This window comes from Pseudoclavibacter sp. VKM Ac-2888 (genome assembly GCF_015351285.1).
In the GTDB taxonomy this organism is placed as follows: Bacteria; Actinomycetota; Actinomycetes; order Actinomycetales; family Microbacteriaceae; genus Pseudoclavibacter.
This window is the reverse complement of sequence record NZ_JADKSM010000004.1, coordinates 1-114955: the sequence shown is the minus strand read 5'-3', so window position 1 is coordinate 114955 and position 114955 is coordinate 1. Positions and strand designations below refer to the sequence as shown.

Here is a 114955-nt window from a genome sequence, read left to right as displayed (position 1 = left end):
GCAAGCGCCAAACCCACCCCGAAACAGACGAGCGGCAGACCTTCCTGTCTCGGGATGGCTTCCTCGCCCGCTTCGCGATCCACGCCCGCTTCGCGATGCACCAAGGTTTCGGGATGGCTTGCACGCCTCGCGATGGCTTGCAACCCATCCGCAAGCGCCAAACCCACCCCGAAACGGCAGACGAGGTCGCCCGGCTCGTCAATCGGCGTGGGCGAGCTCGCGCTGCAGGAGGGAGCGCTTGACGTCGATACCCCACGCGAATCCGCCGAGCGTGCCGTCCGAGCGCAGTACCCGGTGGCAGGGCACGAAGAGCGCAGGCGCGTTGCTGGCGCAGATGCTCGCTGCCGCGCGCACGGCCGTCGGCCGTCCGAGAGCCGTCGCGAACTCCGTGTAGGTGAGCGGATGCCCTGCCTCGATGGCCCGCAGACCGAGCCACCCCTGCATCCGGAACGTCGCGCCGAACTGGGCGACCAGCACGTCGTCGATGGCGCGGAGATCACCGTCGTAGTACGCACGCACGGCATCGGAGGCGGCAGCGCGACCCCGCGCGACGGCGTTCGGCCTGGCCTGCGCCGTGATGCGCTCCAGGACACGCTGCTCGTCGTCGCTCCAGCCTGAGGCGAGCACCGCCCCGTCACGGTCGCGGGCGATGATCGTGAACGGCCCGTCTGGGGTGTCGAGCGTCTCGATGACGGCCCGAGCTTCACTGCTGGTCTGCGTGCTCATGCTGGTGTCTCCGTGGTGGTGGGCGGTGTCTGCGCGGTGGCGCGGATCTTGGTGCCGGGTCGTGCCCTGGGCGGGACAGCTCCCCAGAGGTGGAGGGACAGGTAGCTTCGCCACGGCCTGAACTGCTCCGCGACGTCCGTGAGGGCTCTGGGCTCAGGTGGAAGGCCGAGCGCTCTGGCTCCGCTTCGCAGGGCGACGTCTCCCGTGAGCAGCACGTCTGGGTTGCCAAGCACCCGCATGCTCACGTAGCCGGCCGTCCAGTCGCCGATGCCCTTGAACGCCGTCAGCGCCTCGTGCTGCTCGGCGATGTCGTCACCCGGCGAGAGCCGCAGTCGGCCGTCCGCGATCGCCTCGGCGACGCGTGTGATGGTCGCCGACCGTGCCTTGGGGCCGGCGAAGGATGCCTCGCCGAGCTCCGCGATGGCGGCTGCGCTCGGGAAGAGGCGGTTCACGCCGAGCTCGGCCGCGTGTTCCTCGTTGTCGCCGTTCTGCTCGAGCGAGGCCCCCGCCCGCGCGGCGAGGCGACCAAGAGCCGTCCGTGCCGCCGAGACGGTGATCTGCTGCCCGATGATGGCGCGAAACAGCATCTCGTCGGGGTCCACTGCTCCGGGCAGGCGCCGGCCCGGGCGAAGGCGCACGCGCTCCGCGATCGCCGGATGCACGGAGAGCGCTCCGTCGACGGCCGCCGGGTCCGCATCCAGGTCGAAGAGCCGGCGCACACGCGTGACGAGGGCCTGCAGGTCGCTGAGGTCGGTGAGGCGCGCGCGGAGTCGCAGCGACGCGGGCTGCGGGCCGCCAGCGTCCACGCCGAACCATGCGGGGCCTCCCGGGAGGAGGAGACTGCGCTCGTACCGATCGTCGGTCGCGACCTCGACCCCGTCGATGGCGCGCTCCCGGAGCCAGGCGAAGACGCCCACGGCGTCGTACGGCTCCCGGTACGCGAGCGACAGCGTCAGCGGGGCGGCTCCGGTGCTCAGCGCCAGGCCAGCGCCGAAGCTCCCGAGGCCCCCGTCCGTGACTCGCGACGCGGCCGCCACGGCTCGTCTTCGCGATCGCTCGCGCACGAGGGTCGGCGTCAGTTGGAAGACCTCCTGGATGGTCTCGTTGAACGCTCTGACACTCGCGAAGCCGGCCGCGAAGGCCACCTCGCCGAAGGGCAGGTCCGTGGCGCCGAGCAGCGTCGCCGCCGTGCGTGCCCGCTGCGCGCGTGCAAGCGCAAGCGGACCCGCGCCCAGTTCGGCGGTGAGTACCCTCGCGAGGTGCCTGGACGAGTAGCCGAGTCGGGCAGCGAGGCCAGGGACCCCTTCACGCTCCACGACCCCGTCGCCGATAAGCCGCATGGCCCTGCCGGCGACGTCGCCGCGGAGGTTCCAGGCTGGGTCACCGGGTGCCGCATCCGGCAGGCAGCGCTTGCAGGCCCGGTACCCGGCCTCGTGGGCGGCGGCGCTCGTCGGGTAGAACGTGACGTTCTCCCGCTTGGGTGTGCGGGCGGGGCAGCTCGGTCTGCAGTAGATGCCGGTCGACCCGACGGCGGTGATGAACTGCCCGTCGAAGCGTCGATCCTTGGCGAGGATCGCGCGGTACCGCTCGTCGCCGGTGAGTGTGATGCTTGCCATGCGACGAGTCTGGCAGGTTGCCCCCGCCAGAGCTCGCGGAAATCGGACACGACGGTGGGGGTGTTCCCCCGCCCTGCGGCACTTTCTGCGCACCGAGCGGCGGCGCGCTCCTGCGCAGTGTCGTGCCGATGAGACGAGAAGCCCGGTCAGGCGATGAGCAGCCCCGCTGCGACGAGCCTCGGCTTGAGGAGCTCGACGAACTTCTCGGGCGTGGCTGCGGCGACGAGCTCGCCGAGCACCGCGTCGTTGTCGAACGTCTTCGCCAGCGCGGCGATGAGCTTGAGGTGCTCCGACGCGCTGGTCGCCGTCATGCCGACGACGATGCGCACGGGGTCGTAGCGAGCATGGCCGAAGCCGACGCCTTCCGGGTAGGTGATGACGGCCAGACCGTTCTCGATGGTCTCCTCACCGGGACGCGCGTGCACGAGCGCGACGCCCGGACCGACGACGACATACGGCCCGAAACGTTCGATGACGCGGACCATGTTGCTGGTGTAGCCGCGCTTCGCGTAGCCGCGCTCGGCGAGCAGCTCGCCCATCTGACCGACGGCCTGCCGCCAGTCGAGCGCCTGCTCGGCGAGGCGCACGCTGCTTGCGTCGAACTGAAGCTCAGGTGTGGCCTGCGCGTTCATGCTCCTGCCTCGTCGAACCCTTCGCTCACGATCTCAGCCAGCTCTTCCCGGTCTTCGATCGGCAGGAACGCGCCCTCGGCGGCGTTCAGCTGGAACGTCTCCAGGTCGGCGAGGTCGTAGTCGAAGGCGTCGGCGAGCAGCGTCAGCTCTCGGGAAATGCTGGTCGCGCTCATGAGGCGGTTGTCGGTGTTGACGGTCACCGTGAAGCCGAGCTGGTGGAGCAGATCGAAGGGATGGTCTTCGATGCTGTCTCCCCAGGCGGCGATGGCGCCGGTCTGCAGGTTCGAGGATGGGCTGAGCTCGAGCGGGATGCGGCGGTCGCGCACCCACTGGGCCAGCCGGCCGAGCGACACGTAGGTGCCGTCGTCGTCTTCGCCCTCGAGGTCGATGTCTTCTGCGATGCGCACGCCGTGGCCGAGGCGCAGCGCGTGGGCGTCGAAGAGGGCGCTCTCGATGGAGTCGAGGCCTGCGGCTTCCCCGGCGTGGACCGTGGCGGGGAACCGTTCCGACATGAGGTAGTCGAAGGCTTCCTGGAGGTTCGTGGGCGGGAACCCGTCCTCCGGGCCGGCGATGTCGAAGCCGACGACGCCAGCCTCGCGGTGGCGCACGGCGAGCTTCGCGATCTCGAGTCCGTTGCCAGCGTGGCGCATGGCGCTCACGAGCTGGCCGACGCGGATGCGCTTGCCGTGGGATCGGACGTCGTCGATGCCCTCATTGATGCCGGCCTGGACCGCGTTCACGGCGTCGTCGAGGCTCAGGCCACGCTTGAGGTGCTGCTCTGGCGCCCAGCGGACTTCGCCGTAGACGACCCCGTCGGCGCCGAGGTCGTTGACGAAGTCGCGAGCGACGCGCCGCAGACCGTGTGTGGTCTGCATGACGGCCGTGGTGACGTCGAAGGTCTTGAGGTACTCGACGAGCGAGCCGGAGTCGGACTGGTCGGAGAACCAGTTCGACAGTTCGGGAGCACTCGTCGCGGGGAGTTCCAGACCGATCTCGTCGGCGAGCTCGATGATGGTCTGCGCCCGCAGCCCACCGTCGAGGTGGTCATGCAGCGACACCTTCGGCAGCGCTCGGATGCTGGTGCCGTCTCGTAGCGTGAAATCGCCCTCGTCGTATGGCGCGGAGCTCTGCACAGACACGGTGTTCCCCTTCGAATGTGGCCGCGAACCAACAAGTGCGGCCGTCCAGAGCCCTGATTCTATCGGGCGGAGACAACCGGCGCGCGAGGCGGCGCGGCGGTGTGGAGAAGGTTTCCCTTCTCGACACCGCCTGCCTGCACTATTCGGCCCCGATGCGTCCTGCGATGAGCGGACCGCCGGTGAGAACCTCCGACCCGGCGTCCCCGACCTCGTACGCACCCTCGAGCGCCTCGAGCGCACGCGGGAAGCGAGCGGCGTCCTCGGCAGAGAGCGTGAAGAGCACATCGCCCTTCTTGACGGTGTCGCCCGGCTTCGCAGCCAGGTCGATCCCGGCCGCGTGGATGACCGGGTCCTGCTTGCGCGCGCGGCCCGCTCCGAGGCGCCACGCGGCGATGCCGAAGGGCAGCGCCTCCTGGCGGGTGAGCACGCCGTCGCGGTCTGCCCGCACCTCGTGCGTCTCGTTCGCCACGGGCAGCGCGCCGTCCGGGTCGCCGTCCTGCGCCGCGACCCAGCGCCGCCACACATCCATCGCCGCGCCGTTCTTCAGCGCACCCTCGACGTCGGCGTCCGGCTGGCCCGCCAGACGGAGCATCTCGCGGGCGAGCTCGACCGTGAGCTCGACGACGTCGGCAGGCCCCCCACCAGCGAGCACCTCGACCGACTCGCGAACCTCGTTGGCGTTGCCGATCGCGAGCCCGAGCGGGACGTTCATGTTCGTGAGCAGCGCCGACGTGCGCACGCCGGCGTCTTCGCCGAGCGCCACCATGGTCTCGGCGAGCGCGCGGGAGCGCTCAATGTCGCCCATGAAGGATCCGGAGCCGAACTTCACGTCGAGCACGAGCGAGTCGGTGCCCTCCGCGATCTTCTTCGACATGATGCTCGACGCGATGAGCGGGATGCACTCGACCGTGCCGGTGATGTCGCGGAGCGCGTACAGCTTCTTGTCGGCTGGCGCCAGGCCGGCTCCAGCGGCGCAGATGACGCCGCCGATCTCCTGGAGGAGGCGGAACATCTCCTCGTTGCTGAGGTCGGCCCGCCAGCCGGGGATGGCCTCGAGCTTGTCGAGGGTTCCTCCCGTGTGGCCGAGCCCGCGGCCGGAGAGCTGCGGCACCGCGACACCGAAGGAGGCGACGAGCGGCATGAGCGGAAGCGTGATCTTGTCGCCGACGCCCCCGGTGGAGTGCTTGTCGACCGTGACCTTGCCGAGCCCGTCGAAGTTCATCCGCTCACCGGATGCGATCATCGCGAGGGTCATGTCGCGGATCTCGGTGCGCTCCATGCCGTTGAGGAAGATCGCCATCGCCATCGCGGCCATCTGCTCGTCGCCCACGAAGCCGTTCGCGTACCGCGAGATGAGCCAGTCGATCTCCGGCGTCGACAGGGATCGCCCGTCGCGCTTCGCCTTGATGAGGTCGACGGCGTCGAACGCCTCGATTGCGGAGAGGGCGGGGGTGGAGCTCATGCGATCCCTTCGAGATCTCTGGGGCCGAACGCATCCGGCAGTACCTGGTCGATGGTGCGGATGCCCGAGACGGTGTCGAGGAGCATCCCTGGTGCTGAGAACTCGTACAGCAGCTGACGGCAGCGGCCGCACGGCATGATGATGTCGCCGGCGCCGTTGCAGCAGGAGAACGCGACGAGCTTGCCGCCGCCGCTCGCCTGGAGCGCGGACACGAGCCCGCACTCGGCGCACAGGCCGACTCCGTAGCTGGCGTTCTCGACGTTGCAGCCGACGACGATGCGTCCGTCGTCGACGAGCGCGGCGGCGCCGACCGAGTAGTTCGAGTACGGCGCGTAGGCCTTCGCCATGATGTCGCGTGCGGCCTGACGCAGGGCTTCCCAGTCGGGTGCGAGCGCTTCGGTGTCCGGTGCTGTCATCGCTATGCCTTCACGTAGGGTTTGCCCGCCGCGGCGGGTCCGCGCGACTGGCCGACGAATCCGGCCACGGCGAGGATCGTGACGATGTAGGGGATCATCGCCATGAACTCGGGTGGGATGTTCGCGCCGACCTGGCTCACGAGGGTCTTCAGGTTCGAGGCGAAGCCGAAAAGCAGCGCCGCGAGGGTGGCGTAGACGGGGTGCCAGCGCCCGAAGATCAGTGCGGCGAGGGCGATGTAGCCCTGGCCGCTTGTCATCTCCTGGCTGAACGAGCCGACGCTGCCGAGCGTGAAGAAGCTCCCGCCCGCGCCGGCGATTGCACCCGAGAGGAGGACGTTCCAGAACCGGGTCTTGTTGACCTTGATCCCGACCGTGTCGGCAGCCTTCGGGTGCTCGCCGACGGCGCGGAGGCGCAGGCCCCAGCGGGTCTTGAAGAGCGCGAAGGTGAGCGCGGGCACCGTGAGGAACATGAGGTACACGATGAAGGTGTTGTCGAAGAGCAGCGGCCCGATGACGGGGATGTCGCTCAGCAGCGGGATCGCGAAGCGCGGGTACTTCTCGTTCTGCGCGATCGTGTTGAGGAACCCGCTGTCGCGGGTCATGACGCCCGAGTAGAGGAAGTTCGTCAGGCCGATGACCAGCATGTTGATGACCACGCCGACGACCACCTGCTCGACGAGGTAGCGGATCGAGAAGACCGCGAGGATGAGCGAGACGAGCATGCCCGCGAGGATCGCGCCGAGGAGGCCAAGGAACGGGTTGCCCGTCATGGAGCCGATGAGCGCCGAGGTGAACGCGCCGGCGAGGAGCTGGCCCTCGATGGCGATGTTCACGACGCCGACGCGCTCCGAGACGAGTCCCGCCATGGATCCGAAGATCAGCGGGGTCGAGATGGCGAGCGTTCCGGTGAGGAGCCAGGTGAGCGGGACGTTGGCGTTGGCGCCGATGAAGACGATGAGCGCCCACACCCAGAGGACGCCGAAGACGACCATGACCCACATGGGCAGCTTCTCGCCCGCCGCTGTGCGGAGGAAGGCGACGACGGTGATTCCGGCGAGGATCACGCCGATGATGAGGTTCGTCATCATGGTCGGCAGGACCAGGGGGGCGAACTTGATGGGGACGCCATCCGAGTTCAGGTCGATCGTGCTCGAGGCTCCCGCAGGTGCGAGCAGCCCGAAGACGATGAGGACGAGCGCGCTGAAGAACGCGTACGCGATCGGCGCCTTCCAGCTGCGGGTCGAGCGGACCTCCGCTTTGGTGCTTGCCCCTACCGGGATCTGCTCCTCGGTGCTCGGCGTCACTGCGGTCATGCGTTCACCTCGTTCTTCTTGCCGTTGCTGCCCTTGTCGCTGCTGTCTTCCCGGCCCTCGCGCGACGCGCGGATGCGGTCGAGGAGTCGGATGCCGGACGGCCGCGGGAGGCGGAAGATTGCCCGGATGAGCGGCGGCGCTGCGATGAAGAGCACGATGAGGCCCTGGATGACGGCGACGATGTCGATGGGGATGCCCTCGACGACCTGCATGGGGAAGGAGCCCGCCTTGAGCGCTCCGAAGAGGAGGCCGGCGAGGATGATGCCGACCGGGTGACCGGCGCCGAGCAGCGCGACGGTGATGGCATCGAAGCCGATACCCGCGTGCACTCCGGGGTCGTAGCCCGCTGTCGCGCGACCGAGCACCTGCGTGGCACCGGCGAGGCCGATGAAGGCGCCGGCGATGGCCATCGTGAGGAAGGTGATGAAGGCGACGTTGATGCCGGCCGTTCGAGCGGCGCTCGGGTTGAGGCCGACCGCGCGCACCTTGAAGCCGACCGTGGTGCGCTCCATGATCCACCAGTAGACGAATGCGGCGGCGATGGCGAGGATGAAGCCCCAGTCGGCGGCACCGACGAGGTCAGGCAGCTGCGCGGACTCGACGATGGGCTTGGCCTTGGCGTTGCCGCCAGCACCCTCGGCCTGGAAGACCGGGGTCTTCAGCAGGTAGGTGATGCCCCAGAAGGCGATCCAGTTGAGCATGATCGTGACGATCACCTCGTGGGCGCCGGTCTGCGCCTTCAGCCAGCCGGCGATGCCGGCCCAGAGCGAGCCGCCGACGATGCCGGCGAACGCCGCCACGAGGACGTGCACGACGAACGGCAGCTGCAGGCTCGCGCCGATGAAGCCCGTGAAGAGCGCGGCGATGAGGATCTGACCCTGACCACCGATGTTGAAGAGGCCGGCACGGAACGCGAACGCGACGCCGAGGCCCGCCGTGATGAGCGGGGTCGCCCACATGAGCGTGTTGGTCAGCGGCACGAAGCCGTTGCGGGGCGAGTAGATCGCGCCTTCCCACAGCGCGCGGAACGCACCGCCGATGACGCCGCCCGCCGCCGTGAAGAGGTCCATCGGCCGCGAGAAGAAGTAGCCGGTGGTCTCGAGCACGTCGTCGCTCGTGAAGACGACGAGGAGGGAGCCGATGAGCAGCGCCAGCACGATCGCGAGGATCGAGCGCAGCGGCCCTCCGCCGAGGATGTCGCGCCAGAGGCCGTGCCACGGCGACTGCTCGCTCGCGGCGGCCGGCACCTGGGTGCCGGGTGGCGGCGGGGTCTCCGCCGTCACGTTCTGCAGCTGGCTCATACCTCTACCCCCGCCATCATCTGGCCGAGCACGTCTCGCGACGTCTCCGGTCCAACGATTCCCATGCTCTTGCCCTGGTACATGACCATGATCCGATCTGCCAGCTGGACTACTTCGTCGAGCTCCGTCGACACGATGATGACCGGGATGCCCGAGTCGCGGACGCGCACGATCTGCTCGTGCACGAACTCGATCGATCCGACGTCGAGACCTCGGGTCGGCTGCGAGGCGATGAACATCCGCAGGTCGCGGCCGAGCTCGCGCGCGAGGACGACCTTCTGCTGGTTTCCGCCGGAGAGACGACCCACGGCCGTCTCGATGGACGGTGCCCGGACGTCGAAGTCCTTGACGTTCTTCTCCGCGAAGGCGGTGATCTCCCGCAGGTTGAGCGCGATGCCGTTCGAGAACGGCGGGCGGTCCGCCCGGTCGAGCACGAGGTTCTCCGCGATCGTGAAGTCGCCGACGATGCCGTCTTCGGTGCGGTCTTCCGGCACGAAGCCGAGTCCCGCATCCAGCGTCTTCTTGACCGACTGCCCGATGAGCTCGTTGCCGTCGAGGCTGATCGAGCCGAGCGCCTTCTTGTGGAGGCCGAGGATGGCCTCCGTGAGCTCGGTCTGACCGTTGCCCTGCACGCCGGCGATCACGAGGATCTCGCCCTCGCGCACCTCGAAGCTCAGCTCGTCGACCTGCTTGGCGCCGACTTCGTCGAAGACCGTCAGCTCGGAGACGACGAACGTCGTCTCGCCCAGCTTCGGGGCCTCCTTGTCGACGTCGAGGTCGACCGCTCGGCCCACCATCTTCGCCGCGAGCTCTTCGTTGGACTCGCTCGGGAGCGCCGTGCCGACGACCTTGCCTCGCCGGATGACCGTGATGCGGTCCGCCACCTTGCGGACCTCTCGCAGCTTGTGCGTGATGAAGACGATGGAGGTGCCGGCCTTGCGCAGCTGATCCATGATGACGATGAGCTCGTCGGTCTCCTGGGGCGTGAGCACGGCGGTGGGCTCGTCCAGGACCAGGATCTTCGCGTCGCGCGAGAGGGCCTTGATGATCTCGACGCGCTGCTGCGCGCCGACGGGCAGGTGCTCGACCAGCGCATCGGGGTCGATGTTGAAGCCGAACTGCGCCGACAGGTCGCGCACCTTCTGGCGCGCGCTGTCGATGTCGAGCACGCCGAGCCCACTGGCCGGCTCGTGCCCGAGCATGAGGTTCTCCGCCACGGTGAAGACGGGGATGAGCATGAAGTGCTGGTGGACCATTCCGATGCCGGCGGCCATGGCATCGCCAGGACCGGAGAAGTGCCGGACGTCGTCGTCCAGCAGGATCTCGCCCTCATCGGCCTGATAGAGGCCGTAGAGCACGTTCATCAGGGTCGACTTGCCAGCACCGTTCTCGCCGAGGAGCGCATGGATCTCGCCCTCCTCGATCGTGAGGTTGATGTTGTCGTTGGCCGTGAAGGCACCAAATCGCTTGGTGATGCCTCGAAGCTCGAGTTTCATAGCGGTCCACTTCGCTGTGCAGTAGTGCGGAATACGGCCTGGTGGGCCGGTGATACGCGAGCCGGTCGCGGTGGTGACCGCCGCCAGCTCGAGATGCATGCGTAGGCATGCTACGGGGCCGCCGCGAGTTTGCGCGACGGCCCCGCATCATGTTGTGCCCAGACGTCAATCTGGACAGCAGAGGATCAGACCTTGGGTGAGGAAGGCGACAGTTCCGGGTACTTGCCGTCGATGACTTCCTGCTTCAGGGTGTCGATCTCGTCGAGCGTGCCGGAGGGCAGCTCGGACTCGAAGGCTCCGAAGCCGGAGAGGCCGACGCCCTCGTTCTCGAGGACGCCCGTGTAGGTCGTGCCACCCTCGAAGGTGCCGTCGACGCTCTGGGAGATCGCGTCGAGAACCGTGACGTCGAGGCCCTTCATGATCGACACGAGGATGATGTCCGCGTACTGCTCGTCTGCGACCGCGAGGTCGGAGTCGACGCCGAGGATGACGGCGTCCTGGCCGCCTTCGCGGATCGCCTCAGCTGCACCCTGGTAGAGGGGGCCGCCGACGGGGAGGATGACGTCTGCACCCTGGCTGAGGAAGCCGGTGGAGATCTCCTTGGCGCGGGAGACGTTCGTGAAGTCGTCCACGAACGAGCCCTGCTGCGAGTCGACGTCCCAGCCGATGACCTTGACGTCCTTGCCCTTGACCTCGTTGAAGTGCTTGACGCCGTTGGCGAAGCCGTCCATGAAGATCGTGACGGTCGGGATGGCGGCGCCGCCGTAGGTGGCGACGGTGCCCGTCTTGGAGTACGCAGCCGAGGCGTAGCCCGCGAGGAACGCGGCCTGCGCCGTGTCGTAGTTGAGCTCGAGCACGTTCGGGATGCCGAGGCCCTCGACGTCGACGATCGCGAAGTCGACGTCTGGGTTCGCCTCGGCCGCTGCGGCCGTCGCGTCTGCCAGCTTGAAGCCGACGGGAACGATGATCTTGCAGCCCTGGTCGACCATGGTCGTCAGGTTTGCCGCGTAGTCGTCCGGTGTTGCCGACTCCGCCTCGAGCACGTTGACTCCGAGCTCGGACTCCGCGTTCTCGAGCCCCGTGTGCGCAAGCTGGTTGAAGGAGCGGTCGTCGAACCCGCCCTCGTCAGACACCATGCACGCGGTGAAGTCGGATGCGCCTTCAGCGGCCCCATCGCCTGCTTCTGGCGCGGGGGCACAACCGGCGAGCACGAGGGCTGCGACGCCCACCGTGCCAAGTGCAGCGAAACGCTGCTTCGAAGAGATAGCCACTCTCGATCCTCCTGAGTTGGATGTCCGTCGGGCCGCAGAACGCGAACACGACGAAGCTGGTGATTGCCCGAGCATAGCCGTAGCGCTGCGTCACAATTCGGCCGAAATCGGAATCGAAACCCGACCGTTGCACAGTTACGAGTGTGTTTCTCGGCGCGTCGCCCGGCGACGCTCACGGCACCGCATCGTCGCAGGCCGATCGGTCGGTGCGGACGTGCGGATGCCCGCTCCGGGGGTCCGTCAGTTCGCTCCCGTCGGCGATGACGGCGACTCGACGATGATCTCGCCGGAGATGATCTTGGCCTTGAGCGCCTCGACCTCCGCCTTCAGCTCGGCGGGGATCTTCGCATCCCAGTCGTGGAAGGACGAGAGCCCGACGCCGTCGTTCTCGAGCGTGCCGACGTTGTTGCCCGCCTCGAAGGTCCCCGCGATGTCGGAGCCGATGACGCCGAGGATGGCCGGCTCCATCCGCTTCTCTACCGTCGTGACCAGGAGCGGCCGGTACTCCTCGCCCAGAAGCTCGTACCCGTCGGAGTCGACCCAGATGATGCCGACATCGCCCGCGGCCAGTGCCGCCGCAGCAGCACCCTCGCCCGCCTGAGCCGCGACGGGCATGATGATGTCGGCCCCCTGCGAGATGAGCCCCTGCGCCGTGGTCTGCGCGGCGTTCGTGTTCGTGAAGTCGTCGGTGAAGGATCCCTGCTGCGACTCCGGGTCCCAGCCGACGACCCGCACCGAGGCGCCCTTCGTCGTGTTGTACTGCTCGACGCCCGCCGCGAAGCCGTCCATGAAGACCGTCACGGGCGGCTGGTTGCCGCCGCCGAACGTCCCGACGACCCCGGTCTTGCTGACCCCCGCCGCCAGGTAGCCGGCAAGGAACGCCGCCTGGGCCGTGTCGTGCACGATGGACGCGACGTTGGGACCATCCACGACCTCGTCGACGATCGAGTACGTGATGTCCGGGTTCGCCTCCGCGGAAGCGCGGGTCGCGTCGGCCAGCTCCCAGCCGACCGTGACGATGTAGTCGCAGCCCTCGCCGACCATGGTCTCGAGGTTCGTCTCGTAGTCAGCCTGCGACTGCGAGACCGTCTCGCGCATGTCGACGCCGTACTCCGCCTTGGCCGCCTCGAGCGACTCGAAGACGGCCTGGTTGAAGGAGCGGTCCTGGATGTTGCCGCTGTTCGCGACCATGCACGCCAGGTAGTCGCTTCCCGCAGCCGCTGCGCCCGTCGACCCAGGCGCCTCTGGCGGCGCCTGGCAGGCCGTGAGAGCGAGGGCAGCGATAGCGAGCGCGCCGACGGCGCCTGGAATACGAGAGCGTGACATGCCGGAAGAGTAGTGGGAGCCGGGTGCAGACCGCTACGCGCGTGCACGGATCGTTGTGACCGTGCACGCGCGCAGATGAGTGGAAGGCGGGCTAGAGGACTTCCGGCCGCTTCGACGCCTTGATCTCGGCGACGAGCTGCTTGACCTTCTGCGCGTTCGCCGCGGTCGTGACGAGCAGCGCATCCGGGGTGTCGACCACGACGATGTCCTTGATGCCGGCGATCGCGACGACGCGGTCGGTGTGGTTGACGATGAGGCCGGAGCCGTCGACGACCACGACGTTGCTCTCATCGCCGTGCACGGTCACGCCGTTCCCGTTGGTGCTCTTGCGGAGCCGGCTCACGGCCGCGAAGTCCCCCACGTCGTCCCACTGGAAGTAGCCGGGGATGACGGCCAGCTCGCCGCGGGCGGCCGCCGGCTCGGCGACGGTGTAGTCGATGGCGATCTTCTCGAGGTTCGGCCAGACGCGAGCGGTGACCTCCGCCTGCTGATCGGTGCCCCAGGCATCCGCGATCTCATTGATGCCGGCGGCCAGTGGCGGGTTCGACTCGGCCAGCGCCTCCATGAGGCGGTCGACGCGGGCGAAGAACATGCCGGCGTTCCAGAGGTACTCGCCGGAGGCGAGGTAGCGGCGAGCTGTCGCCTCCTTGGGCTTCTCGACGAACGCGTCGACCTTCCGCGCACTCGGGGCGGCGGGGATCTTCAGCGGCTTGCCCGCTCGGATGTAGCCGAAGGCGGTGGACGGCTCGATGGGCTGGATGCCGATCGTGACGATGGCTCCGGCGTCGGCCGCCTCGACGGCTTCGCGCACCGCCGCTGCGAAGCGGTCGGTCGCACCGATGAGGTGGTCAGCGGCGAACGAGCCGATGATGGCGTCGGGCACACGCCGCTGCAGGATGGCCGCGGCGAGGCCGATGGCCGCCGTCGACTCGCGACCCTCGCTCTCGAGGACGATGTTCTCCTCGATGAGCTCTGGGAGCTGCGCGCGCACCTCCTTGGCGTGCGCCTCTCCCGTCACGACGAGGAGCCGGTCCTCCGCGCACAGCGGCGCGAGGCGGTCCCAGGTCGCCCGCAGGAGGGTCGAGCCGTTCCCGACGACGTCGTGGAGGAATTTCGGGGCTTCGGCCCGCGAGAGGGGCCACAGTCGGGAGCCGACGCCTCCCGCTGGAATCACGCCATAGAACCGATCGATCGCATCTGCCATGCGCAACACCCTAGGGGAACACTGTCACGCGCTGGTTTCGGCGGGACGAAGCTGTGGAGAAGTCGTCGTGCGGGCGTCGCCGCGAGTTCACCTCCGTGCCACTCCCAGCACCTACGTTCGCCCTATGCGCATCGCTGTCGTCACCGAGAGCTTCCTCCCCACCGTCAACGGCGTGACGAACAGCGTCTGCAAGGTGCTCGACCACCTCGCACTGCGCGGACACGAGGCCATCGTCGTCACTCCGGCAGCCGGCTCGCCGAAGGACTACAGGGGGTTCCGCGTCGTCGAGGTGCCTGCTCTCGACTACCGCCAGTTCCCCGTCGGACTCCCCTCCCCCAGGGTCGATCGGCTCCTCGCCGAGTTCGCGCCAGACGTCGTACACGCCGCGAGTCCACTCTTTCTGGGATCGCAGGCGATCGCAGCCGCGAAACGACGCGGCATACCGAGCGTGGCCGTCTTCCAGACCGACGTCGCCGGGTACACGAAGCGCAACAAGCTGAGCGCCATGGAGGGCTTCGCCTGGTGGTTCATCCGCTGGCTGCACAACAACGCAGACCTGACGCTGGCGCCGTCGAGCGCGGCGCTCGGCGACCTGCGGCGCGCCAAGATCACGAACGCCACCCGCTGGGGCCGAGGCGTCGACCTCGAGACCTACCATCCGCGCAACAAGCACGAGCAGAGCGTGCGCAGCAGCCGCAAGCGCCTGGGCGCCGACTCGCGCACCATCATCGGCTACGTGGGCAGGCTCGCGCCCGAGAAGCAGGTCGAGCGCCTCGCCTCGCTCAGGGGGCTCGACGACGTGCAGCTGGTCGTCGTGGGCGATGGGCCGTCGGAGCCGAGCATCCGGAAGGCCCTCAAGGGGGTCCCGGTTCATTTCGCCGGGCGACTCGGCGGCCGAGACCTGGCCATGGCCTACGCGAGTTTCGACGTCTTCGTGCACACGGGGACGGAAGAGACCTTCGGGCAGACGATCCAGGAGGCCCACGCCAGTGGCCTGCCCGTCGTCGCCCCCTACGCGGGCGGGCCCATCGACCTCATCGAGCACGGCGTCGACGGATTCCACTTCGACCCCGACCGAGCAGGCGACCTCGATCTGCGGGTCATGCTCGAGAAGCTCGTCGACGCTCCCGAGCTGCGTGCCAGGATGGGCGAGGCCGGCCGCCGCCGAGTGCTCTCGCGCTCGTGGGAGAGCGTCTGCGACGAGCTGCTCGGCCACTATGCCGACGTGTTGGCCGAGGCGCGGCGCCCCGTCACGCTGCCGCTCGCCTGAACGGCCCGGTCCATGCCTTGGCCTCACGCAGACAAGGCCGCCAAGGAAGGTTAACCTTGCCAGCCGGAAACGGCGGGAGGCGTAGTCTAGGCGGGTATCAACATGCCCAACGCAGTGTGGTTGGGAGCTGCCGCTCAGTCTTCACCTTCTCGGCGCAAGAGTCCTGAGCGGAAGAACGCAACGCGACAGAAGGGCAATCCCGTGTCAGCCGTACAGACACCAGCTCCGGCGGGCTCGACAGCCCCGAAGAACACAGCGAAGAAGCCGCGACGCGGCGGCACGCTGTACCGGGGGAACGAGGGCATGTGGTCCTGGGTCCTCCACCGCATCACCGGCGTCTCCATCTTCTTCTTCCTGATCGTGCACGTGCTCGACACGTCGCTCGTGCGCGTCAGTCCTGAGGCCTACAACGCGGCCATCCACACCTACCAGACGCCCATCATGGGCATCGGCGAGGTCGGACTCGTGGCAGCCATCTGCTACCACGCGTTCAACGGAATCCGCATCATCCTCATCGACTTCCTGCCCGGCGGCGCGAAGTACCAGAAGCTCATGTTCTGGATCGTCATCGGCCTCTGCGTCGTCACGATGCTCGGCTTCACGCCCCGCCACCTCATCAACGTGTTCAGCCACTAGGAGGGAGCTGCCATGACTATCGAAACCATCGAGTACCCCCGTTCAGCAGCTGCCGCCAAGAACAGCACCAACTGGGAGCGCATCGGCTGGGCGTTCATGCGCGTGTCCGGTGTGCTGCTGGTCATCCTCATCTTCGGCCACCTCTTCACGAACCTCATGGTCGGCCAGGGCGTCGCCGCCATCGACTTCGCGTTCGTCGCCGGCAAGATGGCAGACCCCTTCTGGGTGGTCTGGGACACGCTCATGCTGGTCCTCGCGTTCATCCACGGCGCCAACGGCATGCGCACGATCATCAACGACTACGTGTCGAAGGCGAGCACGCGTCGCGCACTGCAGGTCACGCTGTTCCTCGTCACGACGGTGCTCATCGTCCTCGGCCTCCTCGTGATCTACACGTTCGACCCGTGCCCCGCGAACGGCGCAGCCGAGAACCTGCCGAGCTTCTGCCCGGCCTAGCCGACCCGCTCGGCCACACGACTTCCACCACCTCAGAAAGAAGAGCCACAGACATATGGCAGAGAAGCTCGCTCCGACGCGCACCGTCGACGGCGTCCACTACCACCAGCACGAGATCGTCATCGTGGGCGCCGGCGGCGCCGGGATGCGCGCGGCCATCGAGGCCGCGCAGGGCGCTGACACGGCTGTCGTCACGAAGCTCTACCCGACTCGCTCGCACACCGGTGCGGCGCAGGGCGGCATGGCGGCGGCTCTCGCGAACGTCGAGGACGACAACTGGGAGTGGCACACGTACGACACCGTCAAGGGCGGCGACTACATCGTCGACCAGGACTCTGCCGAGATCCTCGCGAAGGAGGCCATCGAGGCGGTCATCGACCTCGAGAACATGGGCCTGCCCTTCAACCGCACCCCGGAGGGCAAGATCGACCAGCGTCGCTTCGGCGGCCACACGCGCGACCACGGCAAGGCGCCGGTTCGCCGCGCCTGCTACGCGGCTGACCGCACGGGTCACATGATCCTCCAGACGCTCTACCAGAACTGCGTCAAGCACAACGTCAAGTTCTTCAACGAGTTCTATGCGCTCGACATCGTCATGACCGAGGTCGACGGCCAGGAGGTCCCTGCGGCCATCGTGGCACTCGAGCTCAAGACGGGCGAGCTGCACGTCTTCCAGGGCAAGGCCTTCATCTTCGCGACCGGCGGCTTCGGCAAGGTCTTCAAGACGACCTCGAACGCGCACACCCTCACGGGTGACGGCATGGGCATCGTCTGGCGCCGTGGCCTCCCGCTCGAGGACATGGAGTTCTACCAGTTCCACCCCACCGGCCTGGCCGGCCTCGGCATCCTCCTCACCGAGGGTGCGCGCGGCGAGGGCGCCATCCTCCGCAACGCCTCGGGCGAGCGCTTCATGGAGCGCTACGCGCCGACCATCAAGGACCTCGCGCCCCGCGACATCGTGGCTCGTTCCATGGTGCAGGAAGTGCTCGACGGCCGCGGCGCCGGCCCGCACAAGGACTACGTGTACCTCGACTGCACCCACCTCGGTGCCGAGGTGCTCGAGACGAAGCTGCCCGACATCACCGAGTTCGCGCGCACCTACCTCGGCGTCGACCCCGTCACCGAGCCGGTACCCGTGTACCCGACCGCGCACTACGCGATGGGCGGCATCCCGACGAACAACGCCGGCGAGGTGCTCTCCGACAACGAGACCGTCATCCCCGGCCTCTACGCGGCCGGCGAGTGCGCCTGCGTCTCGGTGCACGGCTCGAACCGCCTCGGCACCAACTCGCTGCTCGACATCAACGTCTTCGGCAAGCGCAGCGGCCGCAACGCCGTCGAGTACGTCAAGACCGCCGAGTTCGCTCCCCTGCCCGACGACGCAGCGGCGTTCGTCAAGGGCATGGTCGACGACCTGCAGGCATCGACCGGCACCGAGTCGGTCGCCGGCCTGCGTCGTGAGCTGCAGGAGACGATGGACAAGAACGCCCAGGTCTTCCGCACCTCGGAGACGCTGACCGAGGCGACGAAGGTCATCCACTCCCTCCGCGAGCGGTACACCGAGATCTCGGTCTTCGACAAGGGCAAGCGCTACAACACGGAACTGCTCGAGGGCATCGAGCTCGGCTTCCTGCTCGACCTCGCCGAGGTGCTCGTGTACTGCGCCCTCAACCGCGAGGAGAGCCGCGGCGGCCACATGCGCGACGACTTCCCGAAGCGCGACGACGTCAACTGGATGCACCACACCATGGCGTACCTCACGGGCGACCGGAAGTCTCCCGACCCCGCAGACCACATCCGTCTCGACAAGAAGCCCGTGCGCGTGACGCGCTACGAGCCGACCGAGCGCAAGTACTAGGAAGGGCTTCACAGAATGACTGCTGCAACGACTGAAGCACCCGAGGCGCCCATCGAGGCTCCCAAGCCGTTCACGGTGACGCTCAACGTGCGCCGCTACAGCCCCGAGACGGACACCGAGCCGTACTGGGAGGCGTTCGATGTCGAGATGTACCCGACCGACCGCATCCTCGACGCCCTGCACCGCATCAAGTGGGACCAGGACGGCTCGCTCGCGTTCCGTCGCTCCTGCGCACACGGCATCTGCGGCTCCGATGCGATGCGCATCAACGGCCGCAACCGACTCGCATGCAAGACGCTGGTCAAGGACCTCGACATCTCGAAGCCCATCTACGTCGAGGCCATCAAGGGGCTCCCCCTCGAGAAGGACCTCATCGTCGACATGGAGCCGTTCTTCGAGGCGTACCGCGAGGTGCAGCCCTTCCTGAAGGCTCAGGCCGAGCCGGAGAAGGGCAAGGAGCGCTTCCAGTCGATCGCCGACCGCGAGCGCTTCGACGACACCACCAAGTGCATCCTGTGCGCCGCGTGCACCACGTCGTGCCCCGTGTTCTGGACCGACGGCCAGTACTTCGGACCTGCCGCCATCGTGAACGCGCACCGCTTCATCTTCGACTCCCGTGACGAGGACGCGAAGGTCCGCCTCGACATCCTCAACGACCGCGAGGGCGTCTGGCGCTGCCGCACGACCTTCAACTGCACCGAGGCCTGCCCGCGAGGCATCCAGGTGACGAAGGCGATCGCCGAGGTCAAGCAGGCAATGCTGAAGGGCCGCGTCTAGCCACGACGTCAGCACCAGCGAAAGGGAGCAGCCGTACTCGGCTGCTCCCTTTCTCGCGTGGAGGTGGTGGCCGAGCGCGCGCCCTCCCCGCCGAGGGCACCGCGCGCGCCTAGCCTGCCTCTATGACCACCCCCGGGGCAGCCCATGAGACCAGCGTCGTCAAGGAACGGACGGCTCCGGATGCGCGAGACCCCCGTAAGCCAGACGGGCTGAGGAACGTGGTCGGCCCGGCCTGGCGGTACATCCTCATGCGCGCCATCCGGGAGTTCCTCCGCGACCGCTGCACGGTCCTGGCCGCGGCGCTCACCTTCTTCATGCTGCTCGGCCTGTTCCCCGCGCTCCTGGCGCTGATGTCGGTCATCGGCCTGTTCGGGCTGACCGACACGGCGGTGTCCTTCATCGACGAGATGTCGACGCACCTCGCCGACCCGACGTTCGCGGAGACGCTGCGGAGCACGGTGCTGCAGCTGGGCGAGTCGCAGGGCGCAGGCACGGCGTTCATCGTCGGTCTGCTCGGCGCACTGTGGTCTGCGTCGGGCTACGTGAACTGCTTCTCGCACGCGATGAACACGGTGTACGAGATCGACGAGGGGCGGCCGTTCTGGAAGCTGCGCCCCACCATGATGCTGTGGACGATCGTGCTCCTGCTGCTCATGCTGGTGATCTTCGCCATCCTCGCCCTCTCGGGACCGGTGGCCTCGGCCATCGGCGGCATCATCGGTCTGGGCGACGCGTCGCTGACCGTATGGAGCTTCGCGAGGTGGCCGATCGTGCTGCTCGTGGTGATCGTGATGATCGCCGTCCTGTTCTACGGCACGCCGAACGTCAAGCTGCCGAAGTTCAAGTGGATGACGCTCGGCGCGTTCATCGCACTCTTCGTGACGGGCATCGCGAGCGCTGGCTTCTTCTTCTACGTGGCGAACTTCAGCAGCTACGAGCGCCTCTACGGCAGCGTTGCCGGTGTCATCGTCGGGCTCCTGTGGCTGTGGATCGTGAACCTCGCCCTGCTCTTCGGTGCGCAGTGCGATGCGGAGATCGAGCGTGTCCGGCAGCTGCGGGGCGGCATCGCGGCGGAGCAGAGCATCCAGCTGCCTCCGCGCGACACCAAGGCCAGCGCCAAGCGCCTGGAACAGATCGAGAAGGACGTCGTTCGGGGGCGCGAGCTGAGGCATCGCGCAGAGTAGCCGACACCCTCCGGCGCACCGTGTGCGCGTGCAACCGGGCTCGAGTTGGACATACTTGTATAGACATGTATGCTGATCTCGCGATCCGGCAAGGTCAACAACATGTACATACTTGAATATGCTTGTATGTACTTGTAGTCACGATCGAGCTGTACGCCACGATGCAAAGGAGCATTCGGTGAAGAAACTGATCAACACACCCGCGACCGTCCTCGACGAGTTCATGCGCGGGTTCGCGCGTGCCAACTCGTCGCTCGTCACGCTGCACACCGATCCCGTGCACTTCTCGAGGGCGGCGCCCGCCGCCTCCCCCAAGGTGGGCGTCATCTCGGGCGGCGGTTCCGGGCACGAGCCGCTCGGCGGAGGCTACGTCGGCGCCGGGATGCTCGACGCAGCCGCACCCGGAGCGTTCTTCAGCTCCCCCACCCCCGACCAGATCCTCGCGGCGACGAGCTCCGCCGATCAGGGCCGCGGCGTCGTCCACCTCGTCCTCAACTACACGGGTGACATCCTCAACTTCGAGGCCGCGGCAGAGCTCGCCGACCTCGCGGGCATCGAGGTCGAGACGGTCGTGCTCGACGATGACGTCGCGGTCGAGGACTCGACCTACACGGCAGGTCGCCGCGGCGTCGCTGGCACGATCGTCACGATGAAGCTGGCCGGGGCCGCAGCCGAACGCGGTGACGACCTCGCCGACGTGGTCCGCATCGCCAAGAAGGCCAACACGAACATGGGCACGATGGGCCTCGCGCTCGAAGCGTGCACCGTCCCCACCGTCGGCAGGCCTTCGTTCGATCTCGGACCCAACGAGATCGAGATCGGCATCGGCGTGCACGGTGAGCCCGGGGTTCGACGCGGCGAGATGACGACGGCCGACGAGATCACCGACATCCTCCTCGAGCGTGTGATCAGCGACCTCGAGATCACCTCGGGAGACCGGGTCCTGCTGTTCGTGAACGGCCTCGGAGGGACCCCCCTCTCCGAGCAGTTCATCCTCTTCAACCACGCCGCTGATGTCCTCGACGACCTCGGGGTGACCATCGAGCGCAGCCTGGTGGGCAACTACTTCACCTCGCTCGAGATGAAGGGCGCCTCCATCACCCTCCTGCGCCTCGACGACGAACTCACCGAGCTGTTCGATGCCCCCGTCCACACGAGCGGATGGCGGGCGGGCGCATGACCGACGAACTCGACACCGGCTGGGCGATCGCCTGGGTGCAGGCAGCGGCCGCCGACGTCCTGACGGCACGCACGGAGCTCATCGAGCTCGACAGGGCCATCGGCGACGGCGACCACGGCGAGAATCTGAGTCGGGGTCTCGCAGCCGCGGCGACAGCCGTCGGGGAAGGCACCCCCATCAGCGTCAAGGAGGTGTTCGCCGTCACCGCCAAGACGCTCATGTCGACGGTCGGCGGCGCATCCGGCCCCCTGTACGGCTCGGTCTTCATCGGAGCGGCGAAGTGCTCGACGCTCCCACTCGACGGCGCCGGGGTCGCGACGATGCTCGAGAGCGCGCTCGAGAGCCTCATGAAACGCGGCAAGGCGCACGCCGGCGAGAAGACGATGGTGGACGCCTGGACCCCGGCGGTCGAGGCGGCGAAGGCGGCCGCCGCCGCCGGTGCGGGCCCGGCGGAGACGCTGGCGGCCGCCGCGGAGGCAGCCGCAGCAGGCGCGGTCGCCACGGAGCCGCTCATCGCGACGAAGGGGCGTGCCAGCTACCTGGGCGAGCGCTCGCGAGGGCACCGAGACCCCGGCGCCCAGTCCACGGCGATCATCCTCGCGACCGCCGCCAGCACGGCGGCATCCAGGAGCTGACGAGTGACGGACCAACGCAGGCCCCTCACCCGTGACCTTCCGCATCCACCCGCTCCACGACCGAACCCAGCGGCTTCACGCGCCGACCCAACCACGTAGGAGAACACCATGACCTTCGCAAGCACGCGGCGGCTCGCTGCCGCCGCCCGGGCTGGCGGGTATGCGATCCCCGCCGTCAACATCGTCGACCAGCTGTCGCTGCAGGCCACCGTCGCCGCGGCGCAGGCCGCGAACTCGCCGATCATCCTGCAGACGTCCGTCAAGACCCTCAAGGTCGTCGGCGCCGCGCAGCTCGCCGCCGCCGCGCGCATCGCCGCTGATGCCGTCGACGTGCCGGTCGCACTGCACCTCGACCACTGCCCCGACCGTGCCGTCATCACCGAGGCGATCGCGCAGGGCTGGAGCTCCGTGCTCTTCGACGCCTCCGACCGGGGTCTCGACCAGGCGTGGGCAGAGACCCGCGAGGTCGTCCAGGAGGCGCACGCAGCAGGAGTCGACGTCGAGTCGGAGATCGAGAACATCGTCGGCGTGGAAGACGGCGTCGGCTCGGACGAGGCCACGCACGCCTACTCGGTCGACACCCTGCTCGAGGTGGCGAACGACACGGGCACGGACCTGTTGGCCCCGCAGCTGGGCACGGCGCACGGCCTCTACACCGCGAACCCGACGCTGCTCTTCGACCGGGCGGCCGAGTTCTCGAGCCGCACCGATATCCCGATCGTCCTGCACGGCGGCACCGGCCTCTCGGCAGAGGACTTCGCGCGCTTCATCGCCTCCGGCACCTCGAAGATCAACATCTCCACGGCGCTCAAGCTCGCCTACCTGCACTCGGCGCACCGCCACCTCGTCGCCGCAGAGGCAAGCGGGAAATGGGAGCCGGTGAAGCTCTTCGCGGAACAGGTCGAGGCGGTCACGGCGACCGTCACCGAGCACATCGACCTCTTCGGAAGCCGCGACACTGCGAACGGGGCAGCGGCATGACGCGCGCACTGATCCTCGACTGCGATGGAGTCCTGGCCGACACGGAGCTCGACGGTCACCTCGTCGCCTTCAACCGGGTCTTCGACGAGCTCGGGCTGGGCTTCCAGTGGAGCGCCGACGAGTACGGCGAGCTGCTGCGGGTGGGTGGGGGCAAGGAGCGCTTCAAGGCCTACCTGGGTGAGCATCCCGAGTTCGCCCCCGCTGATTCGGCCGAGCTGGACGCACTCGTCGCGGACGTGCACCAGCGGAAGTCGGCGGCGTACGTGGAGATCATGGGCTCAGGCAGGGTGCCTGGCCGCCCCGGCGTTCGCCGCCTCATCGCGGAGGCGCTGGACGCCGGCTGGGTCGTCGCCGTCGCGTCCACGTCGGCACTCGGCAGCGTGGAGGCCGTGCTCGACACCGTGATCGGTGCGGACCTGCGGTCCCGTCTTGCCGGAGTCTTCGCCGGCGACGTCGTGCCCGCAAAGAAGCCGGCCCCGGACATCTACCTCCTCACGCTCGACACGCTCGGGCTCGCGAAGGACGAGGCGGTCGTCATCGAGGACTCGTGGGGCGGCGCGCAGGCTGCCGCTGCTGCGGGCCTGGCGCACATCGTCACGGTCAGCCACTTCACGGCGGACGACGACTTCCCCGCCGCGACGAGTGTCGTCTCCCATCTCGGCGAGGCCGGCGCCCCGTCGACCACGCTGCGCGGCGCCGACCTCACTCGCGCTGATGGAACCATCACCGTCGCCTCGCTGGAGGCAGCGCTGGCGGCGTGATGCCGTGCGAGGTGCACGAGACCTGACTCTCCGACAGGCGGTGCCCGCAGAGACCCGCACGAAGAAGAACGGGCCCCGACCGAGGATGGATGCTCCTCCCCGGTCGGGGCCCGTTCGTGTCGCTCGCGGCTGCCGCATCCGCTGCGTCAGAGCGAGTAGGAGAACTCCAGCCGGACCTTGTCGCCGCGGAACAGGATGCGCGTGAATTCGAAGGGCGTGCCGTCGTCGTTCGAGATGCGCTGCTCAAGCAGGAGCACCGGGGTGCCGGTTCGCGCCTTGAGGGTCGTGAGTGTGGACTTCGACGGCACCGACGACTCGAGGGTCTCGATGACGTTCGCCATCCGCAGCTGGTGGTTCTCCTCCAGCACCGTGCACAGCTGGCGGGTGACGAGGTCGGCTTCGAGCAGCTTGGGCGCGAGTCGCTCTGGCACGTACGACTCGTGGATGCTGATGGGCTCGTCTTCCGCGTATCGGAGCCTGCGGACCATGAAGAGGCTCTCGGTCTCGCCGATGCCGAGGATCTGGCCGATGCGGCCTCCCCCAGCGATGCGCTCGAGCTCGAGCATCTCGGTGCGGGTCGCGAATCCCTGCTGCTCGAGCTGCTCGCGGATGCCCTGATACGACGGCGACTTCGTGCTGATCTTCTGGTGGGCGACGAACGTGCCCTTGCCGTGGACCCTGAACAGGAGCCCCTCGTCGACGAGCTTGGAGAGCACGTTGCGCGCCGTCATCCGGCTGATGCCGTAGATCTGGTTCAGCTCGTTCTCGGAGGGAATGCGCTGATCAGGCTTCCATTCTCCGCTCTGGATCTTCGAGCGCAGCACGTCAGCGAGCTGCACGTAGAGCGGGACTGCCGCATTTCTGTCGAGCGTCTCTCCGCTGAGTCCTTGATCGGCCACGGTTTCACCAACGTCCTTAGATGCATATACATGTCTAGCCATGTACAGTAGGCTCTGTTCATGGCTCGCCCGGCCAATCCTATGTGAAGCCAGGACCGTGCATGTACAGACAACTGGGAAGCGCAGTGCAGCGCTGTCGCCCAGACAGATGAGCTCCTCACCAGGGAGCTCACGAGCGGAGGATCACACACTCGATGTCTACCATCAAGAACCTCAAGCCGAACGTGAGTTGGGTCCAGCTGGAGACCACCCAGGAGGACTGGGACGACGCAGCCCCGGAGCTCCTGCAGAACTTCGCGGTGCAGCTGCACCTCGTGCGGGCCTTCGAGGAGGAAGTCCTCAACCTCGCCGGCCAGAAGCTCATCAACGGCCCCGCCCACTCCTCGATCGGCCAGGAAGGCGCCGCCGTCGGCTCCTGCGTCCCCCTCACCCCCGCCGACCAGGTCAACGGCTCGCACCGAGGCCACCACCAGTTCCTCGCCAAGGTCTTCGGGTACGTGCAGCCGACGGGCTTCTCCGTCGACGACGAGCTGAGCCCCGAAGTGGTCGACGTGCTCTACCGCAGCCTCGCGGAGATCGCCGGCCTCAAGGACGGCTACTGCAAGGGCCGCGGTGGCTCCATGCACCTGCAGTGGAAGGAAGCCGGCGCTATGGGCACGAACGCCATCGTCGGCGGCGCGGTGCCCTTCGCGACCGGCTTCGCGTGGGCCGACAAGCACGCCGGAACCGACGCGGCCGCCGTCACGTACTTCGGCGACGGCGCGGCGAACATCGGCTCAGTGCTGGAGGCGTTCAACCTCGCCGCCGCCTGGAAGCTGCCGACGCTCTTCTTCATCGAGAACAACCAGTACGCGGTCTCGACGACCGTCGAGGAAGCGACAGGCGAATCCAGACTCTCCGGCCGCGGCCAGGGGTTCGGCATCCGCAGCTGGCGCGTCGACGGACAGGACACGCTCGCCGTCTATCTCGCCACGCAGCAGGCCCTCGAGCACATGCGAGCAGGCGAGGGCCCCGCGATCATCGAAGCGGACACCTACCGGTACTTCCACCAGAACGGCCCATTCCCGGGCAGCGCGTTCGGCTACCGCTCGAAAGACGAGGAGCAGGGCTGGCGCGACCGCGACCCCATCGCGCTCGTCGAGGCGCACCTCGAGCGGCGGGGCATCGCGACGCGTGAACAGCTCGACAGCCTGGCCGGCCGCATCAAGGAGGTCATGACCGAGGTGGGTTCGCGCATCGTCGAACCCGACGCCTCCGGGCGCCCGGGCAAGCTGCAGATCAAGCAGAGCCTGTGGCCGTCGACGGACTTCATCGACATCGGCATCCGCGGCGAGGCCCCGGAGTTCACGGGCGACGTCAAGGAGTGGGGCGACTTCGCCGATGACGAGCTCGAGAAGCGCAAGTTCGTCGACGTCGTCGCGGCCGTCATGGATCGCCGCATGGAGACGGACGACAGCGTCATCGTGCTCGGCGAGGACGTGCACAAGCTCAGCGGCGGTTCCCGCGGCGCTACGAAGGGGCTCGCGGAGAAGTACCCGGGTCGCGTGCTCGGCACCCCGATCAGCGAGGCCGCGTTCACTGGCCTCGGCGGGGGCATCGCGCTCGACGGCCGCTACTACCCCGTCATCGAGCTCATGTACGCCGACTTCCTCTGGGTGGCCGCAGACCAGCTCTTCAACCAGATCGGCAAGGCCCGCCACATGTTCGGCGGCGAGCACGACATGCCGCTCATCCTGCGCATCAAGATCGGCACGTCGACCGGATACGGCTCGCAGCACTCCATGGACCCGGCGGGCATCCTCGCCACTTCCGTGGGATGGCGCATCATCGCCCCATCCACGGCCGTCGACTACGTCGGCCTCCTGAACACGGCCATGCGCACGAAGGACCCGGTCGCCGTGCTCGAGCACGACGCCGACCTGTACAAGACGGAGGGCCTCGCGCCGAAGGATCTCGACTACGAGCTCCCCCTCGGCAAGGCCGCTGTGCGGCGCGAGGGTTCCGGCGTGACGGTCATCTCGTACCTCTCGATGGTGAAGCGCGCGCTGGACGCCGTCGAGGAGTCCGGCGTCGACGGCGAGGTCATCGACCTCCGCTGGCTCGACCGCGCCAGCATCGACTGGGACACGCTCGAGGCGTCCATCAAGAAGACGAACCGCGTCGTCATCGTCGAGCAGGGCGCGCAGGGCACCTCCTACGGCGCTTGGCTCGCAGACGCCATCCAGCAGCGCCTCTTCGACTGGCTCGACGCCCCCGTCGCGCGAGTCCACGGCGGCGAGGCATCCCCGAGCATTTCCAAGGCGCTCGAAGAGGCCGCGAACGCCACGACGGCCGACATCGTCGCGGCCCTCAAGGCCTTCTGAGCGAGAGAGAGAACCTGACATGGCAACATTCCTCAGGATGCCCGGAGTCTCCGCCGACTCCGATGAGGCCGCACTCGAGAACTGGCTCGTCGCAGCCGGCGCCTCGGTCAAGAAGGGCGAAGCCGTCGCCGCCGTGGAGACGGAGAAGGCGGTCGTCGACATCGTCGCAGAGCTCGACGGCGTCGTGCACACGCTCCTCGCCGACGTCGGCGACATGGTTCCCGTCGGGGACCCCATCGCGATCGTGCTCGCAGTCGGCGAGGACCCCTCTGCAGCCGCCGAGCTCGCCGCCCAGCTCAGCGGAACCCCGGCCAGCGCCGAGGTCGTGCCGAGCGCGCCGGCTGCAACCGCAGCGTCTGCGTCCGTCGCCGAAGACGAGGCCGCCCCCGTGAACCCGGATCCAGTGTCGGCCGAGGCGGCGCAGGACGATGCCTCCACGGGCTCAACCGCCGACGCGTCGTGCGCCACCGGCTCGACCGGCAGGTCGTGCGACCCGGGGCCGAAGGGCGGTCGCATCTTCGCGAGCCCCCTCGCTCGTCGCCTCGCGAAGGAGTACGGGCTGTCGATCGAGGACCTCGACGGCACGGGGCCGAACGGGCGGATCGTGCGCGACGATGTCGAACGGGCACGCGCGTCCGCCGCCACCCCGGCCGCAGCCGCTCCCGCACCACAGCGCGCTGCCGCACAGCCGGCACCCACCCCGGCTGCCGACATCGACCTCCCGGAGGGAGGGGAGGCGACGCCGCACAGCAAGCTGCGCAGGCTCATCGCGAACCGCCTCCAGACCTCGAAGCGCGACGCCCCGCACTTCTACCTCGAGGCGACGCTGCGCGTCGACGAGCTGCTTGCCCTGCGCACACAGCTCAACGAGGCGAGCGAGATCCGAATCTCCGTCAACGACCTCTTCGTGAAGGCCGCCGCCCTCGCACTCCGGGACGTGCCCGAGCTCAACGTGATCTGGACGCCGGACGCCGTGGTGTCCTTCGCGACCCAGGATGTGGCGGTCGCGGTGGCCAGCGAGCGCGGCCTCGTGACGCCCGTCATCGCGAACGCCGGGGCGCTCAGCATCGGGGCCCTCGCGGCGAAGGTGAAGGACGCGGTGGCGCGCGCCAACGAGGGCCGGCTCCAGCAGAGCGAGCTGCAAGGCGGCGCCATCTCGGTGACCAACCTCGGCATGTTCGGCGTCGACGCGTTCTCGGCCATCATCAATCCGCCGCACTCCGCGATCCTCGCCGTGGGCGCGGCGCGCAAGGTGCCGGTTGTGCTCGACGACGACACGCTCGGAGTCGGCACCGTCGTCACCGTGACGCTGTCCGTCGACCACAGGCCCGTCGACGGCATCATCGCCGCCAGGTGGCTGGCCAGGCTCCGCGAGCTCATCGAGAAGCCGCTGGGTCTCCTCATCTAGCCCGGGGCTCCTTCCCCGGGCGAGGCCACACCCCGCCAGGGAACCGGCCGAACAGGAGGGGCGGACACCACGCGGTGTCCGCCCCTCCTGCTGTGCGCGCACCCTCGTGGGCGACGGGTCCTGTCGACCCACCCCGCCGCCTTCCACGCTCAGCACCCCCTCGCCAGCCCCCAGCGATCTTCTGACCAACATGAGTGCACGAATCGTGCCTGCCGAGCCTCCGCTGCGCCCGACGCCGTGTTCGTGCACCGATGTTGGTCAGCGTTGACCGAACCCGCCCTGGACCTCACCCGAGCGGCAGGCTGATGCCCGGGATGTGCCACCGGGGCGCGAAGAAGGGCCGGACACCGTGGGATGTCCGGCCCTTCGTCCCTACGCGCCGCGTGGCCCTTTCCCTCGAGAAAGTCGGCGCGGAGTCTCTACAGCCCGCCGCCAGCCGCGTCTGCCCTGGCGATGACCTTGTCCAGGAACTCGTCGGTCCAGGCTCCGCCGACGACGAGGAGGTCTGCCAGCGTCAGCCGATCGCGCATGAACGGCAGCGCGGACAGCGCCCACCTCGCCGTCTCGGCGTCGACGGGCGGCGTCAGCTCGCGGAGGCGAGTCGGCGCACCCCATGCGCGCAGCGTGCCGACGACCGCCTCCGGCGTGACGAGCTGCGCCCGCACCTCGGCGAGCACGCCTGGTGCGAGCCCGTCGCCGCCCTGCCAGAGCGCGCGCTTGCGCTCGACGTTGGCGGCGCACGTGGCGCCCAGGCGGCCGCTCGCATCGACCCGCGACCAGACCTCGCTCACCCGCTCCTCGAGGTCGTCGGGATACGCGGAGCCCGGTGCGAGGCGCACGAGCCCCTCGCTCAGCGCGACATCCCACAGCGCCGCGCTGAGCACCGTCGCGACCCCGACCTGCGCGCCGTGCAGGTCGTGCGGCTGGTCCTGTGCCATGGCGGACATGTCGAGGATGTGGCTGAGGAGATGCTCGTTGCCCGAGAGCGGCGCGGTCGTGCCGAGTGCGCCGATGATGAGGCCGCCGACGGTGAGGGCGTCGACCAGCGCGGGCATGGCGCCGGGGGCGTGCGCCCCGGCGGCGAGGCGAGCGACCGCGTCACGGATCGGCACGAGCGCCGCCGCGTCTGCCCGCGTGCCCTGCAGGGCGGACGCGAGCAGCCAGTCGGCGCCGGAGCAGCCGATGGCAACCGCGTCGCCGACACCGGCGGCCACGAGGCGGGCCGGTGAACGCTCGAGGGCATCCGCGTCGATGAGGAGCGCGTCCGGCCACCGCGTGGGCGTCGTGGACTTCGCCCCGCCGCGCACGAGCACGCTGAGCGAGTCGGCGAAGCCGTTGACGGAGGGCGCGCTCTGCACCGCGACGAGCAGCACCCCAGCTGAGGCGACCGCCTTGCCGAGATCGGTGACGGTGCCGGAGCCGACGGTAACCACCGCCCGCGCTCCATCGACTGCGGACGCTGCGCTCGCGACGGTCGCCTCGTCGAGGACCAGCCCGTGCCCGCCGATCTCCAGGGCCGGGCGGCGCACGAAGTATCCCCCCGCGGCGAGCGCGGCCGTGACCTCCTCCCCGAGCTCGCCCGTCGAGGTGAGCTTCTGCGCGCTGTCCGCGAGCAGCGCGACGTCGGCACCGTCGGGCACGCCGAGGTCTCGCAGCACGCGACCGACCGCGAGGCGCACATCCGCTTCGTAGCGCAGCACCCGGAGCTTGCCGCCGGAGGCCTCGAATGCGTATGCCTGCAGTACTGCCGTCATGCGGCGGCCTCCCGTTCGGTTGTGGTCAGGTCGCGTTCGAGCCTGCTCCAGGCACCTGAGCGGTGCAGGTCCACGAGTTGGTCGATGCCGGACAGCACCACGTGCGGCCGTTCGGCTCCCGGCGCGAGCTCGGCATCGCCGGGCTGCGCCTCGCCGGTGAGCACGAGCGCCGTGCCGGCACCCCAGGCCCTGCCGAACGCCATGTCGGTCGCGAGTCGGTCGCCGACCATCACGGTGCGCTGCGGGTCGAGCCCACGAGCGCCCGCGATGACGTCGAAGAAGTCGACGCTCGGCTTCCCGAAGACCGCGACGCAGCGGGTGCCCGTGCCGGCCTCGATGGCCGCCGTCACGCAGGCCGCGTCCGGCTCCCCTCTGCCGCCCGGGAACGGGCAGTACCGGTCGGGGTTGGTGGCCACGAGCTCCGCGCGCTTGTGCATCCAGATGGCGTCGAACGCGATCTGCAGCTTTCGGTAGTCGAAGTGGCGATCGTAGGAGGCGACGACGAGGTCGATCGCCTCCGGGTCCTCGCTCACGGTGATGCCCGCAGCGATGAGCGCGCCGAGGAGCGGCTGCTCGCCGATGGGGAACACCGTCGCGCCCGGCCGGTGACGGGTGATCCATTCGACGGTGGCCACGAGGCTCGTGTACACGTCGCGCTCGTCGGTGGGGATGCCGAGGGCGGTGAGCTTCTCTGCGTAGTCGCCCGGCGTCTTGGTGGGGTTGTTGCTGCAGAACAGCACCGTGGCTCCCGCCTCCCGGAGCTCGATGACGGTGTCTCGGGCCCCGGGGAGCAGACCACCGCCGAGGTAGATCGTGCCATCGAGGTCGAAGAGGTACGCGTCTGGGACGTCGGCTCTCACTGCTCGTCGGCCCTGGTCGCCGCCTGCAGCTCGTCCCAGATGGGCAGCATCGCGGTGCGGATGCTGCGGTAGACGGGGAAGAAGCGGTCGTAGATCTTCGTGTTGTCGCGGTTGGGCTCGTACGTGCGGACGATGTTGACGGTCGCGTCGGCGCCCTGGGCGTAGGACGCGAAGACGCCGGCTCCGACGCCCGCAACGATGGCGGCGCCCTTGGCGCCGAACTCGGTGCCCGCCGGGACGATGATCGTCCGACCGAGCACGTCCGCGAAGATCTGGCACCAGACGGCGCTGTTCGCACCGCCCCCGGCCATGCGCACGGTCTTGACCTCGGTCGGGATGGAGTCGAGGCAGTCGCGGATGCCGTAGGCGACACCCTCGTAGACGGCGCGCAGCATGTGGCGGCGCGTGTGGGAGCCAGTGATGCCATTGAAGGAGCCGCGGGCGCTGGGCTTCACGAAGGGCGCGCGTTCGCCGCCCGGCGCGAGGTAGCCGTGGTACAGCACGCCCTCGGCTCCGACGGGGGTCTCGGTGACGACCTCGTCGAGGTAATCGAAGATGTCGATGTTCTTGCCGCGGGCTTCGAGCGAGAAGGCGGCGCCGAGCTCGGCGAGGAACCAGTCGAGGTTGGGCGTGCAGAAGTTCATGCCCATGGCGCGAATCCACGTGTCGGGGCTGTGCGGGATGACCCAGCCGGAGTCTGCGGGCTCGAAGCCGTGCTCGAGCGTGTCGGTCGCGACGGTGACGATGCCGGCGGTGCCGATCACGGCCATGCAGTCGCCTGGGCGGGCGACGCCGACGCCGAGCGAGGACGCGGTGATGTCCATCTGGCCCTTGTAGACGGGGGTACCCGCGATGAGTCCGGTGACGCCAGCAGCCTCCTCGGTGATCTCGCCAGCGAGGTCGGTGGAGGACTTGATCTTGGGCAGGACGTGCTTGATATCTTCGATGCCCCACGTGCGCAGGACCTCGTCTGACCATTGGCGGGTGCGTGCGTCGATGCCGGAGAGGCTGGCGTCGGAGGCATCGGTCGAGATGTCGCCGGTGAGGCGGTACTCGATCCAGTCCTTGCACCACAGCTGCGTGGCGCCTTCGAGGAGCTCGCGCTGGTTGTCGCGGCGCCAGCGGAGGATGGCGGAGGCGGTGCCGGCGTATGGGCCGGTGCCGCTGATGTCGAACTGCTTCGTGACGGTGCCGTCGGTGTACCACTCGTCGATGATGCTGCCCGTGCGGCCGTCCGTCCAGAGGATGGCGGGACCGGCCGGCTTGCCGTTCTTGTCGATGAGCCAGCTGCCGTCGCCTTGGCCGGTGACGGAGATCGCGATGATCTCGCGGGGCCGCACCGCGCTGCCGGTGATGGCGTCGCGGATGGCCGTGGTGGCGGCGATCCAGACGGTCTCCATGTCCTCTTCGGCCTCGTAGGACTTCGGGTTCGAGATGGGCACGTTCGCGGCACCTCTGCTGAGCTCCGTGCCGCGTTCGTCGAAGACGGCGGCCTTGATGACGGATGTTCCCGCGTCGATGCCGAGAAGGTACGAGGTCATTGGGGTGTTCCTCTCCATTGAGGTGCCAGTGCTGGCCTATCGCTCGTGACAGTAATACACCTGACCGAACTTGTCTAGCCATGCACAGTCTTGTACATGCTTGTACTTTGCTCCGGTCCTTGCCAGGATCGGAGCATGAAAGCTCTCCTCAAGTTCTCGCCAGCAGCCGGGGCTGTCGAACTGCGCGACGTGAAGGAGCCGAGCATCGCCGACGATGCCGTGCTCATCGACGTGGCCTACGGCGCCGTCTGCGGCACCGACCGGCACGCGATCGACAGCGTCGGCGACCAGCACACCCCGCGCATCCTGGGCCATGAAGCATCCGGCACCATCGCCGCCCTCGGCGACGGGGTCGTGCGTGCCGACCTGCAGATCGGCACTCCGGTCACCTTCGAGACGGATGCCGTGCTCTGCATGCAGTGCACCTACTGCAGGTCCGAGCAGTACAACCGCTGCTCGAAGCGCACGGGCATCGGCACGACGACCGACGGCGCACTGGCGGACCGCATCGCGATGCCCGAACGCGCCGTGCACGCACTGCCACCGGGGGTGGGCCTCCGAGCGGCCGCGCTGACAGAGCCCCTCGCCGTGTCCGTGCACGCCGTCGTCGAGCGCTCCGCACCACTCGCCGGCGAGGTCGTCGTCGTGACCGGGCCTGGGGCGGTCGGGCAGCTGACAGCACTTGTCGCCCTCGCCGTGGGTGCGACGCCCATCCTCGTGGGGCGCAGCCGACATCGGGAGACGCTCGACCGCGCACTGGAGATGGGGATCCCGTACGTCGTGGACAGCGAGCGCGAATCGGTCGTCGAGCTCGTGAGGTCGCTCACGGGCGGACTCGGCGCGGCCGCCGTGTTCGAATGCTCCGGCAGCCCGGAGGTTGCAGAGAGCGCACTCGAGCTGCTCGCGAAGGGCGGTGAGCTCATCATGGTGGCGTTCTACACACGCAATCCGGACTTCGACATCGGCGCCGTCGTGAACCGAGAGCTGACCCTCAAGGGATCACGAGGGAAGCGCCCGTCAAGCTACCGCACGGCACTTCGGCTCATGGGCCAGGGGCGCATCGACACGGAAGCCGTGATCGGGCGCGAGCTCGCCCTGGAGGACTGGCGGGCAGGGATGGATCTCGTCGCGAAAGGCGTCAAGGTCGTCTTCCGCATCCACGACTAAGTGAACGCCATTCACCAAGCTTGGGGAATTCTCCGACAATCGACCCGGGGAATTCGGTGAATTGAATTGCATCCTCTGAAAGCTGCAATCACCCACAAAAAAGTCTCATTATGAAGCCCGCGACACGCCACCGAAGGCGCTCTATCTTGCAATAAACCTCTGGATTCAGAACACTTGTTGCATGGCCGCTCCCCCCGGCGCTCACCGATCCTCGCTGATCCTGAGCTCTCAACGTTCCGTCGTGGACGGAGTCTCGGCGAGCGCGGATGTGGAGACGGGGGTCGGTCGATTCTCGAGCGACGACCGCAACTGGCACCTGTCCGCCGCCGGCGTGGTCTTCGAGAACGGCTGCGTGTTCCGGGCCGAGGTCCGCACGGGACCGGTGCGGATCGAGAACGAGTCAGCGCGACAGCGCATCGTCCTCGGGCTGGTCCGCCAAGGACGACTCACCATCGACCCCACGGGTGCGTCGCACACGATCACGGCCAGCGGGGGCTTCTTCCTGGGGCCGGGAGCGCAGTCCTCGATGAGATTCGAGGAAGCCTCCGCCGTGATCCTCGCGTCGGTTCCCGCCCAGGTCGCGGCCGACCTCGGCGTGCGGGTCTCGAACCACAGCGGCGTGTTGCGCTCCGATACGGCGCTCGCACGCCCTGTGACCTCGTTCCTCGAGGTGCTCGCGCGGCTGGACGAGGATCCGACGGTCCTGTCCTCCTACTTCCTCCAGCAGCTGCTCCACGAGCAGTCGGGTGCGCTCCTGCTGAGCAGCGAGGGCTTCCACGCCGACGTGCAGGTCGGCACCCAGGGCCTCTACCCCCGCGCGCTGGAGCTCATGATCGTGCGACGCGCGGACCCCGACGTCTCGCCGTCGACCATCGCGCGGGATCTGAGTGTCTCCCTGCGGCAGCTCCAGAGGGAGTTCCACACGCACGGGGACGCTCCGGCCTCCGCGCTGCGACGCGCTCGAGCCGAGCTGGCGCACCAGCTGCTCAACGACGAGCGCTACGCGCAGGTGCCGGTCACCCAGCTCGCGGAGCTCTCCGGATTCTCCTCATCGCAGGTCATGCACCGCGTTCTGAAGCGGTATCAATTCAACGCAGTATCCGCTTCGCCCCAGAGCGCGTAGCCCTTCTCGCTGCATTCTGCATACTCTCGCCCTCGACCCGGGCAGGCTGAACGATTCGCGCCGTCTATCCGGCAGAACGCGACGGGATAAGCGCTCATTCCGTGCGCAAAAGCGATTCTTCATTCAATAGCGGGGAGCACTTGCTCGAACAACGTCGTCACTCGCGAGAGGTCTCCCCCCATGACCGATTCTTCCCCCAAAGCACCGAAGACCATTGATCGCCGCAACCTCGTGAAGGGTGCCGCCTGGTCGGTTCCCGTCATCGCGCTGGCGACCGCCGCACCCTTCGCCTCCTCGTCCCAGCTCGTCAACGTCGGCAACTTCCGCGTGGTCGGCGACTGCGGAGTCCTCGCCCTCATCGGCCCCGGGTTCGTGGTCACGGCGGGTGCGCAGCCCCTGCCGATCGGCACCCAGATCGACATCGTCGGCTCGGGTATCGCCAACATCGGCGTCTTCTCCGTCACGGGCGCCACCGCCAACGTCAACGTCCTCAGCGGAAACACGCGCCGGATCACGCTCACGTCGGCACTGCCCGCGAACGCGGCGCTCGAGCTGCGCACCACGCTGTCGATTTCCGTCGCGTTCACGCTCAACGCCACCGCGACGCTCCCGACCGGCTTCACGGCCGGGTCCACCGCGAAGCCGAGCGGCGCGGTCAGCTCGACGCTCGTCCTCTGCAGCGGGACCTGATTCGAACCACCCCTGGAGATTCGGTCCCTCCGCGAACGAGCGACGGAGGGACCGAACTCGACGAGGAGTTCAGTCCTCGCTCTTTCCCCACGCCGTCGGCCTGGGCCCCGATTCCGCTTCCGGGTCTGAGTCCGAGCTCGAGGTCACGGCGTCGAGCAGCACGAGGTCGCTCAGCCGGAGGAGTAGACGGGCATCATCGTCCTGCTGGCCGTGGACGAGCTGCACCACGAGCCTCGACACGGGCCCCCTCCAGGAGAGGCGGAGACTGCGCTGGCGCGACCCCAGGTTGCGGAACGGGTCGGCTTCCGAGCCATCACCCCCGAGGCCGCGTTCACGCTCGAAGGTCAGACCGGAGGAGGTGACGACGATCCGCGCATCCTCGTCATCGACGCCCGGGATCTTCAGCAGGGAGAACGAGACGCCCTGCACCGCTCGGCTGAAGGCGATGCTCAACCGCGTCGCCCTGCTCCCCCGAGCCGGCGGCACAGCAAGATGCCTCCCGACCCCCTTCAGCGCGGTGATCGTCGCCCGCTGCTGAACACCGACGCTGGAGTCGGTTGTGGCGTCGAACTGAAGATCGAGCGGACCGTTGGACGTGGAGGTGAGGACCTTGCCAACGGGCGCGCCGACACGGTAGCGACGCCAGGACACCAGGCTGACGGGCGACGTCGACGAAGAGGGGGTGCGCTGCAGGGCTCGCTGGAGCTTCGGGGGCAGTTCTTCCCCGGCGCGAGGGCCGGTATTCGATGCAGGCAACGGTGGAACGCTTTCAGTGACGGTTGTGATGGCGCGCGAACGCTCGAAGAGGGCGAGGGTTCAGCGCCGCCCAGGGTGGGGTGCGGGCTGGAACTCCCTGCATTCTTCTGCAGCACGGCGTCTCCTCGAGAACCGTGAAAACTTGCCCAAATGACCACCACTGCGCCTGATCGGCGCACGTGCCCAACACTGCCAACCAGCAGACTATGCGGGACCGCCTGGGACTTGGATGGTCCGAAGCCGTGTAATCGTCGCCAAAACCTCTCCGATCAAGCACAAAGGTACCCTCTGGATGTTCCAGAGGGCACCTCCGATCTCGCGGAAAGGGAGTCGCTACGCCACCTTCTTGGCCCACCCCATGGTGAGCTCCCGAGCAGCGCGCCAGCCGGCGTACATCGAGTCGGCCTCATCCCGCGAGCGCTGCGGCTCGAAGACCCGGTCGACCTTCCACTTGCTCTCGACCTCCTCGAGGTCGGCGAAGATGCCGGCCGACATCCCGCCGAGCAGCATGGCACCGAAGATGGTGGCCTCCGCGATCTTGGGACGCACGACTGGAATGCCGAGCACATCGGCCTGCAACTGGCAGAGCAGGTTGTTCTTGACGGCGCCGCCGTCGACGCGCAGCTCAGAGATGGAGATCTCGCCGCTCTGCGTCGCGGCCTCGACGACGTCGCGGGTCTGGAACACCATCGATTCCACGGCGGCGCGGATGATGTGCAGTCGGGTGGTCGCGTTGCTCATGCCGATGATGGCCGCGCGAGCGTGCGGGTCCCAGGTCGGCGCCGCGAGACCAGTGAAGGCGGGAATGAGGTACACCCCCTCGGTGCTGGCCACCTGTCCGGCGTACCACTCGCTGTCGGGGGCGGCGTGGATGAGCTGCAGGTCGTCGCGCAGCCACTGCATGGTCTTGCCCATGGCGAAGAGCACGCCCTCGATCTCGTACGAGGTCTTGCCCTCGACAGTCCAGGCCACGCTCGGGGTGAGCCCTTCGATGCGCTGCGGCTTGTCACCGGAGTTGATGTTCAGCACGCCAGCGGTGCCGTACGTCATCTTGCTCAGCCCCTTCCTGAAGGCGGCCTGCCCGAAGAGGCCAGCCTGCTGGTCGCCCAGGTTGCCGCCGATCGGCACTGGGGCCCCGAACGTCGCGCTGAGGTCGCCGACGATCTCGCCGCTCGGCACGATGTCGGCGAGCATCTTGCGAGGGATCCCGTAGTGACCGAGCAGCTCTTCATCCCACTGGAGCGTCTCGAGGTTCATCATCATGGTGCGGGAGGCGTTGGAGGTATCGGTCACGAAGGCCTTGCGGCCCGTCAGGTTCCAGATGAGCCACGTGTCGATCGTTCCGGCGAGCAGCTCGCCCGCCTCAGCTCTGGCCTGGGCGCCCGGCACCTGGTCGAGGATCCAGCGGATCTTGGAGGCCGTGTAGTACGCATCCGGGATCAGGCCCGTGCGCTCCTGGATGAGCGGGCCGATGCCCTGCTCGACCCAGCCTTCGACGACTTCCACCGAGTGCCTGGACGCCCACACGATGGCGTTGTAGATCGGCGCGCCCGTCTCCTTGTCCCACACCACTCCGGTCTCGCGCTGGTTGGTCATGCCGACCGCGCTGAGGTCGCTCGGCTCGAGGTTCGCGTCGCGCAGAGCGGCACGAATCACCTCGAGCTGGGTGTTGAGGATCTCGCGAGGGTTGTGCTCGATGAGGCCGGGTCGAGGGTAGAGCTGCGTGAGCTCCGCCTGGGCGAAGCCCACGACGTTGCAGTCCTCATCGATGATGAACGCGCGGGCACTCGTCGTGCCCTCGTCGATGCCGAGAATGTACTTTGCCATTTCGTCCCACTTCTTTGTGATCACGGGGCGGTGTTCCGCCAGAGCCGAGCGTACGATCGGTGTACGAACATGTCAATGCTTGCACATGCATGTATAGACTTGTATATGCTCATGGGAGTTCGCGTCAACGGTGACGCGTGTCGAGAAAGGCCTCGCCCATGGAAATCGACCTGTTCTCCATCCTCGCCGCACTGGCAGGTGGCTTCTTCGGAGCAGCGATCGGAAGTCTGCACGCCTTCGTCTTCACCGGTGTGCTCGTCATCGTCGGGTTCGTCGCACAAGTCGCGGTCCCGGATGCACCCATCATCAGCAGCCTCGCGTTCGGTCCCGCTTTCGGCCCCCACATCGCGTTCGCCGGCGGTGTCGCCGCGACCGCGTACGCGGCACGCCGCGGCTACATGGAGAACGGCAAGGACATCGTCCTGCCCCTCGCCGCACTCGCCAAGCCGGACGTGCTCGCCGTCGGAGCCGTCTTCGGGCTCTTCGGCTACTTCGTGCAGAAGCTCATCGCGATCATCCCCGGCTTCGGCGCCATCACCGACTCCGTCGCCCTGACCGTCGTCATCAGCGCCATCCTCGCCCGCGTCCTCTTCGGGCGCACCAAGGTCTTCGCCCGGAACAACTCAGGCAAGAGCGGCTTCGACTCCTTCGAGCCCAACGACGCCGGCTCCTGGATCCGCGCCCAGGAGAGCTTCGGCATCAACACGGCGCTCGGCGTCGGAGCGGGGCTCTTCGCCTCCTTCATCTCCATCACACTGCTGCAGGCCTTCCCGGAAGCCGCCAACGCGTCGACCTTCGTGTTCGGCATCTCTGCGCTCTCCCTGATCCTCCTCTCCGCAGGCCAGCCAGTGCCGGTCACGCACCACATCACGCTGCCGGCCTCCATCGCGGCCGCGACCTTCTACCCCCTGGTCGGCGAGAACGCCGCCCTCGCGATCATCATCGGCGCCGCGGCCGGCGTGCTGGGAGCCTGGTTCGGGGAACTCTTCGCCCGCCTGTGGCAGTCTCACGGCGACACGCACATCGACCCGCCGGCAGCAGCCATCTGGCCGGCGACGACGATCGTGCTCGGCCTCGGCGCCGTCCTCGGAGCCGCCGGCTGACGACGAGCTCCAAGCACCCGCCGCACCACGCAGCCGCTCGACGCCCGACCGCCTGACCTCGATCCGACCCGACCCGACCCGACCCGAAGGAGCACCCCCTCGTGCCAGCATCCGTGAACCTCGACACCGTGCGCGCAGTCGCACTCGATGTCGACGGGACCATCGCCGGAGCCGACCACCAGCTCACCCCGCGCACGACAGCAGCCCTCCGCTCGCTCGTCGAGCACGGCATCCCGGTGATCCTCCTCACCGGACGGGCGAGACAGAACGTGCTCGAGCTGGCGCGAGAGGCGGGCATCCGCAACACGGTCGCAAGCAACAACGGGGCGGTCATCTTCGACCCGGTGGAGGACACCAACACGACGATCACGCCGATGACGCACGCCGAGGCCAGGCGCATCCTGGACCTCGGCGCGCGCCTCGGGCTCGAACGCACCTGGTGGTCGGTCACCGACATCTACGTCGACCGGGACGGCGAGTGCTCGCGGATGCTGCGGGAGCTCAACGAGCGGGACATCATCGTCGGCGATCCCGACGAGCTGCCTGACGACATCACCAAGGTGATGCTCTTCGGCAGGGAGGCGGAACTCGACGAGGTCGCCGACCGCATCTTCGACGCCGCGCCGTCCGGCACCCGCTCCATGTACTGCTTCTTCGAGTTCGTGGCGCCGGATGCGACGAAGTGGCATGCGCTCGAGACCATGCTCGAGGAGCACGGCGTCGACCCAGCGCACACCCTCGGCCTCGGCGACGGCGGCAACGACCTCGCCTGGCTCACCCAGATCGGCTTCCCCTTCGCGATGGAGAACGCCCGCCAGGAGGTCAAGGACATCGCGATCGGCGTCGTCGGCCACCACGCCCACGACGGTGCCGCCGAGATCCTCGAGGAGCTGGCCAGGAGCATCGGCGCCGATGCCCCGGCACCGACCGCCAAGCAGCAGGAGCTCGCCGAGCAGCAGGAGGACCACTGATGGACATCGAATTCGTCCCCGCCGACCTCGCCCTCGAGCGCGACCTGATCCTCGCGAGCTACGTCTTCACGCTGCCGGCGAGCCAGGACGCGCACGCCGTCGTCCAGCGCTTCGCAGTCGGCCAGACCACCGGCACCTGGCTTCCCGTCCCCGGCCTCACGCGCGAGCTGCGCGACAGGCACGAGGCGCGCATCGTGCGCATCCAGCCCATCCCGGCCGCCGACACGACGACTTCGGCGCCAGACGACGCGAGCTGGTACTTCGCCACGATCGGCGTGCCGGCAGTGAACATCGGGGATTCGATCCCGCAGCTGCTCACGACGCTCATCGGCAACGACGCCTCCACGTCGCTCGAGGCGAAGCTCGTCGACCTCGAGTTCCCGCGAGCGCGCCTCGACGCGTTCGCTGGCCCCCGCTTCGGCATCGAGGGGCTCCGGCGGGTGCTCGACGTCGAGTCGCGCCCCCTGCTGCTCAACATGCTGAAGCCATGCACGGGCCTGACCCCCGACGAGGGCGCCGCGATCGCATACGAGACGGCACTCGGCGGCATCGACATGATCAAAGACGACGAGCTGCTCGGTAACACCGCCTTCTCGCCCGTCGTCGACCGTGTCATCGCCTACAACGAGGCGCTCGACCGCGCCGCGCAGGTCACCGGCCGGCGCACCATGTACATCCCGAACGTCTCCGACCGGCCGGACCGCATGCTCGACACTGCCAGACGAGCCGTGGATGCGGGAGCTCGCGCCGTCATGGTCTGCTACGCCAACGTGGGCTACGGCTCGGTCGAGGCGCTCGCCGACGCGGTCGACGTTCCCATCCTCGGGCACTTCGCCGGCTCAGCCCCCTACTTCGAGAACGCCACGACGGGCATGACCTCGCCCATCGCGAGCGGCCTGCTCCCCCGCCTCGCGGGAGCCGACCTCGCGCTCGTGAACACTCCGTACGGCGGGTACCCGATCACGCGGCTGCAGTACCTGCAGACCGCGCAGCAGCTCAAGGTGCCCCGCCCTGGCCTCCGCAGCACGGCGCCCATCATCGGCGGCGGCGTGCACCCGGGCACCGTGGCGACGTACGTCGGCGATCTCGGCAACGACATCGTGCTGGGCGTCGGCGGCGCCATCCAGGGGCACCCGGGCGGACCCGCGTCGGGAGGCCTCGCCATGCACCAGGCCATCGACGCGGCGCTCGCAGGCCGCGACGTCCGCGACTCCGACGGGCAGACACCGGAGCTCGACGCGGCCATCGCAGCCTGGGGCACCCTCGACTAGGCGTGCCTCAGAGCTGATCGCCCGGCACCATCGGCTCCGGACAAGGTCTCTCGCACGAAGTCCTAGCTCCAGGCCACGACGAGTCGTGCGGCATCGCCGGGCAGCATCGGGTCCAGGCCCGTGACCTCGGCGAACCGCCGCAGGCGATTGCCGAGCGTGTTCCGGTGGCAGAAGAGCTCTGCCGCCGACGCGCTGATGTTCCCGGTCCGCAGATAGCTCACGACCGCTTCCCGTAGACGAGTCTGCTCAGAGGGGCCGCAGCGAGCGAGCGCCGCATCGACATCCGCCAGGAGCGGCACCCCCGCATCGACGACTGCGCGCTTCGCGAAACGCGCCCACCCCCGCTCCCACGTCAGAGCATCGACCTCGTCTGGGCCGAGCAGACGAGCGAGAGACAGAGCGACTTGAGCAGTCTGACCGAGCTCGGGGAGCCCGCGACGAGCCTCCACCAGGCCAACCCGGTGCTCCCGCAGGCGTTGGAGCTGGGCGGCGGATGCAGCAGTCCGGTCACCCCACGGACTCCGTGGCGCGAAGGCGATGATCCCGTCGGCGACCGTATGCGTGAAGAATCGCGTGCCGACCCGATCGAAGTCCGCGAGCAGCAGACGCAGCGCCTCCGTGTCCGACCCCACGGCGGCGCACACGAGCAGAGGCGCCGAGACCTGCACACCGAGATGCGCGGCGACAGCCTGGAGCCGATCGTTCGCCGGAGCCCCTTCGAAGAGACTTGCGATGTGGCCTTGCAGCACCGCCGACGCCTCGCCCTGCATGCGTTCACGCTCGGCGACGTACGCGCGCTGCGCCCGGTGGGCGTACTCGTCGACGGTTCGGATGACGACGGCCGTGTGCCGCACGATGAGGCCCGCGTCCGAGGGGGACGCGGTCCGAGTCACGGCCTCCCAGAGCACCTGGAAATCGGCGTGGATGGCCGACATCAGGGAACTGAGCGGAACGTCCGCACGGGCGCGTGAGACACCGACACGATTGGCCACCTCGACCACGTCCGGCAGGCCACCCTCCCTGAGCCCGTCGATCATCGCATCGAACGCCTGGGTCGCCGTCCTGCGAATCTCGGATCGCGGCACCAATGATGAGGCGTAGCCGGGAATGGTGAAGATCAGGTCCATGAACGCTTCGACAAGCTGCGGCACCTCGATCAGGTCGATGATCGCGAGCCAGCGCTCGCGGTCCTCCGTTCGGGGATGTCGGGAGATCCCCGAAGGGGAGGGTGAGGTCATGACCTCCACATTATGTGCAGATGCACTGATTTGGGGAGCAAGATGGGAGCCGATGCCCCCGAAATGATGACGAACCTCCTGGGAGGCTTCCTGTGGGCCCCCGCATACGGCGGTTGCCGGCCAGATCCTCACTGGAGATCATCATGAGCCACCACGCACCGACAGCAACGATCGAGTACAGCGCAGTACAAGAGCTGAGCTCAAGAGACGCCAACAAGGTCGCCATCGGCGCACTTGTCGGCACCGCACTCGAGTACTACGACTTCTTCCTCTTCAGCGCAGCCGCAGCGCTCGTCTTCAACGTGCAGTACTTCACCAACGAGAACGCGAGCGCAGCAGCGCTCGCCTCGTTCGCCACGTTCGGTGTGGGCGTCGCCGCCCGCCCGCTCGGCGGCATCATCTTCGGGGCGATGGGCGACCGGATCGGGAGACGCAAGACGCTGATGATCACCATCATCGGCATCGGCCTCATCACCGGGCTCATCGGCATCCTGCCCACCTACGCGGCGATCGGCATCGCAGCCCCGATCCTGCTCGTGCTCCTCCGCGTCGTCCAGGGGCTCTTCGTGGGAGGTGAATGGTCGGGAGCGCTCACGCTCGTCGTCGAGAACGCTCCCCTGCACCTGCGGGCGCGCTACGCGGTCATCCCCCTCATCGGCTCTCCGATCGGAACGATCCTGTCGTCAGGCGGGTTCTTCCTCATCACGTTCTTCTTCACGCAGGAGAACTTCGACTCGTGGGCCTGGCGGATCCCGTTCCTGCTCTCCCTTCCGCTGCTGCTCATCGCCATCTACATCCGCAGCCGACTCGAAGAATCACCGGTCTTCCGCCAGCTCGAGGCGGCCGGCGAGACAGCGCCGACGCCGGTCCGGACGACGTTCAAGCACAGCTGGCGCCAGATCCTCGTCGGACTGGGTGCCTCGCTCCTCGGCATGGGCGGCTTCTACCTGGTCACCACCTTCTGCGTCTGGTACGGCGTCAACGTGCTCGGCTATGAACCGTGGCTGATGCTTCTCGGGACGATCGCCGCCGCCACGGCGGAGATCTTCGTGATCGTCTGGGCCGGGAGACTCGGGGCGCGGTTCGGCTCCAGCCGCGTCATCTTCTGGGGCGGAATCGCGTCCGCGATCGTGGCGATTCCCGCCTTCATGCTGCTCACCTCAGGTATCCCGACCCTGGTCATCCTCGCGATGGTGCTGGCCGTGTCGACTCTGTCGTTCCCCTACGCCGGCACGGGAGCCGTCTTGACCGGACTCTTCCCCGCGAGAACCCGGTACACGGGCGTGGCGGTGGCGAACAACACGGCCGCCATGGTGGCCGGCTTCGTCCCGCTCATCGTCACGGGACTGGTCGCGACGGCCAGTGACTCCTGGTGGCCCGCCGCCCTCATGCTGGCACTCATCTCGATCATCACTGCCGTCTGCGGTGCCATCGCGCCGCGCTTCAGCGTCAGCCTTCCGGGGTTCAAGCACTAGCACCTCGTCGCGCGGATCAGGGCGAGCAACGAGCAACAGGGAAGAGAGAGCACCATGCACATCGACGTGAAGATCCGGGCCCACGAGATCCTCACCATGGACCGGGCGCGACCGAAGGCGAGCTGCGTCGGAATCCTCAACGGACGCATCGTCGGGTTCGACCAGGACCTCACCGGCATCAGTGCTCGCGAGGAGATCGACTTCGGCGACGCCTGCATCACCCCGGGATTCATCGACGCGCACTGCCACACAGCATGGTGGGGGCTCAGCCTCGGGGCGGTCGACGCCGGCGACAGCCCCACCTACGCATCCCTGTACGGCGCGATAGAGGCAGCTGTCGCTGCGGTCGACGACGAGCCTGGCGCCTGGATCCACGTGACGGGCTTCAATCAGGCTCGCTATGACGGCAGATACCCCAGCCTCGAGCGGCTCGACGAGATCACCGGTGATCACCCGCTCTCCATGCGCCACACGTCTGGACACGCCTCCATCGTCAACACCGAGACGCTTCGAAGGATCGGCGTCTTCCGGGACGGCTTCGAACCGCCAGCAGGCGGAGCTGTCCTCCTGGACGAGAGCGGTGCACCGACCGGTGTGCTCGAAGAGGCAGCGCAAGGCCTTGTCCAGGCACTGCTCATGCCCTACTCGCAGGATGTGCTCGTGGACGCGATCGAAGCTGCAACCGCCAGGTACGCCGCCGAGGGCATCACCAGCTTCTCCGAGGCCGGCGTCGGCGGCGGCTGGATCGGGCACAGCCCTGTCGAGGTGGCCGCCTACCAGGCCGCGGCCGAGCGAGGCTCATTGCACGCTCGCGCTCAGCTCATGCCGGCCGCAGACGCCCTCCGTCCGCTCCACGCGCACCCAGCCGACTTCCACGGCCATGGCGAGGGGAGGGGCCTCGATCTGGGCGTGCGCTTCGGCTTCGGGACCGACGAGGTGCGGTTCGGGCACGTCAAGGTGTTCCTGGACGGGTCACTGCTCGGCGCGACGGCAGCCGTGACCGAGGACTTCTGCGGGCACGACCACAATCGCGGGTACCTGCTCGATGAGCCTGCGCACTACCGAGAGCAGGCGCTCGCCATCTACCGCTCGGGCTGGCCGCTTGCGCTGCACGCCATCGGCGACGCCGCCATCGACCTCGCTCTGGACCTGATCGAGGAAGCGCACTCGCTCTACGGCCCCCTCCCGGCGCCGTGCAGGATCGAGCATTTCGGGATCGCCCGACCAGACCAGGTCACACGCGCCGGGCGCCTGCGAATCGCCGTGACCCCTCAAGCAGGGTTCATCGGGCCCCTCGGCGACCAGATCCTCAAGCGGGTCGGGGCAGGACGCCGCGACTGGCTCTACCGTGGGCGGTCGATCATCGATGCCGGGGGGATCCTCACCGGCTCGTCGGATCTGCCAGTGGCAGACAACAATCTCAGGAGAGGCATGCAGTCAGCCGTGGACCGCCTCACCGCGGGCGGCGAGATCCTCGGGACGCGCGAGGGAATCACGCCGGAAGAAGCACTGCGGACGCACACGGAGTGGGCCGCGAAGGCAACGGGGCAGCTGCGAGACAAGGGCACCCTCGAGGTCGGCAAGCTCGCCGACATGACCGTGCTCGCGTCCTCGCCGATCTCGGCGACGGATATCTCGGCGATCGAGGTCGTCGCGACAGTACTGGGCGGAGAGCTCAGCTACGACTCGCGGAGCTCCGCCGTTGGCGGCCCGGCCCCGATTCCCACGACGATCAGAGACAAGAGAGCAGGAGCAAGATGAACGTGTCCGATGCGACCGCCCAGAGCACACCCCCGACCGGGGGAAGGCAAGCTCCCGGCACTCCTGGCGAGACAGCGGAGGGTCTGCGAGAAGTCCTCCATGCGCAAGCACGCTTCGACGAAGCCCTCTCTCACCTGGACGCCGGGGAGCTGCGGGACGCCTCGCTCCTCCCCGGTTGGACGCGCGCCCATGTCATCGCGCACGTGGCCTACAACGCACGCGCGCTGGCTCGCCTCGTGGACTGGGCGGCGACTGGGTCTCGGAACCCCATGTACGAATCCCGAGCGGCACGCGATGCAGAGATCGAGGCCGGGTCTCAGCTGACCGCCGCGCAGCTGGCACGACTCTCGGCGGCGGAGGCGCGGAGCTTCGAGGCCGCCTGGTCCGCGCTCCCCGAGGACCGCTGGGACTACCAGGTCCGGGACGGACGGGGGTCGCCACTCGCGGTGAGGGACACGCTGGAGCTGAGAACCCGCGAGCTGTGGATGCACCTCATCGACCTCGACGCCGGAGTCACCCCGAGCGACGTCCCCGCCGTCCTCCAGCGACGCATCCTGCAGGAGGTCCTGGACACCTGGGCTCGTCACGACCACTTCGTCAGTGCCGTGGCGACGGATGACCGGAGCGCGTTCCACCCGTGGGCCTCGGCCGAATGCGGGCCAGGGGTCCGAGACACGGACCTGCGGGTCTCCGGCACGCTCTCCGACCTGCTCGCATGGGCAACTGGTCGGTCGCTGTCGGGAGTTGCGGCCGCAGACTTCCAGGGCCGGCCACTCGACACCGCGCCGCCCGCCAAACCCTGGATCTAGGCGCCTTCTCGGAGCACCAGGCGACCGAGGCGGACGCCGTCACGGCGGCTTACGCCGTGCTCGCCCGCGGCGTCCAGGCTCGCGAGAGGATCATGACGAGGAGCGCGACGGCGGTGAGCGCTGAGGCGACCCAGACTGGCGCGAGCCCGAGCGCACCGAGTACCGGTCCGGCGGCCGCCCCGATGTTGAGGGCAGCGGTCGCGTAGGAGCCGGCCATCGTGGGCGCTGCGGAGGCTTCGTACAGGACTCGGGCGATGAGCGTGCTGCCGACTCCGAACGAGAGCACCCCGAGCACGAGGACCAGGGCGAGGAGCAACGCAGGGTGGGTGGCGCCGCAGGCCATCGCGATCCATCCGGCCAGCAGCAGGGGGCCGCCGACGCCGAGGGCAAGGCCGGGTCGCTGATCGGACATCCGACCCGCGATCGTGACGCCGAGGAACGAGCCGACACCGAACAGCACCAGCGCGACAGGAACCCACCCTTCGTCGAGCCCCGCAGTGTCGGTCACCACCGGTGCCAGGAACGTGAACGCCGCGAAGGTGCCGCCGTTGATGAGCGCGCCGAGCCCCATCGCTCGCAGGAGCCTCGGTGACGCCAGCTGAGCGAGCTCGGCGCGCAGACTCGGCGCGACGCCGCTCGCCTCGTCCCGAGCGTTCCTCTGCGGGATGCCCCGGACGATCCCGATGAGGGCGGGGACACAGAGGATCGCGATCCCCCAGAACGTCGCGCGCCACCCCAGCGCGGTGCCGAGCAGAGCGCCCGCGGGCACGCCAGCGACGGTGGCGATCGTCGTGCCGGACAGCAGGATCGACAGCGCACGCCCCTTCCGGTCCGGCGGAACGAGTGTCGTGGCGACGCCGAGGGCTACCGCGAGGAACCCCGCGTTCGCGAGCGCACCGAGCACCCGCGTGACGATCAGAGTCGGGAACGACGTCGCCACCGCGCCGACGACGTGGCATCCCGCGAACATGCAGAGACAGACGATGAGCGTCAGCCGCGGTGGCCAGCGTCGAGCGAACGCCGCCATAGCGGGCGCACCGACGACCATGCCGATCGCGAAGGCCGAGGTCAGGAGACCCGCGGTGCCGACGGAGACGTCGAGGTCTGCGGCGATCGCGGGAAGCAGACCCGCGAGCATGAATTCGGATGTGCCCATGACGAAGACGGCCAGGGCAAGCAGGTACAGGGCAAAGGGCATCGAGGACTCCGAGGTGAGCGATCAAGAGAGGGAACTCCTGTCACCACGGCCAGCTGCCCGAGAGAGCGGACTCACACCCGCAGCGTGCGGGGCGGTACGACTGATTAGCGGTTCGCGGGGCTGGCGGTGTGACCGGCAGCCCCTGACCTGTCTGACTCGGGACTCGACATGACCAGCACCCTACCCGCGATCGATGCGCGGCGCATTGCTCGCCAGCTGGTCCTGCACCGCTCGCACTTCGCGGACGGTCTCCAGGAAGCCTGCCGCCCGGAGGCCGAAGCGTCCGAGGAAGACGCCATCGGGGTGCCCCGCGCCGAGCTCTTCCGCGGCATCCCAGATGGCGGCGAAGGTCCCCGGCCCGGCGCTGCCGCCGTAGAGGATGCGCACGTCCCCCGAGCGACCGGCGAGCTGCCCGCGGATATGCGCGATGGTGGCCGCCACGTAGTCGCCGGGGGCCGGCTCGGGCTGCCCGATCGCCCAGCTCGGCTCGTAGGCGACGACGATCGGCCGGTCGCCGGGAACATCCGCGAACGCCTCCGTCAGCTGCCGGTCGATGATCGACCTGGCCGCCTCACCCCGTTCCGGCTCCCCGGCGATCAGGATGGGGACCACTCCCGCGTCGGACGCGGCACGGCACTTCTGTCGCACGTCGGCGAGGGTCTCGCCGAGGAGCTTCGCGCGCTCGGGGTGCCCGACCATGACCAGCGTCGCACCGACCTCCGACAGCACCTCGGCCGCCGTCTCGCCGGTGAAGGCCCCGAGACCGAAGGGCGAGACATCCTGCGCCCCGACCTGTGCTCCGATCTCGTCGAGCCCGTTGCCTGCGATCGAGATGACCGGGTCGGGCGTGCAGAGGAAGATGCCGTCGCCGCTGCGGGGACTCCCCCTCAGCTCGCCCACGACCTCGGCGACCCAGGCTCGCGTGTCGGCGAGGGTCGCGTAGGACTTCGAGCTGTGACCGATCATCATGGCTGGCAGCGTCATCGCTGTTCCTCCGTAGTCGTGGCGTTCAGGGTCGTCGAGCACACTCTCAGCAGCGCACTCGCCGCAAGTCTAATCCTGTGCGAACATGTACGTACAACTTCGTTTCGCGGCCTGGCCGCACGACCGGGTCAGGAGCACCATGGCAACGACGCCGAGCACTTCCCTCCACCGCGGACTCCCGCGTGCGAGCCCACGCGAACTCGCGAGCCGCACCTTCGACGTCATCGTCGTCGGCGCCGGCATCAACGGCGCCGCCGTCGCCCGCGAAGCCGCCATGCGCGGCCTGAGCATCGCCCTCCTCGAACGCAGCGACTTCGGCGAGGGCACGTCCGCCTGGAACTCCCGCCTCATCCACGGCGGCCTCCGCTACCTGGAGCACGGGGAGATCCCCCTCGTCTACGAGTCGCTCCACGACCGCGAGGCCCTCCTCCACATCGCGCCGCACCTCATCGAGCCCATGCCCTTCATCGTGCCGCTCTACAAGCACAATCACCTCCCCGGCTGGATGTTCCGGATCGGGATGATCCTCTACGACGTGCTCTCCCTCCAGAAATCGCTGCCGTCGCATCGGCACCTCGGCGTGAAGGAGCTCGCCACCGAGTTCCCCGGCCTCCGCCGCAGAGGCCTCGGCGGCGGACTCCACTATTACGATGCGCAGATCGCGTACCCGGAGCGACTCGTGCTCGAGACGATCCTGAGCGCAAGCGACGCTGGCGCGCGCGTCGCGAACTACACGAGCGTGGACAGCCTCGTCCGCGACGGCACCGCCGTGACCGGAGTGGAGGCCACCGACCTGACGAGCGGCGAGCGCTTCACGGTGCGCGGCCAGACCGTCGTCAACGCGGCAGGCCCCTGGCTCGACGAGCTCTCCCTGCCCGCGGGAGTGAAGCGGCAGATCGGCGGCACCACCGGCACGCACCTCGTCGTCGACGAGTTCCCGGGCGCCCCGACCGCCACCATCTACTACGAGGCGTTCACCGACAACCGCGCGATCCTCGTCATCCCCTGGAACGGCAAGTACCTCATCGGCACGACCGACGACCGCTTCGACGGCGACCCGGGCAAGGCGCGCGGCACCGCGGCGGAGGTCGAGTACATCCTCAAGGAGACGAACCTCGTCATCCCACAGGCGAAGCTCACCAAGGCCGACGTGCTCTACAGCTACACCGGAGTCCGCCCCCTGCCCTTCGTCGACGCCGCCAAGACCGGTGCCATCTCGCGCAGCCACATCATCACCGCCCACGACGACCGCCTGGGCCTCGTGAGCATCGTCGGCGGCAAGCTCACCCCGCACCTCAGCCTCGCGAAGGAGACCGTCGACCTCATCGCCGACAAGCTCCTCGGTCGGAAGCTGCCCGCCTCCGGCGCGGCCAAGGCCGCCCTGCCCGGCGCATCCTGGAGCAAGTGGCCGAGCACGTCCCTGCGGCGCACGAACCTCAGACGCGAGCTCCCGTGGGACGAGGCGATTTCCGACCGCCTCGTCCGCGTCTACGGCGCCCGCGCCCTCGAGATCGCCGCCCTCGCCGCGGAGAGGACGCAGCTCGCGGCGGTCATCGGCGAAGGCCCCTCCGCCATCGTCGCCGCTGAGATCGTGTTCGCCATCGAGCAGGAGAGCGCCGTGCACCTCAGCGACATCCTGCATCGGCGCACGATGGTCGGCCTCGAGGGCGACCTCGCCGTCTCCGTCGCCGAGGAGTCAGCGGCCGTCGCGGCGGATGCGGCCGGTTGGTCGGCAGAGCGCGTCACCCAGGAGCTCGCCGACCACGCCGCGTACATCACTCGCTTCCGCGGCGGGCTCGACTAGCCACCCGATCGACGTGCCCCTGGCTGGCTCCCCACGCAGCCGGCCAGGGGCACGTCCTAGACTCGACTGGTGCCACTCACCCGCACGCTCATCGACACCGCCGCCCGCAGGCCCGATCGCATCGCGCTCGCCGGCGACGGCGAACGGCTCACCTACCGTCAGCTCTCCCGCTCGTGCGCAGCGGTGCGCGCGGGGGTGGAGACCCTCCTCGGCTCGTCCGTGCCCGTGGCACTTGGCGCCTCATCCGCCGAGACGCGCGGCGTGCCGATCGTGGCCGTCTCGCTGTCGCGCGCGATCGACGCGGCGCGGCTCCTCACCGGCGCCATCAGCTTCCGGGCCGTCGCCGCTGTCCTCGACCCGCTGTGGCCGCTCGAGCACCGCCTCGAGATCCTGCAGCGCGTCGAACCGGCACTCGTCATCACCGACGATGCCGACTTCGAAGCGCACCTCAGGGCCTCCTCCTTCGCCGGAACCGTCGCCTCCCTCGCCGCGTTCGACTCGGTGGCGGCGGATGCCCTCGCTCAGCGAGGCGACTCGGCGCCTGGCCCCGAGGTCCGACCCCGCGACGAGCCGTTCCTTCTGCTGTTCACCTCGGGCACGACCGACCTCCCCAAGGGCTTCCTGCGCACCCGGGGCAGCTGGGACCACAATGTGGACATCAGCCGCAGGTACCTCGGCGTCGAGGACGGCCGCTCGACGATCGCACCGGGCCCGCTCTCCTACAGCCTCACGCTCTACGCGCTCGTCGAGGTCCTCGCGACTGGCGGCTCCCTCTTCCTGCAGAGCCGCTTCGACGCGCAGGCCACCGCGCGGACCATCTCGACCGACCGCGTCGAGCGCCTCGTCGGCGTGCCCGCGATGCTGCTCGCGATCCTGCAGGCCGCACGTCGCACCGAGCAGCCGCTCGGCTCCCTGCTCGAGGTCATCACTGGCGGCGCGAACCAGCCGGAGCACATCCGCCGCAGCTTCGAGGAGACGCTCCCGACGGCGCACCTGCGCAGCTACTACGGCGCCTCCGAGATCGGCTTCATCGGGTACAGCGACGCGGGCGACGGCACGAGCCTCACTCCCTTCGGCGGCGTCGAGGTGAGCGTGCGCGACGAATCTGGTGCGGAGGTGCCCACCGGCGAGACGGGCACGCTCCACATCAGGGTCGGCTCAGCCGTCGAGCGCTACCTCGCCGCGACGAGCGCAGAGCGCATCACGGATGCCGACGGCTGGGCCAGCGTCGGCGACCTCGCCTCGTTCGCGGGCGGGCGCATCCAGCTGCTCGGCCGTGCAGGTGACGTCGCGGTCTCCGGCGGCCACAAGGTGTCCCTGCCCCAGGTCGAACGCGCGCTCGCATCCCTGCCCGGCTGCGAGCAGTGCTGTGCCGTCGCCCTCCCAGACGCCACGCTCGGCTCGATCGTGGCGGTCGTCGTCGAGGGCGAGGCGGAGTCGCTGCCCGCCAAGGCGCGGATGCTCGCGCACCTGCGTGCGCACCTGGCGCCGCAGTTCGTCCCCCACCGCCTCTACCGTGCCCGCGTCCTGCCGAGGACCGCCGGCGGGAAGATCCGCCGCGCCGCCGTGCTCGAGCTCGTCGACTCGGGCGACGCGGACCGGCTATGAACCGCGCCGTCGTCACCGCCGTGGGAGCCGTCACGCCGAACGGGCTCGACGTGGCGAGCACCTGGTCGTCGCTGGTCTCCGGCAAGAGCGGCATCGGCCTCATCGCCGGCGTCGACGCCTCCGACCTCGCCGTGCGCGTCGCCGGAGAGGTGCGCGGCTTCGACGCCGCCTCCCACCTCCCCAAGCGGGACATCGCGAGACTCGACCGGCACGCGCACTACGCCGTCGCGGCGGCGGACGAGGCGATGCGCGCTACGGGCATCGCCACTGGCGCCCTGCCGTTCGATGCCAGCCGATTCGCCGTCACCATCGCAACCGGCTCGGGACCCGTCTCGCTCACCCAGGATGCCGCGCGCGTCCTGGATGCCTCAGGCCCTCGCCGGGTGCCGCCTGGCGTCGTCGTGTACGGCGGCCCCGACGCGGCAGCCGCGTACCTCAGTGAACGCTACGGCGCGCGCGGGGCGAGTGCCGGGCTCTCGGCGACGTGTGCCAGCGGCACCGTCGCGCTCGGCGAGGCGATGCGCACCATCAGACACGGCTACGCCGACGCGGTGCTCGTGGTCGCGGCCGACGACTGCCTCAACCGCGTCAACCTGGCCGTGAACGCCACGCTCGGCGCCCTCGCGCTCGGCCACGAGGATGCGCCCGAGACTGCCAGCAGGCCCTTCGACCGCGGACGCCACGGCTTCGTCATGTCGGCCGGAGCGGCCGCCCTCCTCGTCGAGTCAGAGACCAGCGCACTTGCACGGGGCGCGGAGATCCTGGGCGAGATCGCGGGATACGGTGCGACGTCGGACGCCTACCATCCGACGGCGCCGAGGCCGGACGGGAGCGGCGCGATCGCCGCCATGCGCTCCGCCCTCGACGATGCGAAGCTCAGCACCGGCCGGCTCGACCACGTCAACGCGCACGGCACGAGCACGCCGCTGAACGACGCCATGGAGACCGCCGCCCTGCGCGAGTTGCTCGGCGCCCGCCTCGGAGAGGTGCCCGTCACCGCCAACAAGTCCGCGACCGGGCACCTGCTGGGCGCCGCGGGCGCGCTCGAGGCCGTCATCTCGCTGCTCACCATGCGCGATTCCCTGATTCCACCGACCCTCAACCTCGACGACCCCGAGTTCCCAGAGCTGGACGTCGTGGCGCGCGAGGCCCGCCCCGCGCGCATCCGAACCGTGCTCTCGAACTCCTTCGGCTTCGGCGGGCACAACGCCTCGATCCTGCTGCGCAAGTTCGTGGCGCCCGCCCGCTCGCGGGATATCTAGAACGCCGGCGGCACGTCAAGCGACTCGAGCGTCTCCCGCACGTGGTCGCTCGTGAACGCCTTCTCGAGCGCCGCGATCTCGGGCGTTCCGAGCTTGTCCTCGCGCGTGACGAGCGTCACGGCGAACTGAGGGTCCTGTTCGACGGCGAGACCGTTGTCGACCGGCGTCAGCCCCAGCTGGCGCGCGAACGAGGGCAGGTTGAAGACGGCATCCGCCTCTTCGTACGCCGTGTTGAGCTGCAGCAGGTCGACCTGCGTGATCGTCAGCTCGCGCGGGTTCTCCGTGATGTCGGCGACCTTCGCGGTGAACCGCTCGACGCTCGGGTCGAGCGTGATGATGCTCTGGTCGGCGAGCAGCTGCAGGGCACGTGCCGCGTTCGCGCTGTCGTTCGGGATGACCACGCTGCCGCCTTGCGGCAGCTCGTCAAGCGAGCTGAGGGTCTTCGAGTAGAACGCCACGACCGTCGAGTAGATCGGCTTCACCCCGGCGAGCGAGGCGTCGTTCTTCGTGTTGAACTCCTCCATGAAGGGCACGAACTGCACGAAGTTCGCATCGATCTCGCCGTTCTCGACGAGCACGTTCGGCTGCACGTAGTCCGAGACGGGCACCAGCTCGATCTCGTAGCCCTTCTCGATGACCTCGGCCGCCGCCTCGACGACATCCGTCATGGGCGTGACCGTCGCGGCGACCTTGATCGTGACGACGTCGCCACCCGCTTCCCCGGCGGACGGAGAGCACCCTGCGGTCAGGAGGGCGAGGGAGCCGACAGCCAGTGCGGCGCCGATCGAGCGGAGGCGGAGTCTCATGGCGGTTGGTTCCTTTTCGGGTCGTGCGGGAGGCGGATGGGCGTCGTCCGACGGGGAGTCAGCGGCGGTCGAGGGCGACCGAGAGCCGGTGGCCCCCGGTCTGGAGGAGCTGCACGCAGACGATGACGATGACGATGGTCGTGTACATGAGCGGGTAGTCGTACTCCTGGTACCCGTAGCGCAGGGCGAAGTCGCCGAGCCCTCCGCCCCCGACGACACCGAGCACCGTCGAGTACGAGAGCAGGCTGATGGCGGCCGAGGTGAGCGCGTAGACGAGCCCGCTGCGCGCCTCCACGAACAGGAAGCGGGTGATGATCTGCCCGGTATCGGCGCCCATGGACCTGGCGGCGTGGATCACACCGGAGGGCACCTCCAGCAGGATCTGCTCGACGAGGCGCGCGTAGATCGCGACGCCCACGAAGCACAGCGGGAACGTCGCCGCCTGCGTGCCGAACGTCGTGCCGAACACGAGGCGCGTGAGCGGGATGAGGAACACCACGAACAGCAGGAAGGGGAACGACCGGACGACGGTGACGTAGAGGTTGGCGATCCGCCACAGACCACGATGCTCGCGCACCCCACCCGGCCGCGTCAGGTAGATGAGGACGCCGAGCGGTAGCCCGAGCACAACCGCCGCCGCGAGCGAGAACACGAGCATGTACCCGGTCTCGGCGAGGGCCTGGCCGATCGCGTCGGCGTTGCCGGTCAGGGAGGAGACGATGCTGTCGATGAGCTCCATCACGACTCGAGCATCCGCTTCGCGTGCTCGGCGTAGGAGCCGCGGTCGTCGCGCGCGCTGTGCTCGACCGAGACGATGCCCTGCAGGCGGCCCCGGTCGAGGATCGCGGCCCGGTCGCAGATGGCCTTGACTGCGGCGAGCTCGTGGGTGACGAGCGCTATGGTCGTGCCGAAATCCTCGCGCGTCGAGGCGAGCAGCCGCAGGATGTCGCTGGTCGTCCGCTCGTCGAGCGCCGAGGTCGGCTCGTCGCAGAGCAGCAGCGGCGGCCGCGTCACGAGCGCGCGTGCGATGGCGACGCGCTGCTTCTGCCCGCCCGAGAGCTGAGCCGGGTAGTCGCCACCGCGATCGCCGAGACCCACGTAGTCGAGCAGCTCGTCGACGAACGCCGGATCCTTGCGCCGCTGGAGCCGCAGCGGGAGCTCGACGTTCTGCCGCGCCGTCCGGTTCGCGAGCAGGTTGAAGCTCTGGAAGACCATCCCGATTCGGCGGCGAAGGCCACGACGCTCGCGCTCGCGCATCGCAGACGGGTCGGCGCCCTCGATGAGCACCGTCCCCTCGCTCGGCGTATCGTCGGCATCGAGGAGCCGCAGCAGCGTCGACTTCCCGGCGCCGGACTCCCCCACGATGCCGAGGATCTCGCCCCGCCGGATCTGCAGGTCAATGCCGTCGAGCGCTGGCGCACCCGCCCCGTATCGCACCGTGACGCGTTCGAGAGCGGCCACGGGGCCGGGATCAGGCATGCACGCTCCGTCGTTATTAGATTGTGTACAACTATAGCGCCGAGCCGTCGGATGCGGAACCCCGCGCACGCAGAAGCGGGGCGCATCCGGAAGAATCCGGATGCGCCCCGCTCGACACCTGCGACGCCCGCCGGTGAACCGGCAGCGCCTGCAGAGTGAGGCCTACGCCTCGACGACCGGCACGGCCGTCGTGATGACACCACGCGTCGCGAGCGCGTCGACGACGCGCCCCTTCGCACCCTCGGCCGACTTCGCGAAGATCGCGAGGTGCGCGATCTCCTTCGCCTGCTCGAGCGTGACGCGCTTGAGCGCGGCGCGGACCTCGACGAACGCGGGAGGAGCCATGGAGAGCGAGCGAACGCCGAGACCCACGAGCACGATCGCCAGGTTCGGGTCGGCCGCGGCCTCGCCGCACACACCCACGTTCTTCTGGTGGTGCTCACCCGCCTCGCCGATGCGCTCGATGAGGCGCAGCACGGCAGGGTGCCACGGGTCCTGGAACGCCGCGACGCTGCCGAGGAGACGGTCGGCCGCAAGCGTGTACTGCGTGAGGTCGTTGGTGCCCACGGAGACGAAGTCGCTCGTCTCCAGGATCTGCTCGGCCAGGAGCGCAGCCGAGGGAACCTCGATCATGCTGCCAGCCGTCATGAGGCCGTACTCGCGAGCCAGCGCCGTGAAGTGCTCGCTCTCGTGCGCGTCGGAGACCATGGGAGCCATGACCCAGACCTTCGCCTCGGTCGCAGCCTGCGCGTTGGCAAGCGCCTGGAGCTGGTCGCGGAGGATCTGCTCCTTCTTCATGAGGACGCGGATGCCGCGAAGGCCAAGTGCCGGGTTGGGCTCGTCGGCCTCGGTGAGGAACGCGAGGGGCTTGTCGGCACCGGCGTCGAGCACGCGCACGACGACCTTCTTGCCGGGGAAGTGGGCGAGCGCCGCCGTGTAGTCGGCGGTCTGCTTCTCCACCGACGGGGCCGTGTCGCTGTCGAGGAAGAGGAACTCGGTGCGGAACAGGCCGACACCCTCGGCGCCGAGCGCTGCCGCGCGCTCCGCATCCACGGGCTTGCCGATGTTCGCGAGGATCTGCACGGGCGTGCCGTCGGCGAGCTCGCCCGGCTCGACCGGAGCGGCCTTCATCGCCGCGACGCGGTCGATCTCGGCCTGGGCCTCCGCGATGCGCTCGGCGGACGGCTCGGTGATGACCTGGCCCTTGGCCGCGTCGACGACGATGGTCTCGCCGTCGCGGAGGCTGTCGGCCTCCTTGACCGCGACGACCGCGGGGAGGCCCTTCTCGGCCGCCAGGATGCCGGTGTGCGCCTTCGGGCTGCCGTCACGGGTGACCAGCGCGAGCACCTTCGACAGGTCGAGCTTGGCTGTGTCGGCGGGCGCGAGGTCGTGCGCGACCAGGATGAACGGGGTGTCGCTCGACGGCACCTCGGGTGCAGGAACGCCGCGCAGCAGGGCGATGACGCGCTGCGAGACGTCACCCAGGTCGGTGGCGCGCTCTGCCAGGTAGCCGCCGAGGCTCTTGAGCATCTCGGCGAACGAGGAGAAGGACTCGAAGACGGCACGCTCGGCGGTCTTGCCACCCTCGGTGGCCGCCTTGATGCTGTCGGCGAGCGACGGGTCGGCAGCCATCATGGCCTGCGACTCCAGCACGTTCTTCGCCGCGCCGTCGACGGTCGCTGCTCGAGCGGTCAGCGCCTCGCCGGTCTCACGGAGTGCGGCGATCGCACGCTCGTACTCGGTCGCGGCGTCGCCGGTGGCGCGCTCGTCGGCCGGTTCGGGGAGCGGATCAGGCATGCGCAGGACTTCACCGAAAGCGACGCCGGTCCCGACGCCAAACCCCGTGTATTTCATAGCAACTCCTTCGTGCTGGTAACTCAGACAGCGTATCGGCACAGCAACGTAGGCTTCGACCGTGACCGAGCAAGACTCAACCAAGAGTTCGCGCAGTTCCACTTTCGCGCCGCCGTTTCCGAAGTTCCCCCCGGAGGCGCCGTTCGGCGAGCGCATGCAAGCACTGATCGCCTGGGCCCAAGCTACCCGCCCCGCCCGAGTCTTCGCCCATTTCGGGGCGAGAAGTGCCTCAGTGCTGGCCGGCGGCATGGCCTACTCCGCTATCTTCTCCATCTTCGCTGGCATCTGGCTACTCTTTTCTGTCGCCGGCATCTTCCTCGCGACGAACACCGAGCTCCGCGACGGGCTCATCGGAGTGCTCAACTCGTCCCTGCCCGGACTCATCGGCGAGCAGGGCGCGATCGACCCGAGCCTCCTCGAGAGCACGGGCGCCTTCGGCTGGGCGAGCGCCATCGCCCTCATCGGTACCCTCGGCACCGCGCTCGGCTGGCTCGGGCAGGCGCGCACGGGCATCCGCACGATCTTCGACGTCCCCGTCGCGACCAAGCGGAGCTTCGTCGTCCAGAAGCTCATCGACCTCGGCTTCCTCCTCGCGTTCGCCGTGGCCCTTGCCATCTCGACCGCGCTCACGGTGCTCTCCTCGACCTTCCTCTCGTCGCTGCTCGAGACGGTCGGCATCGACGAGTCGAGCGGATTCGCGCTCGTCGTCATCCGCATCGTGACGGTCCTCATCCTCCTCGCGTTCGACACCGTCGTCCTGGCCGGCATCCTCCGCATCCTCGCCGGCCTGCGCATCCCCACGCGCTCACTGTTCTTCGCCGCCTTCCTCGGGGCGATCATCATCGGAATCCTGAAGCAGGTCTCGACGGCCCTCATCGGCGGCGCCACGAGCAATCCGCTCGTCGCGTCCTTCGCCGTGCTCCTCGGCCTCATGATCTTCCTCAACCTGCTCTGCACCGTGCTCCTGCTCACCGCGGCGTGGGTCAAGGTGACGATGGATGACATCGGTGCCTCCCCGAGGCTCCTCACCGCCAAGGAGGCCCGCGAGGAATCGTCCGACACGATCCTCCGTGCAGAGCGCGAGAAGATCGCGACCCAGGTGATCGAGTCTCGGGAGCGACTCAACGCGGCACCTCGGTTCTTCCGGTGGAAGGCCATGGCCGAGTACCGGGCTCTCCTGCGTGAGCAGCGCAGGATCGAAGCCGAGGCGCAGCGACGCCGTTTCCAAGGCGGACGCGTCTAGACGACGCGCCCCAGTTGAGGGGCGCCAGGGGACAGGCGACCGGCGACGCCGAGTGCCCGTGTCGGTGGTCCCGTCTAGACTCGAGCGCATGCCAAGAACCATTCGCATCGCGTCAGTGAACGTCAACGGAGTCCGTGCCGCCTACAAGAAGGGCATGGGCGAGTGGCTCGCCGAACGCGAGGTCGACATCCTGGCACTGCAGGAGGTTCGCGCCCCCACGGAAGAGCTGCACAAGCTCATCGACACGTCCGATTGGGACCTGCACGACCACCTGGCGACCGCGAAGGGTCGCGCCGGCGTCGCCATCGCCTCCCGAATCCCGATCAGCGCCGTCCGCACCGAGCTCGGCCCGGACGACTTCGACTCGGCGGGCCGCTGGCTCGAAGCCGACTTCGACATCGACGGCACCCCGCTCACGGTCGTGAGCTGCTACGTCAACTCCGGCGAGGCAGACACCCCGAAGCAGGACGAGAAGTGGAAGTTCCTCGACGCCATGAGCGCGAGGCTCCCCGAGCTGCAGGCCCACAGCGCCCACTCGCTGATCGTCGGCGACCTCAACGTCGGCCACACGAAGCTCGACATCAAGAACTGGAGGGGCAACGTGAAGCGGGCCGGCTTCCTCCCCCGCGAGCGCGCCTACTTCGACCGCATCTTCGGCGAGCACGGCGCGAGCGTCGAAGGCGCAGACGGCAGCACCGGCACCGGGCTCGGCTACGTCGACGTGGGCCGCGCGCTCACCGGCGAGGTCGAAGGCCCATACACGTGGTGGTCGCAGCGAGGCCAGGCGTTCGACAACGACACCGGATGGCGCATCGACTACCAGGTCGCGACCCCCGAGCTCGCCAAGCGCGCCGTCTCCTACGCCGTCGACCGCGCCGCCAGCTACGACACCCGCTGGTCGGACCACGCGCCCGTCGTCGTCGACTACACGTTCTGACCTCCGGGGTCATCGCCCCGCATCCGCCCGCACCGGCCCACCCCACTCGCACGACCAACCGCACGACCTCGAGGATCTCCTGATGACCAAGCCAGTGCTCTTCTCCGGCATGCAGCCCTCCGCCGACTCGCTCCACCTCGGCAACTTCATCGGCGCGCTCAGCAACTGGGTGCCCATGCAGGAGGACTCCACGGCCATCTACTGCGTCGTCGACCAGCACGCCATCACCGTGCCCTTCGAACCGAGCTCGCTGCGCGAGCGCACTCGGGTGACGGCGGCGCAGTACATCGCGGCGGGCATCGACCCCGAGAAGTCGATCCTCTTCGTGCAGTCGGCGGTGCCCGCGCACGCGCAGCTGCAGTGGGTGCTGTCCACCATCACGGGCTTCGGCGAGGCCAGCCGCATGACGCAGTTCAAGGACAAGTCGCAGCGGTACGGCGCAGACACGACGACCGTCGGCCTCTTCACCTACCCCGTGCTCATGGCCGCAGACATCCTGCTCTACCAGGCCGCGTCCGTGCCCGTCGGCGAAGACCAGCGCCAGCACATCGAGCTCACCCGCAACCTCGCCGAGCGGTTCAACTCGCGCTTCGGCGACACCTTCGTCGTGCCGGAACCGCACATCATGAAGGAGACCGCGAAGGTCTACGACCTCCAGAACCCAACCGCCAAGATGTCGAAATCGGCGGAGTCGGACGCTGGCCTCCTCCGCCTGCTCGACGACGAGAAGGTCACGCGCAAGAAGATCATGCGCGCGGTGACCGACGCCGACGGCGAGATCCGCTTCGACCGCGAGACCAAGCCAGGGGTGTCGAACCTCCTCACCATCGCCTCCGTGCTCTCAGGGTCGTCGATCGACGAGATCACGGCGCAGTATGCGGGCGGCGGCTACGGCGACCTCAAGAAGGGCCTCGCCGAGCTCGTCGAGTCGACGTTCGCTCCCATCCGCGAACGCACCAACGAACTCCTGGCCGACCCCGCCGAGCTCGACCGCATCCTGGAGCGCGGCGCAGAGCGGGCAAGCGAACTCGCCCTCACGACGCTCGACGAGGTCTACGCCCGCGTCGGCTTCCCCAAGCCGAGACGCTGACCTCGCCAGTTCCCTGAGAGGCGAGCTGGGCACTTCCCACACCCCAGCTGATCGCACCATTTCTGCCGAATCTCCGCGCTAGGATGACGCAATGCCCGAAACGCTCGTCATCATCCCCACCTACAACGAACGCGAAAACGTCCGCTCCATCGTGGACCGTGTTCTCGGGGCGGACTCGCGTATCCACGTGCTGGTCGTCGACGACAACAGCCCAGACGGCACCGGCGACATGGCCGACGAGATGGCCGCGGCCGACGAGCGCGTCACCGTGCTGCACCGCGCCGGCAAGCTCGGTCTCGGCACCGCCTACCTCGAGGGCTTCGCGCTCGCAGCCGAGCGCGGCTACACCTACGTCTTCGAGTTCGACGCCGACGGCTCGCACCCGCCCGAGCGACTGCCGGAGATGATCGACGCGCTCGATGCTGGCGCAGGCCTTGTCATCGGAACCCGCTGGATGCCCGGCGGGCGCACCGAGAACTGGCCCCTCCAGCGCCAGATCCTCTCCCGCGGCGCGTCCATCTACGCCCGCGTGCTGCTGCAGAGCAAGATCCGCGACATCACCGCCGGCTACCGCGGCTACCGCGTCGACCTCCTCCAGGGCTTCGACCTCAGCCGCATCAAGAGCGCCGGCTACTGCTTCCAGATCGAGATGGCCTGGCTCTTCGAACGCTCCGGCATTCGCGTGAGCGAAGTGCCCATCACGTTCGTCGAACGCCAGGAAGGCGCATCCAAGATGTCGAGTGACATCATCGTCGAGGCCGTCTGGCGCGTGTTCGCCTGGGGCCTCGGCTACCGACTCGGCGCGCTCTCGCGCCTGACCGGTCGTTGAGCGAAGGCGATTCCATGAGCGACGCACCCACCTCCTCCGTCACCTTCGAGGCCGAGACCTCGATCCCCACGCGCCACGGGGTCCTGCGCTTCCGCGCGTACACCGACGACGCCGACGGGCAGCTGCACCTCGCGATCATCTCCGGTGAGCCCGAGAACGGCGCCATCGTGCGCGTGCACTCCGAGTGCCTCACGGGTGAGGCCTTCGGCTCGCTGAAGTGCGAGTGCGGGCCGCAGCTCGACGCCTCCCTCGAGGCGATCGGTCGCGACGGCGGCATCGTGCTGTACCTCCGCGGCCACGAGGGCCGCGGCATCGGACTCCTCAACAAGCTCCGCGCCTACGCCCTGCAGGAGCAGGGGCTCGACACGGTGGATGCGAACCTCGCGCTCGGCCTCCCCGCCGACAGCCGTGCCTACACGGCAGCCGCCCGGATGCTCGATGACCTCCAGATCTCCCGCATCCGCCTGCTCACGAACAACCCCGCCAAGGCCGAGGCCCTCGAAGCGCACGGCATCACGGTCGAGGAGCGCGTGCCCCTCGAGGTGGGGCGTGAAGACGCGAACCTCGCCTACCTGACCACCAAGGTCCAGCGCATGGGTCACATCATGAGCGAGCTTCCCCAGCTGCCGAACGACGACGCCGCCAGCTGAGCACAGCCGGAACCGCATACCTCATGCGGCCCACGATTGGGTAGTGGGCCAGCGAAAGCGACGAATGACGTGTAACCTCGTCTCGGCCGGAAGCCACAAGCATCCGACCGAGCACGCGTCAATCCACCTCGCATCCGCACGGTCCGACGCGTTCCACCCACCGCTGCTCTGAGCTCAAGCACCGCGCAACCCGCACCGAAACCGCGACTCACCAGCGAGCCAGCTGTCTCAGGAGCAACGTGTCATCCCCCAGCAAGACCAAGACCGGAGCGTCCGTCGAGGAGTTTGAGGTCAAGAACTCCCGCGGCAAGGTCCTCACCGCGAGCCTCGTCGGAACCTCGATCGAGTTCTACGACTTCTACATCTACGCGACCGCCGCGAGCCTCGTCTTCCCGGCCCTCTTCTTCCCGAACGACAACGAGACGACGGCACTCCTCGCCTCGTTCGCCGTCTTCGGCGTCGCCTTCATCGCTCGCCCCATCGGGTCGATCCTCTTCGGCCACTTCGGCGACCGCATCGGCCGCAAGGGCACCCTCGTCGCGACGCTCCTCACGATGGGTATCGCCACCTTCGCGATCGGGCTCCTCCCGACGGCGCTCACGCCCGGCTGGGAGATCCTCGCGCCGACGCTGCTCGTCATCATGCGCTTCTGCCAGGGCCTCGGCCTCGGCGGCGAGTGGAGCGGCGCGGCCCTCCTCGCCACGGAGAACGCCCCGGCGAACAAGCGCGCCATCTACGGCACCTTCCCGCAGCTCGGCGCCCCCATCGGCTTCATCCTCGGCAACCTGCTCTTCGTGCTGCTCTCCCACTTCATGAGCGACGAGACGTTCTTCGCCTGGGGCTGGCGAGTGCCGTTCCTCCTCAGCGCCATCCTCGTCATCGTCGGCCTCTGGGTGCGCATCAGCCTCCTCGAGACGCCCGCGTTCGAGAAGGTCGTCGCCGCAGGCGAGGTCTCCAAGGTTCCGCTGTTCGCAGCGTTCAAGACCAGCTGGCGCCAGATCATCCTGGGCACGTTCATCATGCTCGCCACCTACGTGCTCTTCTACATGATGACCGCGTTCACGCTGTCCTTCGGCACGAAGGCCACGACCGAGCAGGCTGCCGCGAAGGCGGAAGCAGCCGGCGAGGCGTTCGACCGGTCCGCCTGGGTTCCAGGTCTCGGGTACATGCGCGAGCAGTTCCTCATCATGCTCATCGTCTCCGTCGTCTTCTTCGGCATCTTCACGCTCGTCTCCGGCCCGCTCGCCGAGAAGTACGGCCGCCGCAAGATGCTGCTCTGGACCACCGGCGCGATCTTCATCTTCGGCTTCGCCATGACGCCGCTGCTCGCTGGCGGATTCATCGGCACGCAGGGGATGCTCGTCATCGGCATGACGCTCATGGGCCTCACCTTCGGCCCCATGAGCGCCGTCCTCCCGGAGCTCTTCCCCGCCAACGTGCGCTACACCGGAAGCGCCATCGCCTACAACCTCTCGAGCGTCTTCGGCGCCGGCTTCGCGCCGACCGTCTTCATCGCGCTCTGGGCGTTCGGCGACGGCAGCCCGTTCTGGGTCGGCGTGTACCTCGCCGGCGCCGCGGTCCTCACCTTCGTGGCGCTGCTGATCTCCAAGGAGACCCGCGACATCGCATACGTGACCAACACGAAGTAGTCGCCGCGCCTCATCGGCGGGGGCCGTGCATCCACTGCGGATGCACGGCCCCTTGTCGTCTGCCTGCCCAGCGGGCCGGGAGGGGCGGATGCCCCAGGTCGGGGCGGGTACCCTTGGCGGGTGCGCGCACACGACTGCGCGCCATCGGCGTGCGCGCATCTCGGCGCGCTGCGGGCGAAAGGCCAGGAGTTTGGGCGACAAGCCAGTGGATGCAGGAGCAGTTGGCAGCGGGGAGACGGCGCAGAAGAAGCGCAGGGGATTCCCCGGGCGACCGGCTCGTGAGGCGTCGGGCGCACCGAGGGCGACCTTCAAGCAGCTCCTCCCGCACCTCCTCGTCAACAAGCCGCTGCTGGCGGGCATCATCGCCATCAGCGTGCTCAGCTCGGCGTTGAGCCTCGCCCAGCCGCTGCTCGTGAACGTGCTCATCGGCCAGGTCGAGGTCGGCACCATCGCCGCCTGGGTCGTGTGGGTGCTCGTGGGCGCCGTGGTCATCGGCGCTATCGCCAACGGGGTCCAGCACTTCCTCCTGCAGCGCACGGGCGAGTCGATCGTGCTCAACACGCGACGCCGCCTCGTCGCGAAGCTCCTGCGGCTGCCGGTCGCCGAGTTCGACGCCCGCAGGACGGGCGACCTCGTCTCCCGCGTGGGCAGCGACACCACCATGCTCCGGGCCGTGCTCACGCAGGGACTCGTCGAAGCCATCGGTGGCGCCCTCACCTTCATCGGTGCCGTCGTCGCGATGATCGTGCTCGATGGCGTCCTGTTCCTCATCACCTTCGCCGTCGTCGTCGTGGCCCTGCTGCTTGTCGTGGGCATGTCGATGCGCATCCGCGAGGCCAGCGCCGCGGCCCAGCAGAAGGTGGGCGACCTCACCGCCTCCGTCGAACGCGCCATTTCCTCGGTCAGGACCGTGCGGGCGTTCGGCGCGACCGAACGCGAGGAGCGCCTCGTCGACACCGACGCGGTCGGCGCCTACCAGCGTGGCCTCGACGTGGCCCGCATCTCCGCGTTCATCGTGCCCGTCGCGGGCTTCGCCATGCAGGGCGCGCTCATCGCGGTGCTCGGCGTCGGCGGCCTGCGCGTGGCGGCAGGCGAGCTGAGCATCGCGAACCTCATCGCCTTCATCATGTTCCTGTTCATGATGATCATGCCGCTCGGCCTCTTCTTCGGCGCCCTCACCGCCGTGAACACCGCCCTCGGCGCGCTCGGGCGCATCGAGGAGATCATCGCGATCCCCGAAGAGGGGGCAGGCGACCGCGACGAGGCGGCTCTGGTCGTCCTCGAGGGGCCGGCCAACGAGCGCGGGGCACCGGACGCGCCCGCCGTGGAGTTCGAGGACGTCACCTTCCACTACCCGGAGGACGTCGTGCGCGCGCGGGCAGCTCGCGAGCGGGCAGCCGCGCGGCTCGAGACGATCCGCCGAGAGTCGTCGCGCGGCGGCATGGCAGCGGCCATGACGGGGGCCGCGTCCGACCCCGATGCTCGACTCTTCGCGGAGGACGGGGCTCAGGCGCGCGTCGAGGCGCCGCTGGTGCTCGACGGCGTCAGCTTCGCGCTGCGCCGCGGCGAGCGCCTCGCCCTCGTCGGCCCTTCCGGCTCGGGCAAGTCGACGGCCCTTGCCCTGCTCGAGCGCTTCTACGACCCCACGGGTGGCAGCATCCGCCTCGGCGGCGTGGACCTCCGCTCCATCGACCGGCAGCAGCTGCGCGCACAGCTCGGCTACGTGCAGCAGGACGCGCCCGTGCTCGCCGGAAGCCTGCGCGAGAACCTCCTCCTCGGCCGACCGGACGCCGACGACGTCGCCTGCGAGGAGGTACTCCGCGAGGTGAACCTCGGGGACGTCCTCGACCGCAGCGACGACCGGCTCGACACCCAGGTCGGCGAGTCCGGCGTCATGCTCTCCGGCGGCGAGCGCCAGCGCCTCGCGATCGCCCGCGCCCTGCTCTCGGCCCCGCCCATCCTGCTGCTCGACGAGTCGACGTCAGCCCTCGACGGTGCCAACGAGCGGCTCATGCGCGACGCCCTCGACAAGGTCTCGGAGGGTCGAAGCGTCATCGTCATCGCCCACCGCCTGTCGACGGTCGTGGACAGCGACGAGATCGTGGTCCTCGAGCACGGTCAGGTGCTCGGCCGCGGCAAGCACCTCGAGCTCGTCGACACGGTCCCCCTCTACCGGGAGCTCGCACAGCACCAGCTGCTCCTCCCCCGCTGAGCCGGCCAGCTGGCCCGCGCGCGGGCAGGAGCGCTACTCGACGGTGACGCCGGCGGCACGCAGCTCGTCGAGAGCCGCCGCGCGGGATGCTGCGGCCACGGCTGAGGTGAGGCCGTCGACGACACGCACCGTGAACCCCTCCCGGTGGGCGTCGAGCGCGGATGCCCGCACGCAGTGGTCGGTCGCGATGCCCACGACGTCGAGGTGGTCGACGCCGCGAGCGCGCAGCGCCTCGGCGAGCGGCTCGCCCTCGGCGGTGGCACCGTCGAAAGCCGAGTAGGACGGCGAGCCCTGCCCCTTGAAGATGTGGAGGTCGACGAGCTTCGTGTCGAGCGCGGGGTGGTAGTCGGCGCCCGGCGTGCCGGCCACGCAGTGCTCCGGCCAGCTGTCGACGAAGTCGGGCTGCGGGTGGAAGTGCCCACCGTTGTCGCTGTCGGCGTCGTGCCAGTCGCGCGAGGCGACGACGACCGCGTAGTCCTCGCCGTGCTCCTCGAGGTGCTCGGTGATGCCAGCGGCCACGGCGGCACCACCGGCTGTCTCGAGGGCCCCACCCTCGGTGAAGTCGTTCTGGACGTCGACGATCAGCAGTGCGCGGCTCATGCCCCCAGTCTGCCGCAGCGTTCCTGGATGAGTCAGACGCATCCGCGCCCGCTCAGCTCGTCGCTCACCAGTTGGCGAGGGATGCGCCGCACGAGTAGGCGCGGGCGGCGATGCTGTCGAGCGCGTCGCGGTTGGCGGGCGTCACGGCGCCGACGACGAAGAACGCGAAGGTCAGCCTGCTGCCGTCCGCGGCGGTCATGTAGCCGGCGAGTCCGTAGACCTCGTTGATCCACCCGGTCTTCGCCGTGATGGCGCCTGGGGGGACGCCCAGGGAGGTGAGCCTCGTCTGGAGGGTGCCGGTCTGGCCGGATGCGGGCAGGTCGTCGAGCATCTGGGACGCGGCGATGTCCGGCTGCGAGATGGCTTGCAGCAGCTCGGCGACGAGTTCGGGCGGAACTCGGTTGTCGGCGGACAGACCGGAGCCGTCCGCGAGGACGAGGCCGTCGGCGTCGAGGCCGAGGGTCGACAGAGCCTGGCTGGTCGAGGCTTGGATGGCGGCGAAGTCAGTGCCGACACCCTGCTCGATCGCGACGAGCCGCGAGAGCATCTCGGCGACGTTGTTGTCGCTGTCGATGAGGGCGTAGTGCACGAGTTCTGAGACCGGCTGCGACCAGACCTCTGCGAGCAGCGTCGCGCCCTCCGGCACGGTGCCGCTCGCGCCTGCCGTCGCGGCTCCGAGCCTCGTGGCGAACGCGCCAGCGGCGGCGCCGCTCGGGTCATCCGTGCGGGGCGAGACGAGGCTCGCCGGGTTCTGGCGTCCGCCGTCGACCATGAGCGCCGAGATCGGGCTGATGTAGCCGTCGGTGCGGTCCGCCTGCAACCACGACGGCTGCCACTCCGGCCCGCTGAACGCCGACTTGTCGACGAGCACCTGGGTGAGGGGCGTGCCGGAGAGGCTCGGGTCGCTCGCCCAGGCCGTCCGGGTCTGGGCGGCGAGGTCGGCGAGCGTCGCGGTCGCGCCGGAGTAGTAGCTGCCCGCGCCGGTGTCGGTGGAGGCGAGGGTCACGTCCCCACCTCCCACGATGACCACCGAGCCCGGCTCGCTGCCTGCGTAGACGCGTGTCGGGATGCGGAAGTCCGGGCCGAGCACCTGCATGGCCGCGGTCGTGGTGAGGAGCTTCATGACGGATGCCGTCGGCACCGCGTCCGTCGCCTTGCGCTCGTAGATCGCCTCGCCGCTCTGCGAGTCGACGACCACGCCGTGGAAGTCGAGGGCTCCTGCGGCGCTCGCCACGTCCTCGATGGAGCAGGTTCGCATCGGCTCGGCGGCGGTGGCCTCGACGGGTGCCTCGCGAACCGCGCCGAGCGACTTGGCGGGGAGGACCTCGGACGTGCCGGCGAACGCCGGTGCTGCTGCTGCGAACCCGGCCGCGCCGGCCGCGAAGCCCCCTCCGAGCGCGAGGACGCCAGCCAGCGCGAAGCCGACGAGGCGACTGGCGACTGAGCGCGGGGACTTTCCTGACCTGGCCATGTCACCTCCGGGCGGAACGAGGGGCCGCGTCGTCGTTCGACGGCACGGCAAGCTGCAAGTCTAGCCAAGCGACGCAGGCGCCGCGCCTGACCGAGGATTCGGGGAGGCCTCCTGCCCGCTGGCGCGCTCGGCGGGGCAGGCGGGAGACTCGAGCCCTCAGCTCAGGCCGGCAGAGCGGAGGTAGTGGAGCAGCAGCGTGTCGTCGCACTCCAGGACACCGGCAAGGGCGAGCGGGTGCTGCGCAAGCGTCTCCGAGTGCGTGATGCGCCCACCCTGCCCACCAACCGACGCCGGCGAGATCGTCAGGCAGAGCTCGTCGAACGCGCCCTGAGCGTTGACCTCGCCGAACAGCGAGGGCCCGCCCTCGCAGAGCACCTCCGTGTGACCCAGCTCGCGCAGCATGGCGCGGAGCTCGGTGACGTCGAAGGTTCCAGGGCGCTCCGGATGCTCCGGCACGGTGAGCACGGTCGCGACCTCCCGGAACGGTGCGAGCCGCTCGGGATCGGAGACGGGAGTCACCACGATGGGCGGTACGGGTGCATCCGCGAACATCTCGTGCTTCGGGTCGAGCGCGAGACGGTTCGAGACGATGCCCAGCGTCGGATGTGGGGGGCGCCCCCGCTCTTCGCGCCAGGCCACGGAGGGCTCGGAGACTCGAAGGCCCACGTAGCCTTCGTCGCGAAGGGTGCCAGCCCCCACCAGCACGAGGTCCGCGAGGCGACGCAGCAGCTCGAACACACGATGGTCCGCGGCGGTGCCGAGGCTCCCCGACCTGCCGTCGCCGCCCATCGCAGCCCCGTCGACGCTCGCCACGAAGTTCAGCCGGAACGCCCCGTTCGCGGGGTAGGCGTAGTGGGCGAGCAACTGCTCGTCGTCGAGCTGCTCACGGGCACCCGCAGGACCGAGCAGCGAGCGGATCGCCGATGATGGAGCGTTCATGCTGAGAGCATGCCACGCAGACGTGGACGGCAGTGGGGAGTCGAGTGCGAACTTGGCGGCGCCCTAGACGTTGTGTCGCGTGTACGCGGGCGCACGGAGGCCGAGGATCGCCTCGGTCATGCGGGTCGCGTCGACCGCCTCTGGCACGTTGTGCATGCGGACGATGCGAGCGCCGAGCAGGATGCACGCGACGGCCGCCGCCAGCGACCCGGCTACCCGCTCCCGCTTCGGCCTGTCGAGGCTCTCGCCGATGAAATCCTTGTTGGAGACCGCGGCGAGGGAAGGGAAGCCCAGCGACGAGATCTCGTCGAAGTGCCGTGTCAGTGCGAGCGTGTGCAGCGTGTTCTTGTTGAGGTCGTGCCCCGGGTCGACGATGAGCTGGTCCTCCCCGACCCCCAGCTCGATGGCCCGCTCGGCCCGTGCCTGCAGGAACGAGCGCACCTCTCCCACCACGTCGTCGTAGTGCGGCCGGGCGAGCTCCGCCCGCGGGGCCGCGACGCTGTGCGTGATGACGAGCTGAGCACCCGAGCCCGCGACGACCCTCGCGAGGTCTTCGTCGCGGAGGCCGCTCGTGTCGTTGATGATGCCTGCGCCCGCTTCGAGGCACGCCTCGGCGACGCGTGCACGGTAGGTCTCCGCGGAGATGGGGATGCTGGTCCGCTCCCGCACGGCACGGATCACGGGCACCACCCGGCTGATCTCGTCCTGCTCGGAGAGCTCCTCACCTGGCGCGAAGGGCTGACCGCCGATGTCCACGATGTCCGCTCCCGCCCGCTCGGCGGCGAGCACCGCATCCACGGCGCTCTCGAGCGCGAAAGTCGCCCCATCGTCGTAGAACGAGTCGGGGGTGCGGTTCACGATCGCCATGACCGCCACCCGGCGAGAGAAGTCGAACCCCTCCCCCTCGCCGAGGCGATGGACCGGGCTGCGCAGGCCCGGGAATGCCAGGGGCGGGTGCTGGTCGGGGTCTTGGTGGTGCCGGCGCTCGAGCATCTCATCAGCGTAGGCGAGGCGCGCTGAGGAGCGCGGCCGACTCGGTGCCGCTGGAGAAGACGAAAGCCCCTCCGCACCGAAGTGCGGAGGGGCGATGGGGCCGCCTGCGAGAATCGAACTCGCGACCTATTCATTACGAGTGAATCGCTCTGCCGACTGAGCTAAGGCGGCCTGCCTGCAGCTCAACCCCCTGGGGCGCTGAACTCGACACCAAAGCATAACGCACACTCAGCTCAAGTGCACATCGGGGTGTCGGAGTCAGCAGACGAGGCCCTCTGCGGGCACCGTCCCGTCGATGAAGTACGCGTCGACCGCGCCCGTGACGCAGCTGTCGCCCTGCGTGTAGGCGAGGTGCCCTTCACCCTCGAAGGTGACGAGCGTGGCCGATTCGAGCTGCTCGGTCACTGCCTCCGCCCACGCGTATGGCGTGGCCGGGTCGCCCGTGGTGCCGATGACCAGCACGGGGTCCGCACCCGCTCCCGTGACGGGCGCGAGCTCGTTGGTGGATGGGAACGCCCACTGCTGGCAGGTCGTGTCGCCGAGCGCTTCAGGGCCGGGGATGCCGATGGGGGTCGACTCCGCGATCTGCCGGTTGAAGTCGGCGATCTTCGCGGGATCGGTCTCGACCGGGTAGTCGAGGCAGTTGATGGCCGTGAACGCCTCGAACATGTTGTCCGCGTAGGTGCCATCGGGCTCGCGCCCGTAATAGGAGTCGCTGAGCGCGAAGAATCCTGCCGGGTCGCCGGTGGCCTCGTAGGCGGCGAACGCCTCGCTCAGGTACGGCCAGCTCTGGTCGTTGTACAGGGCCGAGCTGATGGCGGTGTCGATGACGCTGCTGGTGAGCTTCCGCCCGTCGGCGTTGTTGGGGAGCGTGTCGTCGGCCTCGGCCATGAGGGCGTTGATCTTCGCGATCGCGTCGTCGACGCTGCCCGTGAATGGGCAGCTGGTCGTCGTCAGGCAGTCCTCGAGGTAGGTGCGGGTCGCTTCGCCGAACGCGCCCTGCTGGGCGAGCACGACCTCGAAGGTCGAGAGCGTGGGGTCGGTCGCGCCGTCGAGCACGACGCGTCCGACGGTCTCGGGGAACATGTCGATGTACTGCGCGCCGATGTCGGTGCCATACGAGAACCCGAAGTAGTTGACCTTCGGGTCGCCGACGAGGGCTCGCATCATGTCGAGGTCCTTGACGGTGCTCTTCGTGTCGACGAACTCGAGGAGAGCCCCCGTGTTCTCGAGGCAGTCGTCGGCGAACTCCTTGGAGTTCGCGGTCACCGCGTCGATGATCTGCTGGTCGGTCGCCGTCTCGGCGTCGAGTTCCTCGTCGACGCCGTAGAACCATTCGTCCATGCCCGCGTCGTCGCGGCAGTCGACGGCGCTCGATTCCCCGACGCCGCGCGGGTCCCAGCCCACGATGTCGAAGTCGTCCATGAGCTCGGGCGTGAAGACGTACTCGGCGCTGTCGCGGACGAAGGAGATGCCGGAGGCACCGGGGCCACCCGGGTTCGTGAAGATCGTGCCGAGGGGGTTGCCGCTCGCTGCTGGCACCTTGACCATGGCGAGCTCGATCTTCTCGGACGCCCCGTCGCCCCAGTTCATGGGAGCTTCTGCGGTGGCGCACTCGCGCCCGTTGCCGCAGTCGCCCCAGTCGAGGTCCTGCTCGTAGTACGCCTGGATGCTCGGCTCGAGCCCGGAGGGCACGAGCTGCGCGTCTTCCTGCGGCCCGCGGTCTCCCGACGTTCCGGGTCCCGAGAGGGTCGTGATGAGCGTGCATCCGCTGAGGGCGAAGATGACGGCGGCTGTGAGGAGCGAGGCGCCGATGCCCCGCGCCGTCGCTCGAGCGCGGGTGGTCGTTCTGGTCATGATGCTCCCTGCTGCTTCTGCGTCCAGCTGATCAAGAATGCCTCCAGCACGAGCGCCACGGGCACGTTCGCGGCGAGTCGTGCGCGAGCCTTGCTGACGGCGTCGATGCTGGTGAGCACGTCGTCGGAGCTGCGGGAGCCCATTGCGGCTTCCAGCTCGCTCCTCCGGTGCTCGTTGACGAGCTCGACGGGCAGCTCGAGCTGCAGCATGAGCAGGTCGCGCAGCAGGGAGACGGAGTCGGTGAGGATGCGATCGATCGCGTCGACCTGCCCTCGCTTGGCCCGGCGCTTCTGGTGCTCCTCGAGCTCGCGGATCTGGCCGCGCAACTGCCGTGGCACCGCCTGTCCCGGTGTCAGCCCGAGCGAGCGGAATGCCGCGGCGCGCTCGTGCTCGTCGCGATCGGCGGCGTTGGCGGTTGCATCTTCGTCGGCGATGGTGACGAGCTGCGCGGCCTTGCGAACGGCCTCGCCGGTGGTGCGGATGTCGAGCAGCCCGTCGAGCGACGCGTCGCGCCTCCCCCAGGCGTCTTCGCTGGTCGCAAGGCGCTTGGCCATGCCGACGTGGCTCTGCGCTTCGCGGGCGGCACGCAGCGCGGTGTCGGGCTCGATCCCGTCGCGCCGGACGAGCAGGGCCGCGACGTCTCGAACCGCGGGGACGCGCAGGCGCACGCTGCGCACTCGCGAGCGGATGGTCGGCAGCAGGTCGGCCTCGCTCGGAGCGCAGAGCACCCAGACGGTCGATTCCGGCGGCTCCTCGATCGCCTTGAGGAGGGTGTTGGAGGTGCGTGCGACCATGCGGTCGGCGTCCTCGACGATGATGACCCTGTAGCGCCCGGTCATGGGGGACATGGAGGCGCGTTCGACGAGCTCGCGGGCGGTCTTGATGTCCAGCTGCACGGTCTCGGTCACGACCGCCGTGAGGTCGGGATGTGAGCGGGCGCGCACCTGCACGCACGACGGGCACACCCCGCATCCGCCGTCCGGGCAGAGGAGCGCGGCCGCGAAGGCGTAGGCCATGTTGCTTCGGCCGGAACCCGGAGGGCCGGTGATGAGCCAGGAGTTGGTCATGCCACTCGGGTCGATCGCTCCCCGCTTCGAGGCTTTCGCCGCGTTGGAGAACAGCGCTATCGCGTCATCTTGACCGGACAGGTCGTCCCAGACGGTCACGGCTACTCGCTCGCCGACTGCCGCTCGAGGAGCTCGGCGACGCGGGTGCGGATGAGCTCGGCCACGTGCTCTCGAGGCTGGGTCGCGTCGATGACGAGGAACCTGCCGGGGTCTGCTGCGGCGAGGGCGAGGAACGCCGAGCGGACGGAGTCGTGAAACGCCTTGGACTCCGCTTCGAGCCGATCGTAGGTGCCGCGGGTCTCGCCGATGCGGCGGCGGCCCTCTTCCGGGTCGAGGTCGAAGAGCACGGTGAGGTCGGGAAGGAGGCCGCGCGCGGCCCAGAGCGAGAGGTCTCTGACCTCGTCGGCGCCGAGCTCACGACCGGTCCCCTGGTACGCGATCGAGGAGTCGAGGTACCGGTCCTGCACGACGATGTCGCCGCGCTCGAGGGCTGGCCGCACGACCGTCGCGATGTGCTGTGCGCGGTCGGCGGCGTACAGGAGCGCCTCGGCTCGCGCGTCCATGTGCCCCTTGCGGTGGAGCACGAGCTCTCGGATGTCGGCGCCCAGGTCGGTGCCGCCTGGTTCGCGGGTGCGCACGACCTGCTGGCCGAGCGAGTTCAGCCAGTTCTCGAGCAGGCCCGAGTGCGTCGACTTCCCTGCCCCGTCGCCGCCCTCGAGCGTGATGAAGAGGCCCGTCATTCGGTGGCTGCTGCTTCGCTGGCCTTGGCCGCCGGCTTCTTGGCGGGTGCGCGCTTCGCGGCCGGCTTCTTCGCGGCGGTCGTCTTCGCCGTCGTCGACTTGGCCGCCGGCTTCTTCGCGGCTGGCTTCTTGGCGGCCGGCTTCTTCGCGGCCGTGGTCTTGCGCTTCACCGGTCCCTTGGCGCGCTTGTCGGCGAGCATCTGCACGGCCTCTTCGAAGGTGACATCCTCGGGGTTCGCTCCCCGTGTGACGGTCACGTTCGTCTCGCCGTCGGTCACGTACGGCCCGAAGCGGCCGTCCTTGATCTTGATCGGCTTTCCGCTGACTGGGTCGGCTTCGAACTCCTTGATCGCGGCCTTCGTGGTGCGAGCACCGTACTTGGGCTGCGCGAACAGCTCGTGCGCCGCTTCGAGCGTGACCGTGAAGATCTCGTCCTCGCTCGTGAGGGAGCGGGTGTCGGTCCCCTTCTTCAGGTACGGGCCGTAGCGGCCGTTCTGCGCGGTGATCTCCGCGCCTGTCTCGGCGTCGACGCCGACGACCCTGGGCAGCTCGAGCAGCCCGATGGCCTGCTCGTAGGTGACCTGCTCGGGGATCATGGACTTGAAGAGCGATGCGGTGCGCGGCTTGTCTGCCGCGGCGGCCTTCTTGGCGCGCGGCTTCTTGACGGGACGCCCCTCGGCCGCAGCGGCTTTCGCCTCCGCCTCCTCCGCGAGTGCCTTGGCCTTCGCGTCCGCCTCCGCGGCGGCCTCTTCAGCTTCGGAGGGGCCTTCGGTCACGTAGGGGCCGAAGCGGCCGTCCTTGACGAGGATGCGCTTGCCGGTCTCGGGGACGACGCCGAGCACGCGGTCGGTCTGGATCGGTGCCTCGACGAGCTCGATCGCCTTCTGGGCCGTCAGCTCGTCCGGGGCCAGCTCCTCAGGCACGTTCACGCGGCGAGGAGTGTCGCCCTCCGTCTCCGGCGCCACCTCGAGGTACGGGCCGTAGCGTCCGATGCGGAGCACGATGCCGTCGGCGAGGGGGGTGGAGTTGATCTCGCGGGCGTCGATCTCACCGAGGTTGTCGATGACGCCGCGCAGGCCCTTGTGGTCGTCGGTGCCGAAGTAGAAGCCCCGCAGCCAGTCGTTGCGCTGCTCGGATCCTGCGGCGATCCGGTCGAGGTCGCCTTCCATCTGCGCCGTGAAGTTGTACTCGACGAGGTCGTGGAAGTGCTCCTCCAGGAGGCGGACGACGGAGAAGGCCGTCCAGCTGGGGACCAGTGCGCTGCCGCGCGGTGCGACGTAGCCGCGGTCGATGATCGTGGAGATGATCGACGCGTAGGTGGACGGACGGCCGATGCCGAGCTCGTCGAGGGTCTTGACGAGGCTGGCTTCCGTGTAGCGCGGGGGTGGGCTCGTCTCGTGGCTCTTGGCGTCTGCCGTCTCGGTCTCGAGCTTCTGGCCCTTCTCGAGCGGCGGCAGCTTGGCCTCCGCGGTCGTCGAGTCGTCGCGCGCTTCGTCCTTGCCCTCCTCGTAGGCGGCGAGGAAGCCGCGGAAGGTGATGACGGTGCCGGATGCCTGGAACTCCGCCGCGCGGCTGGTGACCGTCCCCTGCGCATCTGACACGTCGACGGGCGAGGCGTCGATCGTGACGGTGGCCGTCTGCCCCTTGGCGTCGGCCATCTGCGAGGCGATGGTCCGCTTCCAGATGAGGTCGTAGAGCTTGAAGTCGTTCGGGCTCAGCTTGGGGCGCAGCTCGCTGGGAAGCGCGAAAGTGGACCCTGCTGGCCTGACCGCCTCGTGCGCTTCCTGCGCGTTCTTCGACTTGGAGCCGTAGAGGCGGGGAGCGGCGGGGACCGTCTCGGCGCCGTAGAGCTTCGACGCCTGCGTGCGGGCCGCGTTGAGGGCCTGCGATGAGAGCGACGACGAGTCGGTACGCATGTAGGTGATGTACCCGTTTTCGTACAGCGACTGGGCGACGCTCATCGTCTGGCGGGCGGTGAAGCGCAGCTTGCGCGCCGCCTCCTGCTGGAGCGTCGAGGTCGTGAACGGCGCGGCGGGGCGGCGCGTGTACGGCTTGGACTCGACGGAGGAGACCGTGAGGGGCACGGTGCCCGCGGTGAGCTGCACGGTCAGCGTGGTCGCCTCGGCCTCGCCGAGGATCACGCTGGTGTTCTTGAGCACACCGTGATCGTCGAAGTCGCGTCCGGTGGCGACGCGCTCGCCGTCGAGCTTCGTGAGGCGGGCGACGAAGGCTGCGCCGTCCTTGCCGGGCTCCGGCGCGAAGCGTGCTTCGACGCCCCAGTAGCTGGCCTTGACGAAGGCGAGGCGCTCGCGTTCGCGGTCGACGATGAGGCGTGTCGCCGCTGACTGCACGCGGCCGGCGGAGAGCCCGGGGCCGACCTTGCGCCACAGGACCGGGGAGACCTCGTAGCCGTAGAGACGGTCGAGGATTCGCCTGGTCTCCTGGGCGTCGACGAGGTGCACGTCGATGTCGCGAGTCCGGTCCTTGGCCGCCTCGATCGCCTCGCGGGTGATCTCATGGAAGACCATGCGCTTGACGGGGACCTTCGGCTGGAGCACCTGCAGGAGGTGCCAGGCGATGGCCTCTCCTTCGCGGTCCTCATCAGTTGCGAGGATGAGCTCGTCGGCATCCTTCAGAGCTCGCTTGAGCTCGGCGACGGTCTTCTTCTTCTGCTCGGAGACCACGTAGTAGGGCTCGAAGCCGTTGTCGACGTCGACGCTGAACTTGCCGAGGGAGCCCTTCTTGAGTTCCGGCGGGAGGTTCTTGGGCTCGATGAGGTCGCGAATGTGTCCGACGGAGGCGAGCACGGTGTAGTCATCACCGAGATACTGCGAGATGCTCTTCACTTTGGTCGGCGACTCGACGATGACCAGTGTGTTGCTGCCTGACACAAGCGTTCCTTGGATGGGTCTGCGTGCTTTCGCACGGCGATTCCGGCTGGCCGGAGTGATGTGGGGGCTGTTGCCACCCGTCGGCGCCCATTATATGGACGGGCTGGTCTGTGAACGGGCTGGCTGAAACGGAAGGCTTCCAAATGCTGGCGGCTCCGCCTCACGTCTTCTCGTTCCGGCGGCGGTCCTGCCCTCGACGATTCCGAAAAGACGAACGGGCCGGACTCTACACGAACTCGCACAACGGCCTCCCGGCCATCGGTCGCGCACTCCTCCAGCGATGCGCCGTTCGCCTCGACGACGCGACCCGCTTCCGCACACGGTTCTCCGTCCAGATACCCCGAGGCGACGTCCGCCGCCGCGAGCGCCCCGGCATCCGCGGCCGCCTGCGCAGCTTGCCTGGCGGGGAAGGCAGCCAGCATGCCGATCGCGCCGATGGAGATCGCGAGGACGAGCAGCCCGACGGCGAGCACGACGACCCCGACGGCGCCGCGCTCTCCGGCGAGCTTCGCGGCGATCACCGGCCACCACCGAGAGCGCAGGCGCGTGCGGCGACCGTGACGGGCAGCTCCCGCTGGCCGAGTTCGAGCGGCGCGGATGCGAGCGCGCACACGAGCCCATCCGCGTGGCTGATCTCGAGCTGCGCGTCGGGCACGAGCGCCTGGATGCGGGCACGCGCGATGGCCTCGTCGTCACCCCTGGCGATGAGCCTGACCGAGTCGGCGACCGCATCCTGCAGCCGCACCTGCACCACGACGCCTTGGAGTCCGGCGAGGCACAGCGCGAGCAGGAGGACGACGGCGGGTGCGACGATGGCGAACTCCGCGGTCGCGGAGCCCCGGCACGAGCGGGCGAGCTGTCGCCACCGCGGCACCCGGAGCATCATTCGTCCAGCGTGAGCGCGGTCCGGATGATGTTCTCGAGCAGTTCGCGGACCTCGTCGCTCTGCATGATGACGACGAGGAGTCCCGCGAAGGCGACGGCGGCCATGGTCGCGATCGCGTACTCGGCGGTCGCCGCACCCTCCTCGTCGTGGAGACGGGCTCGGAGTCTCGTGAGGATGGCGCGTGGGCCTGCGCTGAGGCGGTCGTTGGTGAGCAAGGTTGTACCTCTCTTATTGGTTGTCAGTTCGGAGTCGGCACGAGCGTCGAGGGGCAACCGTCTGGGCTGCCGAAGGAGTGGCGGCGGCGGCGCGCCTTCGAGGCGCGCATCACAGCCGCGAGATCGTCTGGGTGAGCACCGCGAGGATGAGCGGCGCGACGCCGAGGAGCAGGAACGCGGGGAGCACGCAGAGCCCGAGCGGCAGCATGAGGCGCACTCCGAGCTGCGCGGCGCTCCGACTCGATGCGGCTCGGGCGTCTCGGCGCTCCAGTGCGGCCTCGCTCCGGAGGAGCTCGGCGGCGGGTACTCCGGCGTCTCTGGCGAGGTCGAGGACCCGCTCGATGCGACCGTCTGAGCGCGAGGCTTCCCGAATCGGCCGGTCGCCGTGGGCCAGGTCGGCGTCTTCGAGGACACGCTCGACCTGATGCAGGACGGTGCCGGCGGATGCCCCGCCGAGCATGCCGAGCGCCGTCAGGTCGAGTGCAAGGCCCGGCACCGGGTCTCGTCTCGAGGCCGCCGCGATGAGGGCGCGGTTCCAGAGGTGCGCGGTCGTCATGAGCGCGAGGCCGCCGACGAGGCAGGCCAGGCCGATGGGGGTGCCGAAGAGCACGGCGAGGCTGTCGAAGCCGAGCGCGAGGCCGAGCAGCACCCCCACTGCCGGCAGACCCATGACGAGGCGTGCGGCGCTGCTCGGGCCGGCGAGCGCGAGCTCGACATCGCGCTCGGCTGCTGCATGATCTCGGAAGGACTGCCCGAGGTCGGCGAGGCCGCGGGCGAGCGGGGCACCCGTGCGTTCGGCGAGCGACCACGCGCAGCCGAGGGAGCGCCAGCTCGTCGCCTGCTGCTCCCGGAGTATCGCGCCGACGCGCTGGCCCGAACGCAGGCCTCGCGCGACCCGGAGCTCGACGGGCTCGGCGATGTCGACGCGCGGCGGCGCCACCCTCACGCGGAACACGGCGATCGCTCGTCGTCGCAGCTCGCCTCGGAGCGCGCTTCCCGCCCGAGCGCGATGACTCGCCGGGTGCGCCGACTCGGCTGCGGCGAAGCTCGCGACGTGCTGCCAGGCGGAGGCCGCCGTGGCGCCGCCGAGGAGCAGTGCGGCCAGGCGCTCGACGACCGCAGCCGTCTGCTCGGCCTCGTCGATGGCCTGCCTCGTCATGACCGCCTGGGCTCTCGGTGACGGGTTCCGGTCGTGCCAGTCCCCGTCCCCGCCTCAGGGAGGGACGTGGACCCGGCGACGTCGACGCCGGGCGCGCCCCGCGGGCGCGTCACCGTGGCGATCGCCAATCGGCCAGCAGCATCGAGACGGAACTCGCCGATCTCCGCGAGTCGTCGATGCCCGGACGGGGTGCGCTCGACGTGCATGACGAGGTCGATGGCACTCACCGTCTGCCGCGCAACCGCGTCCGGTGTCATCCCCGCGAGCGCACCGAGGGCCTCCAGCCGGGAGGGCACGTCCGCGAGCGAGTTCGCGTGCAGCGTGCCCGCGCCGCCGTCGTGGCCGGTGTTGAGGGCCGCCAGCAGCTCCCGCAGCTCCGCGCCACGGCACTCGCCGAGCACGAGGCGGTCAGGGCGCATCCGCAGAGACTCGCGGACGAGGCGCTCGAGGGGCACGCTGCCCGCGCCTTCGATGTTCGCCTGCCTCGCCTCCAGCGAGACGCTGTGCGGGTGCGCGATACGCAGCTCAGCCACGTCCTCGATCAGGATGATGCGGTCCCGCGCATCGGCCTCCGAGAGCATGGCAGCCAGGAAGGTCGTCTTCCCGCTTCCGCCCGCACCGGTCACGAGGACGTTCGCTCGGGTCCGCACCGCCTCGCGAACGAGTTCCTCGGCACCGGGAGCGAAGAACGCCTGTCGGTCGAGCTGCTCAAGCGTGAGCTGACGAACCTTCGGGGCTCTGATCGACAGCAGGGTGCCCGTGGTCGAGACGGGCGGGAGCACGGCGTGCACGCGGATGCCGTCGGCGATCCGCACATCCACGCATGGCGCGGATTCGTCGAGGTGCCGTCCGCCGGCCGCGACGATGCGGACCGCGAGTTCCCGCAGCGCCCGCTCGCTCGGGGCCAGCCAGGACTCCTCCCGCTCGGCGCCGCTCCCCCGGTCGACGTACAGCCCGTCGCAGCCGTTGACGAAGAGGTCGGTCACCTCGCCGTCTGCCACGTACCCGGCGAGCGGGCCGAACGCGTCCGCTTGGCCTCGGGTGAGCGAGCGCACCGATCGCGGTGTGGAGTCGTCGAAACCGGCGCGTGGCGGCAACGTGAGCGACGCGGCTCGGTCGGCTGCTGGACGAGCGACGAACCGCTGGGCGGGCGCTGCGCCGGAGCCTGAGGTGAAGGACATGCAGGAAGCGTACGAACGGCCGCGCTCGAGCGCGGGCGACGGTGCGCCGACTGGGGAGGAGCGTTCTCCACAGGTCCAGGAGCCGCAGAGTCGCGCGGTTAACTGAAGAGGCGCCCGGACAGGGGGATATCCGAGCGCCTCAGCTCATGCAGCGTTCAGGGGGGTTGATTGCTGCAGAGCGACGACAGTTGCGACAGAGAGCGAAACCATCGAAGTCCATGCTAGTGCATATTTCGCCCGAGACCACGTCTGGTTCCCAGACAATCGAAAAATGTTCGGCTGGGCTCTCACGACCGCACGGCTGCACAAATCCCGCACGCTGAAAGGCCGGTGGGGCTGCGCTCCGGCGCTCAGAGACCGAGCGTCGAGCGCGTCGCCGCTGGCACTGCTGCCGGTTCACTTCCGCGGGACCCGGCGCCGCAGGGATCCTCCGAAGCGCTCCGACATTCCCCCCGAAAGGCGGGAGTCGGAGCACATGCTGGCTCCGTAGACTTCTCAGAGGCTGCGCCGCAATGAGGTGGCGCGGCATCGCAACGACGCGAAAGGACCTGTGGTGGCTGACAAGATCGAACACCTCCTGGAAGACCTCGAGACCTTCCCGCCCAGCGACGACTTCACGTCCTCCTCCCCCGTGCCGGCCGACCTCGGCGCACGGGCAGAAGAAGACCGGCTCGGATTCTGGGCCGAGCAGGCCAAGGAGTTGCACTGGTCGACGCCGTTCACCGAGGTCCTCGACTGGAGCGATGCTCCCTTCGCGAAGTGGTTCGCCGATGGCACGCTCAACGCGAGTTTCAACTGCGTCGACCGTCACGTGCTCGCCGGCAACGGCGACCGAGTCGCGATCTACTGGGAGGGCGAGCCCGGCGACAAGCGCACCATCACGTACTCCGACCTCCTCGGCGAGGTGAAGCGGGCCGCGAACCTCCTGGAGAGCCTCGGCGTCGCGGCCGGAGACGTCGTCGCCATCTACATGCCCATGATCCCGGAGACGGTCGTCGCGATGCTCGCCTGCGCGCGCATCGGTGCCATCCACTCGGTCATCTTCGGCGGCTTCAGCGCCGACTCCATCCGCAGCCGCGTCGAGGATGCGAACGCGAAGCTCGTGATCACGAGCGACGGCTCCATCCGCAAGGGGCGGATCTTCCCCCTCAAGGAGACCGTGGATGCGGCGCTCGAGGCAGACGGGCACACCGTCGAGCACGTACTCGTCGTCCGTCGCGCCGACAACGAGCCGTCGCTGACCCCGGGGCGTGACCTCTGGTGGCACGAGGAGATCTCGCAGGTGAGCGATGAGCACGTCGCGAAGCCGTTCCCCGCCGAGCACCCGCTCTTCATCCTCTACACGTCGGGCACGACCGGGAAGCCGAAGGGCCTCCTGCACACGACCGGCGGCTACCTCACCCAGACGTCGTTCACGCACCGCACCATCTTCGACCTGAAGCCGGAGCAGGACGTCTACTGGTGCTCGGCCGACGTCGGCTGGGTGACCGGCCACAGCTACTTCGTCTACGGACCGCTCGCGAACGGTGCGACGCAGGTCATGTACGAGGGCACGCACGACACCCCGGACCTCGGCCGCTGGTTCGACATCATCGAGCGCTACGGCGTCACGATCTTCTACACGGCGCCGACGGCGATCCGCGGATACATGAAGTCAGGCAGGCAGATCCCCGCGAAGTACGACCTCTCCTCGATCCGCCTCCTCGGCTCCGTAGGGGAGCCGATCAACCCTGAGGCCTGGTCCTGGTACCGGGAGGTCATCGGCGGCAACCGCGTGCCCGTCGTCGACACCTGGTGGCAGACCGAGACGGGCGCCATCATGATCTCCGCGATCCCGAGCCAGGTCGCGCTCAAGCCCGGCGCAGCGCAGGTGCCTGTCCCCGGGGTGGTCGTCGAGGTCGTCGACGACAAGGGCGAGCGCGTCAACCCCGGCGAGATGGGGCTCCTCACGATCACGGAGCCGTGGCCGTCGATGACTCGAGGCATCTACGGCGACCGGGAGCGGTTCATCGAGACGTACTGGTCCCAGTTCCCTGGCCGCTACTTCGCCGGCGACGGTGCCGGCGTCGACAAGGACGGGCACCTCTGGCTGCTCGGCCGAGTGGACGACGTCATGAACGTCTCCGGCCACCGGCTCTCGACGACCGAGATCGAGTCGGCGCTCGTCGACCACCCGTTCGTCGCCGAGTCGGCGGTGGTCGGCGCGAGCGATGAGACGACGGGGCAGGCGGTCGTCGCCTTCGTCGTCCTGAAGGAGAGCAAGAAGGCGGAGATCGAGGCCTCTGACGCTCCGAAGGTGCTGCGCGAGCACGTGTCGACGAAGATCGGCGCGATCGCTCGCCCCCGTCAGGTGTATGTCGTCGCAGAGCTCCCCAAGACGCGTTCCGGCAAGATCATGCGGCGCCTGCTGCGCGATGTGGCAGACGGCAAGGCGGTCGGCGACACGACGACCCTGACCGACGCCTCGGTGATGTCGGCGATCTCCTCCGGCGTCGCATCCGGAGCCGCCGACGACGATTGACCCGACGCAGCCAGAATGACGGAAGCCCTGCACCCCTCGGAGGAGGGATGCAGGGCTTCCGTCGGTTCAGCTGCTCGCGCCGCGCGGCGGGCCGTTACTCGTACGCGACGATGAGGTCGACCTCGACCGGTGAGTCGAGCGGCAGCACGGCGACGCCCACCGCGGCGCGGACGTGCGTGCCCGCGTCGCCGAAGGCGAGCCCCAGCATCTCGGAGACGCCATTCGCGACGAGGGGCTGCTCGGTGAAGTCGGGGGCGGATGCGACGTAGACGGTGACCTTCACGACTCGCGTCACGCGATCGAGGTCGCCGATGACGGACTTGATGGCCGCAAGCGCGTTGAGCCCGGCGAAGGCCGCGAACTCGATGGCATCGTCGCGCGGCACCTCAGCGCCGACCTTGCCCTTCTCGGGGAGCGCTCCCTCGATGAACGGGAGCTGCCCCGACGTGTACACGAGGCCGCCGTGCTCGACTGCGGGCACGTAGGCGGCGACCGGAGCGGCAACCGGAGGTACCGCCATTCCCATCGCGCCGAGACGTTCTTCTACCTCGCTCATGCTCACTCCCCCGCGATCGGGCGCTTCATGTAGGCGACGGATCCGCCCTCAGCATTCGTGGAAACCTGCACCAGCTCCCAGCCCTGAGCACCCCAGTTGTTGAGGATGACAGTGGGGGTGTGCAATGGGAGCGGGGTGATGAAATATTCCCACTTCTGCATGGACGTCCTCCTGTGCGATGAGCGCTCAGGCTCTTCATGGGGTACTCATTGAACACTCCTGAAGACGCCACGAGCGGGTGTGACTTACCCTTGATCCTATGTCTGTCACGAATCCAGGGGCGCCCAAACGCAACATTCTGGGTGGCCTCCTAGGGCTGCTTGGTATGAGCGGAGTCGCGGGCGTGCTCGTCACGGCCATGATCACCCCGCTCATCGCCGTCACCGGCGTCGCCGCGAACAGCACCATCTCGCTGTTCGAGAACCTCCCGACGTACCTCGAGATCGGCTCACTGCAGCAGAAGACCGAGCTGTACGCCGCCAACGGACAGAAGTTCGCCGAGTTCTACAACCAGAACCGCGAAGAGGTCCCACTCGACCAGATCTCCCCGTACGTCGCCGCCGCGGCGATCTCGGTGGAGGACCCGAGGTTCCGCGAGCACGGTGGCGTCGACGTCATCTCGGCGGCGCGTGCGCTCGCCCAGTCCGTCATCGGCGATGGCGCGGCAGGCGCATCCACGATCACCATGCAGTACGTGCGCAACGTGCGTGTGCAGACGGCCGAAGCGATCCCCAATCAAGAGGAACGCGACAAGGCCTACCTCGAGGCGACCGAGACCACGACGGGCCGCAAGCTCCAGGAGATGCGTCTCGCGATCGGCGTGGAGAAGCAGTTCTCCAAGGACGAGATCCTCCAGGGCTACCTCAACATCGCCCTCTTCGGAGGCACCACCTACGGCATCGAGTCGGCAGCCCAGCGCTACTTCGGCAAGTCCGCGCTCGACCTGAACCTGCAGGAGTCCGCGAGCCTCATCGCGATCGTGCAGGAGCCGAACGCCTACCGCCTCGACGTGCCCGAGAACATCGAGCCGAACAAGGTGCGCCGCGACTACATCCTCATGCGCATGATGGAGGAGGGCGCGATCGACCAGGCGACCTACGACGCGACCGTCGTGCTGCCCGTCGAGCCCCGCCCGACGGAGCCGAAGCACGGCTGCGGCGCGGCCGAGGGCAACGCGCAGTACTTCTGCGACTACGTGCGGCTCGTCATGGTGCAGGATCCCGCCTTCGGTGAGACCTATGAGGAGCGGCAGTTCAACTTCCAGACCAAGGGCTACCAGATCCACACGACCCTCGACCTCGACATGCAGGCTCAGGGCCAGGCCTCGATGGCCTCGGCCGTGCCCGCCTACGTCGACGGCATGGACATGGGATCTGCCGCTTCGATGGTCGAAGAGGGCACGGGCCGCGTGCTCATGATGGTGCAGAACACCGCCTTCGGCGACACGGAGGAGTTGGCCGGCCAACCGGGGTACACGTCGGTGAACTACAACACCGACTACGAGTACGGCGGCTCCACGGGGTTCCAGGTCGGGTCGACCTACAAGATGTTCACCCTCGCCGAATGGCTGGCGTCAGGGAAGTCGTTGAACTCCTCGGTCAACGGCAAGGACCGCGCCTTCAACCTCGCGAACTTCCAGAACTCCTGCCTCGGCGCTGACGGCGGCTCCTGGTCGCCGACGAACGACGGCGGCGCGAAGGTCGGCAACGTGTCGGTCCGCCAGGCGACGTCGCAGTCCATCAACACGGCGTACGTGGCCATGGCCGAACAGCTCGACCAGTGCCGCATCCGCGACACCGCGATGGCCATGGGCGCGCACCGCGCCGACGGGGCCATCAACGAATCGAACCCGGCCGCAGTGCTCGGAACCAACACGATCGCGCCCCTGTCCATGGCGACCGCCGTGGCCGGATTCGCGAACGGCGGCGTCACCTGCACGCCCATCGCGATCGACAGCATCACGCTGCGCGACGGCTCATCCATCGAGGCCCCGAAGTCGACGTGCAACCAGGCGGTGACCCCCGAGGTCGCGGCTGGCGTGACCGCGGCCCTCCAGGGCGTCGCCAACGGCGGCACGGGCAGCGCCTCGAACCCCGGCATCGCACCGCTCATGGGCAAGACCGGAACGACGGACAGCGGCCTGCAGACCTGGATGGTCGGAGCCACCACGAAGGTCGGCCTCGCCGTCTGGGTGGGCAACGCCAGCGGCCAGGTCCCCATGTACGGCGTCGACCTCCCCCGTGCGGTCGGAAGCCAGACGCGTCACGTCATCTTCAACGACGTCATCGCCCAGGCGATGCGCACCTACGGAGGCGACTCGTTCCCCGAGCCGACCGGCAGCGCCGTCAAGAACGAGCAGGTGACGGTCCCCGACCTGACCGGAAAGACGACCGCTGAGGCGAAGTCCTCGCTCGAGGGGCTCGGCTTCACCGTGTCCGTCGGCAACGCCGTCGCATCCGATCAGCCGGAAGGCACCGTGGCGAGCACCCTGCCGAGCGCGAACACCCGCGTGACGCAGGGAACGACGATCACGATCAGCCCGTCGCGCGGGCCAGCCCCCACACCGACCACCGCGGCGCTCGTCGCACCGGACCTGGCGGGGCAGACACAGGAGCAGGCGCAGTCCACGCTCTCCCAGCTCGGCTTCAGCGGCACGATGGCCATCCTCACCGAGGAGAGCTCGACCGTCCCGAAGGGACAGGTGATCCGCACCGACCCGGCGCCCGGCGCGGAGCTGGAGCGCAGCGGTTCCATCCAGGTCTACGTCTCTTCCGGCCCCTAGCAGGCCATCGCACCAACTGAAACGAGTTCCACATGGCGAATTCCGTCGCCACCTCGGGCCAAGGAACCTCTTCCGGCCTCGGACCAGCAAGCGCCGTCGCCCTCACCCTCCTCGGGGTGGGGGCGGCGACCGCCGTCTACGGCACGATGATCGAGCGCCGCGCGTTCCGCCTGCGACGCATCGAGTCGCGCATCCTGCCCCCGGGCTCGGCCCCGCTGCGCGTGCTGCACCTCAGCGACTTCCACGTCGCCCCCTGGCAGCGCAAGAAGCAGGACTTCGTCAGAGGGCTCGCCGCCCTCCAGCCCGACCTCGTCATCGGCACAGGTGACAACCTCGGCCACGTCGATGCCGTCCCGACCGTCGCCAGCATGCTCGAGCCGTTCGAGGGGATCCCCTCGGTGCACGTGTACGGCTCCAACGACTACCTGGGCCCCGTCCTCAAGAATCCCTTCACGTACTTCAGCAGCTCCACCCACGTTGCGAAGAAGGCTCCGCACCTCGACACGGAGGGCCTCACCGCCCACTTCGACCGCCTCGGGTGGACGCCCCTCAACAACGCTGCCGCCGTCCTCGAGGTCGCCGGCAGGCGCATCCGCTTCTTCGGGGTCAACGACCCGCACATCGACGCCGACGACTTCGCCGCGGCGGGCGAGGCGCTGCGAGACGCGTCGGAGGGCCAGGACTGGGACCTCACGATCGGCCTCGCTCATGCCCCGTACCAGCGTGTGCTCAGCGGCCTCGTCGACCTGGGCGCAGACGCGATCTTCGCCGGCCACACCCACGGTGGCCAGGTCTGCGTGCCCGGCTACGGGGCACTCGTCACCAACTGCGACATCCCGCGTGAGCAGGTGAAGGGCCTCAGCACGTGGACCTCGCGTGGCCGCAGCGCCGCCCTGCACGTCTCTGCCGGACTCGGCACCTCCATCTACGCCCCGGTGCGCTTCGCATGCCCACCGGAGGCGACCCTCCTGACCTTCCTACCCCGGGTATCGTGACCGCCATGGCAACAAAGCAACGTGGAAACCGGAAGCGCGGTCCTCTGACGCGCGTCCTCGGACTGGTCGGGGTGAGCGGCCTGGCCGCCGTCCTCATCACCGCGCTCGTGACTCCGCTGATCTCCGTCGCCAACATCGCGGACAACAGCTCGATCAACCTGTTCGAGAGCCTCCCCGACTACCTGGAGATCAACGAGCTCCAGCAGGTCACCGAGCTCTACGCCAAGCAGGGCGGGCAGGACGTGAAGTTCGCCCAGTTCTACAACCAGAACCGCATCGAGGTACCCCTCGACCAGGTCTCGCCGTGGGTGCCGCTTGCTGCCATCTCGGTTGAGGACCCGCGTTTCCGGGAGCACGACGGCGTCGACGTCATCTCCGCGGCGCGAGCCCTCGTGACCTCGGTCATCGGCGACGCCTCAGCTGGCGCCTCGACCATCACCATGCAGTGGGTCCGCAACGTGCGCGTGCAGGAGGCCGAGGCGATCCTCGACCCCGCCGAGAGCGAGAAGGCCTACATCGAGGCGACCGACCCGAACACGGGCCGCAAGCTCCAGGAGATGCGCCTCGCCATCGGCGTCGAGCAGCAGTACTCGAAGGACGAGATCCTCCAGGGCTACCTCAACATCGCCCTCTTCGGAGGCACCACCTACGGCATCGAGTCGGCCGCCCAGCGCTACTTCGGCAAGTCCGCGCTCGACCTGAACCTGCAGGAGTCCGCGAGCCTCATCGCGATCGTGCAGGAGCCGAACGCCTACCGCCTCGACCGCGAGGAGAACATCGAGGGCAACAAGGAGCGCCGCGACTACATCCTCATGCGCATGATGGAGGAGGGCGCGATCGACCAGGCGACCTACGAGGCGACCATCGCGCTGCCGGTGGAGCCGAACGTCACGGAGCCGAACCACGGGTGCGAGTTCGCGGAAGGCAACGCGAAGTACTTCTGCAAGTTCGTGCAGCTCTCCGTACTGCAGGACGAGGCCTTCGGTGCGACCGAGGCCGAGAGAAACTTCAACCTCGCCGGCAAGGGCTACAAGATCTACACGTCCCTCGACCTCGACATGCAGGGCGTCGCGACGCAGTCGATGCAGAACGCCGTGCCGTCCAGCTACCCGGGCACGGAGCTCGGCGCCGCCGCTTCCATGGTCGAGAACGGCACCGGTCGCATACTCGCGATGGTGCAGAACACCCAGTTCAGCGAGGTGGCCGAGAACCAAGGCCAACCCGGTGTGACCTCGGTGAACTACAACGCCGATTACGAGTACGGCGGCTCCACCGGATTCCAGACTGGCTCGACGTACAAGATCTTCACGCTCGCCGAATGGCTCTCGTCGGGGAAGTCGCTCTACTCGTCCGTCCCAGGACAGAACCGCACCTTCTACCTCGAGAACTTCTCCAACACGTGCGAGGCCGAGTCAGACGGCCCGTGGGCTCCGACGAACGACAGCGGCCAGCGGGTTGGGACCGTCTCGGTCAAGTCGGCGACTGCCTCGTCGATCAACACCGCCTACGTGACGATGGCGGAGCGCCTCGACCAGTGCCGCATCCGCGACACCGCGATGGCCCTCGGCGGTCACCGCGCCGACGGAGCGATCAACTCCTCGGTACCCGCCGCCATCCTCGGCGCCGCCAACGAGATGGCCCCGCTCTCGATGGCAACCGTCATGTCAGGGCTCGCGAACAATGGCACGACCTGCTCGCCGACAGGCATCGACCGCGTGACGCTGCCTGACGGCACCGAGGTCTCGGGCCCCGAATCCCGTTGCATCCAGGCCGTCTCGCCGCAGGTCGCGGCGGGCGTCGACGAAGCCCTCGCTGGCGTCGTCAACGGCGGCACCGGCTCGCGGTCGAACCCGGGCATCGTTCCCCTCATCGGCAAGACCGGCACGACCGACAACGGCCTGCAGACGTGGATGGTCGGGGCGACGACCAGGGTCGGACTCGCCGTCTGGGTCGGCAACGCCAACGGCCTTTTGCCCATGTACGACGTCGACCTGCCCCTCGCGGCGGGGAGCCAGACGCGTCACGTGCTCTTCAACGACATCATCGGGCACGCGATGACCACGTACGGCGGAGGCGACTTCCCCGAGTACGTGGAGGACGAGGACGCGCTGGTGCTCGCAACCGTGCCGGACGTGACCGGCCGGTCGACGGAGGAAGCACGCCAGGTGCTCGAGGGGCTCGGCTTCGGCGTGTCCATCGGGCCATCGGCCGACTCCGACCAGTCGCCGGGAAGCGTCGCGAACACCCTGCCGACCGCCAACACGCGTGTCGACAAGGGGACGACGATCACCATCCACCCCTCGGCCCTGTCGGAGGACGCGTCGAACGGACTCCTGGCACCGGATGTGGCGGGCAAGACCCAGGATGAGGCGACGACGCTGCTCGCGGGCGCCGGCTTCAGCGGGACCGTCACCGTGATCGCCGAGAAGAGCGCGAGCGTGCCGAGCGGGCAGGTGATCCGCACCGACCCCGCGACCGGCACTCCCATCGAGCCGACCGGCGACATCAGGCTGTTCGTCTCCTCTGGGCCGTAGGAGTTTCCGTTGCTCGCGCCCTCGGTTGGCGGCGCGAGCAACCTTCGGGTACTCTTGGGGAGTTCGCCGCTCAGCGGTGAGCGATCGGGGTGTGGCGCAGTTTGGTAGCGCGCTTCGTTCGGGACGAAGAGGTCGTGGGTTCAAATCCCGCTACCCCGACAGTTGTGTGATCGAAAAGGCCTGAGCTTACTTGCAAGCTCAGGCCTTTTTCGTGCCCGCATTCGTGCCCGCCTTCAGCCCTCGCTCCGAGAGGAACGCGACCCGCGTGATGGTGTACTTTCGGCGGATGCCGTCAGTGTGGCCATCGTGCTGATCCCAGAAGACCTCGTCCGCCGCGTCGCGGGTCGCCCCGCCGACCTCGGGGTGGACGGCGACGAGTGGCTCCGCCGCCTGCCGTCTCTCATCGACGAGCGCCTCGACGCGTGGGAGCTGACCATCACCGGTGCGGCTCACAACGGCCATAACGCGATCGTGCTGCCGGTCGCTCGTCACGGGCAGCCGCAGGTACTGAAGCTCAGCTGGCCCCATCGGGAGGCAGCCGTCGAACACCTCGGGCTTCGCCACTGGAACGGCGGGGGCATCGTGCGGCTCGTGGCGGCGCATCCGGCTGACTTCGCGCTGCTCCTCGAGCCCCTCGACGCGGATCTCGACCTGCATTCGGTCGAGACCGACGACGCGTGCCTCGTGATCGGCGGCCTCCTGCGGCGCCTCCACGTCGCACCCCCGCATTCGGTGCCCGATTTCCGCGTCGAGGCGCGCGACTGGATCGCGCCCCTGCGGGCGCATCCGCCTTCGGTGCCTCGCCGGTGGGTCGACCGCGCCCTCGACACGTTCGACTCGCGTCCCTACGAGCCGAGGCTGCTGCACCTCGATCTGCACTACGGGAACGTGCTCGCCGCCGAGCGGGAGCCGTGGCTTGCCATCGACCCGAAGCCCGTCGCGGGTCCCGCCGGATTCGAGGTGTACCCGGCGCTGCGAACTCGCGTCGAGGACTACCGGGGCGGTGCGCTCATGCACGCGGAGGTACGCAGCCGGGTTGAGCTGATCAGTGGCGAGGCGGGCATCGATCTCGATGACGCCAGGGAGTGGTGCATCGCGCACGCCATTCTGAACGCGCACCAGGTCTCGAAAGAGGGGTGGCCCACGCTCGTGACCCTGCACCTCGCGATCGCGAAGGCGCTGTCCGACCTCTGAGACACCGACATCAGCTGTTTTTCGTTTGCCGAATGACTGCCTCAATCTGATTTAAGTCTTGCGTTTGGGTTTCGGACCACGCATGATCATGTGATGGATGCAGACGTTGTCGTCATCGGACTCGGAGCCGCCGGCTCGTACGCGGCTTGGAATCTGGCCTGCAATGGCGCGAGCGTGCTGGGCCTCGAGGCGCAGACCCTCGTCCATGACGACGGGGCCTACTCGGGCGAGAGCCGCCTCTTCCGCGCGGCTTACCACGAGGGGTCCCACTACGTGCCCCTGCTGCTCGCGGCCCGTCATGCCTGGCTCGAGCTGGCCGAGGAGAGCCGGGCACCCATCTTCCAGTCGACGGGGGTGCTCTCGATCGGCTCCCCCGACGACCCTCGCCTCGAGCAGGTGCGCCGCTCCCTCGCCCACGCCGATATCCCGCACGCGGCCCTGTCGACGGCGGAGCTCCGGAGCCGCTACCCGCAGCATGAGCAGCTGACCGACGAGATCGCCGTCCTTGACGAGCTCGGCGGTGCGCTCAGACCCGAATCGGCCGTGGCCGAGATCCAACGACGCGCGAGCGCCGCGGGCGCCGAGCTGCGCGGAAGCACGGCGGTGCTCTCGATCGAGGAGACCGCAGGCGCAGTGCACGTCACCACAGCGGACGGCACGCTGAGCGCCAAGCAGGTCATCGTGTCGGCAGGGATCTGGACCCCACAGCTCCTCCCGGAACTCGCACCGCACCTGACGATCAAGCCCATCGCGCTCACCTGGTTCGCGCCAGAGAACCCCCACGACTTCGCACCCGAGGTGTTCCCCGCGTTCATCCGGGACCACGGCAACGTGCATATCTTCGGCGTCCCAACCCTCGACGGCTCGCTCGTGAAGGCCGGCTACGACGCGAAGTGGGGAGACATCGACGCTCCCGAGCAGCTCGAACGCCGCCTGAGCGTCGCCGAGCGCGCCAAGATCTCGCACGACATCCATGCGCGTATCCCGGGCCTGCCAGACGCGATCGCCAAGCACTCCGTGCACGCAGACCTCTTCACGTTCGACAAGACCCCGATCATCGGGAGGATCAGCGAGCGCATCACGGTGGGCACCGGATACTCGGGCCACGGCTTCAAGTTCACCCCGGTCTTCGGCGACATTCTCGCCGACACCGCCTTGGGCCGCACACCGGAGTTCGACATCTCCCCCTTCGCGCCGCAGCGGTTCAGCGCGTGAGCGAGATCAGCCTGAAGCAGCTGCGCTGCTTCGTGGCCGTCTACACGGAGCGCAGCTTCACCCGAGCTGCGAAGCGACTCGGACTCGCGCAGTCGCCCGTGAGCCAGGCGGTCGCGGCCCTCGAGGCGCAGCTGGGCGTCACCCTCTTCGAACGCGGCGGACGTGACGTCGTCCCGACGCCGGCCGCCGAGGCGCTGTACCCGGAGGCAGTGGAGATCCGCCGTCGAGCAGAGGGCCTCCAGCACCTCGCGTCGACGGCCACCGAGGAACGCGCGAAACGGGTGCTGCGCCTCGGATCGATCAGCTCACTGTTCTCCAGCGCGCTGCCGACTCTGCTCCGCGCCGAGCCGCTGTCGCCCTACGCCGTCACGGTCTCCGACGGTGGCACGACGGACCTGAGCAGGGCCGTCGATGACGGCGACCTCGACGTGGCGCTGCTCCGGGACCTCTCGCCGGACAGCGACCGGCACGCGGTCGCCTTCCGCGAGCGCCTCTGCGTCGCCGTGGCGGCCGACCATGAGCTGACCGCGCAGCAGATCGTCTCGGCCGAGCAGCTCCGCGACTTCCCGCTCGTGCTCTTCGATCGCGGGCGAGCGCCGCTCGCCTTCGACCTGACGGCGAGCGCGTTCCTCCGTTCCGGCCACCCGCTCCGAATCGCCGCGCGCGTCACGAACGAGCAGGCCATCCTCGGTCTCGTCAGCGCCAGGCTGGGCATCGCGCTCGTGCCGCAGTCGCTCGCGCTGCACCCGTGGCCGGGGGTGACGTTCCGTGAGCTGCAGGACGCGGAGCACAGCTATCCGCTGGCGGTGCGCGTCGAGGCGGGCGACCCGCTCGGCCTGCTCGGGCCGATCAGCTCGGCGCTCCACGGCTGGGCCGCTCAGAACTCGCTCATCCGCTGACCCCGCCCATTCCTCCCGGTCAGCGACGACCGGATTCACGATCCCCAACGCACAGAAAAGAGTTCTCGTGGAGTACACGCCTCAAGCTCTCCTCGTCGATGCCGGCCTCATCGGCATGCTCCTCATCATCGGCACCCTCGCGAGGGCGAAGATCAAACCGCTGCAGACGATGATGATCCCCGCGTCGGTCATCGCCGGTGCGCTCGGCTTGCTGCTCGGTCCGAACGGGCTCGGGCTCCTTCCCTTCTCCGACCAGCTGGGCACATACGGCTCGCTGCTCATCGTCCTCGTGTTCGCGTGCCTCGCGCTCACCGACGACTTCAACATCTTCAAGATCGGCCGCAACGTCGCGGGGTTCGCCGCCTATGGCGTGCTCATGTACTCGCTGCAGGTCGTCATCGGCCTCGTGCTGGTGCTCGTGCTCCTCGGCCCTCTGCTCGGGGCTCCAGACAGCATCGGCCTCATGCTCTTCGCGGGCTGGGCGGGCGGCTTCGGCTCGGCGGCGGCGATCGGGGCGGTGTTCGCGGATGCGGGCCAGCCGGAGGTGCAGTCGATCGCGTTCACGGCGGCGACCGTCGGCATGCTCGTCGGCGTGGTCGGCGGCATCATCCAGGCGAAGATCGGTGCGATGCGTGGCCACGCGAAGGAGTTCGCTGGCATGAAGAGCATGCCGGAGGACCTGCGCACGGGTGTGCTCGATCAGATCAAGACGCGGCCCTCGATCGGCACGCACACCTTCTCCGGTGGGACGATCGAGTCGCTCGCGTTCCAGGCGGCGATCGTCGCCGGCGTGTCCGCCGGCGCCTACGGCATCAACCTGATGCTGGGCGAGCTGCTCCCCGCCGTGACGTTCCCCCTCTTCTCGATCGCGTTCATCGTCGGCCTCGTCCTGCGGGGGCTCATGGCCGTCTCGAAGACGCGCAAGTACATCGACCCCGACTCGCTGCGCTCCATCTCCGGCGCAGCCACCGACGTCCTCGTCGTATGCGGCATGGTCTCCATCGTGCCGAGCATCGTGGCCGACAACTGGCTCGCCCTGCTCATCCTGTTCCTCGTCGGTCTCGCGTTCTGCCTGTTCCTGGGCTTCTTCGCGGCGCCTCGACTCATGCAGGACGGGTGGTTCGAGCGCCAGCTGTTCACGTGGGGCTGGGCGACGGGCGCCGTCGCGACCGGCATCGCCCTGCTTCGCATCGTGGACCCGCGCATGAAGTCGCGCACGTTGGAGGACTTCTCGATCGCCTACCTGCCGGTCGTGCCCGTCGAGGTCGCGGCGATCACCTTCGTGCCGTTGCTGGTGATCGGCGGTGCTGCGTGGGCCGCTGTCGGCATCTGGGGCGCGATCGCCATCGTCGCGGCGATCGGCGGGGCCATCGTGATCTTCACGGGGCGGAAGTCGCAGCGAAGCCCCGGCGGGGAGCCGCGCAGGGCCGCCGCGGTCGGACGCGGCTCGAGCTCGAAGTAGGGCTCGAGCCCGAGCCGTCGAGCATCACCCTCGCAGGATGCCTGCGGCATACGCGGCCTGGCCGACGTGCTGGGCCGCGTCGTCGATGATGCTGACGATGCGGGCGGCGCGCGTGACGGGCGGGTCCCACTGGTCGTCGACGATCTCGCCGAGCGCATCCGGGCTGAGCGAGCGGATGTACGTGCGCAGTGCATCCGTCGCCGCGCGCAGGTAGTCGAGCAGCAGCGTGGCATCGTCGACGATGACGGCGCGCGCCTGGGCCGTCGAGTGCCCGTAGCCGACCGAGTCGCCGAGCTCGCCGAGGCCGAAGCGGGCGTCGAAGCCCTCAGCTGACCAGACCTCGGGAACACCGGAGAGGGGCGTGAGCTGCACGTCGATCTCGCGCGCCGTGTGCCAGAGCAGCCAGGCGATCGAGTTGTCGTGGCCGCCCGGATGCGCGTTGAGGGCATCTGCGGTCAGCTCGCCCGCGAGGCGCTCGGCAGCCTCGACGGGGCGGCTCGCGAAGTCGTCGAGCACGCCGATCACATCGCTGCTCATGCGCGCGAGCGTCCGAGGTGCACGAGGTCGTGAGCGGCCTCGATGGGCTCTGGGTTCGGGCCGGGAGGGGTGCCGTCGCCGAACGGCGACCCGCCGAGCTGCTCGCGGAAGTGCGGCAGCTTCCAGTTGTGGAGCTCCGGGCCTGCGGGGACGATGCCGCTCGGGTTGATGTCTCGGTGCACCTCGTAGTAGTGGCGCTTGATGTCGACGAAGTCGGTCGTGTCGCCGAAGCCTGGTGTCTGGAAGAGGTCGCGCGCGTAGGCCCAGAGCACCGGCATCTCGCTCAGCTTCTGCCGGTTGCACTTGAAGTGGCCGTGGTACACGGCGTCGAAGCGGGCGAGCGTCGTGTAGAGACGTACGTCGGCCTCGGTGATCGTGTCGCCCATGAGGTAGCGACGTGTCTCGAGGCGCTCCGAGACGATGTCGAGCGCCGCGAAGAGTCGGTCGTAGGCCTCGTCGTAGGCTTCCTGCGACCCCGCGAAGCCGCACCGGTAGACGCCGTTGTTGATCTCGGTGTAGATGTGCTTCATCACGGCGTCCATCTCGTCGCGCAGCACCTCCGGGTAGAGCTCGGGGGCGCCGTCGCGGTGGAACTCGGTCCACTCGGTCGAGAAGTCGAGGGTGATCCACGGGTAGTCGTTCGTCACGACGCCGCCGCTCGGCACGTCGACGATGGCGGGCACGGTGATGCCGCGGGGGTAGTCCGGGAAGCGCTTCAGGTAGGCGTCCTGGATGCGCGGGATGCCGAGCACCGGGTCGAGCTCGCCCGGGTCCTTGTCGAAGGTCCACGAGCGCTTGTCGTGCACGGGGCCGCAGATGCCCATCGAGATGGTGTCTTCGAGGCCGAGGAGCCGGCGGACGATGGTCGAGCGGTGCGCCCATGGGCAGGCGCGAGCGACGACGAGCCGGTAGCGTCCGGCTTCGACGGGCCAGGTCTGGATGCCCTCGCCGACCGAGCGCGCATCCTTCGTGATGCGGTCGCCGATGTAGTTGGTGTCGCGGTCGAAGGGCTGCCCGGCCTTCGAGTACACGCCCTGCTCTGCCGCTTCTTCGCCGTCTGGTCGTGCGTCCTGCGTCGCCTGAGTCATATCGCAATCCTAGGAAGCGGATGTGGATGCTCGCTGGGGGCGAGTCGGGCCCGTCGCGGAGGCCTCTCGGGAATAAATTCACTAGGCCACGACATAACTAGAGTGTCGTCCTGCGACTGCCGGGCGATGCACCGCAACGAAGGAGAAGCATGTCTCGGTTCACCGACAAAGTCGTTCTGATCACCGGCGGAGGATCCGGCCTCGGCCGCGCCACCGCGGTCCGCGTCGCGAGCGAGGGCGGGAAGCTCGCACTCGTCGACATCTCGGAGCAGGGCCTCGAAGCGAGCAAGGCAGCCATCCTCGAGACCGCGCCTGACGCCGAGGTCTTCACGACGACCGCGGACGTCTCCAGCGAGGCCGACACGGACGCCTACGTCGCCGCCACTCTCGAGCGCTTCGGCCGCATCGACGGCTTCTTCAACAACGCCGGCATCGAAGGCCGCCAGAACCTCACCGAGGACTTCGGCGCAGACGAGTTCGAGCGGGTCGTCTCCATCAACCTCCGCGGGGTGTTCCTCGGCCTCGAGAAGGTGCTCAAGGTCATGCGCGAGCAGGGCTCCGGCTTCGTGGTGAACACGGCATCCGTCGGCGGCATCCGCGGCGTCGGAAACCAGTCGGGCTACGCTGCCGCGAAGCACGGCGTCGTCGGCCTCACCCGAAACTCGGCCGTCGAGTACGGCCAGTTCGGCGTGCGCGTCAACGCCATCGCGCCCGGCGCGATCTGGACGCCCATGGTCGAGAACTCGATGCGCCAGCTCGACGCGGAGAACCCGAAGCAGGCAGCAGAGCAGTTCATCCAGATCAACCCCACGAAGCGCTACGGGCAGCCCGAGGAGATCGCAGCGGTCGTCGCGTTCCTCCTGTCGGACGACGCGAGCTACATCAACGCGGCCGTCGTTCCCATCGATGGCGGCCAGTCGGCGAAGTACTGACCGGCGCCCCGAGCCCGAGCAGTGCTGCGAGTCGAGCCGCCAGCGGACCACAGGTCTACGCTGGCGGCATGACCGCTGCCCCGTCGCCGGATGTCGACGCCTACTTCGCCGAGCTCGAGCATCCACTGCGGGATGCGGCGGTCGGCCTGCGGGGGCTGCTGCTGGACGCGCATCCCGACGTCATCGAGAGCATCAAGTGGAAGTCGCCGAACTACAAGGTCGCCGACGACTTCGCGACCCTCAACCTCCGGCGCCCGAAGGCCGTGCAGCTCGTCCTGCACACGGGCGCGAAGGTGAAGCCAGCGCACCCGGAGGTCGTCGTCGACGACCGCTCGAAGCTGCTCGCGTGGCGGGGCCCGGGCCGCGCCGTCGTCTCGTTCGCGAGCATGGCCGAGTTCGAAGATGCGCGGGGCGCACTCGCCGAGCTCGTGAAGGCCTGGGCCGCGCAGGTCGAGGCCTAGCTATCTTGGCGGAGCTGTCCTGGCCTCGCCGTCTTGGTCTCGCACCCCTGAGCTACCGCGCCGACGTGTAGCTGTTGCCCGCGGCTGGGGCGCCGCCGAAGATCTGATCGATCGTCACGAGCACGAACCCCCGGTCGTGGAGGCCTGTGAGGATCTCGGGCACCGCGTCGACGGTCGAGTCGTGGATGTCGTGCATGAGGATGATCGACCCGGCCTCCGCCTCGTTCGCGCCGCGGTCGACGAGCGTCTCGTGCGGCGGCCCCTCCCAGTCGAGGGTGTCGATGTCCCACAGGATGGCCGGCATGCCGAGCTTCGTGAGGACCCGCGCGTCGAGGTCCCCATACGGTGGCCTGAAGACGCTCGGCCGTTCGCCGGTCGCGGCCGCGATGGCGTCGTTGGTCTTCTTGACCTCTTCCTCGATCTTCTTGTCGTCGAGGGTCGTGAGCCGCGGATGCGTCCACGAGTGGTTGCCGATCTGGTGGCCGTCGTCGTCGATCTGCCTCGCGATCTCTGGGTGCCGCTGCACGTTCGGGCCGACGAGGAAGAAGGTCGCGGTCGCGTCCTGCTCCCGCAGCTGCCCGAGGAGCGTCTCCGTGATCGGCGCGGGGCCGTCGTCGAAGGTCAGGGCGACGCACGGGAACAGCGTGCAGTCGACCTGGCGGTCGCCGGCGAGCGGCCGCTGGCCAGCGACGAGCGGCTGCGGGGTCGCCGAGGCGGCGACGAGCTCACGGCCGAGGTCGGTGAGCATGGGGGCTGCCAGTTCCGCGCCGATGTGGATGCTCGGGAAGCGGTGCGAGATCGGCTCGCCGACGACGAGCGTGGTCTCGCCGTCAGGAGAGACGGGAGGGGAAGCGTTCGCACCGCCGGATACGTCCATCTCAGGGGTGAGGAGGCCCGCGGGGATGCCGATGCGCAGTCCACCGTCCGGTGTGGGCGTGACGTCGGCGAACCCCTGTGCGAGCACGGCCGCGTTGGTGTCGCTCGGCGCCGCGACCTGCGTGTCCCAGAGGGCGCCGAGTTCTCGCCGCGCGGCGAGCACGAGCTCGTTCCAGATGGCCAGTGCCGCGTCCGCCGTGATGACGTCGGCGCCACCGGCTTGCTGCGCCGTCGCGGTGTCGGCGAAGAAGACGAAGCTCTCGTCTCGGGTGACCGCTGGGGCTGCTCCCGCGGTTCCCTCGACGACCCGGACGCGCTCGCCGAACTCGCTGCCGCTGGCGACGACGATCTCGCACGTGATGACGAGCGCCTCACCGGCCGTGGCGCCGCCCTGGGCGAGCACCTCAACGGCCGGCATGCTGCTGGAGCCCGCCTCGCAGCCGCGACTTCCGAGCCCAGCTCCCGCTGCTGCGGCCTCCGGCTCGTAGACGGTGCCGAGCCTCGTCGCGAAGGTGCCGACCGCGTCGATGACCAGCGAGCGGACACGCGTGTTCAGATCGGCCTGCCCTGGCACCTCCGTCCACCTCGCGTCGACGGCGGGTGCCGAGTCGCGGATGCGGTAGTGGTCCAGGGGCGTGGCCCCGGCTTCCGCGCCCGCGACGTCACCGACCGCCTCGTCGAAGCTCGTCACGGCCGCGCGAACGGGCGGCTGCCAGGCCAAGTCGGGAGCGGGGGCGCACGCCGAGAGCGCGAGGGCCGTGGCCGTGAGCATCGCGACCGTGAGCAGGCGCCGCACAGGGCGTGGCTGTGTGCTGGGCTGCCGCGAGCGCCATCGACTGCGCGTCACGCGGCCGACCCGCCGATGGTCTCGAGGATCTGGGCGATGGCGGGGCGATACCGGTCGAGGTCGTCTGCACTGGCGCTGAACCGTACCGCAGCGTTCGGCGAGGTGGCACCAGCGCTCGCAACGGCCGCGGAGCCGACCATCACGCCGGGAGCCCCTTGTCCTTCTGCGGCAGCCTGCCCGTACTCGTAGCTCGCGTGGCGCACGGAGAGCCCCTCCTTCGGCACCTCGTCGATCCAGAAGAGGCTTCCGACGTCGGCGGCCATCGCGCCCTCTGGCACCAGCCCGTCCTCGGCAAGCGCCTCGCTCGCCTCACCTGCTGCGGCTTCGGACGCATCCACCATCGACTGGGGCTGGGACGGCACTTGGAGGGTGATCTCGAGGCGCGCATCCGGACTGCGGAGCGTCACGACGTCGGTGCCGAAGTAGTGGGGCACGATGACCCATCCGGCCGGCGCGACGACCGCGACGGCCGACTCGTCGCTGCCGACGGTGACCGTCTCGTCGGTCTCCGCGGCGCGGCTCGTGGCCTGCGTGAGCAACGCGCCGCCGAAGAAGAAGCCGAGCACCGCGAGCGCGGCCACGAGAACGACGCCGAGCGCGACGTACAGCCAAGGGCTGCTGCGTGTGCGCTCGGGAGCGGCACCGTGCGAGAACGTCATCGTGGGCTCCGGGCTGGGGCGGACAGGTGTCACCAGGCTACTGACTCGACGCGCGTTCCGCCCCGCCCAGGGCTGACTCTCCCCACCCAGGGCTGACTTGTGGTTGCTTGCGAAGCGCGGGAACGACCACAACTCAGCCCTGGGCGCGCGGGAGGCGTTCGCGCAGCGCCGCGAGCAGGACCGCGAGTCCGAGCTCGAACGAGCGCTCGATGCGCTCGGGGCCCGACTTGGAGTCGGCGAGGAGCCTCCCGAAGAGCCGCGTCGGCGCATCCGGCTGCCAGACCTGTTCCGGTGACGCCAGCTCGAGGCCGAAGCCGATCGCGAACGCGTCGATCATGCCGATGAGCGTGACGATGTCGTCGTCGGGGAAGCCCCCGGCCTGCAGCGCGACGGCGAGGTCATCGTAGGCCTCGATCACCGAGGAGCTCGTGATGGTCTTCCCGATGAGGAACGGCAGCAGCGCCGGATGGTCGGCGTACATGCGCCGCTGGAGCCGCACGACCTCCTCGACGTACTGGTCCCATGCCCGCTGCTCCGGTGTTGCCCGGTAGCGATCGACGAGCCGACCGCGCATGAGCTCGACGATGTCGTCGAGTCCCGCGACGTGCTTGTAGAGCGAGGACGGCCGCACCTCGAGCTTGCGCGCGATGGCGTTGACGCCGAACGGCTCGCCAGCTTCGACGAGCTGCAGCCCGGCGTCGGCGATGCGGGCCGGTGTGAGCCCGACGATCCTGCGTCCCTCCATGGCTCGCCCCTTCACCTCGTGCACGTGTGTTGGCCTCCCCGTCGTGTTGTTCGAGGAAAATGCTCCGGATGCCTTCCGCTCGGCTCCGTCTCCGTGCATACTAGCGAACACCATTCGCTGGCGAATGGTGTTCGCCAAACGCACGTCGCGCCGGAACCTGTTCGCAGCAGCAGGACGCACGCCGAGAACCCAGACCCATGGAGCCCCATGACCACTGCAGCCGAACTCAGCACGCGAGTGCCCCTGCGCCTCGCGCCGGCCTCTGCGACGTTCGCCATCGCGATCGCCGGCTACCTGGCCGTGAACCTGTCGCCGTACATGATCACCGCGGCACAGACGGCGGTCGGCCTCGACGTGCTCGCCGCGAGCTGGCTCGTCACGGGCACGCTCCTCCTGACCGCGGTCGCCGGCCTCGCCGCCGCCGGCCTCTGCGCGGGCGCGCGCCGCCATCAGGTGGCCCGCATCGGTCTCACCGTCGCGACGCTCGGGTTCCTCGCCGCGGCCCTCGTGCCGTCACTCACGATCCCCGGCCTCCTCGTCGGCGGCATCGGCGCCGGCGGAGCGGTTGCCTCGGCCGGAGCGGCGATGGCGTCATTCCGGAACCCGGACCGCGTGGCCGGCTGGAACGGCTTCACGAACCGAGGCGTCATCTCGATCGTCCTCGCGACCCTGCCCCTGCTCGGGCTCGCGCCGCTCAACGTTTTCGGCTCGCTCGCGCTCTTCTCGGCCATCGGCCTGGTCATGACGAAGTGGCTCCCCCGCGTTCCCCTGCTCGACGCGGATGCCGCACTCGGAACAGCTGGCGCCGCGACGGGCGAGGCGATGCCGATCGAGATCCCACCGACCGGCGCAATCCGCACGCAGAGCGCCGCGTCGTCGCGACTGCTCACAGTGAGCGGCTTCGGCCTGCTGGTCGTCTTCGCACTCTGGGCGGTCAGCGAGGACTCGCTCTGGGCCATGATCGGCATCATCGGTGCCGAGACGAGCGGCCTGACCCCGGAGGGGCTCGGCATCGCGCTCTCCGGCGCCACCGCGGGCGGGCTCCTCGGCTCGCTTGCGCTCATGGCCGTCGGCAACCGCCTCGGCCGGGCCGTGCCCCTCATCGTGCTGCTGGTGCTCGGCGGCATCCTCAAGATCGTGCAGGGCACGCTCACCGACGAGGCGGCGCTCATCGTGGCGTTCATCGCCTGGAACTCCATCTACGCCGTCGCGTACATGTACTTCCTCTCGACGGCGGCGGCGCTGGATGCTCGCGGCCGCTGGTCCGGCCCGCTCCTCTCCGTCTATCTCGTCGGCTCGGCCCTCACTCCCCTCGTCGGGGCCAGCCTCAGCGAGACGCTCGGCGCGCAGGGCTTCACGCTCGCGCTCGGCATCACGAGCTTCGTCCTGGCCGTCCCCACCGGCATCATCGCCGCCATCTCGACCCGCACCGAACGTTCCACCCCGATCCTCACGGAGGCCAACGCATGACCACCACCCTGTACTCGAATGCCCACGTCTTCCAGGGCCCCGCATCCGGGAAGGGCCCCGCATCCGAGACCGCAGCGGATGCACCCGCCCCGACGGCGTTCGTGGTGCGCGAGGAGGTGTTCGCGTTCGTCGGCGACGAGGCCGGCGCACGAGCTTTCGCCGCGCATCCGGATGAGACGGTCGACCTGGGCGGGCAGCTTGTGCTCCCCGGGATCACCGACGCGCACACGCACCTCGTGATGATGGGCGAGGCCCTCGGGCAGGTGGGGCTCACGGATGCCCGCAACCTCGGTGAGATCCAGCGCCTGCTGGCCGAGGCCCGCGCCGCGGACCCTGATGCCCGCGTCCTGCGGGGTCGCGGCTGGCTGTTCGACTCGATCCCGGGCGGCGCCCCGACGGCCGCGATGATCGATGAGGTCGTCGCCGATGTGCCCGTGTACCTCGACGCGAACGACTACCACTCCTGCTGGGTCAACAGCGCGGCCCTGCGCGAGCTCGGCATCACCCGCGACACCCCTGACCCGAGTGGCGGCCGCATCGGGCGGGATGCGGACGGGGAGCCGAACGGCATGCTGTTCGAGACGGCCGCGGTCGAGTACGCGTGGGCGCAGCGTGACGCCGCGATGACCGACGCCGACCGAGACGTCGCCGTCGAGCGCGTGCTCGCCGCGTACAGCGCCGTCGGCGTGACGGGGGTCGTCGATATGGCGCTCAACGAGGTCGCGCTCGACGCACTCCGGCGCGCGGCGGACCGACGGGGCGGCACCCTCCCCCTGCGGGTTGCGGCGCACTGGCTCGTCTCCAATACCGACGACGACGCCCAGAACTTCTCGCAGGTCGAGCGTGCCGGGGAGCTCTCGGCCCAACATGCCTCGCCCTGGTTGCGCGTGGTCGGCATCAAGCTCATCCTCGACGGAACGATCGACGCCTGCACGGCGGCGATGAGCACGCCGTATGCCGACGGGTCGAACGCCGATGCCATCTGGCCGGCGGACCGACTGTTCCCCGTGGTCGCGGCGGCGGATGCGGCCGGCCTGCAGATCGCGATGCACGCCATCGGAGACGCGGCGAGCAGCATGGCGCTGGATGCACTCGAGCATGCGTTCGAGGCCAACGGCGAGCTTCCGCGCCGTCACCGGATCGAGCACCTCGAGTACGCGGCGCCCGGCACCGCCGAGCGCATGGCGACCCTCGGGGTGACGGCATCCATGCAGCCCGTGCACGCCGATCCGGCGGTGCTCGGCAACTGGATCGCGCAGCTCGACGACGATCGAGTCGAGCGGGGCTTCGCCTGGCACGAATACGAGGACGCCCAGGCGCCGCTGGCGTTCTCGACGGATGCGCCAACTGCCCCGTACGGTCCGCTCGCCAACCTCTACATCGCGGCGACCCGCGAGTCTGCCCTCGACCCGAGCTACTCGGCCTCTCGCCTCGACCGCACCGTGCCGATCGAGCGCGCGCTGCTCCACGCGACGCGGGATGCAGCCGCCTCCGTCGGCGACGCGAGCTGGCGCGGCGAGATCCGCGAGGGCTCCGCCGCCGACTTCACGGTCGTCGACACCGACGTGCTCACCGAGCCCGCCGCGAGTCTGCTCACGGCGCGGACGGTGCTGACGGTCGTCGGCGGGCGGGTGACGTTCGAGGCGTGAGGCTGCGCCGACGCCGGACGTGGCGGCGCAGAGACGAGCGCTCAGCCATGCGCGAGCGGACTAGGCCACCATCGGCGCAGACCACACAGGCAAAACGCTCACCTCACCTAGGCCATATAGACCTCACGCCGATGACCAGCGTGAACGATCACCACGGTCAAGACGTCATCCTGGATGCGATACAGCACTCGGTAGTCACCCGTTCGCACTCGCCACTCCGGGCGTCCGGAGAGTCTCTTGGCGGCAGGTGGTCGTGGATCCTCTGCGAGCAGCTCAACCGCTGCCTGGATGCGACGCTTCGCTTCCGGTGGGAGCTTCTTGATGACTCTGGCCGCCGCCGGGAGGACCAGGATCCGGTAGCTCACGGAGCGAGACCGAGGTCACGCTTGACGACTTCCCACGGGACCGGCTCCTCACCCAACGCCTCGGTCTCCTCCCACGCAGCGTCCACTGCGCGAATATCGGCCAGCTCTTCGGCGTCCTCGAGGAGCTGCTGAAGCTGTGCGGCATCGATCACCGCGGCGACAGGCCGGTTCCGCCGAGTCAGGTACACCGGTTCGAGGCGCGCATCGTCGATGATCGAGGCCAGGCGGGCACGGGCATCGGTGATAGCTATCTGACTCATGTCGACAGGGTACGCCTCATCGACTGAAACGTACAGAATGCTCAGCTACTTACAAAGTAGCGCGAAAATCCCCGAGTGGATCCGAACTTCCCCTACCCGAGCAGCTCCACCCCAGCCTCCGCGACAACCGCCCGCACCTCGTCGAGGTAGCGCTGCGCCTGAGCGGTGAGGGGGATCGCGGAGTGGCCGATCCAGCCGATCTCGATGCGCTCGTCCACGTCGAGCGGGACGGCGACGATGCCCGGGTCGAGGTCGTCGCTGATGATGCCCGTCGAGATCGTGTAGCCGTCGAGGCCGATCATGAGGTTGAAGATCGTCGCGCGATCGGAGACGCGGATCTCCTGCTTGCTCGACAGCGTGGAGAGGATCTCCTCGGCGAAGTAGAAGGAGTTGTTCGCGCCCTGGTCGAAGGTGAGCCGAGGCAGGCCGGCGAGGTCGTCGAGCGTCGCGCGCGCCTTCGACGCGAGCGGGTTCCTCCGGGAGACGAAGATGTGCGGCTCCGCGAGGAACAGCGTGTGGAACGCGAGGCCCGACTCCCGCAGCAGCTTGTCGATGACGTTCCGGTTGAACTCGTTCCGGTAGAGGAGGCCCAGCTCGCTGCGGAGCGTGCGCACGTCCTCGATGATGTCCCACGTGCGGGTCTCGCGCAGCGAGAACTCGTACTCGGCCGCCCCGGTGCCCTTGACCATGCGGACGAACGCGTCGACCGCGAACGAGTAGTGCTGCGCGGACACCCCGAGCAGGCGACGCGAAGGCGGGCGACCGAGGTAGCGCTGCTCGAGCAGCTCCACCTGCTCGACGACCTGCTTCGCGTACCGCAGGAACTCCGTCCCGTCGGTCGTGAGCGAGACGCCGCGGGCAGAGCGGACGAGGAGCGCGCGGCCCACCCGGGTCTCGAGGTCCTTCATCGCCGCAGACATCGTCGGCTGCGCGACGAACAGCATGTCGGCGGCGGCACTGATCGACCGTTCGGCGGCGACCTCGACGAAGTAGTGCAGCTGCTGCAGAGTCACGCCGTTCGATCGCCGAGTCATAGCCGAAGCCTATAGTGACGCATAGTTGCGTCGAATTACTCGATGGCCGCGAATCGCCTGCACAATGGACGCATCCACGCCCACAGGCCGACCGGCCTCTCGACTCCCGGATTGGCCTCACATGGCGAACGACATCACGTTCAACATCACCACCACGCGCTTCGACGAGCACTACGCGCCGTCGGAGAGCTCCCGCATCACCACGAACTTCGCCAACCTGGCCCGCGGCGAGCACCGTCAGCAGAACCTCCGCAACGCCCTGACGATGATCGACCGTCGCTTCAACGACCTCGCCCGCTGGGACAACCCGACCGGCGACCGCTACACGCTCGAGCTCGACATCATCTCCGCGTCGCTGCAGTTCGACGACGAAGGCGACGACCGCGAGTTCCCCCTGCTCGAGGTCCTCGACATCGGGATCGTCGACCGGTCGACGGGCGAGCACCACCAGGGCATCGTCGGCAACAACTTCTCCTCCTACCTCCGCGACTACGACTTCAGCGTGCTGCTGCCGTCGGCAAACGCGGGCGGTGGCGGATTCTCCCTGCCCGACGGCTTCGGCGAGCTCCACGGCAAGCTGTTCCAGCACTTCCTCGACTCGGCCGCCTACCAGGCGCGGTTCCCGAAGTCGCCCGTCATCTGCATCAGCGTCTCGACGAGCAAGACGTACACGCGCACCGACAACCACCACCCTGTCCTCGGCGTCGAGTACCGGCAGGACGAGTACTCCCTGACCGACCAGTACTTCGGCAAGATGGGGCTGCAGGTCCGCTACTTCATGCCCCCAGGCAGCGTCGCCCCGCTCGCGTTCTACTTCCGCGGAGACCTGCTCAGCGACTACTCCACCCTCGAGCTCATCGGCACGATCAGCACGATGGAGGCGTTCCAGAAGATCTACCGACCCGAGATCTACAACGCCAACTCCGCAGCCGCGAACATCTACAGCCCAACACTCGACCAGCAGGACTTCTCCCGCACCGAGATCGCCTACGACCGCGAAGAGCGCAGCCAGCTCGCCATCACCCAGGGCCGCTACACCCAGGAGCACTTCGTGAAGCCGCACGGCGACGTGCTCGACGCCTGGGCCGCCAGCTACGCCGTCTCCGCTCGATGACCCAGAAGGATCGACGAATATGAACAACCTCCTCCCCGTCGCAAGCGTCGGCAGCCTGCCCAAGCCGTCCTGGCTCGCGAAGCCAGAGGTGCTCTGGTCGCCCTGGGAGCTCGAAGGCGCGGCGCTTGTCGAGGGCAAGCAGGATGCGCTTCGCATCGCCGTCCAGGAACAGCGCAATCGCGGCGTCGACATCATCAGCGACGGTGAGCAGACCCGCCAGCACTTCGTCACGACCTTCATCGAGCACCTCGAGGGCGTCGACTTCGAGAACCGCGAGACGGTCCGCATCCGCGACCGCTACGACGCGAGCGTGCCCACCGTCGTCGGAGCCGTGAGCCGCAAGCAGCCCGTCTTCGTCGAGGACGCGAAGTTCCTGCGGCAGCAGACCGACCAGAAGATCAAATGGGCACTCCCCGGGCCCATGACGATGATCGACACCCTCTCCGACCGCCACTACAAGAGCCGCGAGAAGCTGGCGTGGGAGTTCGCGACGATCCTCAACCAGGAGGCCAAGGAGCTCGAGGCCGCCGGAGTCGACATCATCCAGTTCGACGAGCCCGCCTTCAACGTCTTCTTCGACGACGTGCAGGACTGGGGCGTCGCAGCTCTCGAGCGTGCCGCGGAGGGCCTTGGCGCTGAGACCGTCGTGCACATCTGCTACGGCTACGGCATCAAGGCGAACAACGACTGGAAGGCCACCCTCGGGGCGGAGTGGCGTCAGTACGAGAAGACGTTCCCGCTCATCCAGCAGTCGTCCATCGACATCGTCTCCCTCGAGAGCCAGCACTCGCACGTGCCCATGGATCTCATCGAGCTGATCCGCGGCAAGAAGGTCATGCTCGGCGCCATCGACGTGGCGAGCGAAGAGATCGAGACCCCGGATGAGGTCGCCGACACCCTCCGCAAGGCACTCCAGTTCGTGGATGCGGACAAGCTCATCGCGAGCACGAACTGCGGCATGGCTCCCCTGCCGCGAGACGTCGCCTACGGCAAGTTGAGCGCACTGTCGGCGGGAGCTGCAATCCTCCGCGCCGAGCTCAGCTGACCATCGTCGCCTGAGCCGAGCTTTCGGGGCGGGTGCGCCGGTCGGGGACGGCCTACAGGCGCCCCGCCCCGAGTCGTCCGTGCGACGCCTCGAGGTAGCAGTTGCCGCACATCGACTCGTAGCTGACCTCGCCCTGGTCGATCGCGACCTGGCCGCCGTCGAACACGAACTCACCGGCGACGCGGCGACCGTTGAAGATGGCCTTTCGCCCGCAGCGGCAGATCGTCTTGAGTTCCTCGAGCGAGTGCGCGATCTCGAGCAGCCGCTGGCTCCCGGGGAACGCGATGGTCTGGAAGTCGGTGCGGATGCCGTACGCGAGCACCGGGATGCCATCGAGCACGGCGATGCGCAGCAGCTCATCGACCTGCCAGGTCGTCAGGAACTGGGCCTCGTCGACGAGCAGGCACGAGATCGGCTGACCGTCAGCGACCAGCGCCGCCAGCTGCTCGCGGGGGCTGTCCTCGACACCCACGAGGATCTCAACGCCCCTCGTCATGCCGAGGCGCGACGAGATCTCCCCCTCGACCTTCGTGTCGATCGCGGGCTTCGCGAGCACCACCCGGTGCCCGCGCTCCTCGTAGTTGAACGCCGCCTGCAGCAGCGCCGTCGACTTGCCCGAGTTCATCGCCCCGTAGCGGAAGTACAGCTTGGCCATGGTCCTCCTCGTTTCAGGGCTGAGCCCGGTTGATCGTACCCGCACGGCGCGCATCCGCCCACCTCGGGACACCGTCCGCAGGATGCGACCGTTCAGAGCCGCTTGACCATCTCCAGCTCCCGCTGCCGCCGATCGAGCGGGTAGGGAATGGTCGAGCCGGTCGCGACGAAGCCGCGCCGCTCGTACGCGGCCCTCGCCCGCGCGTTGTCCTCGTGCACGTGCAGCATGAGGCCGGACGCCCGCGAGCTGGCCCACTCCTCGACCTCGGCGAGCAGCGCATCCGTCACCCCGGCCGCCGCCCCGCGGAAGGCGCTCGCCACGTACACGCTGACGAGCATCGGCCACGGCTCATCCCGGAAGGAGACGCACCCCATGGTGCCGACCCAGCGGCCGTCGTCGAGCACCGCGACGAGCGAGATGCCGTTGGCAGCATCGCCCCGCGCGCCCCGCCGCCGCCACTCCGCCTCATCGTGGCCAAGCGCTTCCTCGAGGGTCTCCGTGTACGCAAGCGGGGTATCTTGGAGCATCTCGAGCCGGATCTCCCGCACCTCGTGCCAGTCGTCTGGCGTCGTCGCGCGAATCGTGAACGGAGCTGAGGTCATCGCCTGAGCGTACCCGCCGTGCGGCGTTCACCGACGGCCCCTATCGTCGGCCTGACGAGCAGGCGAACAGGCGCTGCGCACAGGAGCGGAGGCGGGCGGATGCAGCAGACGGCGGAGCCGAGGAAGGTCGGCACGGTCGGCGCGACGGCGATCGGCGTCTCCGCCATGCTCGGCGCAGGCGTCTTCTCCGCGTTCGCCCCGGCGGCACAGGCGGCCGGCAGCTGGATGCTGCTGAGCCTCGGCGTCGCGCTGGTCGTCGCCGCGAGCAACGCAGCATCGACCGCGCAACTCGCGCGTCAGCATCCAGGAGCGGGTGGCGTGTACCTCTACGGGCGCGAGCAGCTCGGCGAGTGGCCAGGCTTCCTCGCCGGCTGGGGCTTCGTGATCGGCAAGACCGCTTCGGTCGCGGCCATGGCCATCACAGCCGCCGCGTACCTCGTGCCTGAGCCGTTCGCGCGGCCGGTCGCACTCGCGGTGCTGCTCGCCGTCACCGCGGCCGGCATGTTCGGCATCACGCGGACAGCGGCCATCGCGACGATCATCGCCGGCGTCGTGATGCTCGGGCTCGTCGCAGTCCTGGTCACGGCGCAGCTCTCGCCGCCGCTCTTCGGCTCCGCGTCCGGAAGCGATGCCCAGTTCTCGGCCAGCGGCGTCCTGCAGGGCGCCGGCATCCTCTTCTTCGCCTTCGCCGGCTACGCCCGCGTCGCGACGCTCTCCGAGGAGGTCCGCGATCCGCGGCGCACCGTGCCAAGGGCGATGCTGCTGTCCTTCCTCATCGTGAGCGTCATCCTGGCGATGCTCGGATGGGCGCTCCTGACAACGCTCGGCCCGGGCAGGCTCGCGCTGACACCGGCTCCGATAGCGGCCCTCGTCGAGACCCAGCCCGCGGTCCAGGCCGTAGTCGGCATCCTTGCCGCGGTCGCCTCGATCGGGGCACTCTCGGCCGTGCTGGCGGGGAGCTCCCGGACGGCGATGGCGATGGGCAGACGACACGAGCTGCCCGGCCCGCTGGCGCGCCAGCATCCGTCGACCTCGGTACCCCGGGTCGCGGTGCTCGCCGTCGCGGCCGGCGCCGCGCTGCTGATCTGCGTCGGCGACATCCGCGAGGTCATCGGGTTCTCCAGCGCTGGAGTGCTCGTCTACTACCTGGTCGCGAATCTCAGCGCGCTCACCCAGGCGAGGGAGCACCGCAGCGTTCCGCGCGCCGTCTCAGCGCTCGGCGCCCTCGGCTGCGTCGTGCTCGTCGTGACGCTGCCCCCGCTCGCGCTGGCGTCGGCGCTCGGCGTCTTCCTCATGGGCGTCGTCGTCCGCCTCGCGCTGCGCCGCCGATCGGACCAGGGCTGACGCAGCGAAGCCGCCCCGCGGGTGCGGAACGGCTTCGGTGGCGTGCGTCGGCCGCCTCGGGGCTGCCTGAGCGCGTGTCCTAGTGCGCGTTGAGCTCAAGCGCCTTCGCGCTGGCCGCCTGCGTTGAGTCGGCGAGCTCGGCCGAATCGTTGACGTCGGTGCCGAGGCTCGGTACGAGCGCCTCGAGCTTCGGGGCCCATTCGGCCTTCTTTTGCGGGTAGCAGCGGCCGAGCAGGTCGATCATGACCGGCACGGCGACGGATGCTCCGGGCGAGGCCCCGAGCAGGCCGGCGATCGAACCGTCCTTCTTGGCCACGACCTCCGTGCCCATCTGCAGGATGCCGCCGCGCTTCGGGTCCTTCTTCATGACCTGCACGCGCTGCCCCGCCGTGATGAGGCGCCAGTCGGCGGCGTTCGCCTCCGGGAAGAACTCCTGCAGCTGCTCGAACTTCTTGTCCTTGCTCGCGAGCACCTGGCCGACGAGGTAGGTGACGAGGTCGAAGTTGTCCTTCGCGACTGCGAGCATCGGGATGAGGTTGTGCGGGCGCAGCGACTTGACGAGGTCGAGGTAGCTGCCCGTCTTCAGGTACTTGGGGCTGAAGCCCGCGTACGGCCCGAACATGAGGGCCGGCTTGCCGTCGACGACACGCGTGTCGAGGTGCGGCACCGACATGGGCGGGGCGCCGACGGATGCCTTGCCGTAGACCTTCGCGAGGTGCTTCTCGACGACCGCCGGGTTGTCGGTGCGCAAGAACTGGCCGGAGATGGGGAAGCCGCCGTAGCCCTTGATCTCGTCGATGCCAGACTTCTGCAGCAGCGGAAGCGCGCCGCCGCCTGCCCCGACGAACACGAAGCGCGCACGGGTGACGTTCTTGCGGCCCTTCTGCTCGCCGGCACGCTGCTGCGTCGCGATCTGCCAGATGCCGTCGCGCTGCTGGCGGAGCGCGATGACCTCCGTGTTGAGGCGCAGCACGGCGCCCCGGTCGACAAGACCCTGCACGAGCTTGTGCGTCAGCGCACCGAAGTCGACGTCGGTTCCGGCGGCGACGCGCGTCGCGGCGACCTGCTCGCCCGACGGGCGCCCCTCGACGAGCGACGGCGCCCACGCCTTGATGACCTCGAGGTCGTCGGAGAACTCCATCGTCGAGAAGAGCGGCTCGGTCTTGAGCAGCTCGAAGCGGCGGCGCAGGAACTCGACGTTCTCGGCCCCTCGAACGAACGTCATGTGCGGCACGGAGTTGATGAACCCGGACGGCTCGGGCAGCTCGCCCGCCTCGACGAGCGAGGCCCAGAACTGACGAGACACCTGGAACTGCTCGTTGATCTGGATTGCCTTGGACGCGTCGATGACGCCGTCCTTCTCAGGCGTGTAGTTGAGCTCGCAGAGCGCTGCGTGCCCAGTTCCCGCGTTGTTCCACGGGCTCGAGCTCTCCTGAGCGAGCCCGTCGAGTCGCTCGATGATCTTGATGCTCCACTCCGGCTCAAGCTTGTTGAGAAGCGAGCCGAGGGTGGCACTCATGATGCCCCCGCCGATCAGGACGACGTCGTAGATCTTCTGTGAATCAGTCACCGAGACAGTCTACGTCCGAGGCAGATGCACGTCCGCTTCGAGGATGCACGTCAGTCGTCACATTCTGAGCTTTTTGCCGTTTTCGAATGCAATGGCCACCACGGGCGTGTTCCGCCGCGGCATTCTCGGCGCCAGACGCAAGAACGGACGCCCCCGAGAGGGCGTCCGTTCTGTGCGGAAGAGGCGGTCGTCAGGCCTTGGCGGCGACGAGCTCGGCGATCTGCACCGCGTTGAGCGCTGCGCCCTTGCGGAGGTTGTCGTTCGAGATGAACAGCGCGAGACCGCGGTTGCCGTCGACCGACTGGTCCTGGCGGATGCGGCCGACGAGGCTCGGGTCGGCGCCGGCAGCCTGCTGCGGCGTGGGCACGTCCACCAGCGCGACGCCCGGCGCCGCAGCGAGCAGCTCGCGCGCACGGTCAGGCGTGAGCGCGTCGGCGAACTCGGCGTTGATCGACAGCGAGTGGCCCGTGAAGACGGGGACGCGAACGCACGTTCCGCTCACGCGAAGCTCGGGGAGGCCGAGGATCTTGCGGCTCTCGTTGCGCAGCTTCTGCTCTTCGTCCGTTTCCTCGGATCCGTCGTCGACGACCGACCCGGCGAGGGGGATCACGTTGAAGGCGATGGGGGCGACGTACTTGTCCGGAGCCGGGAACTCGACGGACGAACCGTCGTGCACGAGCCCGAGGAGCGCTTCCTCGCCCTGCGAGACCGCGGCGACGGCCTGGCCGGACAGCTCACGGGCACCCGCGAGGCCGGAGCCAGACGTGGCCTGGTAGGTCGAGACGACGAGGCGCTCGAGACCGGCCGCCTCGTGCAGCACCTTGAGGACGGGCATCGCGGCCATGGTCGTGCAGTTGGGGTTCGCGATGATGCCCTTCGGCGGCGCGACGATGGCCTCCGGGTTGACCTCGGAGACGACCAGCGGCACCTCGGGGTCGCGGCGCCACGCGCTCGAGTTGTCGATGACAACCGCGCCGGCGGCGGCGAAGCGCTCGGCCTGCGCGCGCGACGTGGTCGCCCCCGCGGAGAAGAGCGCGATGTCGATGCCGCTCACGTCGGCGACGGCGACGTCTTCGACCGTGATGTCCTCGCCGCGGAACGGGAGGGTCGTTCCCGCCGAGCGGGCGGAGGCGAAGAAGCGGATGCTCGCGACGGGGAAGTCGCGCTCCTCGAGGAGGGTGCGCATGACGGCGCCGACCTGGCCGGTCGCGCCGACGACGGCGACGTTCAACTTGGTGCTCATGAGTGCTCTTTTCTGCTCAGCCGCGTCAGCGGCCGGTGCCTGCGTAGACGACTGCCTCGGCGTCGCCGTCGAGGTCGAAGGCGGTGTGGATGACACGGGTGGCCTCGGTGACGAGGTCGGCCTGCGTGATGATCGAGATGCGGATCTCGGACGTGGAGATCATGTCGATGTTGATGCCAGCATCCTTCAGCGCAGTGAAGAGCTTCGCCGTCACGCCGATGTTGGTGCGCATGCCGGAGCCGACCAGCGAGATCTTCCCGATGTCCTCCGTGAGACGCAGCGACGCGTAGCCGATCTGCTCGCCCTCCGCGGCGACGGCGTCGAGCACGCGCTGCGCGTCGGCCTTGGGGAGCGTGAAGGAGATGTCGGTGACCTTCGTGTCCTGCTCGGACACGTTCTGCACGATCATGTCGATGTTCGCGCCCTGCTCGGCGACGATCGTGAAGATCGCAGCCGCCTTGCCTGGCACATCAGGAACCCCCGCGATGGTGATCTTGGCCTGGCTCAGGTCGTGGGCGACACCCGCGATCATTGCTGCTTCCACTTCGTACTCCTCTGCCCGGTCTGGGTTGTAGACGATGGTGCCCTCGTGGTCGGAGAACGACGAGCGGACGTGGAGCGTGACTCCCTGTCGGCGTGCGTACTCGACCGCGCGGATGTGAAGGACCTTCGCACCCGAGGCGGCGAGCTCCAGCATCTCCTCGCTCGAGATGTAGCTCAGCTTGTGCGCCTTGGGCACGATGCGCGGGTCGGCGGAGAAGACCCCGTCGACGTCGGTGTAGATCTCGCAGACGTCGGCGCCGAGCGCCGCGGCGAGGGCGACGGCGGTCGTGTCCGATCCTCCGCGCCCGAGCGTGGTGATGTCCTTGGAGTCGCGGTTGAATCCCTGGAAGCCGGCGACGATCGCGATGGCGCCCTCGTCGAGCGCCTCGCGCACGCGTACCGGGGTGACGTCGACGATGCGGGCATCGCCGTGCGTGGAGTCGGTGATCATGCCCGCCTGGCTGCCCGTGTAGCTCCTGGCGTCCATGCCGAGGTCCTTGATCGCCATCGCGAGGAGTGCCATCGAGACGCGCTCTCCGGTCGTGACGAGCATGTCGAACTCGCGCGCATCCGGGATCGTCGCGATCTGGTGGGCGAGGTCGATGAGGTCGTCCGTCGTGTCGCCCATGGCGGAGACAGCCACGACGACGTCGTTCCCTGCTCGGCGGGTCTCGACGACTCGACGGGCCACTCGCTTGATGCTCTCGGCATCGGCGACCGATGATCCGCCGTACTTCTGGACGATCAGACTCACGTGTCGTGTCTCCTCCGGTTCGGGATGCGCGTCGAGCCTCGCTCGCGCGCCACAAGCTCCCATCCTATCCGGCGGGGGCATGCGGTTCCTAGCGCGGGTGCCGTTCGTTTCCGTTGATTGCGGGGCGGTGACCGACTGACGACACTGCTCGCGCACGTCGCTGGCGCCGCGCGGTCGCGCCGACCTGCTCAGGGACCCACCGACCCGCAGACCCACTCACCCGCAGACCCGCAGACCCACTCGCCCGCCCGGAGACCCACTCATCCATTCACCCACTCGCCCACTCGCCCGCTTATCCCGTCGAGAGAGTTGTGGGCGGATGCGGTCAACAACACGCGCAACCGCACCCACCCACAACTCTGCGCCGCGCGGAGTCGCACCGCCCCACGCAGGGCCCCACCGACCCGCAGACCCACTCGTCCGCTCACCCGCAGACCCGCAGACCCACTCACCCACCCATCCCCTCGACAGAGTTGTGGGCGGATGCGGTCAACAACACGCGCAACCGCACCCACCCACAACTCTGCGCCGCGCGGCGTCGCACCGCCCCACGCAGGGCCCCACCGACCCGCAGACCCGCCGACCCACGCACGGGCCCACAGACCCACAGCCCCATTTACCCACCCGCAGACCCACTCATCCATTCACCCACTCGCCCGCTCGCCCGCCCATCCCCTCGACAGAGTTGTGGGCAGATGCGCTCGACAACACGCGCAACCGCACCCACCCACAACTCTGCGCCGC

The 114955-nt window shown here is 68.8% G+C and carries 100 protein-coding genes and 2 tRNA genes (1 of these 102 cut by a window edge); 47 read left to right on the top strand and 55 right to left on the bottom strand.

Features of this window, described 5'->3' with window-relative positions:
* From ITJ61_RS18815 to ITJ61_RS18755, 13 genes are all read right to left on the bottom strand, one after another.
* Positions 1-83: the beginning of a hypothetical protein gene (locus ITJ61_RS18815; protein WP_194687118.1), read on the bottom strand. Its footprint begins 229 nt before the window's first position; the window shows 83 of its 312 coding nt (coding positions 1-83); the start codon lies at positions 81-83; its stop codon lies beyond the left edge, outside the window.
* A 115-nt stretch (positions 84-198) separates the two neighbouring features.
* Entirely contained in the window at positions 199-726 is a 528-nt protein-coding gene (locus ITJ61_RS18810) for a methylated-DNA--[protein]-cysteine S-methyltransferase (protein WP_194687117.1), read from the bottom strand.
* Entirely contained in the window at positions 723-2342 is a 1620-nt protein-coding gene (locus ITJ61_RS18805; protein WP_194687116.1) for a DNA-3-methyladenine glycosylase 2 family protein, read from the bottom strand. Before ITJ61_RS18805 ends, ITJ61_RS18810 begins: the two co-directional genes overlap by 4 nt.
* A 146-nt stretch (positions 2343-2488) precedes the next feature.
* Positions 2489-2974 carry a PTS sugar transporter subunit IIA gene (locus ITJ61_RS18800; protein WP_104243038.1) on the bottom strand — a complete coding sequence of 162 codons (486 nt, stop codon included), beginning with the start codon at positions 2972-2974 and terminating at the stop codon, positions 2489-2491.
* Entirely contained in the window at positions 2971-4113 is a 1143-nt protein-coding gene (locus ITJ61_RS18795) for an adenosine deaminase (RefSeq protein WP_323744409.1), read from the bottom strand. The genes ITJ61_RS18800 and ITJ61_RS18795 overlap by 4 nt, the downstream gene beginning before the upstream one ends.
* 139 nt (positions 4114-4252) lie before the next feature.
* On the bottom strand, positions 4253-5575 hold the full coding sequence (locus ITJ61_RS18790; protein WP_194687115.1) for a thymidine phosphorylase: 1323 nt from the start codon (positions 5573-5575) through the stop codon (positions 4253-4255).
* Complete coding sequence (locus tag ITJ61_RS18785; protein ID WP_104243042.1) at positions 5572-5991, bottom strand: cytidine deaminase; 420 nt, start codon at positions 5989-5991, stop codon at positions 5572-5574. The genes ITJ61_RS18790 and ITJ61_RS18785 overlap by 4 nt, the downstream gene beginning before the upstream one ends.
* A gap of 2 nt (positions 5992-5993) precedes the next feature.
* Positions 5994-7304, bottom strand: coding sequence for an ABC transporter permease (locus ITJ61_RS18780; protein WP_194687114.1), 1311 nt, complete (start codon positions 7302-7304; stop codon positions 5994-5996).
* Positions 7301-8605 carry an ABC transporter permease gene (locus ITJ61_RS18775; RefSeq protein WP_104243047.1) on the bottom strand — a complete coding sequence of 435 codons (1305 nt, stop codon included), beginning with the start codon at positions 8603-8605 and terminating at the stop codon, positions 7301-7303. Before ITJ61_RS18775 ends, ITJ61_RS18780 begins: the two co-directional genes overlap by 4 nt.
* Positions 8602-10101 carry an ABC transporter ATP-binding protein gene (locus ITJ61_RS18770; protein WP_104243049.1) on the bottom strand — a complete coding sequence of 500 codons (1500 nt, stop codon included), beginning with the start codon at positions 10099-10101 and terminating at the stop codon, positions 8602-8604. The genes ITJ61_RS18775 and ITJ61_RS18770 overlap by 4 nt, the downstream gene beginning before the upstream one ends.
* A 185-nt stretch (positions 10102-10286) precedes the next feature.
* A complete protein-coding gene (locus ITJ61_RS18765) occupies positions 10287-11372 on the bottom strand; it encodes a BMP family lipoprotein (RefSeq protein WP_258063371.1) in 1086 nt (361 codons plus the stop codon).
* 240 nt (positions 11373-11612) lie between these two features.
* Entirely contained in the window at positions 11613-12698 is a 1086-nt protein-coding gene (locus ITJ61_RS18760; RefSeq protein ID WP_194687113.1) for a BMP family lipoprotein, read from the bottom strand.
* 91 nt (positions 12699-12789) lie between these two features.
* Positions 12790-13902, bottom strand: coding sequence for a mannose-1-phosphate guanylyltransferase (locus ITJ61_RS18755; RefSeq protein ID WP_104243055.1), 1113 nt, complete (start codon positions 13900-13902; stop codon positions 12790-12792).
* 124 nt (positions 13903-14026) lie between these two features.
* On the opposite strand from ITJ61_RS18755, the gene ITJ61_RS18750 reads away from it, so the two are divergent.
* The 10 genes from ITJ61_RS18750 to ITJ61_RS18705 all read left to right on the top strand — a co-directional run bounded on the left by ITJ61_RS18750 (position 14027) and on the right by ITJ61_RS18705 (position 23640).
* Complete coding sequence (locus ITJ61_RS18750; protein ID WP_194687112.1) at positions 14027-15172, top strand: glycosyltransferase family 4 protein; 1146 nt, start codon at positions 14027-14029, stop codon at positions 15170-15172.
* A gap of 303 nt (positions 15173-15475) precedes the next feature.
* The gene (gene sdhC / locus ITJ61_RS18745; RefSeq protein WP_416366864.1) at positions 15476-15808 is read left to right on the top strand and encodes a succinate dehydrogenase, cytochrome b556 subunit; all 333 of its coding nucleotides are present in this window, start codon (positions 15476-15478) and stop codon (positions 15806-15808) included.
* 12 nt (positions 15809-15820) lie between these two features.
* A complete protein-coding gene (gene sdhD / locus ITJ61_RS18740; protein ID WP_181058009.1) occupies positions 15821-16264 on the top strand; it encodes a succinate dehydrogenase, hydrophobic membrane anchor protein in 444 nt (147 codons plus the stop codon).
* A 55-nt stretch (positions 16265-16319) separates the two neighbouring features.
* Positions 16320-18122 (top strand): succinate dehydrogenase flavoprotein subunit, encoded by a 1803-nt coding sequence (gene sdhA / locus ITJ61_RS18735; RefSeq protein WP_104243062.1) that lies wholly within the window; start codon positions 16320-16322, stop codon positions 18120-18122.
* A gap of 15 nt (positions 18123-18137) precedes the next feature.
* Positions 18138-18899, top strand: coding sequence for a succinate dehydrogenase iron-sulfur subunit (locus tag ITJ61_RS18730; protein ID WP_104243064.1), 762 nt, complete (start codon positions 18138-18140; stop codon positions 18897-18899).
* A gap of 122 nt (positions 18900-19021) precedes the next feature.
* Positions 19022-20083, top strand: coding sequence for a YihY/virulence factor BrkB family protein (locus tag ITJ61_RS18725; protein ID WP_104243066.1), 1062 nt, complete (start codon positions 19022-19024; stop codon positions 20081-20083).
* Between the two features lie 178 nt (positions 20084-20261).
* Complete coding sequence (dhaK, locus tag ITJ61_RS18720; protein ID WP_194687110.1) at positions 20262-21263, top strand: dihydroxyacetone kinase subunit DhaK; 1002 nt, start codon at positions 20262-20264, stop codon at positions 21261-21263.
* The gene (dhaL, locus tag ITJ61_RS18715) at positions 21260-21898 is read left to right on the top strand and encodes a dihydroxyacetone kinase subunit DhaL (RefSeq protein WP_104243383.1); all 639 of its coding nucleotides are present in this window, start codon (positions 21260-21262) and stop codon (positions 21896-21898) included. Before dhaK ends, dhaL begins: the two co-directional genes overlap by 4 nt.
* 108 nt (positions 21899-22006) lie before the next feature.
* Positions 22007-22879: a class II fructose-bisphosphate aldolase gene (locus ITJ61_RS18710; protein ID WP_104243070.1), complete on the top strand. Its 873-nt coding sequence runs from the start codon at positions 22007-22009 to the stop codon at positions 22877-22879.
* Positions 22876-23640, top strand: a complete 765-nt coding sequence (locus ITJ61_RS18705; protein WP_104243072.1) for an HAD-IA family hydrolase — start codon at positions 22876-22878, stop codon at positions 23638-23640. The genes ITJ61_RS18710 and ITJ61_RS18705 overlap by 4 nt, the downstream gene beginning before the upstream one ends.
* Positions 23641-23786: 146 nt before the next feature.
* Here ITJ61_RS18705 and ITJ61_RS18700 read toward each other — a convergent pair whose 3' ends face one another.
* A complete protein-coding gene (locus ITJ61_RS18700; RefSeq protein ID WP_219819519.1) occupies positions 23787-24539 on the bottom strand; it encodes a GntR family transcriptional regulator in 753 nt (250 codons plus the stop codon).
* 194 nt (positions 24540-24733) lie between these two features.
* Here ITJ61_RS18700 and ITJ61_RS18695 point away from each other — a divergent pair, with 194 nt between their 5' ends.
* Both ITJ61_RS18695 and ITJ61_RS18690 read left to right on the top strand, forming a co-directional pair.
* On the top strand, positions 24734-26902 hold the full coding sequence (locus ITJ61_RS18695) for an alpha-ketoacid dehydrogenase subunit alpha/beta (RefSeq protein WP_194687109.1): 2169 nt from the start codon (positions 24734-24736) through the stop codon (positions 26900-26902).
* 19 nt (positions 26903-26921) lie between these two features.
* A complete protein-coding gene (locus tag ITJ61_RS18690) occupies positions 26922-28310 on the top strand; it encodes a dihydrolipoamide acetyltransferase family protein (protein WP_194687108.1) in 1389 nt (462 codons plus the stop codon).
* Positions 28311-28729: 419 nt separating this feature from the next.
* On the opposite strand, the gene ITJ61_RS18685 is transcribed toward ITJ61_RS18690, so the two are convergent.
* Genes ITJ61_RS18685 through ITJ61_RS18675 form a run of 3 tightly spaced genes read right to left on the bottom strand, consistent with a single transcriptional unit; the run spans position 28730 to position 32465 of the window.
* On the bottom strand, positions 28730-30064 hold the full coding sequence (locus ITJ61_RS18685) for an iron-containing alcohol dehydrogenase (RefSeq protein ID WP_194687107.1): 1335 nt from the start codon (positions 30062-30064) through the stop codon (positions 28730-28732).
* Positions 30061-30924, bottom strand: coding sequence for an HAD-IIA family hydrolase (locus ITJ61_RS18680; protein WP_104243083.1), 864 nt, complete (start codon positions 30922-30924; stop codon positions 30061-30063). Before ITJ61_RS18680 ends, ITJ61_RS18685 begins: the two co-directional genes overlap by 4 nt.
* Positions 30921-32465, bottom strand: a complete 1545-nt coding sequence (locus tag ITJ61_RS18675; protein ID WP_104341829.1) for an FGGY-family carbohydrate kinase — start codon at positions 32463-32465, stop codon at positions 30921-30923. The genes ITJ61_RS18680 and ITJ61_RS18675 overlap by 4 nt, the downstream gene beginning before the upstream one ends.
* 135 nt (positions 32466-32600) lie before the next feature.
* On the opposite strand from ITJ61_RS18675, the gene ITJ61_RS18670 reads away from it, so the two are divergent.
* The 3 genes from ITJ61_RS18670 to ITJ61_RS18660 all read left to right on the top strand — a co-directional run bounded on the left by ITJ61_RS18670 (position 32601) and on the right by ITJ61_RS18660 (position 35445).
* Positions 32601-33632, top strand: coding sequence for a zinc-binding dehydrogenase (locus tag ITJ61_RS18670; RefSeq protein WP_181065025.1), 1032 nt, complete (start codon positions 32601-32603; stop codon positions 33630-33632).
* Positions 33633-33813: 181 nt separating this feature from the next.
* Positions 33814-34755: an AraC family transcriptional regulator gene (locus ITJ61_RS18665; RefSeq protein ID WP_104243089.1), complete on the top strand. Its 942-nt coding sequence runs from the start codon at positions 33814-33816 to the stop codon at positions 34753-34755.
* A gap of 180 nt (positions 34756-34935) precedes the next feature.
* Positions 34936-35445, top strand: coding sequence for a hypothetical protein (locus ITJ61_RS18660; RefSeq protein WP_194687106.1), 510 nt, complete (start codon positions 34936-34938; stop codon positions 35443-35445).
* 69 nt (positions 35446-35514) lie between these two features.
* Here ITJ61_RS18660 and ITJ61_RS18655 read toward each other — a convergent pair whose 3' ends face one another.
* Together ITJ61_RS18655 and ITJ61_RS18650 are read right to left on the bottom strand one after the other, a co-directional pair.
* On the bottom strand, positions 35515-36201 hold the full coding sequence (locus tag ITJ61_RS18655; protein WP_194687105.1) for a hypothetical protein: 687 nt from the start codon (positions 36199-36201) through the stop codon (positions 35515-35517).
* A gap of 333 nt (positions 36202-36534) precedes the next feature.
* On the bottom strand, positions 36535-38028 hold the full coding sequence (locus ITJ61_RS18650) for an FGGY family carbohydrate kinase (RefSeq protein WP_104243095.1): 1494 nt from the start codon (positions 38026-38028) through the stop codon (positions 36535-36537).
* A gap of 158 nt (positions 38029-38186) precedes the next feature.
* Here ITJ61_RS18650 and ITJ61_RS18645 point away from each other — a divergent pair, with 158 nt between their 5' ends.
* From ITJ61_RS18645 to ITJ61_RS18635, 3 genes are all read left to right on the top strand, one after another.
* The gene (locus ITJ61_RS18645) at positions 38187-39131 is read left to right on the top strand and encodes a hypothetical protein (protein WP_104243097.1); all 945 of its coding nucleotides are present in this window, start codon (positions 38187-38189) and stop codon (positions 39129-39131) included.
* Between the two features lie 101 nt (positions 39132-39232).
* Positions 39233-40102 (top strand): HAD family hydrolase, encoded by an 870-nt coding sequence (locus ITJ61_RS18640; protein WP_194687104.1) that lies wholly within the window; start codon positions 39233-39235, stop codon positions 40100-40102.
* Positions 40102-41373 (top strand): RuBisCO large subunit C-terminal-like domain-containing protein, encoded by a 1272-nt coding sequence (locus tag ITJ61_RS18635; protein WP_104243102.1) that lies wholly within the window; start codon positions 40102-40104, stop codon positions 41371-41373. The genes ITJ61_RS18640 and ITJ61_RS18635 overlap by 1 nt, the downstream gene beginning before the upstream one ends.
* A gap of 62 nt (positions 41374-41435) precedes the next feature.
* Here the strand turns inward: ITJ61_RS18635 and ITJ61_RS18630 are convergent, their stop codons facing one another.
* A complete protein-coding gene (locus ITJ61_RS18630) occupies positions 41436-42611 on the bottom strand; it encodes a PucR family transcriptional regulator (protein WP_194687103.1) in 1176 nt (391 codons plus the stop codon).
* A gap of 143 nt (positions 42612-42754) precedes the next feature.
* Here ITJ61_RS18630 and ITJ61_RS18625 point away from each other — a divergent pair, with 143 nt between their 5' ends.
* From ITJ61_RS18625 to ITJ61_RS18615, 3 genes are read left to right on the top strand one after another with little or no spacing between them, the layout of a single operon-like run.
* Entirely contained in the window at positions 42755-44086 is a 1332-nt protein-coding gene (locus tag ITJ61_RS18625) for an MFS transporter (RefSeq protein ID WP_104341836.1), read from the top strand.
* A gap of 54 nt (positions 44087-44140) precedes the next feature.
* Positions 44141-45847 carry an amidohydrolase gene (locus tag ITJ61_RS18620; protein ID WP_104306016.1) on the top strand — a complete coding sequence of 569 codons (1707 nt, stop codon included), beginning with the start codon at positions 44141-44143 and terminating at the stop codon, positions 45845-45847.
* The gene (locus ITJ61_RS18615; RefSeq protein ID WP_104306015.1) at positions 45844-46656 is read left to right on the top strand and encodes a maleylpyruvate isomerase family mycothiol-dependent enzyme; all 813 of its coding nucleotides are present in this window, start codon (positions 45844-45846) and stop codon (positions 46654-46656) included. Before ITJ61_RS18620 ends, ITJ61_RS18615 begins: the two co-directional genes overlap by 4 nt.
* A gap of 49 nt (positions 46657-46705) precedes the next feature.
* On the opposite strand, the gene ITJ61_RS18610 is transcribed toward ITJ61_RS18615, so the two are convergent.
* Together ITJ61_RS18610 and ITJ61_RS18605 are read right to left on the bottom strand one after the other, a co-directional pair.
* On the bottom strand, positions 46706-47854 hold the full coding sequence (locus ITJ61_RS18610) for a Cmx/CmrA family chloramphenicol efflux MFS transporter (RefSeq protein ID WP_194687102.1): 1149 nt from the start codon (positions 47852-47854) through the stop codon (positions 46706-46708).
* Positions 47855-48034: 180 nt separating this feature from the next.
* A complete protein-coding gene (locus tag ITJ61_RS18605) occupies positions 48035-48838 on the bottom strand; it encodes a triose-phosphate isomerase family protein (protein ID WP_194687101.1) in 804 nt (267 codons plus the stop codon).
* Between the two features lie 139 nt (positions 48839-48977).
* Between ITJ61_RS18605 and ITJ61_RS18600 the strand changes: the two genes are divergently transcribed.
* The 3 genes from ITJ61_RS18600 (at position 48978) to ITJ61_RS18590 (ending at position 53512) form a co-directional block, all read left to right on the top strand.
* Positions 48978-50642 (top strand): glycerol-3-phosphate dehydrogenase/oxidase, encoded by a 1665-nt coding sequence (locus tag ITJ61_RS18600; RefSeq protein ID WP_194687100.1) that lies wholly within the window; start codon positions 48978-48980, stop codon positions 50640-50642.
* 69 nt (positions 50643-50711) lie between these two features.
* On the top strand, positions 50712-52250 hold the full coding sequence (locus ITJ61_RS18595) for a class I adenylate-forming enzyme family protein (RefSeq protein WP_194687099.1): 1539 nt from the start codon (positions 50712-50714) through the stop codon (positions 52248-52250).
* On the top strand, positions 52247-53512 hold the full coding sequence (locus tag ITJ61_RS18590; protein WP_194687098.1) for a beta-ketoacyl-[acyl-carrier-protein] synthase family protein: 1266 nt from the start codon (positions 52247-52249) through the stop codon (positions 53510-53512). The genes ITJ61_RS18595 and ITJ61_RS18590 overlap by 4 nt, the downstream gene beginning before the upstream one ends.
* Here ITJ61_RS18590 and ITJ61_RS18585 read toward each other — a convergent pair.
* The 4 genes from ITJ61_RS18585 to ptsP form a co-directional block, all read right to left on the bottom strand.
* Complete coding sequence (locus ITJ61_RS18585) at positions 53509-54318, bottom strand: MetQ/NlpA family ABC transporter substrate-binding protein (RefSeq protein ID WP_104341841.1); 810 nt, start codon at positions 54316-54318, stop codon at positions 53509-53511. The genes ITJ61_RS18590 and ITJ61_RS18585 overlap by 4 nt on opposite strands.
* Positions 54319-54376: 58 nt before the next feature.
* Positions 54377-55057: a methionine ABC transporter permease gene (locus ITJ61_RS18580; protein WP_104243123.1), complete on the bottom strand. Its 681-nt coding sequence runs from the start codon at positions 55055-55057 to the stop codon at positions 54377-54379.
* Entirely contained in the window at positions 55057-55797 is a 741-nt protein-coding gene (locus tag ITJ61_RS18575) for a methionine ABC transporter ATP-binding protein (protein WP_194687097.1), read from the bottom strand. Before ITJ61_RS18575 ends, ITJ61_RS18580 begins: the two co-directional genes overlap by 1 nt.
* 162 nt (positions 55798-55959) lie before the next feature.
* Positions 55960-57651, bottom strand: a complete 1692-nt coding sequence (gene ptsP, locus ITJ61_RS18570; protein ID WP_104243127.1) for a phosphoenolpyruvate--protein phosphotransferase — start codon at positions 57649-57651, stop codon at positions 55960-55962.
* 154 nt (positions 57652-57805) lie between these two features.
* Here ptsP and ITJ61_RS18565 point away from each other — a divergent pair, with 154 nt between their 5' ends.
* The 7 genes from ITJ61_RS18565 to ITJ61_RS18535 all read left to right on the top strand — a co-directional run bounded on the left by ITJ61_RS18565 (position 57806) and on the right by ITJ61_RS18535 (position 66261).
* Complete coding sequence (locus tag ITJ61_RS18565; RefSeq protein ID WP_228497214.1) at positions 57806-58894, top strand: YihY/virulence factor BrkB family protein; 1089 nt, start codon at positions 57806-57808, stop codon at positions 58892-58894.
* A gap of 88 nt (positions 58895-58982) precedes the next feature.
* Positions 58983-59831 (top strand): exodeoxyribonuclease III, encoded by an 849-nt coding sequence (locus tag ITJ61_RS18560; RefSeq protein ID WP_104306006.1) that lies wholly within the window; start codon positions 58983-58985, stop codon positions 59829-59831.
* A gap of 82 nt (positions 59832-59913) precedes the next feature.
* Complete coding sequence (trpS, locus tag ITJ61_RS18555; RefSeq protein WP_194687095.1) at positions 59914-60921, top strand: tryptophan--tRNA ligase; 1008 nt, start codon at positions 59914-59916, stop codon at positions 60919-60921.
* 91 nt (positions 60922-61012) lie between these two features.
* A complete protein-coding gene (locus ITJ61_RS18550; protein WP_104341844.1) occupies positions 61013-61750 on the top strand; it encodes a polyprenol monophosphomannose synthase in 738 nt (245 codons plus the stop codon).
* A 14-nt stretch (positions 61751-61764) separates the two neighbouring features.
* Positions 61765-62400, top strand: coding sequence for a GTP cyclohydrolase II (ribA, locus tag ITJ61_RS18545; RefSeq protein WP_104243138.1), 636 nt, complete (start codon positions 61765-61767; stop codon positions 62398-62400).
* A gap of 239 nt (positions 62401-62639) precedes the next feature.
* Positions 62640-64049 carry an MFS transporter gene (locus ITJ61_RS18540; RefSeq protein WP_104243140.1) on the top strand — a complete coding sequence of 470 codons (1410 nt, stop codon included), beginning with the start codon at positions 62640-62642 and terminating at the stop codon, positions 64047-64049.
* A gap of 190 nt (positions 64050-64239) precedes the next feature.
* A complete protein-coding gene (locus tag ITJ61_RS18535) occupies positions 64240-66261 on the top strand; it encodes an ABC transporter ATP-binding protein (protein WP_228497213.1) in 2022 nt (673 codons plus the stop codon).
* A 33-nt stretch (positions 66262-66294) separates the two neighbouring features.
* On the opposite strand, the gene ITJ61_RS18530 is transcribed toward ITJ61_RS18535, so the two are convergent.
* The 14 genes from ITJ61_RS18530 to ITJ61_RS18465 all read right to left on the bottom strand — a co-directional run bounded on the left by ITJ61_RS18530 (position 66295) and on the right by ITJ61_RS18465 (position 80260).
* Entirely contained in the window at positions 66295-66861 is a 567-nt protein-coding gene (locus tag ITJ61_RS18530) for an isochorismatase family protein (protein WP_194687094.1), read from the bottom strand.
* Positions 66862-66925: 64 nt separating this feature from the next.
* Entirely contained in the window at positions 66926-68332 is a 1407-nt protein-coding gene (gene dacB / locus ITJ61_RS18525; RefSeq protein WP_194687093.1) for a D-alanyl-D-alanine carboxypeptidase/D-alanyl-D-alanine-endopeptidase, read from the bottom strand.
* 156 nt (positions 68333-68488) lie between these two features.
* A complete protein-coding gene (locus ITJ61_RS18520) occupies positions 68489-69271 on the bottom strand; it encodes a dihydrofolate reductase family protein (protein WP_194687092.1) in 783 nt (260 codons plus the stop codon).
* 63 nt (positions 69272-69334) lie between these two features.
* Positions 69335-70264: a dihydropteroate synthase gene (folP, locus tag ITJ61_RS18515; RefSeq protein ID WP_104299712.1), complete on the bottom strand. Its 930-nt coding sequence runs from the start codon at positions 70262-70264 to the stop codon at positions 69335-69337.
* Between the two features lie 95 nt (positions 70265-70359).
* Positions 70360-70435: transfer RNA gene (locus ITJ61_RS18510), tRNA-Thr, on the bottom strand.
* Between the two features lie 87 nt (positions 70436-70522).
* Positions 70523-72121 carry an alpha/beta hydrolase gene (locus ITJ61_RS18505; RefSeq protein ID WP_104243152.1) on the bottom strand — a complete coding sequence of 533 codons (1599 nt, stop codon included), beginning with the start codon at positions 72119-72121 and terminating at the stop codon, positions 70523-70525.
* The gene (locus ITJ61_RS18500) at positions 72118-73287 is read right to left on the bottom strand and encodes a DNA polymerase III subunit delta' (protein ID WP_194687091.1); all 1170 of its coding nucleotides are present in this window, start codon (positions 73285-73287) and stop codon (positions 72118-72120) included. The genes ITJ61_RS18505 and ITJ61_RS18500 overlap by 4 nt, the downstream gene beginning before the upstream one ends.
* 2 nt (positions 73288-73289) lie before the next feature.
* Positions 73290-73928 carry a dTMP kinase gene (tmk, locus tag ITJ61_RS18495; protein WP_194687090.1) on the bottom strand — a complete coding sequence of 213 codons (639 nt, stop codon included), beginning with the start codon at positions 73926-73928 and terminating at the stop codon, positions 73290-73292.
* The gene (gene topA, locus ITJ61_RS18490) at positions 73925-76819 is read right to left on the bottom strand and encodes a type I DNA topoisomerase (RefSeq protein ID WP_104299714.1); all 2895 of its coding nucleotides are present in this window, start codon (positions 76817-76819) and stop codon (positions 73925-73927) included. Before topA ends, tmk begins: the two co-directional genes overlap by 4 nt.
* On the bottom strand, positions 76771-77340 hold the full coding sequence (locus ITJ61_RS20500) for an Rv3654c family TadE-like protein (RefSeq protein ID WP_181058017.1): 570 nt from the start codon (positions 77338-77340) through the stop codon (positions 76771-76773). Before ITJ61_RS20500 ends, topA begins: the two co-directional genes overlap by 49 nt.
* The gene (locus tag ITJ61_RS18480) at positions 77337-77705 is read right to left on the bottom strand and encodes a TadE family type IV pilus minor pilin (protein ID WP_228497212.1); all 369 of its coding nucleotides are present in this window, start codon (positions 77703-77705) and stop codon (positions 77337-77339) included. The genes ITJ61_RS20500 and ITJ61_RS18480 overlap by 4 nt, the downstream gene beginning before the upstream one ends.
* Entirely contained in the window at positions 77702-77920 is a 219-nt protein-coding gene (locus ITJ61_RS18475) for a DUF4244 domain-containing protein (protein WP_181058019.1), read from the bottom strand. Before ITJ61_RS18475 ends, ITJ61_RS18480 begins: the two co-directional genes overlap by 4 nt.
* Before the next feature lie 109 nt (positions 77921-78029).
* Positions 78030-79079, bottom strand: coding sequence for a type II secretion system F family protein (locus ITJ61_RS18470; RefSeq protein ID WP_194687089.1), 1050 nt, complete (start codon positions 79077-79079; stop codon positions 78030-78032).
* Positions 79076-80260, bottom strand: a complete 1185-nt coding sequence (locus tag ITJ61_RS18465) for a TadA family conjugal transfer-associated ATPase (protein WP_104299717.1) — start codon at positions 80258-80260, stop codon at positions 79076-79078. Before ITJ61_RS18465 ends, ITJ61_RS18470 begins: the two co-directional genes overlap by 4 nt.
* A gap of 553 nt (positions 80261-80813) precedes the next feature.
* Here ITJ61_RS18465 and acs point away from each other — a divergent pair.
* Positions 80814-82781 carry an acetate--CoA ligase gene (gene acs, locus ITJ61_RS18460; protein WP_104243166.1) on the top strand — a complete coding sequence of 656 codons (1968 nt, stop codon included), beginning with the start codon at positions 80814-80816 and terminating at the stop codon, positions 82779-82781.
* A gap of 94 nt (positions 82782-82875) precedes the next feature.
* On the opposite strand, the gene ITJ61_RS18455 is transcribed toward acs, so the two are convergent.
* Complete coding sequence (locus tag ITJ61_RS18455) at positions 82876-83337, bottom strand: RidA family protein (RefSeq protein ID WP_194687088.1); 462 nt, start codon at positions 83335-83337, stop codon at positions 82876-82878.
* A gap of 2 nt (positions 83338-83339) precedes the next feature.
* Positions 83340-83498, bottom strand: coding sequence for a hypothetical protein (locus tag ITJ61_RS18450; protein ID WP_181058021.1), 159 nt, complete (start codon positions 83496-83498; stop codon positions 83340-83342).
* Positions 83499-83662: 164 nt separating this feature from the next.
* Here ITJ61_RS18450 and ITJ61_RS18445 point away from each other — a divergent pair, with 164 nt between their 5' ends.
* From ITJ61_RS18445 to ITJ61_RS18410, 8 genes are all read left to right on the top strand, one after another.
* Entirely contained in the window at positions 83663-86119 is a 2457-nt protein-coding gene (locus ITJ61_RS18445) for a transglycosylase domain-containing protein (RefSeq protein ID WP_181058023.1), read from the top strand.
* 32 nt (positions 86120-86151) lie between these two features.
* Positions 86152-87114 carry a metallophosphoesterase gene (locus ITJ61_RS18440; RefSeq protein WP_194687087.1) on the top strand — a complete coding sequence of 321 codons (963 nt, stop codon included), beginning with the start codon at positions 86152-86154 and terminating at the stop codon, positions 87112-87114.
* A 5-nt stretch (positions 87115-87119) separates the two neighbouring features.
* Positions 87120-89648, top strand: coding sequence for a transglycosylase domain-containing protein (locus ITJ61_RS18435; protein ID WP_181059513.1), 2529 nt, complete (start codon positions 87120-87122; stop codon positions 89646-89648).
* An 85-nt stretch (positions 89649-89733) separates the two neighbouring features.
* Positions 89734-89807: transfer RNA gene (locus ITJ61_RS18430), tRNA-Pro, on the top strand.
* A 147-nt stretch (positions 89808-89954) separates the two neighbouring features.
* Positions 89955-90842 (top strand): aminoglycoside phosphotransferase family protein, encoded by an 888-nt coding sequence (locus ITJ61_RS18425; protein WP_194687086.1) that lies wholly within the window; start codon positions 89955-89957, stop codon positions 90840-90842.
* 93 nt (positions 90843-90935) lie between these two features.
* The gene (gene solA, locus ITJ61_RS18420; RefSeq protein WP_194687085.1) at positions 90936-92057 is read left to right on the top strand and encodes an N-methyl-L-tryptophan oxidase; all 1122 of its coding nucleotides are present in this window, start codon (positions 90936-90938) and stop codon (positions 92055-92057) included.
* The gene (locus ITJ61_RS18415) at positions 92054-92956 is read left to right on the top strand and encodes a LysR family transcriptional regulator (protein WP_194687084.1); all 903 of its coding nucleotides are present in this window, start codon (positions 92054-92056) and stop codon (positions 92954-92956) included. The genes solA and ITJ61_RS18415 overlap by 4 nt, the downstream gene beginning before the upstream one ends.
* 67 nt (positions 92957-93023) lie before the next feature.
* Positions 93024-94418, top strand: coding sequence for a sodium:glutamate symporter (locus ITJ61_RS18410; protein ID WP_323744407.1), 1395 nt, complete (start codon positions 93024-93026; stop codon positions 94416-94418).
* 24 nt (positions 94419-94442) lie between these two features.
* Here the strand turns inward: ITJ61_RS18410 and ITJ61_RS18405 are convergent, their stop codons facing one another.
* On the bottom strand, positions 94443-94955 hold the full coding sequence (locus ITJ61_RS18405) for a mycothiol transferase (RefSeq protein WP_194687083.1): 513 nt from the start codon (positions 94953-94955) through the stop codon (positions 94443-94445).
* The gene (locus ITJ61_RS18400; protein ID WP_194687082.1) at positions 94952-96043 is read right to left on the bottom strand and encodes a glutathione S-transferase family protein; all 1092 of its coding nucleotides are present in this window, start codon (positions 96041-96043) and stop codon (positions 94952-94954) included. The genes ITJ61_RS18405 and ITJ61_RS18400 overlap by 4 nt, the downstream gene beginning before the upstream one ends.
* 149 nt (positions 96044-96192) lie before the next feature.
* Between ITJ61_RS18400 and ITJ61_RS18395 the strand changes: the two genes are divergently transcribed.
* Both ITJ61_RS18395 and ITJ61_RS18390 read left to right on the top strand, forming a co-directional pair.
* Positions 96193-96975: a glucose 1-dehydrogenase gene (locus ITJ61_RS18395; protein ID WP_104305989.1), complete on the top strand. Its 783-nt coding sequence runs from the start codon at positions 96193-96195 to the stop codon at positions 96973-96975.
* Between the two features lie 68 nt (positions 96976-97043).
* Positions 97044-97436, top strand: a complete 393-nt coding sequence (locus ITJ61_RS18390; RefSeq protein WP_194687081.1) for a DUF1801 domain-containing protein — start codon at positions 97044-97046, stop codon at positions 97434-97436.
* Between the two features lie 52 nt (positions 97437-97488).
* Here ITJ61_RS18390 and ITJ61_RS18385 read toward each other — a convergent pair whose 3' ends face one another.
* From ITJ61_RS18385 to ITJ61_RS18375, 3 genes are all read right to left on the bottom strand, one after another.
* Positions 97489-99108, bottom strand: coding sequence for a polysaccharide deacetylase family protein (locus tag ITJ61_RS18385; protein ID WP_194687080.1), 1620 nt, complete (start codon positions 99106-99108; stop codon positions 97489-97491).
* Positions 99109-99155: 47 nt separating this feature from the next.
* The gene (locus ITJ61_RS18380) at positions 99156-99818 is read right to left on the bottom strand and encodes a hypothetical protein (RefSeq protein ID WP_194687079.1); all 663 of its coding nucleotides are present in this window, start codon (positions 99816-99818) and stop codon (positions 99156-99158) included.
* A gap of 133 nt (positions 99819-99951) precedes the next feature.
* On the bottom strand, positions 99952-100563 hold the full coding sequence (locus ITJ61_RS18375) for a TetR/AcrR family transcriptional regulator (protein WP_194687078.1): 612 nt from the start codon (positions 100561-100563) through the stop codon (positions 99952-99954).
* 207 nt (positions 100564-100770) lie between these two features.
* Between ITJ61_RS18375 and ITJ61_RS18370 the strand changes: the two genes are divergently transcribed.
* Together ITJ61_RS18370 and ITJ61_RS18365 are read left to right on the top strand one after the other, a co-directional pair.
* Positions 100771-102033: an MFS transporter gene (locus ITJ61_RS18370; RefSeq protein ID WP_194687077.1), complete on the top strand. Its 1263-nt coding sequence runs from the start codon at positions 100771-100773 to the stop codon at positions 102031-102033.
* Positions 102030-103682: an amidohydrolase gene (locus ITJ61_RS18365; protein ID WP_194687076.1), complete on the top strand. Its 1653-nt coding sequence runs from the start codon at positions 102030-102032 to the stop codon at positions 103680-103682. Before ITJ61_RS18370 ends, ITJ61_RS18365 begins: the two co-directional genes overlap by 4 nt.
* Before the next feature lie 107 nt (positions 103683-103789).
* Here ITJ61_RS18365 and ITJ61_RS18360 read toward each other — a convergent pair whose 3' ends face one another.
* From ITJ61_RS18360 to ITJ61_RS18350, 3 genes are all read right to left on the bottom strand, one after another.
* Complete coding sequence (locus ITJ61_RS18360) at positions 103790-104047, bottom strand: type II toxin-antitoxin system RelE family toxin (protein WP_104299731.1); 258 nt, start codon at positions 104045-104047, stop codon at positions 103790-103792.
* Positions 104044-104307, bottom strand: coding sequence for a type II toxin-antitoxin system Phd/YefM family antitoxin (locus tag ITJ61_RS18355; RefSeq protein ID WP_104243203.1), 264 nt, complete (start codon positions 104305-104307; stop codon positions 104044-104046). Before ITJ61_RS18355 ends, ITJ61_RS18360 begins: the two co-directional genes overlap by 4 nt.
* A 92-nt stretch (positions 104308-104399) precedes the next feature.
* Positions 104400-105341 (bottom strand): LysR family transcriptional regulator, encoded by a 942-nt coding sequence (locus ITJ61_RS18350; protein WP_104243205.1) that lies wholly within the window; start codon positions 105339-105341, stop codon positions 104400-104402.
* A 121-nt stretch (positions 105342-105462) separates the two neighbouring features.
* Between ITJ61_RS18350 and ITJ61_RS18345 the strand changes: the two genes are divergently transcribed.
* Both ITJ61_RS18345 and ITJ61_RS18340 read left to right on the top strand, forming a co-directional pair.
* Positions 105463-106455, top strand: a complete 993-nt coding sequence (locus ITJ61_RS18345) for a DUF1852 domain-containing protein (RefSeq protein WP_194687075.1) — start codon at positions 105463-105465, stop codon at positions 106453-106455.
* Positions 106456-106474: 19 nt separating this feature from the next.
* A complete protein-coding gene (locus ITJ61_RS18340) occupies positions 106475-107500 on the top strand; it encodes a methionine synthase (protein ID WP_104305981.1) in 1026 nt (341 codons plus the stop codon).
* A gap of 52 nt (positions 107501-107552) precedes the next feature.
* Here the strand turns inward: ITJ61_RS18340 and ITJ61_RS18335 are convergent, their stop codons facing one another.
* Together ITJ61_RS18335 and ITJ61_RS18330 are read right to left on the bottom strand one after the other, a co-directional pair.
* Positions 107553-108155, bottom strand: a complete 603-nt coding sequence (locus ITJ61_RS18335; RefSeq protein ID WP_104299734.1) for a thymidine kinase — start codon at positions 108153-108155, stop codon at positions 107553-107555.
* A gap of 92 nt (positions 108156-108247) precedes the next feature.
* Complete coding sequence (locus tag ITJ61_RS18330) at positions 108248-108757, bottom strand: GNAT family N-acetyltransferase (RefSeq protein ID WP_104243213.1); 510 nt, start codon at positions 108755-108757, stop codon at positions 108248-108250.
* A gap of 99 nt (positions 108758-108856) precedes the next feature.
* Between ITJ61_RS18330 and ITJ61_RS18325 the strand changes: the two genes are divergently transcribed.
* Positions 108857-110101: an APC family permease gene (locus ITJ61_RS18325; RefSeq protein ID WP_194687074.1), complete on the top strand. Its 1245-nt coding sequence runs from the start codon at positions 108857-108859 to the stop codon at positions 110099-110101.
* A 79-nt stretch (positions 110102-110180) separates the two neighbouring features.
* Here ITJ61_RS18325 and ITJ61_RS18320 read toward each other — a convergent pair whose 3' ends face one another.
* From ITJ61_RS18320 to ITJ61_RS18310, 3 genes are all read right to left on the bottom strand, one after another.
* Positions 110181-111671, bottom strand: a complete 1491-nt coding sequence (locus ITJ61_RS18320; RefSeq protein ID WP_194687073.1) for a malate:quinone oxidoreductase — start codon at positions 111669-111671, stop codon at positions 110181-110183.
* 190 nt (positions 111672-111861) lie between these two features.
* Complete coding sequence (locus ITJ61_RS18315) at positions 111862-112914, bottom strand: aspartate-semialdehyde dehydrogenase (RefSeq protein ID WP_104243219.1); 1053 nt, start codon at positions 112912-112914, stop codon at positions 111862-111864.
* Positions 112915-112939: 25 nt separating this feature from the next.
* Positions 112940-114211: an aspartate kinase gene (locus ITJ61_RS18310; protein ID WP_104243220.1), complete on the bottom strand. Its 1272-nt coding sequence runs from the start codon at positions 114209-114211 to the stop codon at positions 112940-112942.
* Positions 114212-114955 lie beyond the last annotated feature (744 nt).

Coding starts and splice junctions, on each gene's coding strand:
- ptsP (WP_104243127.1), bottom strand. CDS start 57,651: ATGAAATACACGGGGTTTGGCGTCGGGACCGGCGTCGCTTTCGGTGAA.
- dacB (WP_194687093.1), bottom strand. CDS start 68,332: ATGGCCAGGTCAGGAAAGTCCCCGCGCTCAGTCGCCAGTCGCCTCGTC.
- ITJ61_RS18695 (WP_194687109.1), top strand. CDS start 24,734: ATGTCTACCATCAAGAACCTCAAGCCGAACGTGAGTTGGGTCCAGCTG.
- ITJ61_RS18565 (WP_228497214.1), top strand. CDS start 57,806: ATGCAAGCACTGATCGCCTGGGCCCAAGCTACCCGCCCCGCCCGAGTC.
- dhaL (WP_104243383.1), top strand. CDS start 21,260: ATGACCGACGAACTCGACACCGGCTGGGCGATCGCCTGGGTGCAGGCA.
- ITJ61_RS18610 (WP_194687102.1), bottom strand. CDS start 47,854: ATGCCCTTTGCCCTGTACCTGCTTGCCCTGGCCGTCTTCGTCATGGGC.
- ITJ61_RS18650 (WP_104243095.1), bottom strand. CDS start 38,028: ATGGCAAAGTACATTCTCGGCATCGACGAGGGCACGACGAGTGCCCGC.
- ITJ61_RS18480 (WP_228497212.1), bottom strand. CDS start 77,705: ATGATGCTCCGGGTGCCGCGGTGGCGACAGCTCGCCCGCTCGTGCCGG.
- ITJ61_RS18315 (WP_104243219.1), bottom strand. CDS start 112,914: ATGAGCACCAAGTTGAACGTCGCCGTCGTCGGCGCGACCGGCCAGGTC.
- folP (WP_104299712.1), bottom strand. CDS start 70,264: ATGCTCGAGCGCCGGCACCACCAAGACCCCGACCAGCACCCGCCCCTG.
- ITJ61_RS18730 (WP_104243064.1), top strand. CDS start 18,138: ATGACTGCTGCAACGACTGAAGCACCCGAGGCGCCCATCGAGGCTCCC.
- ITJ61_RS18390 (WP_194687081.1), top strand. CDS start 97,044: ATGACCGCTGCCCCGTCGCCGGATGTCGACGCCTACTTCGCCGAGCTC.
- ITJ61_RS18505 (WP_104243152.1), bottom strand. CDS start 72,121: ATGACCAGAACGACCACCCGCGCTCGAGCGACGGCGCGGGGCATCGGC.
- ITJ61_RS18560 (WP_104306006.1), top strand. CDS start 58,983: ATGCCAAGAACCATTCGCATCGCGTCAGTGAACGTCAACGGAGTCCGT.
- ITJ61_RS18370 (WP_194687077.1), top strand. CDS start 100,771: ATGACCACTGCAGCCGAACTCAGCACGCGAGTGCCCCTGCGCCTCGCG.
- ITJ61_RS18400 (WP_194687082.1), bottom strand. CDS start 96,043: ATGACTCAGGCGACGCAGGACGCACGACCAGACGGCGAAGAAGCGGCA.
- ITJ61_RS18755 (WP_104243055.1), bottom strand. CDS start 13,902: ATGGCAGATGCGATCGATCGGTTCTATGGCGTGATTCCAGCGGGAGGC.
- ITJ61_RS18805 (WP_194687116.1), bottom strand. CDS start 2,342: ATGGCAAGCATCACACTCACCGGCGACGAGCGGTACCGCGCGATCCTC.
- tmk (WP_194687090.1), bottom strand. CDS start 73,928: ATGACGGGCCTCTTCATCACGCTCGAGGGCGGCGACGGGGCAGGGAAG.
- ITJ61_RS18760 (WP_194687113.1), bottom strand. CDS start 12,698: ATGTCACGCTCTCGTATTCCAGGCGCCGTCGGCGCGCTCGCTATCGCT.
- ITJ61_RS18550 (WP_104341844.1), top strand. CDS start 61,013: ATGCCCGAAACGCTCGTCATCATCCCCACCTACAACGAACGCGAAAAC.
- ITJ61_RS18665 (WP_104243089.1), top strand. CDS start 33,814: ATGGCCGCTCCCCCCGGCGCTCACCGATCCTCGCTGATCCTGAGCTCT.
- ITJ61_RS18465 (WP_104299717.1), bottom strand. CDS start 80,260: ATGTCCTTCACCTCAGGCTCCGGCGCAGCGCCCGCCCAGCGGTTCGTC.
- ITJ61_RS18375 (WP_194687078.1), bottom strand. CDS start 100,563: ATGGAGGGACGCAGGATCGTCGGGCTCACACCGGCCCGCATCGCCGAC.
- ITJ61_RS18435 (WP_181059513.1), top strand. CDS start 87,120: ATGGCAACAAAGCAACGTGGAAACCGGAAGCGCGGTCCTCTGACGCGC.
- sdhD (WP_181058009.1), top strand. CDS start 15,821: ATGACTATCGAAACCATCGAGTACCCCCGTTCAGCAGCTGCCGCCAAG.
- ITJ61_RS18705 (WP_104243072.1), top strand. CDS start 22,876: ATGACGCGCGCACTGATCCTCGACTGCGATGGAGTCCTGGCCGACACG.
- ITJ61_RS18635 (WP_104243102.1), top strand. CDS start 40,102: ATGGACATCGAATTCGTCCCCGCCGACCTCGCCCTCGAGCGCGACCTG.
- ITJ61_RS18340 (WP_104305981.1), top strand. CDS start 106,475: ATGAACAACCTCCTCCCCGTCGCAAGCGTCGGCAGCCTGCCCAAGCCG.
- ITJ61_RS18575 (WP_194687097.1), bottom strand. CDS start 55,797: ATGCCTGATCCCGGCCCCGTGGCCGCTCTCGAACGCGTCACGGTGCGA.
- solA (WP_194687085.1), top strand. CDS start 90,936: ATGGATGCAGACGTTGTCGTCATCGGACTCGGAGCCGCCGGCTCGTAC.
- ITJ61_RS18600 (WP_194687100.1), top strand. CDS start 48,978: ATGGCAACGACGCCGAGCACTTCCCTCCACCGCGGACTCCCGCGTGCG.
- ITJ61_RS18615 (WP_104306015.1), top strand. CDS start 45,844: ATGAACGTGTCCGATGCGACCGCCCAGAGCACACCCCCGACCGGGGGA.
- ITJ61_RS18440 (WP_194687087.1), top strand. CDS start 86,152: ATGGCGAATTCCGTCGCCACCTCGGGCCAAGGAACCTCTTCCGGCCTC.
- ITJ61_RS18725 (WP_104243066.1), top strand. CDS start 19,022: ATGACCACCCCCGGGGCAGCCCATGAGACCAGCGTCGTCAAGGAACGG.
- ITJ61_RS18330 (WP_104243213.1), bottom strand. CDS start 108,757: ATGACCTCAGCTCCGTTCACGATTCGCGCGACGACGCCAGACGACTGG.
- ITJ61_RS18775 (WP_104243047.1), bottom strand. CDS start 8,605: ATGAGCCAGCTGCAGAACGTGACGGCGGAGACCCCGCCGCCACCCGGC.
- ribA (WP_104243138.1), top strand. CDS start 61,765: ATGAGCGACGCACCCACCTCCTCCGTCACCTTCGAGGCCGAGACCTCG.
- ITJ61_RS18405 (WP_194687083.1), bottom strand. CDS start 94,955: ATGAGCAGCGATGTGATCGGCGTGCTCGACGACTTCGCGAGCCGCCCC.
- ITJ61_RS18335 (WP_104299734.1), bottom strand. CDS start 108,155: ATGGCCAAGCTGTACTTCCGCTACGGGGCGATGAACTCGGGCAAGTCG.
- ITJ61_RS18660 (WP_194687106.1), top strand. CDS start 34,936: ATGACCGATTCTTCCCCCAAAGCACCGAAGACCATTGATCGCCGCAAC.
- ITJ61_RS18450 (WP_181058021.1), bottom strand. CDS start 83,498: ATGCAGAAGTGGGAATATTTCATCACCCCGCTCCCATTGCACACCCCC.
- ITJ61_RS18750 (WP_194687112.1), top strand. CDS start 14,027: ATGCGCATCGCTGTCGTCACCGAGAGCTTCCTCCCCACCGTCAACGGC.
- ITJ61_RS18445 (WP_181058023.1), top strand. CDS start 83,663: ATGAGCGGAGTCGCGGGCGTGCTCGTCACGGCCATGATCACCCCGCTC.
- ITJ61_RS18625 (WP_104341836.1), top strand. CDS start 42,755: ATGAGCCACCACGCACCGACAGCAACGATCGAGTACAGCGCAGTACAA.
- sdhA (WP_104243062.1), top strand. CDS start 16,320: ATGGCAGAGAAGCTCGCTCCGACGCGCACCGTCGACGGCGTCCACTAC.
- ITJ61_RS18785 (WP_104243042.1), bottom strand. CDS start 5,991: ATGACAGCACCGGACACCGAAGCGCTCGCACCCGACTGGGAAGCCCTG.
- ITJ61_RS18355 (WP_104243203.1), bottom strand. CDS start 104,307: ATGAGTCAGATAGCTATCACCGATGCCCGTGCCCGCCTGGCCTCGATC.
- ITJ61_RS18365 (WP_194687076.1), top strand. CDS start 102,030: ATGACCACCACCCTGTACTCGAATGCCCACGTCTTCCAGGGCCCCGCA.
- ITJ61_RS18770 (WP_104243049.1), bottom strand. CDS start 10,101: ATGAAACTCGAGCTTCGAGGCATCACCAAGCGATTTGGTGCCTTCACG.
- ITJ61_RS18630 (WP_194687103.1), bottom strand. CDS start 42,611: ATGACCTCACCCTCCCCTTCGGGGATCTCCCGACATCCCCGAACGGAG.
- ITJ61_RS18590 (WP_194687098.1), top strand. CDS start 52,247: ATGAACCGCGCCGTCGTCACCGCCGTGGGAGCCGTCACGCCGAACGGG.
- ITJ61_RS18350 (WP_104243205.1), bottom strand. CDS start 105,341: ATGACTCGGCGATCGAACGGCGTGACTCTGCAGCAGCTGCACTACTTC.
- ITJ61_RS18520 (WP_194687092.1), bottom strand. CDS start 69,271: ATGAACGCTCCATCATCGGCGATCCGCTCGCTGCTCGGTCCTGCGGGT.
- ITJ61_RS18470 (WP_194687089.1), bottom strand. CDS start 79,079: ATGACGAGGCAGGCCATCGACGAGGCCGAGCAGACGGCTGCGGTCGTC.
- ITJ61_RS18325 (WP_194687074.1), top strand. CDS start 108,857: ATGCAGCAGACGGCGGAGCCGAGGAAGGTCGGCACGGTCGGCGCGACG.
- ITJ61_RS18690 (WP_194687108.1), top strand. CDS start 26,922: ATGGCAACATTCCTCAGGATGCCCGGAGTCTCCGCCGACTCCGATGAG.
- ITJ61_RS18620 (WP_104306016.1), top strand. CDS start 44,141: ATGCACATCGACGTGAAGATCCGGGCCCACGAGATCCTCACCATGGAC.
- ITJ61_RS18395 (WP_104305989.1), top strand. CDS start 96,193: ATGTCTCGGTTCACCGACAAAGTCGTTCTGATCACCGGCGGAGGATCC.
- ITJ61_RS18670 (WP_181065025.1), top strand. CDS start 32,601: ATGAAAGCTCTCCTCAAGTTCTCGCCAGCAGCCGGGGCTGTCGAACTG.
- ITJ61_RS18345 (WP_194687075.1), top strand. CDS start 105,463: ATGGCGAACGACATCACGTTCAACATCACCACCACGCGCTTCGACGAG.
- ITJ61_RS18810 (WP_194687117.1), bottom strand. CDS start 726: ATGAGCACGCAGACCAGCAGTGAAGCTCGGGCCGTCATCGAGACGCTC.
- ITJ61_RS18790 (WP_194687115.1), bottom strand. CDS start 5,575: ATGAGCTCCACCCCCGCCCTCTCCGCAATCGAGGCGTTCGACGCCGTC.
- ITJ61_RS18685 (WP_194687107.1), bottom strand. CDS start 30,064: ATGACGGCAGTACTGCAGGCATACGCATTCGAGGCCTCCGGCGGCAAG.
- ITJ61_RS18585 (WP_104341841.1), bottom strand. CDS start 54,318: ATGAGACTCCGCCTCCGCTCGATCGGCGCCGCACTGGCTGTCGGCTCC.
- ITJ61_RS18645 (WP_104243097.1), top strand. CDS start 38,187: ATGGAAATCGACCTGTTCTCCATCCTCGCCGCACTGGCAGGTGGCTTC.
- ITJ61_RS18800 (WP_104243038.1), bottom strand. CDS start 2,974: ATGAACGCGCAGGCCACACCTGAGCTTCAGTTCGACGCAAGCAGCGTG.
- ITJ61_RS18530 (WP_194687094.1), bottom strand. CDS start 66,861: ATGAGCCGCGCACTGCTGATCGTCGACGTCCAGAACGACTTCACCGAG.
- ITJ61_RS18455 (WP_194687088.1), bottom strand. CDS start 83,337: ATGAGCGAGGTAGAAGAACGTCTCGGCGCGATGGGAATGGCGGTACCT.
- ITJ61_RS18710 (WP_104243070.1), top strand. CDS start 22,007: ATGACCTTCGCAAGCACGCGGCGGCTCGCTGCCGCCGCCCGGGCTGGC.
- ITJ61_RS18780 (WP_194687114.1), bottom strand. CDS start 7,304: ATGACCGCAGTGACGCCGAGCACCGAGGAGCAGATCCCGGTAGGGGCA.
- ITJ61_RS18380 (WP_194687079.1), bottom strand. CDS start 99,818: ATGACGTTCTCGCACGGTGCCGCTCCCGAGCGCACACGCAGCAGCCCT.
- trpS (WP_194687095.1), top strand. CDS start 59,914: ATGACCAAGCCAGTGCTCTTCTCCGGCATGCAGCCCTCCGCCGACTCG.
- sdhC (WP_416366864.1), top strand. CDS start 15,476: ATGTGGTCCTGGGTCCTCCACCGCATCACCGGCGTCTCCATCTTCTTC.
- ITJ61_RS18605 (WP_194687101.1), bottom strand. CDS start 48,838: ATGACGCTGCCAGCCATGATGATCGGTCACAGCTCGAAGTCCTACGCG.
- ITJ61_RS18675 (WP_104341829.1), bottom strand. CDS start 32,465: ATGACCTCGTACCTTCTCGGCATCGACGCGGGAACATCCGTCATCAAG.
- ITJ61_RS18580 (WP_104243123.1), bottom strand. CDS start 55,057: ATGGAGCTCATCGACAGCATCGTCTCCTCCCTGACCGGCAACGCCGAC.